Below are 114184 nucleotides of genomic sequence, written 5' to 3' on the forward strand. Positions count from 1 at the left end.
ACCGCACGAAAAAGCGTTTGAGCAATTGCGCAACGGTACCGCCGACATGCTGTGCAGTGCCTGGCTGCCGGACAGCCACGGCGTCTATTTCGATCCGATGGCCGACCAGTTCGAGAAGGTCACCGTGCTTTACCGCCCGTATGCGTACTGGGGCGTACCGGATTACGTGCCGGAGGACATCGTCTCGACCATCGACGACCTGCGCAAACCCGAAGCCGTCGCGCGTATGGAAAAGCGCATCCAGGGCATCGGTCCGGGCGCGGGCATCAGTCGGTTCTCGCGCGCTGCGATCACGCAGTATGGGCTCTCGGACTCGGGCTATCACTTCGAAAACGGCACGCTGGACGACTGCGTCGGCGCGTATGAGGAGGCGGTCCGGCTCGGCAGGTGGGTCGTGGTTCCGCTGTGGAAGCCGCAGTTCCTGCACGAGAAATACGCGATCCGGCAACTGAAAGATCCGCACGGCGTGATGGGCGGCGCGGACGAGGCCACGCTCGTCGCACGGCATAACTTGATGCAGCGGTTGCCGGTGGGGGCCGTCTTCGACCTGCGCAGCACGTACCTTGGCAATGAAGAGGTCTCGCGGCTGGACTATCTCGTCTCGCGAGACAGGCTCGATCCGGTGGACGCCGCGCGGTCCCTGCCGCGCAGGATCGGCTGAACGAGGCCCACCCGACTCGGCTCGACTCGAGCACTAGGCGGACACGTAGCAACGCGACAGAAACACAAGATCCGACACGGCACGCGTCTCGACCTACGGTCAAAAGGCGCTACGTGTGATGCTTGCTGATCCACGCGGCCGCCGCGCGGCATATCGTGCGTCGTGTGCGTGTCCTGAGCGAGGGTCACTCGATACCCAAAGCCTGCCGCGCGATGCACTGTCGTGTCGACGCAGCATTCGCTCGCGTATCCGGACTCGAGGTGGAGATTATGGCTGGCCGCACTCGTCAACTTGCCGTAATCATGCTGGCTCGACTAACGGCCCCATCCAGAACGCGCCGCGAAATGACTGCTCAAGACGCATTGGCATCAGGTCGCCAAATGACTCGGCCTCCCATTGGTGCAGCTCGGCGTTGTAGATGACGTAAACGAGCCGGGGACAACCTCGGTCCAACTGATCCCTGACCCAGTAGTAGCCAGGCACAGTCGGAAGCGCGCGAGTCCATGCTCCAACCTTATGTCGGGGGGCAAAGTCGCCCGAAGGAAAAGCACGCATCGTGGAGTTTTCGCTATGCTTCTGTAACGATCCTTTCGATCATACGGATCTCGTACAGCACGCCTTTCACGTGGCGCGCTCTACCAGCAAGGATGCCAAAGATGACCGCAGCCGCCCCTACGGCACCGAACATCCACCCGACACTGACAAAATTTCCGCTCAGGCCATGCAGTACACCGACGAGCAAAGGTCCGGCCGCACCGACACCATAGCCGACGCCCTGAACCATGCCGGACAGTTCCGCAGCAATATGGGCATTCCTCGACCTCAGCACGATCAGCGTGAGCGCAACAGACGTCAACGCACCCTGTCCGATCCCCTGTACGGTTGCCCAGAGCCACAGTGTCGACAGCGGCGCAAACAGGCAGCCGAGGAAGCCGCCGACAGCCAGCACGACGACCACACCATTCAGCATCCGCTGATTCGGCAGTTTCACGGCAATGCCGGGGGCAGCCAGGCAGGCAAGCATCTGAAGGACCACTGAAACCGAAACGACAAGCCCCGCGTGATCGGCCGGCACGCCGCGCTCACGCAGGATCGGAGCAAGCCATCCGAACACCGTGAACGACAGCATCGACTGCAGGACCATGAAAATCGTCACCTGCCATGCGAGCGCACATTGCCAAAGACCGCGCGACACGATCCGCCTTTTGTGACTGGCCTTGTGTGTAGACGGTACATGAGGACGCCAGCACAGTGCTGCCACGAAAGCCGGGATCGCCCAGAACGCCAGCGCCGGTTCCCATGCGCCATGGAAATGACGCTCGAGCGGGACCGTAAATCCTGCCGCCATCGCCGCCCCCGCGCACAGTGCCATCGTGTACAACCCCGCCATCAGACCAGTGCGTTCCGCGAAGTCACGCTTGATCAGGCCGGGCAACAGCACGTTGATAACCGCAATCGACGCGCCCGCGAGAACAGTGCCCACGAACAGAGCCACAACGGGATCGGCTGCCCGTAACGCGGTGCCGGCCGCCAGTAGCAAAGTCAGCCAGAAAATAACCTGTTCCGCGCCGAAGCGGCGGGCAAGCGCTGGACTCAGCGGCGCAAAGATGCCGAGACAGAGAACCGGCACGGTTGTGATGGCACTTGCCATCGCGGGTACAAGACCATCCGCGCGAACGACTTCGGGCAACAACGATCCGAGGCTTGAAAACAGCGGCCGCAGATTCAGTGCGACCAGCACGAGACTTGCACCCAGCAACACTTTCCCGCGCGCCGTTGTGACTTGCTCCACTGCGGGACGGGGAACCGAGTCGACTTCGGCATCGACCAACGGTTCGTCCCCGAGCGTCATCAGTGGGGCCGATGACGCTTCACCGGAAAGAGCACGCTCTGCGCTGCTCGGCCGGGACGGACGGGAAACGTCGGCGCTCATTGACGGGGCACCTCCGGCAATGCGGCGAGGATGAAATCCATGAAGTCCCGCACCGCCGCTTCCGCTGCATCGGGAGAACGCGACTCGATTGCCTCGATCAGCGACCGGTGCGCATCATAGTCAGGTTCCGGAATGTCGACTTCAAGGGTCGAGGCGATGGTTTCGTTCACCGCCAGCGACAGGAATTCATAGGTTTCCAGCAGAGCGGGATTGTGGGCCGAGCGCACAATGGCAAAGTGGAACTGGTAGTCGTCGGCGACGAATCGCGCGTTGTCGCTGTCGATACCAAGCCAGTGGCCGCGCTTCTCGAGCAGCGAGTCAATCTGCCGGATTTCGCGCGCCGTCGCGCGGACGGCCGCAAGGCGCATTGCCTCCACTTCAAGAGCGCGACGCACCTCGAACTGACTGCGCAGCCCGGTACGCCGTAGCCGCTTCAGCTCAGCGGACCGTTCGGTCGTGGACGCGACAAAGGTTCCCGCACCCTGCCGGACATCGAGCAGGCCCGCGACGGCGAGGCTGCGGACCGCCGCGCGCACGGTCCCGCGGCTGACGCCCAGCAACGTCGCCAGTTCAGGCTCGATGGGGAGCTTGTCTCCCACTTTCCAGAGGCCACCGCTAATGCGCTCTCGCAGTATTTCGGCAGCCGAATCGACCAGGGATACGCGCGCGGCAGGTCGATTCAGTTCTTTGGAAACAAGCATTGTAATTCATCCAATGATTAATTCATTTAATGAATTGTAGCGGAGATTTGCGGCCGTGCATACCGGTAAACGTCAACCGATAGCCGGGCAGTCCGGGGGCGCATAGGATACTCGCTGTCAAATGCTCGGTTGCACGGACAGATCGAGGATCACCTAGGTAATCTGGAAGCAAACTCTTTTGCCAACCAGTCCACAAAGACCCGTACCCGAGGTGAAAGCTGAGGCGTGCGAGTGTATAGCACGTGGACTGGAAGCGGCCGCGCCGGAAAGTTCTCGAGCACCTCGGCCAGGGCTCCTGCCGCGAGATCCTCAGCCACCCGGTAGCGCGGCACCTGGATCAGGCCCAGTCCTAGCCGCGCAGCGGCGACGTTCGTCTCGGCACCGGTCACCATGATGCTTGCCGGCAACGTGACGGTCTGACGTTTCCCGCCGATCATGAATTCCAGGGGAATGACTTCTCCCGTCACCTGGGACAGATAGCCAATCATCCGATGCCCTTCGAGCTGCCCGGGGCTTTGCGGAACACCATGCCGCGCCAAATAGTCCGGGCTGGCAAACGTTCCTTCCTCCAGTGTGGCAATCCGGCGGCCGATCAGCGAACTGTCGGGCAATTCGCCGACTCGAAGGACACAATCCACTCCATCTCGGGTCAAATCCACGAAGCGATCCGCTTCGCTGACGAGCACCTGGATGCCCGGATAAGTTTCGAGAAATTGCGGCAGCCCTGGCATCATAAAATGGCGTGCGAGCGTGCCGTGAACATCGACCCGCAAGAGGCCTGACGGCTTCGCTCCATTAAAGGCGGCCTCGGCCTCCTCGACGTCCGCAATGATGCCGAGACAACGTCGATAGAAAGCCTCGCCGTCGAGCGTCGGCCTCACCTGTCGTGTCGTTCGCTGCAGCAGTTGTGCCCCCAGGCGGCGCTCCAGTTCCTGAATGCCCTGCGTCACGCTCGAGCGCGGCACGTCCAGATCCCGGGCAGCGGCTGCAAAGCTGCCGCGCTCCACGATCCGGACGAACAGGCGCATGGCGTCGATCCGATCCATCTCATTGTTCCAGATTCAGAATTGTGATGCCAATTCTAGCCAGTTTATCCGCCACACCAAAATAACTATCTTTCTCCTGCAGTCATTCAACCCGTACAGGAGCATGAAAAATGGCACAGGAAACCAGCAAGGTCGCCATCGTTACCGGGGCCTCCCGGGGAATCGGCGCCGCTATCGCAAAACGGCTGGCGGCCGACGGCTTTACCGTCGTCGTCAACTACTCGGGCAGCGATGCCGCCGCCGCCGCAGTCGTCGAACAGATTGAAGAAGCAGGCGGCCACGCGCGCTCGGCCAAGGCCGACATCAGCGATGCCGCCGCTGTACGCCGCATGTTCGAGGCCGCCGAAACCGCCTACGGCGGCGTCGACGTGCTCGTGAACAACGCCGGCATCATCGGCCTCAAGCCCATCGCGTCGATGGATGACGAAACCTTCGACCGCATCGTCAAGATCAACCTGAAGGGAACGTTCAACACGCAGCGCGAAGCCGCTAACCGGCTCCGTCCGGGCGGCCGCATCATCAACTTCTCGAGCAGCGTGGTCGGTCTCTACCAGCCGACCTATGCGATCTACGCGGCCACCAAGGCCGGCGTCGAGGCCATGACGCACGTGCTGTCGAAGGAACTGCGTGGCCGCAACATCACGGTCAATGCCGTGGCACCCGGCCCAACGGCCACCGAACTGTTCTTCGACGGCAAGACCCAGGAAGTCATCGACCACCTGACCAGACTGGCGCCGCTCGAACGCCTGGGCCAGCCGGAAGACATCGCCAATGCGGTCGCATTCCTCGCGGGTCCCGACGGCGCCTGGATCAACGGCCAGGTCCTGCGCGCCAACGGCGGCATCATCTAACTGAATAAACGGAGCAAGGCATGAGCAAGATCATTCTCGTTACCGGCGCATCCAGCGGCTTCGGTCTCATGGCGGCGCGTGCACTCGCCCACGCGGGCCATACCGTGTACGGCACCATGCGCGACATCGCAGGCCGTAACGCAAAACAGGCGGCAGCGACGGCCGCCTGGTCGAAGGAACATGGCGTCGACCTGCGTGCGCTCGAACTCGACGTGACCTCGCAGGAATCGGTCGAGGCGGCAGTCACCAAGGTGATCGCCGAATCGGGCCGCCTCGACGTGCTCGTCCACAATGCCGGCCACATGGCCTATGGTCCCGCCGAAGCGTTCCTGCCCGAGCAGTACATCCACCTCTACGACGTCAATGTGGTCGGCACCCAGCGTCTGAACCGCGCGGCGTTGCCGCATATGCGCAAACAAGGTGAGGCACTGCTGCTGTGGGTAGGCTCGTCGAGCACGCGCGGCGGCACGCCGCCGTATCTGGCACCGTACTTCGCGGCCAAGGCGGCAATGGATGCACTTGCGGTCAGCTATGCGTCGGAACTCGCGCGGTGGGGTATCGAATCGACCATCGTCGTGCCGGGTGCGTTCACCAAGGGCACTAACCACTTCGCGCATGCCGGCGCACCGGAAGATGCGGCGCGCGCGGCGGAATACGCGAAGGGCCCGACGGCCGATATCGCTGACATCAGCATGAAAGGCCAGATTTCGGCTGAACCGGCTGACGCCGATCCGGAAGATGTGGCGCGCGAGATCGTGCGCGTCGTCGATACGCCGTTCGGCAAGCGCCCGTTCCGCGTGCATATCGACCCGTCGGACGACGGCGCGGTCGTGGTTAACGCGGTAGCCGACCGCATGCGTACCGAGGTGTTGACTCGCTTCGGTCTCGCCGATCTGCTGAAGCCGCGGGCCCAAGCTTGATCAGCATCGCGGAATGAACCGTCCAGTTTTTGTCCGCGAGTCTGCGGTGTCACGACAGACGGAACCGCGGACGCCCCCCAACCTTGCAGGAGTAGAGTCATGCCCTTTGCCAATGTGAAGATCCCAGCCGGTCTCATCGACGAACCGCAAAAAGCAGATCTTGTTGCGCGCCTCGCCGACACGCTGGCGGCCTTTTTTGGAGAAGGATCGCGTCAGACCACCATGATCCTGATTGAAGATGTACCCGATGGCGGATATTATCGCGCCCGTGAAATCATTACGGCGGAAACGTTGAGGAAGCGAGCAGCCGGGCATTAATACGCCGCCATACATGATGTGCAACCCGAAATCAGGCTGCGCATCATTTATTTCCGAAAACCGACCCGTAGTATCGTGCGCCGCTGTCCAGATGCGCGCCGAATCCGAAGCCCTGCTCGAGCATGCCCTGCATGTCGGCACGATTGATACGCATTACATAGCTGGACCGGTTCGCGACGAGTTCGCAGGATTGCCCTCGCCCTTCCGACGCACTGAACCACTGGCCAGGATCGGCATGACCACTCTCGAACGTGCGGCCGCCGGTTTCGACCTGCCAGCCTCCGTCGAGCAAAATCCAGTATGGTGCGTCTAGCGCGCGCGAGCCCTCGCATTTTGCGATGACAGCGCCAGCATCGGCCGCCCATTCATGAGAATGGTGGATGACCCATTGCAATTGCTCGGTGGACAAGGCCGTGAAGAACGGCGTATTGCGCAGCAGGAATCGATAGGTCACTGCCGAGCGCATCGTCATCCGGCCCGCGGCATCCTGCTCCTGCGTGCCGCCGCAGGCCGTCACTCCCAGCGTCGTCGCCAGCACGTATGCGGGCACAACCAGGCACCGAAACCATCGCGCCGGATCGCCCCGCTGTACGCTGTTTCCGCTCCCGGCTATGTTGCGCCTGCTCCGACTGCCGGGCCACACCACACGTCCCAACCGGCCTATACGAACGAAACTCCAGTCGATACGCGAGCAACGGCTCGTCATACTAGACGGCCCACGCGCGACCCGCGTCCCAAAGCGATTGAGCCCAGGCGGCAATACTCTCCGGCTCGAACCTCACCGCACGCCAAAGTTCTTCGGAAGCGGCGTCTGCGAGAACGTGATCCTTTCCGGCCTGGAGTCCCGCCAGCATCCGCTCAGCGACCTGAACCGGCGATGTCTTTTCGCCTGTTACGCGAGTGGCCATGTCCGTGTCGATAAAGCCGGCATAGACGCCCATCACGTGCGTTCCCTGCGCCTTCAGTTCCACGCGCATGGCGTCGGTCATCGCCAGTGCCGTGAACTTCGAAGCGCAATAGGTGGCGTTGAACGGATAGACGTACCAGCTCACCACCGACAGCATGTTGACAATCGCACCGCCGCCGTTGCGCGCCAGGATCGGAGCAAACGCTTTGGCGATACGCAGTGGGCCAAACGCATTTACCTCCAGTTCGCGGCGCAGTGCCTGTTCCGAATCATCGGCCAGCATCGACGTTGCGAGCATGATCCCCGCGTTGTTGATGACCAGGTCGACATCGCCGCACATCTTCGCCACGCGCGCCACGGAATCCGTGTCCGTCACGTCGAGGGAAACAGGCGTGACGACGGCCTGAGCAACCGACTCGGGATTACGCATACCTGCATAGACCCTGGCAGCGCCGGCCTGCACCAACTGATCGACGATAACCTTCCCCAAGCCTCGATTGGCACCGGTGACGAGTGCCGTACAACCTTTGATGTTCATGTTGGTTTCCATTCGTGAAGCAGTCGGGACGTATTCTTTGGCAGCCCGCTCAGTCGGGCAGCCGGATACCGGAGAACGACTCACACTGCTCAATCAGCCGGTCCTGCGTGCCGTGATCTCGCGCTCCTGGATTCGGTACGCGCCGCTGCAGGTGGTAAAAATATTCGCTGGAAACCAGCGCGCCAGGATCGTCGCTGGCAGCCAGCCACACCTGCGTGAGATGAGCCTGATCGAGATCGTCCGGGGCCGAAGGGCCGCCCATGCGCGTCGGCACCCAGCCGGGCTCCAGCGCATTGGACATGACGTCGGGCCAGCGACGGCCGATGGCAAAGGCGAGCAGAACGTCGTACAGCTTGCTCTCAGCGTAGGCCTGTGAGCCATTCCAGCGACGCTGCTTCCAGCCTGTATCTCCGAGGTTCGCGGTAACCCCATGGTGCATGCCGGAACTGAGGTACACGAGGCGACGCGGTCGTTCGATCAGGGCTGTCAGCACGTACGGCGCCATCACGTTGATGGCAAAAACATGTGGCAATCCGTCTTCCGTCTCGATTCTTTTGGGCTCGCGGTAGCCAACGCCCACGTTGTGAATGACGGCGTCGAACGTCCCGATCCGGTTGACCTGCTCCGCCACGGATTTCATTTCCGACATACGCGAGAGGTCGCCGATCACGACTGCAGAAGCGCCTAGAAGCCGCCGGCGCACGTTCTCGACACGTTGGGGACTGCGCGCATGCAGCACCACCTCGTGTCCCTGGGAAAGAAGTAATTCGGCGGCCATGAACCCCAAGCCGTCGGTCGAACCAGTAATAAAGATCCGTGACATAGCAATATCCGGTAGTACGATTACGAAGACCTCAATGACTTCGCCAGGACCAGTGCGAGGCTGCCAGCCAGCATGCCTGCGATCCCGACCCATGCGGCGTGACCGCGATACAGCGGCATGGCGAGCGCCGAGCCGGCGGCTCCGCCGAGAAAGAAACCTCCGACGTACAGGCTGTTCAGGCGGTTCGCCGCCCTCGGCTCCAGTGCGAGCACGCGCCGCTGGGAAACGACGTGGCTTGCCTGAACACCACCGCTGATCCCGATGACGCTGATCAGCAGCATCCACCAGGGCGGATCGAAACACATCACGAGGCCCGAAGCCGCAACGGCCGCGGCCGCGACAATGGACGTGACAGACGTTCGACCGCGGTCTGCGAGGCGCCCCGCCAGTGGCACGACCAGTGCGCCGGCCGCTCCCGCCAGACCGAAGCAGGCAATCGCCGTCGCATGAAAACCGTAGCGGTCTCGCAACCACACCGGCAGCGACGTCCACGTCATGCTGAACACGCCGAACAGCAGCGACTGGATTGCCGCGCGCATGCGCAGTTCCCCATATCGACGCCAGTACCAGGGCAGCGAAGCGGCGATTTCCAGATAAGCCATGCGCGTCTGCGGCTGCCATTCGGGAAGGACGCTGCGCAACCAGGGAACCAGGATCAGGACAGCTGCCGCTTCAAGAAGAAACAGCGCTCGCCAGCCCAAAGCATCCCCGAGCAGATTCGCAACCGGCCAGGCAGCCAGGATGCCCCACAGCAGGCCGCTGGTTACGCCGCCGACCACGCGGCCACGCGATGCGTCGTCGCAAAGACGCGCAGCCTGCGCGACGATCAGTTGTACCGCGACGGAGCTGACACCGATACCCGCAGCCGCCACGAGAAACCAGACGCCGGCCGGTGAGAACGCTGCCAGTAACATGCTTGCCGCGGAAGCGGCAAGCACAATCGTCAGCAGGCGCCGGTTCTCGAACCGGTCAGCGAGCGGCGAGACGAACAGCAGGCCCAGGCAGTAGCCAATCTGGCTGAGCGTCACGATGAGGCCCGCCAGATTGGGGGCGAGGTGCAAGTCAGCGGCAATCCGCGCCGTCAACGGCTGGGCGAGATAGCTTCCTGCAGCAACGATGCCGCAGGCGCCGGCCAGTTGCGGCACCAATCCTCCCACCGACATCGAACCGGCTCGTACCCGCCCTTCCGTGCTCATCGCTCAGGCTGTCCGGCTCATCAAACCCAGCAGCACCTGATCGAGCGTCGTGGAACCACGGCGCGGCGTGTGCTCGAAACGAATCCAGCCTTCGTTGAATCCGTCCAACATGCGGATACGCGGAATCGGGTTCTTCATCCCCTGGCTGCGGAACAACGACTCCCATTGATCGCGCGGCACTGCCTCTGCGCGGACCGCGCAGCCGAGCAGGCGGCCAAGCGCCTCCGCAATCGCATAAGGCGAAACCCCTTCGCCCGGCCCGACGAGTTCGACCACCCGCTTGCCGTCCCAACGCTCGGTCAGCAGTTCTGCCGCGACACTCCCGACATCCGCCGTGGCAACCATCGGATAAAGATGGTCGAGCGGCTGCAGGAAGCTCTGGATCACGCCGTGCTCCTTCGCCGGAGCGATATCCCACAGCGTGTTTTCCATGAACCAGCCCGGGCGCAGAAACGTCACGGGCGTCGGCAACGAACCAAGCGTCTTTTCGATCAGGCCCAGCTGGCTCAGCAGGTTTTCTTCCGTCGCCTGCGCGCCGATGGTCGACAGGCTGACGATCCTGCCGGGCTGTGCTTCGCGCAGCGCGACGCTCAGTGTGTCCGCTAGCTTGCGAACCTCCGGGAAGCCCGGTTGGGGATCAAAACTCGGCGGCAACAGCAAGAATACAGCTTCTGCCCCCTTGAACGCCTTGGCAAGTGGCGCGGCATCGAACATATCAGCCACGGCAACCTCACACCCCTGCTTCGCCCAGACGTCGCCCTTTGCCGTATCGCGCACGACAGCGCGCACATCATGCCCTGCTGCGAGCAGGGTCCTGGCAACGACGCCCCCCACCTGACCGGTAATGCCGGTGATGACATACATGATCGAGACTCCTTTTCAGAATTCGCCTTCCATGAAGGTACGAGACGAATTTTGGCAGCGCCCGCCCCATCCCTCAATGACATGAACGTAATATGATTTATGCTTTCACGTCATCTATAGAGGTGAAAATGAACAGATTTGATGAGCGTCACCTGAACGGCATGGGGGTATTCGCGGCAATCGTGAGGTCGGGCAGCTTCGCGGAAGCGGGTAGACAGCTGGATATGTCCCAATCGGGCGTAAGCCGGTCTGTTGCCCGGCTGGAAGCCCGACTCGGCATCCGGCTATTCGACCGCACGACGCGCGTGGTCAAACTGACCGACGAAGGACGCCGTTTCTACGAACAGATCGCGCCCCTGCTGGCCGGGCTGGAAGAAGCCGCGGCGATGGCCAACGGGGATAGGGCAACGGTCCGCGGCCACCTGCGGGTGAACGTCGATCCGTTCTTTTCTCGGCTCATTCTCGGCCCTCACCTCGAGGCGTTTCTGGATCGATATCCAGAGATACACGTGGACCTGATGACACGTGATCACCTGGGAGACATGGTATCCGACGGCTTCGATCTGGCGGTACGCTTCGGCGAACCACGCAATTCGAGCCTGGTCGCGCGCAAACTACTGGATACACGCATCCTGACCGTAGCGGCACCCGCCTACCTGCGCAGACGCGGCCTCCCGGCCCAGCCCAGGGAGCTGGAGAATGGTTCGCACGTCTGCATCGAATTCCTGAATCCGGAAACGGGACGGCCGTTTGTCTGGGAGTTTCACCAAAAGCGGAAGAAGATCCAGATACAGACGAACGGCCGGCTGACGCTCAACGACGTCGGCACCATGCACAGTGCGTGTCTCGCAGGCTACGGCATCGCCCAGGTCATGGAAATCGGCGTGGAGCCGATAATTGCCAGCGGCAAGCTGGTCGAGCTATTTCCCGATTGGGGAGACGACCGATTTCCGCTCTATGCGCTCTATCCGTCCCGTCATCATCTCCCGGCCAAGACTCGGGCCTTCATTGACTTCGTCGCATCGCTTACCGGCAGGTAGGGAGACTCTGCCCGACATACGGTCAGGCCGTACGCACTGCCTGCGAGACAGCAAAGCTGTCCTCGAGCATTCGGGTAGGGTGTGATCTTTCCGTCGGAGATTTGCAGCACCACAGCACATGCAGTTTCCATGATCTTGCCATTGGGCTTGTAGCGCGAAGCCAATTCCCCAAGGACGACTGCCCACCGCTCACCGACAACGATGTCGTGAGCTTCAAGTTTCAGCCGCTCGATCAGGTTGGCCGAATCGCGAATGAAATCGACGACCGCATTGCGTCCAGGCTTTTTCCCAAGCCACGGCAATGCACCCACGTCATCTGCGATGTCCCATTCAGCTTCCTCGGCGAACAGCGCGGCGACCGCTTCGGTGTCGCCCTGCCCGAGTTTGCCAGGAAAGTTCAGCCGATCTGACACAACGATCAGCCAGCTACCTGCCCAGCCACTCGATGCCCGTCATTTTCTCTCTCAGCGTCCACAGGTGCTTCGCAAAGCCCGGATCGACAGCGTAGTCGCGCACCGAATTAGGCAACGGACTGTCACTCGCCACCACGGGCGAGATATCGCAGTCCGCACAATAGACACCGCCTTTGCCGTCGAGCTGACTGCTCAACGCGGCCCACACCTGAGTCGCAGCCCCTTCCTGGATGTTTTTTACGTAGACCTTGTTGAACCACAGAAGGGGCATGGCCAGCAACTCCTTGAATGTCAGGGAACGCTTGAGGGCCGTCGACGGAATCCTGCCCGGATGCACGGCAAAAGCCCGAATACCGAATGGTTGCCCGAGCCTGTCCAGCTCCACCGAGAAAAGCGAGTTGGCCGTCTTCGACTGGCCGTAGGCCTTCCATTTGTCGTAGGGCCTTGCGTCGAAATTCGGATCGTCGAAATCCACGGGCGAATAGCGATGGCCGTGTCGCCTGCGTACCTCGCCCGGCATGGCATTCCGTCAACGCCACACGATCTGACGCGCCATGCCTGTCTCGTGCTGAGAGAAAACGACTCGGCCTACGGTACCTGGCATTTCTCGCGCGGCAAGCGCATGGAAACGGTGAAGGTCGGTGGCGCGCTGTCAAGCAACGATGGCAACGCCGTGTTGCAGTGGGCCTTGGACGACCGTGGTATCGCCGTGCGTTCGGAATGGGAACTCAACGAGCACATCAGGCGGGGCAGACTCGTCCCTCTGCTGATGGAATGGGCACTACCGAACGCCGACATCTATGCGATCTATCTTGAGCGCAACAAGCTGTCTGCGAAGCTGCGTGTTTTCGTGGAGTTCCTCGCGGAATATCTGCAGCCTGACCTCGACTAGACTTCTCCTCGGACCAACACTGGCGACGATCAGACTGAAAATCGATTCTGAGGCTGCAATTACTTGGATGATCCTAGTATTTCTCGACTTCGCCAGCTTCAGTCGTCCCCTGCCTCCAGCCAAAGATCGGGGCTCACCGCAGTCCGATTTCTGCCTGTGCGGTAGATACCAACCGTATAGCGCCTCGGACAGCAACGCAGCTCAACCTTTGCATGATCTGCTTTCTTCATCGCTCGCATTGAGTCAACCATATATACCGATCAATATAAATATTCTCCATACCTAACGACTATCAAGAGACTTGCGTTGCGTTCACGTCCGTACCTCCAGATGTTCATGTTGAGGGAAGTGAAACTTCCCGCTACCGTCCCGGACTTATTGCTTGTGGTCTGGCGGCCGAAATGGCGTTGACGATGGCAGCAATGGCGTCCGGTCTTTCCGTGAGGCCGACATGATCACTGTCCGGAACAATGGTTACGACAGTACCTGGAAACTCCGACTGGATTTCATCGCGAGCTTTTTCCGGATCTATTCCCAAATCCTGCCCGCCGAAGATAAAGCTCATACGCCCTGCAGCCCCCCTGACGTCATCGCGCCAGGTCCGTTTGGGCGTGAAAAGATCGGCTCCCCCAGCCGCATTGAAATTTTCCACCATGCGATAGGAAAACGAGCGTGCGCCTTGCTCGGGCGCGACATCCTTCGGCATGGCGAATGCGATGATGGGAAGCCCGTTGAAAGCGTGGATGCCAACAGCGTTCAATATCTTCAGCCCGATCAGCCTTCCCGTGAATATCTTGACCCATCCTCCGGCACCGTTCGGTCGTGTCGCCGGATCGCGCAGGCCCAGATAAGGTGCGGCCACAACAATTTCGTCAAACTTCTGTCCAACAGTTTCATCGGCGATCCGCATGCCGAAGCTGCCACCAGCGGAATGACCCACATAGATAAACCGTGCGTTGGGGTAACGGCGTCGAAGCACGATCAAGAGATCGTCGAGATCGTCCTCCAACTGGCCGATATACTTGATGTTGCCCGACTGTCCGGACAGGCCACTGCCGCGCCAGTCAGGCGAGTAAACAGTGATTCCCCTGGCTGCAAGGGCTTGCGCAACGTCAGCCATGAACAGGCTGCTGGCGCCTGCGCCGTGCTGCAGAATCACCACAATGGGGACGGCGGCGCCATCGACCGGCGCGTCCGGACTGTAACGGCGAACGATGAGAGTCTGCCCATCTCGAGCATGGTACGGTTCGACCTCGCCGGGCGGCCCCGAGGATGGATGGAAGTCCCTGAAGGGAGGAGGTGCTGAGCCCGTGCCGAAAGCAACGAGAGCAAAAGGAAGTGCGATGCCAATAGCGATACACGCTGCGACGATCAATGGGATACGAGACATGGATGGTTCCTTGGCCTGCGTCCTGGATTCCGAATGGAATTTAGAATATCATATGGAATTTAAAATTCCAATCGGTATTTAAGATGGAAGAAAGAAAGCTGACTTCGAGGGATCGAGCCCAAGCGCAAACCCGTGAGCTGCTGATGGCGTCAGCCGAGAAGCTGGTGGCCCAATGTGGCTTTGGCGGCACATCCGTCGGTGACATCGTCGCTGATGCTGGCTTTACCAAGGGGGCGTTCTATTCAAACTTCAAGACGAAAGAAGATCTGTTCCTGGTCCTCCTGCAACGCCTCAAGCAAAGACAGCGGGAGGCATTGCAGGCTTTGGAGAGCTTTCCCGTCGACGATTTTGATAGCGTCCTCGATATCGTGGCTTCAATAGTGGAACAACACGCTGGAGATGCCAGTGCACCGTTGCTCGTCGCCGAAGCGCAATTGCAGGCAAGGCGCGATCCCGTCTTCGCGGCTGCCATCAAGGAAGAATTTGAATATCAGGTGGGCGTGATAGCAGGATGGGTCAAGGTTGTATGCAAGAGAGCCAAAGTTCAGTCCGTCATTTCCCCGGAAGAAATGGCACGAATGATCATGGCCCTTTCGCAGGGCCTCGCGCAACAACCTGCCGACAGGAGGCAGGGAGCCCAGATCGCGCGGAGCGTGTTGCAAAGGCTGTTTCTCCCGCAAAACACCTGAGAAGGACGGCCTGCTCAAATAGCAGTCGCGAGGCTGCAAATTACCTGTCCGATCCCGGTATTCCCCGACCTTACCGACTACAGGTATTCTCAGCCTTACCGAAGGTCGCGAGGCCCGCTGCGCTACTTCGAAGTACCGTGGCTATTCCCACCGCTGAGGACTGGGGAAGTTTGTGCCGCGACCTTTCGCCCGAACTCGTCGCCAAAGCAAACGGTATTCTGGTTCAAGTTCTACGCGACTTGAACAGTCCGCCGCATTCTGATCATGTTCAGACTTGGAGCGATGTAGCGAAAGCTGTTTATCGTCCGCTCATCGACCTCGCGAACGAATACGACACGGACTTGCTCGATAGTGAGGGCACGCCCGCGGCCGCGCTGTTCTTCGCACTTAACCACGACGTGTGCCTCTATCACTTCCTGCGATATAGCGGCGTATCGCACGCCCAAGCCATGGAATAGCGGACTGCCCACCAGCGGCTTCGCCTACGATCTCACTCGGCTAGGCACCACGCCGGTATCAACAGCGGGGCGAGGCAGGCGAGATATGACCAATCACGAGACTACCATTCACTACAACGGCTGATGTCCGGTCAGTCGTTTTACCATGCGCTCGAATGCGGCCTCCAGTGTGATAGAGCTTTTTCTCGATCCAGCAGGACCATGTTCAAATTCAATCCACCCTTCGTTGAAGCCATCCAGCATGCGGATACGCAATTGTGGATTCGCCGCGCCTTGGGCTCGGAAACGTGCCTCCCACGTCTCCCTCGGCACGGCTTTAGCGCGAACCGAACGACCGAGCAATTTGGAGAGCGTCGAAGCAATCTCGTCGGGCGACACCCGGTTTGAACTCTCGAGCTCCACGATGCGGCTACCCGCCCAACTTTCCCTCGACAGGATCTCGGCTGCAACTTGGCCGACGTCTTCGGTTGATACCATCGGCACTCGGCGATCCAATGGCTGAAGATAACTGGCAATCACCCCCGTCTCCGCCGCCAGCTTGATGTCACGCGTGGCATTCTCCATGAACCATGCGGCGCGCAGAAACGTCACAGCAGAGGGCAACGCACCCATGCGCGCCTCGACGTACTGGAATTTGCTCAGCAGATTCGTTTCATCGGCCTGCGCGCCAATTGTCGACAAGCACACGATCTTTTCGAGGCGAGCCGCCTCGAGAGCGCGACATAAGGCATCGACCGTACGGATCGTGTCCGGAAAGCCGTCCTCGGGATCGAAATTGGACGGCAGCATCACAAACGCACCCTGTACACCCTGCAATGCTCGCTCGACTGCATCTGCATCGTCCATGTCAGCAATGGCTACGTTGCATCCCAATTCCGCCCACGGTCGACCTTTTCCCTCACTACGGACTACGGCTCTCACCGACTCGCCTGAATCCAGCAGTGCCCGTGCGACAGCACCACCCACTTGGCCAGTAATACCCAATACCGCAAACATGTCATTTCTCCGTGAAAATATTGATCAATTGATCAACGAGGTAGCGTCCGGTAAAACCCAACGCGATCCTGTGCAAGCAGGCGACCGATTTCTTCGCTGCGTTCGTCGGCGAGAATCTCATCTCGGCCCGCTTCGACTCCACTGAGAACTTTGCTGGCGATATCTGCTGGCAAGGCCTTGCGCGCGTCAATTGCGGCCGCCATATCCGTATCTATGAAGCTGGCATAAACCCCAACGACTTGAGTCTGCTGACGCGCAAGCTCGAGCCGAAGACCATCAGTCAATGCCCGCGCGGCAGCCTTCGATGCACAGTAGGTCCCATTCATGGGATTCGTGAACCAACTCACGACGGAAAGAACGTTGACAAGCGCGCCTCCGCCCGATCCGGCAAGGATCGAAGCAAATGCTCTCGACATCTTAAGCGTGCCGAAATAATTGACTGCCATCTCGCTTGCGGCGGCATCAGGCGCTGTATCGGTCATGAAGGGCGTGTTGTGCATTACCCCAGCGTTATTGATCAGTAATGAGACATCTCCATCCTTCGCGTTTGATCTCAGCCTGCACGGCTGCCAGTTGAGCTTCGCGCCTTGCTGCAAGAACGACCTTGGCACCACGGCGGGCTAGCTCAACCGCGCTGGCCCGACCAATGCCGGAACTTGCGCCAGTGACTAGCGCCACACGACCATCAAGGGGCAACTGCAGCTTACTCAGCGGAGTTAAATCCATGGACAAGATCCTGAAGAACGCGCCACATCAGGAAGCCGATGCTTCCGAAAGTATCTTGAGCCTCGTGACCCATAGTTCATGTCCGTTATGCAGCCCTGCTGGATCAGTCCGACGAGTCGATACCGCAGCAGGCCCCTTGGTCGCTTCTTCGGTAATCACGTGACAGGACTGACTTCCTTCCTGGACGAGCAGCCAGGTGTGGTAAGCGGCCACGTGCGGACCGTAGCCGAACCAGCCGAGTCGTTCGCCCGGCACATACTCCGCCACGGTACTGTCAATGGGAACTCCGAACGTCTTCCAGGTAAAACGAGAATGCGGACCGATCTTCGTCTCGCCACTGATGATCTTGACGTCGTGCGAATTCGGATACCACGATGGCCATTTTGTTGCGTCAACCAGATGACCCCATACTGCATCGCACGACGCGTCGATGACGATTTCATTGTGCGAGAAAACATTGGCGTCAGTCGGATTCGGGCTGCCCGGCCAATGGATCTGCGTTGAATGCTCGGACAAATCCTGATCGACCTGGTCCGCATTAGCAGCCTGTACAGCAGTCAATGCGGCAAAGACAGCTAACACTCCGATCCCGCTCGTCACAATACGCATTATCTACTCCCGAAATACTATTCAAGCTAACAAATGGATCAGGCTCCGTCATGCCCGATCCATTGAAAACTGTTTAAAGTGAGGCTTGATAATGGGCCTGCCGATACTGGCAGGCCGACGCACACGGCATCAATGTGCTGCCAGAACACGCAGCGCAAGCTCGGCGAGCTGTTCGTCCGAGGCCGGGTTTTGGCCAGTCAAGAGCTCGCGATCTTCGACGACGTTAGGTGCCCAGCCCTTTACTGTCTCGACTTTGCCACCTGCTATCTGCAGGCCTTCCTCGGGTGTGAACGGCGGTTCACCATGAAAGACATTCTGTGCGGCAATGGTCTCCTCTTCATCGCTGAATACCGTCATCCGGTAACCGCGATACGGCCAAGTGCTCGCAAGTTGCTTCGCCTGCGCCACGTCCCCCGCTCGCAATGCCACCTGCATATCGGACGCATTGGGCAACGCAGCCAGTAACGCCACTGGCGCATGACACAGAAAGATCGTGGTGCGACCATGTGCATGGAAGTCACGCAAGATCGCGCCAAGATCACGGTCGGCCATCAGGTCGATGAGGGGGGCCGGTCCTCCCGGCACGAATACCGCGCGATACTGGCTTAGATCGCCACGCGCCACGTCACTAAGCCTGAACGGATGTTGTAGGCCAACTAGACTGGCCTGATAACGCCGTGCATCGTCCAGCGCTTCTCGACTACCGCCAAAGTAATCAGCGCTGATAGATGCCTGATCGACAACAGGCACGTTACCTTTGGGAGTAGCGAAGACCAGTTCGTACCCGGCGTCAGCGAACTTACGGGCGGGAATCACAAGTTCATTCAGGTAATAGCCCGTCTCGAAGGTCTTGCCGTCCTTCAAGGGCAATTCATGCTCGCTCGACAGCACGATCAGAATTTTGCCTTTCGGCGCCTGCGCCATCGCGGCTGGAGCCAGCGTAAGACTGAAAAGCGCGGCAAGCACGCACCATGCAATCTGCCTGAAAGCTCTCATCGCAGCATCTCCAGCACTCGCTGCGCAGCCGGAACTGACGAGGCAGGGTTTTGCCCGGTGATCAGTCTGTCATCCACTACGACGTGCGGATTCCAATCTGTCGCACTCGTGTATATGCCACCGAGTCGACGCATTTCGTCTTCAATCACGAATGGCACGACGCCGGTACCATGTGCGGCGACTTCCTCGCTATTGGAAAATCCCGTCACAGCCCGTCCGTCGATCAATGGCCGACCATCCGCGCGTACCGTGCCGCGCAGTACGGCTACGCCGTGGCAGACAGCAGCTACCGGCCGCTGTGCAGCACTCATCCGTTCGATCAGGTCAATCGACGTCTGATCGCTTGTGAGATCGAATACGGGACCTAACCCGCCGCTGTAGAAGACAGCATCGTAGTCGCTCCATTGCAGCGTCGACAACACGGCCGTATTCGCCAGCGCGTGCTGCGCCAGTGGATCGGCTGAGAAACGACGTGTTGCATCGGTCTGCGCAAAATCGGCCTCACTAGCCGGATCAACGGGTGCCAGGCCGCCTTGCACAGATGCCAGAACAACCTCGGCACCGGCTTCGATGAACGTGTAATACGGGCCTGCTACTTCATCCAGCCAACTGCCGGTCTTGCGATCCGAGCCAGGAACCTGGTCGCATGAACTGAGAACCATCAAGATTTTCATCGTATCTCCATGAGCGAAACGGTGCGATTGCGTGTCGTGGCCACAACCACCTCACGAATGCGAGGATGTGACGTCGCGCTTAAACTGGGAAATTGCCTCGCCATACGAGCCATGCGAGATATCGCGCAGCAACGACAGCGTCGGCGCCGGTCGCCAACCAAGCTGCCGTACGGCGCGCTCGCTAGATGGTCGGCTGCTCGTATCAAGGAAGATCGTGATGAAAGGTCCGAGCAACGCTTCGACTTCGGCGCGCGGCAGACTACGGGCTGGCACTCCAGTTGCCGCCCCAATCGTTTCGGCTAGCGCGCGCAAGGGAATATCGCGTTCGGTCGTCGCATTGAACGCCACACCAGCTGACGCTTTTTCGAGTGCCAGTAGATACAGCTTCGCCGCCTCGTCGACATCGACTGCACTTGTGAGCAACGTGCCGGTACCGATGTACGGTGCGAAGTCGTTTTTTATCGCCGCTTTCAGCAAGGCTGGCACGAACGAACTGCCACCGCGCCCGTAGACGAACGGTGGCAAACGGATCGCAGCTACACGCACACCATCTGCAGCCAGTGAACGGGCGTCGGCTTCAGCCTCGCCACGTAAGCGCAATATCGGATTTTCCCAGAGCGGGGCATCCTCATTCGTTTCGCCGCCGTCAGCAGCTGGCGCAGCCACCCCCGTGCCTGAGGTCGTAATCAGCCCTTTGCCCGTACCGGCCAGACCGGCTGCCAGCGCGCGGACGGCCGCCTTGTCGCTGGACATGATCTCTTCAAACGAACCCACACCGTAATCGATACCCAGATGGATCACTCCATCCGCCTCCGATGCCGCCTTCGTGAGTAATTCGCCAGACAATAGACTGCCCTCCAGTGGAGTCACGCCAGCCTTCACCAGACGATCAGCCGTCTGGGCATTGCGCGCGAGTCCAATAACCGCGTGACCTTGTCCAAGAGCATGCTCCGCCACCACGCGACCGATATAGCCGCTGGCTCCCGTCATAAAAATACGCATGTACTACTCCGTGCCGGAAAAGATGAACCAGTGAAAACGCCTCGGGGTTACGGTTTCTGCCCCACCCCACTGGATTGCACTTTAATTTCAACGCTAGATTGGATAAATTACTGAATACTTGAATTACTTTTAAGCGTGAGTTTGCAATGGATCGTCTGACGAGCATCGAGGTATTCGTTCGCGTCGTGGAACTCGGCGGCTTCACTGCAGCAGCCGGAGCCAGCGACATCTCACCGACGATGGTGAGCAACCACATCCAGGCGTTGGAGCGGCATCTGGGGGCCAAGCTGCTGAACCGCACGACGCGCCGACAAAGCCTGACCGAAATCGGCGCGGCGTATTACGCAAAATGTGTGGACATCCTGGCTCGCATCGACGCAGCCGACAGTGAGGCGCAAAACATGCATACGAAGCCCGCAGGCAAGCTGCGGATTAGCGCACCAATCACGCTGGGCTCTCACTTGCTTGTCCCAGCATTGAGCGACTATCTGCGTGATTTCCCGGACGTAAGTATCGACTTGCAGCTCAACGACCGCGTCGTCGATCTCGTGGAAGAGGGATTCGATGCTGCACTGCGATTTGGCCGCATGCCGGACAGCGGATTGGTTGTACGTCCGCTGCGTAGTTTGAATCGGGTAATCTGCGCGGCTCCACGCTATCTCGACGCGCGAGGTACGCCAGCTACGCCCGAAGATTTACGTGAGCATAATTGCCTTGCGTTCCACTACATCACGCCGGAGCGTGAGTGGCAATTCGATGGTTCGACCAAGGAAACGGAAACCATAGAAGTCTCGGGTCAACTTTCCGTCAATAACGGACCGGCGCTGCTACAGGCCGTTCTCAGTGGAATCGGTATTGCTATGCTGCCTGACTACCTGGTGCAGGAGTCCATCGACGCAGGCAGGCTTGTGCGACTGTTGCCCGGATACGATTTCCCTCGTGCGCCGTTGCAGCTCATTTACCTACCGGACCGTCACATGACGCCCAAACTTAGAAGCTTTATCGACTTCGTTACGATGCGGTTAGACGGGAAATCGTGAATCGCCGTTGCTATCTACAAAAATTTTGATCGAGCTCATCAACTACGGTTTCCCGCTTTCCAATTGATTTACGTTCAGTTCAGGAGTGGCGGAATATACTGCTGCGATGAAGTCCATAAAGGCAATCGCTCGCTTTGGCAAAAGACGGTTCGCTACGTAAAGAAGCTGGATCGGCACCGGCGGTGGAGCGTACTCGTCCAGCAGCAATTTCAGACTGCCATCGCTCAATCCCGCCTCGAACAGCCAGCGTGGCCCATGGGCAATACCAATGCCCGATCCGACGGCCTCTTGCACGGCTTGTGGAGAATTAACGCGCAATCGCCCGGACGCGGAAGCTTCCTGATCTCGCAAATGCCAGGTGCTGCCTGAGGATAGCAGCGTGTAGACGATGCAGTCATGATGCTGCAGATCGCCCGGCGTGCAGGGTATGCCGCGCTTGGCAAGATAGTCACGGCTTGCGACGCAGACCCGTTCGAACATGCCGATGCGTCGCGCCCGCAAAGCGCATATCCTCGAGATGCTCAATCCGGATGGCCAGTTCGGCGCCTTCATCAACAAGATTCACATACCGGTCGCCAATCTGCAGAACCAGTTCTATATCCTGATATCGCTCGAGAAAGTTCGGCACCTGTGGCAGCACGAATGCATGCGCCAGCGAGGTGGGACAAACAACGCGCAGCAGCCCCGACGGATGTGGCCCATCCTGCGGAATTCCTCAGGTTTGAATTCCTACTCAAGGATTTCCTTTAAAGAGGAATTCCAACCTGAGGGATGGGCCGGCCCTCCCTACGGCGCATCTCCGCGCCCGGGATATCCTGCCTCATCCGAAAAAATTTCTGCGTCGCACGCCGCATAAATTTCAGATGGCCGCTTCAGCCTCTACCCACCGCGCGCCGCTGAAGTCGCCAGCGCGTCCGCTATCTCAGATGGTCCCCGTGGTTGCGGATATCCCCGACGTGCCCCCGGTCATTCCCCGTCCACGTCGGCGGTCAAAGTTAGCTGGGCACGTCCGGCGCCATTACTCCCGGATCTCCGGTTTCTTTGTGGCGTCGACGCTCACGTAGGTGGCTTCAGCTCAGCCACGCTTGCCCTGCCCCTCACGGTCATCACTGCCGCAGCCGGTGGTACGCGCCGAAGCTCCAGAAGGAGGCGGTCCTGACACACCGGACAAACATCAGTCATGCACATGAGGTCTGACAGCCAAGTATATGCAGCAGATGCGACCATAAAAACTGCCCGTGTTCCAAGAGCGATTTCACGCGCCCCAGAAAATCATCCAGCTTGCTATACCTGTTTTTTTGCAATGACGAACGATGCGTCGCACGAACATCTGCGGGCCCTGTCGCCGTAGAGCACAATTGCATGCGCCAATCGCTCCCCGTCTGACCCGGTCGAGAGAAGTCCAAGACGAATCATGAAATTGATGCCTTCGCAATGCCAGACAACAAAGATAATTCTTGTATCGCCATTTAAAATTACCTTTCCAAATTAAATAATTATCCATATACGTTCACGACAAAATAGGCAATTAATCTTCTATCAGGACATACACCTAAATCCGATTTAATTCTGGATATCGCGTCATCGTTGGCCTATGTTCCTTTCGACGGCACTTTAAACGGACGACAAGGAGCCACCATGAGCCAGCACGCCATTCCGGCTGACTTGCTGCAAGAAGTACCACCGCGTGCGCTCGCAGAATCGCGGCCCAGGACTCTCCGTGGCGGAGTGCGCGATCTCAACATCGCCATCCTCATCAGGAAAGGAATAGGGAGCCGCCATAGCTGGATAGCGAAACGCTTGCGCGAGATGCCATCGGCTTCCGGCTACGAAGCGTCAACCGGCATGCCGGACGGCTCGCGAGGACATCCAGCATGAAACGGGAACTCGAAGAAGCGATCTTTCGCACCTATCCCGACATCTACCCGCGCCAGAAACCACGGTATGGAACGGAATATTTCGAGTGCGGTGACGGCTGGTACTGTTTGATCGCCGAGATCTCTTCGCTGCTGCAGGCCGAGGCACGCCGACTGGGACCAGGGAGTGTGCAAGTGGGCATAGTGAAGGAGAAACTCGGCCGGCTGGATTTCGGATTCAGCGGAGATGTCTCTGACGAAGTCTGGGACACATATAACGCGCTCGAACTGCGCAGCCTTCTGACTTGCGAACGCTGCGGCCAGCCGGGTGTTCGACGTACGCATCCTCGGTACGGCGTCGCCGTGCTCTGTGTCTCATGCGCCCAGGAGGCCGGCGGCTAACCACACCGCCCACGGGACACTCGCGCACGTAAAGAAGCCTATTGCGAACAGGAGATGACAATGCCAATCTGGCAAATCGCCCCGGTAACCGACAAACCGGAGGTTTCAATCTACCACTGGAGAATCCTTGAAACGGACAAAGGGACTCGACATTTCGTTGGAGCGGACGAGCACGACGGCAGCGGTCGGGTCAGCACCGCCATCGTTGCATTTGACCGGAGTGCGCGGCATGGCAAAACCCGCTCGGGTCGTGTTTACCATCTGATTGGGGAACCCGGCTACTCGGACAACGGGGAGTACGTCTGGACACAGTGGTGCAAAGTCAACGATGTGGCATCGTGCGTTGACGTCACCCGGCAAGCACTTGCTGAAGAGGCTGACGACAATCCTGCATGAGCGCGAAAGCACTCGTCTGGGGAGTCGCGTGAAGTAACAACTGCTCGATGAGACTCACGCGTCGCTATACTCTATGCTCCTGGGCGGATTTAGGCATCGACGCGCCCTGCGACACTCATTCAACCAGGGCGGCGAGTGCTGCACGCGCCGAACGCCTGGTTGTCGACGGCCAATCAGGCAGCGGCTCTGGCAGGAATCCGATAATGTCATCGTAGTCCATGCTCCCACGGTGCTCCAGTTCCTCTGCCAGTGCCGTCACACGGCGCCACACGCCCGGCGTCTTCAGTGCATCCTCCGTCATGTGACCCAGACGCTCGAACGTTTCGCGGGACGGCAATAGCTGCGTCAGCCCCAACGCCCTATCCAGGTCGTTGGACGGGCTATGACCGGTATCGTCAATATAAAATTCGGAGCCGTCGTACAGGGACTCGGCAATCGGTCCGGCAAGAATGCCGCACGCATCCGCTCGTACTTGATGCCGCCACACCGCGAGCGGCGTGCCCGCAGCATGCTGCTGCCCGGAGGCCTTACCCAGTGCCTTCCGCATTGCGCGAGCCAACTGCTCAAACTGGTCCCGGTCTGCCCAGAAGCAGAAGCCATCGTCATCCCACTCGAGGTGCATGAATGCGAATGGCACATCCGAAACCTCGCAGGCACCCCACGCGTCCAGGCACGGACGACCTTTGCGAGGCGGATAGGACCAAGATGCGGAGCCAGCCGGGGCAACGCCAAGGCGATAAACAGAAGCGCCGCCAAGGGCATGAATAATCGCGTGGCCAGCCTCGTGGACGCAGACCGCGCGACGAAGCTCTTTCGTCAGCATGATGATAGATACCGGGCGCGAACCCGGGGTTGTCGCCGCTCTTCATTCTTATCGGCACGCTGTGCCGAAAATGAAGAAGGCACGGGCCTTCCGCTATCGCCTGGACTGACCACATGAACAACGCCCGTACAAAACGTGTTGACATCGGGCGCAAAACAGGTTGATACTTTCTCCACGTCGAAGCCGCATCTGACCAGCAATATCAGTGGCTCCGCAATCAGGCCGCATCTTCGCGGCATTCATATACGGATCGAGGTCACTCACTGATCTCACCGGGTCTGGCATAGCACCCGTTCCGTAAAATCCAATACCTGTCCTACAGTTCATGGCTTGTTGTATTTGTCGGCCATGCACTTGAGACGCAGTTCGTCGAACTTCTCCTGAATATCCTTACGGGCCTTCACAGCCCTAAAGGCTTCCGCACGTCCTGCGACGTTGCGACGTCTGTCAAGTTGTCCTGTGGACAGGCCAGCTTGCGTCCGTGCCATTCATCAGCGCGCGGATGGAACGTCAACCAACCAAGGAGAAGTAGAACCATGACGCATCTGAGACTCGTAGCCGGGACCGACGTGACGGGCGTTCGACGCGGCAGGAGGCGCGCCGGAGCAACACAGACCTCGCGAGAAAATCCGTGCCTGACATTGATCTCCGGCACGACCACACCCGCTGCCCCGCAGATCGGCCGGGATGATCCAGCACCCGCTCCGCAACGCCCAAAGTCCCACAATCGGATGCGAAAGGAAGCGCAGGCCTTCTTCCGTGCTCTTGTGCTGCCTGGGGAGCAAAGAACCATCGGTGAAATGCTGGATGCCGCGTCGCTCCGACTCCGCGAGATGAGACTTGCGGGGAAAAAACGGTGCGAGTCATCGTACAAGGAGCTTTCGCAGTTAGTGGCGCCCTACGGGATGACTGTCGGGGAAACATTCGGCCTCCAACCAGCAGACGCCACGCTATGGTGCGCGTTCAGACACACAGATCGGTGGATAGAGGCGACGTACCCGGAGGTGTACAAGCAATGCCATTTCTGGATTTGGTGGCACCTCGAGATTGAAGGTTTGCAGCCAGTGTCACGCCGCACGCGGACCTGATGCAGTTCGAGGTGACCGGCCCGGAAACTGACGGGCACCTCGTACGATATCAGGCGGCAGCAAGACACTACCGGTCAGCAGTACTGTAACAGTGACCTTTCAAGCAATTGCTTCGCGCAGAACAGCAGACCTACGCACGACTGCAATTTCTTTCCGTAAGCTAAAATGACCGACAGATGGTGCTGGGAAGGCTTCTTGCCGCGACTATCTCGGGGCAAAGCAGCACCAGGAATCAACTTGCGATACACGGGCTGATTGAGGCTTGATGGCGCAGCAACGCTGCTTTGACGAGAATAAGGACCAACGTGCCAATCGACATCCTGGTAACGACGGATCGCATCAACGAGGATCCAATGGGGCGCGAGTTCATTAGTCATCTGGAGACCCATGCAACAGCATTGGACCTCGATGACGCTGCACTCTATTACGACTTCCCAACGTACTCGGACTACGAAACCGTCACTCACAAGCCGGACGCATTGCTGCTTAGCCCCATACATGGTGTTGTCGCGGTCCGTTTTGTTAGCGGACACGTCGCCGAACGGCAACCGAGCCATGTATTGGCAGACCTAGACGAATCATTAGGCCAATTCTGTAGCATCCTGATTGGTCGGTTGCTGAAGAGCAGGACATTGCGCCGCGACCGTTCTACCCTGAACATAGCTGTGACGCCTGTCATCTTCTGTGACGCTCCTCGCTCGAATCAACTGTTTCACGAAGCCGAAAGCGAAATTATTTCATCGCTTGCTGCATTTGACGAGTTTCTTGCCGCTCAAACAAATGGCCGAATGCCCGACACCACTTTCGCTGAAGCAAGATCCGTCTTGGAGGGAGCGAAAGCACTAACACGCTCCAGCAAGCGAATCGTGGAGGATCCGGAAGCTCAACGCCCCGCGGCAGCCCTTGCACAGCTTGAGGCCGAAATTGCCAATTTCGACCAAAAACAGCGGCGCGCCGCGTTGGTCACAATCAATGGTCCACAACGTATTCGCGGGTTAGCTGGGTCCGGTAAAACGGTTATCCTGGCCATGAAGGCGGCTCACCTTCACATGACTCGACCAAATGAACGAATACTCGTGACCTTCTTCACGAAAAGTCTTCGTTCACCGATCAAGAATCTGATCACGAAATTCTATAGGCACTATAAGGAAGTCGATCCAGACTGGAATCAGATTCATATTCGCCACGGATGGGGAGGATCCAGCACCAGTGGGACCTATGCGGACGCATGCCGCCGCTCGGGAATAACGCCGCGGTCATACAGTTCGGCACGAGACGCTGCGCCAGCTAAAGTTGACCCGTTTGAATTCGCTTGTCGAGAATTATTGGGTCAATTGAACGTTGAGCCATACTACGACCACGTATTGATCGACGAAGGGCAAGATTTCCCTGCGGCTTTCTATAATCTCTGCTTTGAACTAGCGTTGGGCGACCGCGATAGCAAAAACATAGTCTGGGCATACGATGACCTGCAAAATATCCTGAACGTCAGGATGCGCTCGCCAGAAGAATTATTTGGTGAAGATTCGGATGGTATGCCACGGATATCACTTGCTCGAGCGGAGCACGGGCTGCCGCCCGGAGCGACAAATGATACAGTCCTGAGCAAATGCTACCGTAATCAACGCGAAATCCTAGTGACCGCCCATGCACTTGGATTCGGCATTTATTCGAATATCGTTCAATTACTAGAAAGCCCTGACCACTGGCAAGACGTAGGATATGATGTCCTAACGCCCGATTTCCGCGTAGGAAATCATATTGAGATCGTGCGACCTGCCGAAAACAGTCCTGTATCGATTCAGCGCGATGGCTTGCCGTCGCTCATTGAGCACATGGTCGCAAGCAATCTGCACGAAGAGGTGGAGTGGGTTATAACGAAGGCCCTCGAGTTCTTGCGTGGAGGGCTTCAGCCTGAGGACATTCTTGTCGTAGCGCTTGACGACAGGAATATGCGCGACTATTTCAAGCTTATCTCTGCCGGCTTCGCTCGCCACCAGATCGCAACAAACAACATACACGCGGACCCATATACCGAGCCGCCGTTCACCATTCCTGGAAAAATAACACTTTCAACAGTCTACAGAGCAAAAGGGAACGAAGCCGCTGTAGTTTTCGCAGTGGGTGTTGACGCGTTAGCACTAAGCTTGAGATCCGACCGGAATAAGCTATTCGCTGCATTCACGAGAACGAAGGCTTGGCTCCGAGTTTCGGGCTATAAAGACTCTGCCCTCCGAGTGGCAGAGGAAATTGATGCCGCCGCTGCCGACTTTCCATCTCTAAGATTTGTAATGCCAGATCTGAGTAAAATCAATCTGATTCAACGAGATCTTAGCCAACGATCCATTAAGGCAAAGCGAATTAGAAACGAATATTTTGCCAAGTTGAAAAGCGAAGGCTTCAGCGACGATGAGATCGCTGATCTGCTTTCTGCCGAGGAAAAAAATGGATCGCTCTGATGTAATCCGAGGAATAAATAGAACTTGGGATACCGCAGAGCTTTTGGGTATTGCAGAAGTCTTCGGAAATTCGGGTATACTTCCTGTCAACGAAAAATTCCGTGACCTGTTATTCTCCTCCGACACATTGTACACTGACATCTACTTGGCTGGTCTAAGCATGTCACATTATAATGTATTGCTATCGGATTATTCTTATTTTCAATTTAGCTGGGAACGAGAGAGCTATGTCCGTTATGCGTTCTATCCCAATCCTTTCATCTCTGGGAAGGAAGAGGATTTGTCTAAATTCAAGCGCCTTCGAGAACTCGTGACAGCCGAAATGATTACCCACGAGGAGTATCTTTCACTCATTTCGGATAATTCATCAAGTAGTGGCGTACCAATGTTCCGATATGAAAATGCGCCAGATCAGCGCAGAAAATTTCGACATCCATGTTCACATTTTCATATCGGTTTTCACTCTGAAAATCGGTGGCCCTTAAATAGAATTTTGACGCCATTTGCATTTTCTTTATTGGTTTTCAAAGCCTACTACGGATTTTCATGGAAAGAAATTGGTGATAATGACGAGCAGGATATAAGCAATGTTTTCGAGCGGATGCTTATCGAGGAGAAAACGAACTGCCGACTCGTTTCCGCTGAACTCTTCGAAAAAATAGAAGAGCGATCTTTCTTTTTTAGCTAAGCGGGAAAATCAGGTCCATGCGCGGACATGTCTGTCGGCAAATGCTATTGATCGTGCCGACGATGTGTGTCAGACATCCAGCTTACGAGAATATAGGATTTCTTCCTTAACGGCCTCTCTGGCACACGAGCGCGGTTGAAGTTTCTCTCCGGCTGAGAGTCCACTGCCCATCACTGCATTGTGTCTTGTAAGCGGCCATTAAGATCAATGAGGGACAAAAGCCCGAGATGGGTCGCAGGAGCGTCAGGTTACCTAGCAGTGCCGTCCGCTGAGTCTACAGACGTCCGTCGAAGGAATCGCTGCGCGTGATGCATACGTGAAATCCCTGGTTCGTAGATCACGGCTTCATAGCCTAGGTTGAAAGTCGGCTGGCGCAATACCAGCTCGCAGTACCAGCCATATCTACCATCGCCTCCCGGCCTCCACGAGGCTAGTGCCCTATTTATGAGAGGGTACGAATCGGGAGCGCGCGATGGAACAGCTTCCCCGCAGCAATCCGCCGCGGCCGGCAACGGTGAGGTCACTGACGTCGTCGGTCGCGCCGTCAGCGCGACCCGGATTTGCCGTATGTCGCCAAGGCATGCAACTCCCCGCCAGGCCCTTCATCGATCTGCACCCCGTGCGTTCATCACTCCCTCTGCCGGGCGCCGTACCCCTTTATAACCGCCAATTTAATCGGTCCCTATTAAAAAATTTCCGGGCAAAATCTCCGCTTATTCTCAGGGGGTTTTATCGATTTATGGGGATATTCACAGAATTTCCTACTTGCATTCAGGAAAAACATGGTGCAAAACTCGCCTCCATCGACATTTTTCATTAATTCCGTTTCGCCGTCATCATGCTGGACAAAGCCGCCCTGACAGACCTTTTCGACCGCCTCGGCACACCGCCGAACGGGCGTCAGCTTGTCATGCGGGCACGTATCAACGCCCCGGTTCGCGACATCTATTCCAAGGGCGGCGCGGTGCGGACGATCATGTACAGCCGCAAGATGGGCTGCGAAATCGCCACCTCAAGCTATCGTGTGGAATATCCGGCAGCGGTTCGCCATGAGTTCGATGCCGGCGTGCTCGAGTATTTCCCCCAGCCCTGCAAGGAAGTGATCGAACTCGTCGACGAGGCCACGGGCGAAATCCGCGAGATCGAACACACGCCGGATTTCCTGGTCATCCGCGCGGACGGTTTCACACTGGAGGAATGGAAGACCGAAAACATGCTCGCCCGCCTGGTCGAGAAAAAGCCCTGGCGATACACGAGGGAAGCGGACGGCACATGGCGCGCACCGGGGGTGGAAAAGCACTTCGCCGATCTCGGCATCCACTACCGTATCTTCACCGGCGAGAGTCATCCCCGCGTCTATGTCGCCAACCTCGAATACCTGGCGGAATATCTCCTGCCTGAAGCGGAGGCCTGTCCGGTTGAAGTCCTTTCTCGCCTCAACGCGGCGCTGCGGGAGCACGGCGCGCTGTCGTTCCACGAACTGCTCCACGCCCCGCACGGTTTCACCGCTGATCAGCTGAACAAGGCCATTGCCGATCACCTGGTCGTCACGGCGCTCGACCGCCAGCCACTGACCGACAACAAGCGGCTCTTTCACCTGTACCGCGACGCTTCCCTCCGCGATTTCCTGCTGGCGGACCAGCGGTCAGATATCGCCGCGGGAACCGAACGTTTCACTTTCGAGATCGCCGAAGGAACGAAATTCGAGTACGAAGGCCAGGTCCTGCGCATTGATCTCCTCGGCGAGAACAAGGTCGTCTGCACAAAGCCGGATGGCAGCAACATCGAGCTGGAGCACGACTGGCTGATCGAGGCACACACCACGCAGCGCATCAGGATCGTCGAGCCAGGCAGCACTTCCCTGCTCAACCTGAGTCACTACACCGGGCAGGAACTCGAAATCGCACTGCAGCGGCAGGCTGCGGTCGAGTCGGGCTCCGGGTTCTCCGAACGCACACTGCGTCGCCTGCGGGCCCGTCAGGCCCTGGCCCACGCATACGGCACGGACGACGTCCTCGCCCTCGTCCCCGACATCCGCCAGCGCGGAAACCGCGCGGCACGGCTCAGCGAAATCCAGCTCGTGCTGATCCAGCGCGTCATCGACGAATTCTGGCGTACCAACAAGGCGCCCAACTACAAGGCCTGTTACCGCTTCTACGTCGCGCTCAGCAATGAAAGTGAGGCAAAGGCGGTCTCCTACCCAACCCTCATCCACTACATCAAGGCCCAGGCGACCGTTCACGACGTGCGGATACGTCATGGGCAGCGCGAGGCCTACCAGCAGGGCCCGTTCGTCGATGCCCTGCACTACGACACGCACGTACACGGCACCCGTCCGTTCCAGTACGTCCACATCGACCACACCACGCTCGACATCGAGCTTGTCTCGTCGACCACGGGCAGGAATCTCGGCAAGCCGACACTGAGCATCGCCATCGACGCGTGGTCGCGGCGTATCCTGGGTTTCTACCTGAGCTTCGATCCGCCGTCCTACGTCGCGTGCATGATGGCGATCCGCGATATCGTGCGGCGCTTTCAGCGGATGCCCGAGTGCATCGTCACAGACAATGGCCCTGACTTCGACTCGAAGGCATTTGCGCAGCTCCTGCGCGTCATGCGCTGTGCCACGCGTTTCCGTCCTGCAGGGCGACCGCGGCACGGCGCCGTGCTTGAACGCGTGTTTGGCCACGCCAATACCGAATACATCCACAACCTCGCCGGCAATACGAAGGCAATGAAGAATCCCCGCAGGGTTTCGTCGTCGCATGACCCGAAAAAACAGGCGGAATGGACGCTTCCCGCCCTGTACCGGGGCCTCGAGCACTGGGCAACGGAATACTACGATGAAAGCCGTCATCCGGCTCTTGGCGAATCGCCGCGCGAGGCCTTCGTCCGTGGCCTCCGTGAAAACGGCGGCCGCGGGCATACGCAGGTCCTTTTCAACCAGGACTTCCTGACCGCCACCTGTCCGCCCGTCAAACGCGGACCGCGGAAAGTAGATGGCCAGCGTGGGGTCAAGGTCAACGAGCTGATGTACCGGCACCCGTCGCTCGAAAAATATGACGGGCAGCATCTGGATGTCCGCTTCGATCCCTGGGACGCATCGTCTGTCTATGTGCGCCTGAAGGATGGATGGGTACGTGCCGTGTGTCCTGCGCTCAATGGCCTTGGCCAGTACACCGAGCGCGAGCGCGCAGCTATGGGCGAGGAGTATCTCCGTCGCAACAGGACGCCTGTCGACGAAGCGCGCGAAGCCCAGCGTCTGCGCGAGTTCATGCAGACCTTCACGCCGGAGGGTGCGCTCGCCGTGGCATGTGAATGCCAGGCGGAGAACAAGTTGCTCTACAACAGCCTGGACATGGCGAGCATCACGCCGGTTTCCGGGCTGCGTCGCAGTTTCAGCCTCAACGAGGGGAATACCCGTCCTGCCAGTACACCGGCAGGGTCGGGCACAACGACAACGACAACAACCGAACAGTCCAGGCCGGTCAATGAGGCGCCGGCGGAGGACACCTTCAACATTCCCCTCGAATGGAATTCCCGATGAATCACGCTACGCTCAGTCCGCCCTCTCCACCCCAGGCTGTCTCGCCAACCGCAGGCAGTCTGTCCAGGCTCCATCTGTCGCACCCGCGCGTCCTGCAGATGCTCGATGAGATGAGCGCGCAGCTCTGCCCCGGCAGCCAGTCCACCATCCTGCTCATCTGCGGGCCGACCGGAATCGGCAAGACGACGCTGACGAGACGGATGGTCAACGACGCACACGGCCAGCAGCGTGCCCGCATGGACTGCGATGCCGGCATCATCCCGGCGATCTACGTCGAGGCGCCAGCATCCGGAGAAACCGATTTCTCCTGGCGCCTGTTCTTCCAGCGCATCCTCGCACAGTGCGACGGGCCGCTCGACATTCCGAAGGTTGCGTATGGCGTTGATGCCACGACCGGTCGCGTGTGGCGCTCGCGCGGGCCGAACGGAAACAGCCTGGCTGCGCTGCGCACTGCCGTCGAGAACACGCTCCGCGAACGGCAGGTGCAGTTCATCGTCGTCGACGAAGCGGCGCACATGATCCGCCAGTCGCGCCGCAACCGGCTCGAGATCCATCTCGACACGCTGAAATCGCTGGCCAACCAGTCCGGAACGCAGATGGTGCTCTCCGGTTCCTACGATCTGTATCGGCTGATGGCGCTCTCCGGGCAGCTTGCCCGGCGCACGCACGTCCTCCACTTCGCGCGCTACCGCGAAGACAATGCCAACGATGTCCGTGCATTCAAGTCCTGCCTGCTGGCGTTCGAGAAGGCGCTCCCGGACTTGTGGACGGGACAGCTCATGCAGTACGCAGAGGCACTTCATGGCAACACGCTGGGCTGCATCGGCACGCTGAGCGCCGTGCTGAGCCGGTCCGCGCGGTTTGCCGAACAGGGTGGCAAATGGTCGGTCAGCACCCTCGAGCGCGCACTGCTCACGGAAGCGCAGAGGAACAAGATCCTCGAAGAGATCCTGGAGGGCGAGGAAGCCATCAACCCGAGCCTGACGCGGATCATGAACCAGCCGTTGCGCAACGGCGGCGCCCGCGCTGCAGGGAGGGCCATGTGAACCGGCACACCAACCCGCGCTCGATGCTGCACGCACTCGAACCCATCGGAACCGGGACGCCAGATATCGAGAGCCTGCGCAGCTATTTCTGCAGGCTGGCGGTTTCGCATGCGGTGTCGGCTGCCGCGCTGGCCCGCAGGGTGATGCAGGAAGTCGGCTGGCAGTTCTCGGAGAAGCGGGACTGGCACCTCTTTAACCTGAACGGCATGGGCGAGAGTGCCGCCAACTGGTCGGCAGCGCTTTCGGCGCTGACCAGCGTAGCGCGCCTGGATCGCCTGACGCTGCTTCCGTGGCGGGAAGTCATTGCACAGTCGGGCCTCGCGGCCACCGCATCCCGGTGGTGCCCGCTGTGCCTCGCCGAAGACCGCGATTCCGGCCGGACGCCGTACTTCCGCCTGGCGTGGGACGTCGGTGCAGTCACTGTCTGTGCCCGTCACCGGATCAGTCTGGTCCACGTCTGCCCGGACTGCTGCCGCACCGACGCGCGGCATAACGCCTCCTGTGTCGTGCCCGGGTGGTGTGCGCACTGCGGCGCGTTTCTCGGCAATGTCGATCCGCTTACGCCGGCGACGCCTGAAGAAATGTGGAAGACTGCGCAGATCGGCAACATGCTCACAACTCAGGCGATGCTCGATTCACCGCCCCATGCTGCGACGCTGCACGACACGATCAATGAACTGGTGACCCGGCTCGATAACGGCAAGAGCGCCGTATTCGCGCGGCGCATCGGTCTCGGCAAGGCGACCGTGCATCACTGGCTCCGGGAAGGAGGCGTACCGACCCTGTCAGCACTCCTGCATATTGCGTCTCAGGCCGGACTGCCGCTCCCGAATCTGCTCACCGGTAACCTCGCTGACTGGCCTCCCGCGAGTATCGACATTCCTCAACTCATGTTGCTGTTTCCGGAGAGCCGGCGACGCGCGCCACCACGGATGCACGACTGGGAGCAGGTTCGCGCCGAGCTGACGGCAATGAGCCATCTACCGGGAATCATCAGTGTGCTGGAAGCGGCGCGGCGACTGGACATCGATCCGCGCCTGCTCTATCAGCATGCCAACCGGGAAGCACGCGTGCTGGCCCAGCGCTGGACGCAGTACATGGCCCGGCGCGCACAGCAGAGCAGGGGGAAAGCGGCGACAGCTATCGAAGATGCATCCCGCGACATCGTCTCGGACGGAAAGGCGATCAACATGCGGGAAATCCGCGAGCGCGTTGCGCCTGAAGTGCTCGGCAGCGTGAGGAAGGTCATTCACCTGGTGCAGGATGCCAGGGACAGAACCTCATGAGCTGAAGAACCCACCGCATCAACATCTGAAGCCGGCATTGCGCCGGCTTTTTTACGCCTGAATCGCGAGCTTCCGCGAGCAAAATCCCTTTAGGCTAGCACCCATTTCCGATAAAGCAAAATGTGGCCGTTCGTGAAATAAAGCATAACGTGGCCAGATGGCCAAGTTATGCTTTACGCCACATAAAGGGCTTCCAAAACCGCTAGAAAGCTTGGTGGGCCGGGTCGGATTCGAACCGACGATGTCCTCTCGGAGGCGGATTATGAGTCCGCTGCCTGCAACCAGCACGGCGTCCGGCCCAACAAAAAGCCCGGTCTGAAAAGGCCGGGCCTCGCAACAACAGGCCGCAATGGTACACGAACCACTACGGCCTCGCCATCTCACGCAGAGGCATATGACGGAGTCCATGCCGGCGGGCGTTGCACCCGCCGGTCGCCATCGCGGCGTTAAGCGTCAATTGCCTTCGAGGAACGACTTCAGCTTGTCGGAACGGCTCGGGTGACGCAATTTGCGCAGCGCCTTCGCCTCGATCTGGCGAATCCGCTCGCGCGTCACGTCGAACTGCTTGCCCACTTCCTCGAGCGTGTGGTCGGTGCTCATCTCGATGCCGAAGCGCATGCGCAGCACCTTCGCCTCGCGCGGCGTCAGCGAGTCGAGCACGTCCTTCACGACGTCGCGCATGCTGGCGTGCAGCGCGGCGTCGGCCGGCGCGACCGTGTTCGTGTCCTCGATGAAGTCGCCCAGATGCGAATCGTCGTCGTCGCCGATCGGCGTTTCCATCGAGATCGGCTCCTTCGCGATCTTCATGATCTTGCGGATCTTGTCCTCGGGCATCTCCATCTTCTCGGCAAGCGTGGCCGGATCCGGCTCGAGGCCGGTTTCCTGGAGAATCTGCCGCGAGATGCGGTTCATCTTGTTGATCGTCTCGATCATGTGAACCGGAATCCGGATCGTGCGCGCCTGGTCCGCGATCGAACGCGTAATGGCCTGGCGGATCCACCACGTCGCGTAGGTCGAGAACTTGTAGCCGCGGCGATATTCGAACTTGTCCACGGCCTTCATCAGGCCAATGTTGCCTTCCTGGATCAGGTCGAGGAACTGGAGGCCGCGGTTCGTGTACTTCTTCGCGATCGAGATCACGAGGCGCAGGTTCGCCTCGGTCATCTCGCGCTTGGCCTGGCGCGCTTTCAGTTCGCCGGCCGCCATCTGGCGGTTGGTTTCCTTCAAGTCCTTCAGCGGCAGCACGACGCGCGCCTGCAGATCGAGCAGGCGCTGCTGCTGTTCGCGGATCGCCGGAATGTTGCGCGACAGGATCGCACTATACAGATGGCCTTCGGCGACGATCTTCTCGGCCCAGTCGAGGTCGGTTTCGCTGCCCGGGAAGCGCGTGATGAACTCCGAGCGCGGCATGCCGCAACGATCGACGACCGTATGCAGAATCTGGCGTTCGACCTGACGCACCTCGTCCACCTGGGCGCGCAGCGTGTCGCACAGACGCTCGACGGTACGCGCGGTGAAGCGAATCGACATCAGCTCGTTCTGGATCGTTTCCTGCGCCTTGAGGTAGGCCTTCGACTTGTAGCCTTCCTTCTCGAACGCGCGGCGCATCTTGTCGAACCATTCGCTGATGAGCGAGAACTTCTCGAGCGACGCGCGCTTGAGCGCCTCGAGTTGCGCCGCGTTGGCCGTGGCCTGCGCGGTGCCGTCGTCGTCCTCTTCCTCTTCTTCCTCTTCTGCTTCTTCCGCGTCGGCCTCGTTCTCGATTTCTTCCGCTTCCTGCGCGGAGAAGCCGTCGGTATCCGCGGCGTTCGGATCAAGCAGGCCGTCGACGAGTTCGTCCACGCGGATCTCGTCGTTCGCCACTCGCTCGGCCATGGCGAGAATATCGGCGATCGTGGTCGGGCACGCGGAAATCGCCATCACCATGTGCTTCAGGCCGTCCTCGATGCGCTTGGCGATCTCGATCTCGCCCTCGCGCGTGAGCAGCTCGACGGTGCCCATCTCGCGCATGTACATCCGCACCGGGTCGGTCGTGCGGCCGAACTCGGAATCGACCGTGGAAAGCGCGACTTCGGCTTCCTCTTCCACCTCGTCGTCGGACGACGCGGCGGGCGCGTTGTCGTTGAGCAGCAGCGTTTCGGCATCGGGCGCCTGCTCGTAGACGGCCACGCCCATGTCGTTGAACGTGCCGATGATGCCTTCGATCGCCTCGGTCTCGGTGAAGTTGTCCGGCAGGTGATCGTTGATTTCGGCATACGTGAGGAAGCCGCGCTCCTTGCCGAGCTTGATCAGCGCGCGCAGCTTCGAGCGGCGCTCCTCGAGCTCCTCGACGGTGCCCGGCTGGGTGGAGGCGAACGCGTCCTTCAGCAGCGCTTTTTCCTTCGCGCGGCGATCGCGCGCGCGCGCCTTCTCGCCTTTGCCCGGAGTCGGCGCGGCGGTGTCTTCGCCCGGATTCGCGTCGTCATCGACGGATACTTCGTTCAGCTTTTTCGTCATGGAGTTCGCCGTACCGGCTGTAGTCTCGACTCGGGGCTGCTGGACGACAGCCTCTTGAACCGTGGATACTGGAGTCTCGCGTTCTGCCGCATCGTCCGCAACGGCAGGCGCTCGCCTGGAGCTTCTCGAACCGGACTGCTTCGCCGCCGGCTGGGTGGCGGCTTTCGCCGCGCGTGCCGGGGCCGCCTGCGCGGCCGAAGCAGCCTGGGATTTTTTCCGGGCGACAGGCGCGGCGCTGGCAGCAGACGTACTCTTTTCGGAACGGGTGGCTCCGGCCTGTGTGACCGTCCTGGCCGGCTGCGTCGAGTCCTTGCCTGCCACCTTTTTTTCGCCCGTAGTCTTTGCCATTGCGAATTCCGCCCTTACTGGAAACTGGATTGCCCGGAAAAACCAAAACAAACCGCTGAGAACCTTTTATTATAGCACGCGGGAAAACCCTCCTTCCCGCCTCGTCGTCCCCATGCTTACAACCCGAGCTGACGTTTCATGTCAGTCCGCGTCTGATTCAGCGCCATCAGTTCGGCCAGCTCTTCGGACGTGTGCTTCGATTGGCGGGACAGCACGTCGAGCCGGTCGCAGCACGCGTCGTAACGCATCTTGAGAATGGCCGCGGCCAGTTCCTCGCCGGTCAGCCGCTCCTGCTCGCGCCGCTCCTCGATCACCGCGCCGTCTTCTGGGTTCTTCATCAGCAAATCCCGGACATTTTCATCATAGTCCAGAATTTCGCGAAAAATCTCCTCGAACGTAGGCGCGTTGGCGCCGTTGCGCAGCAGGTCCGAGAGCAACTGGAACTCGGCCGCGTCGCCCAATGCGCGCGCGTGCGTCGTCACCTCCTCGAACAGCTCGCCGTGCCGGGTCAGCGCGATCAAGGCCCGTTCGGCTTCCTCATCGAGCTGCGCCACGATGCGCGGATACATGACGAGATTGCGCAGCGACCGACGCTCGATGCCCGTCACGAGATGCCGGTCCTTGCGCGCGGGCGCCGAGCGCGCCGCCGCCGCGATTCGCGCGTCGACCTCGCAGAGCGCCGCGACCTCCTCGACCGGCACGTCGAGCCGGTCCGCGAACATGTGCATGATCTGCGCGCGCAGTGCGTTCGCCGGCAGCGCCTGCAGCAGCGGCTTCGCGTCGAAGAGCGCGCGGGCGCGTCCCTCCGGCTGGTCCAGTTCCTTGCCCGCCAGCACCTCGTTCAGCATGAACTGCGAGAGCGGCATCGCGCGCTCGATCTGCTGCGAAAACGCCTCGGCGCCGAACTCGCGCACGTAGCTGTCCGGGTCGTGCTCCGTCGGCAGGAACAGAAACCGGATCGTCCGGTTGTCCGCCGCGTGGGGCAGGCAGGCGTCGAGCGCGCGGCGCGCGGCCCGGCGGCCCGCCGCGTCGCCGTCGAAGCTGAAGATGACCGTGTCGGTCTGGCGCAGCAATTTCTGTACGTGGACCGGCGTGCACGCGGTGCCGAGCGTCGCGACGGCGTTCTGAAATCCGAGCTGCGCGAGCGCGACCACGTCCATGTAGCCTTCGACCACCAGCACGTAGCGCTGTTCGCGAATCGCGAGCCGCGCCTCGAACAGCCCGTAAAGCTCGCTGCCCTTGTTAAATAGCGGCGTTTCCGGCGAATTCAAATACTTGGGCTCGCCGCCGTCGAGCACGCGCCCGCCGAAGCCAATCACCTGCCCCCTCACGTTGCGGATCGGGAACATGATCCGCTCGCGGAAACGGTCGTAGCGGCGCGCCTGCCCGTTTGCGTCCTGCTTTTCGCTCACGATCACGAGCCCCGCCTCGACGAGCGCCTCGTTCCGGTAATCGGGGAAAGCGGACTCGAGGTTCTGCCAGCCGTCCGGCGCATAACCCATGCCGAAACGGGCGGCGATCTCGCCCGTCAGGCCGCGCTTTTTCAGGTACTGGATCGCGTGGGTCGCGCCGCGCAACTGCTTGCGATAAAAATCGCAGGACGTCTGCATGACGTCGGACAGCGCCGTCGTCACGGCCTTCGACGCCGCCGGCGCATAGCCGCTGCCGCCGCCCCCCGCCGCCGAGCCGCCCGAAGCCCCACCGCGCAACGGCGACGGCTCCTGCGGCACGCTCAGGCCAACCGACTGGGCCAGCTCGTTCACCGCCTCGGGGAACGTCAGCCCCGCATGCTCCATCAGAAAACCGATGGCCGTGCCGTGCGCGCCGCAACCGAAGCAGTGATAGAACTGCTTGGCAGGACTAACGGTAAACGAAGGGCTCTTCTCGTTGTGAAACGGGCAAAGCCCCATGAAATTGGCGCCGCCCTTCTTGAGCTGCACGTAGCGGCCCACCACGTCGACGATGTCGATGCGGTTCAGCAGATCCTGCAGGAACGCGTGCGGAATCATCCCGGGGCCTGTATGGCGAACGATGGCGGACAACGCCGGCCGCATGGCGCCCGCCAGCGGCGGGCCCGCGGCGTGCCCGGCCTGGCCGGACGAGCGCCGCGCGCGGCCGTGCGCCTACTTCGCGAGCGCGGCCTTGACGAGCGCCGAGACGGCGGTCATGTCGGCCCGTCCCGCCAGCTTCGGCTTGAGCACGCCCATCACCTTGCCCATGTCCTGCGGACCGGATGCGCCGGCCTGCGCGACGGCCGCCTGCACTTCGGCTACGACCTCGGCCTCCGACAACTGCTCGGGCATATAGGCCGCGAGCACCGCCAGCTCGGCGCTTTCGCTGTTCGCGAGGTCGGTGCGGCCCGCCGCTTCGAACTGGCTGATCGAGTCCTTGCGCTGCTTGATCATTTTGTCGATGACCGCGGTGATGTCGGCGTCGGTGAGCGTCACGCGCTCGTCGACTTCGCGCTGCTTGATCGCGGCGAGCAGCAGCCGAATCGTGCCGAGGCGCGCCGTCTCTTTCGCGCGCATGGCGGTCTTCATGTCGTCGTTGATCCGGTCCTTGAGACTCATCACTCACCTGAAATGCGTTGGGTTGCAAAAATGCCCGTGGGCCCGGGCCGTACCGGATGCGCTACCGGAGTTGCCGCGCAGAATGCAAAAACCCGCCTGAAAGAACTCCAGGCGGGTCGGCGCGGGATGGGTCACGGTTGCGGCCACATCACGAAAAAAGACGCCCTGCGCGGTCCGCGAACCCAGGCGCCGCACGACGGGAGCGGCGGCGCCGCGCCGCCGTCTGCGCTGCCGGATCGCGACGCTGCGACCGCGGCCAGACGCATTGCCCGTCAGTAGAGCTTTTTCGGCAGCATCTGGCTGCGCAGCCGCTTGAAATGACGCTTCACCGCAGCCGCCTTCTTGCGCTTGCGCTCGGCCGTAGGCTTTTCGTAAAACTCGCGCGCACGAAGTTCGGTCAGCAGGCCGTTCTTCTCGATCGTGCGCTTGAAGCGGCGCATCGCCACTTCGAAAGGCTCGTTTTCTTTTACGCGAATGGTCGTCATTTCCGTTTTAAAGGAACCATGGCAAAGAGCATCGAGTATAGCAGACGCAGGGGCACAAAGACAGGCAAAGGTCAAGTGCCGGATCGTGCCGCGTAGTCGGCGGCGGCCTCGCCGGCCGCCACGCCCGAGGCCCACGCCCACTGGAAGTTGTAGCCGCCCAGCCAGCCGGTCACGTCCACGACCTCGCCGACGAAATAGAGCCCCGGCACGCGCTGGCTCATCATCGTCGCAGACGACAGCTCGCGCGTATCCACGCCGCCGCGCGTCACCTCGGCCTTGCGAAAGCCCTCGGTGCCGCTCGGGGTGAGCGTCCACTGCGACAATCCCTCACCGACGCGCCGCAGCGTCCGGTCCGGCAGATCGGCCAGCCGGGCGTCGGCCGGCACCTCGCGCGCCGCCAGCCAGACCTGCGCGAGCCGCGCCGGCACCCACTCCGCGAGCAGACCGCCGATCTGCCGCCGCGTGGCGCTTTTCGCCTCGATCAGCGCCGACGCGGCGTCGCGCTCCGGCAGCAAGTCGATGCGCACGGGCTGCCCCGGCTGCCAGTAGCTCGATATCTGCAGAACGCCGGGACCCGAAAGCCCGCGATGGGTGAACAGCAAATCCTCGTCGAACACGCCGGCGGCCTTGCGCTCGCCCGTCGCCAGACGCACGGCCAGCGATACGCCGGCCAGCGTCGCATAGGGCGCCCAGTCCTGCGCGGCGAACGTCAGCGGCACGAGCGCCGGGCGCGTATCGACGAGCCGGTGTCCGAACTGCTTCGCGATCCGGTAGGCAAAATCGGTCGCGCCGATGGCCGGAATCGACAGGCCTCCGGTCGCGACGACGAGCGCACGGACACGAATCGTGCCGGACGGCGTATCGAGCGCGAAGCCGCCCGCCGTTTCGGCGCGCACGGCCTCGACCGCGAGCGGCCGGCGCCACGCGATGCCGCCCGCGTCGCACTCGGCGCGCAGCACCTCGATGATCGCCTCGCTCGACGAGTCGCAGAACAACTGCCCCTTGTGCTTTTCATGCCAGCTCACGCGATGCCGGCGCAGCAGCGCGAGAAAGTCCTGCGGCGTGTAGCGCGCGAGCGCCGAGCGACAGAAGTGGGGATTGGCCGACAGATAGTTCGCCGGTCCGGCATGCAGATTGGTGAAGTTGCAGCGCCCGCCGCCCGAGATGCGGATTTTTTCCGCGAGCCGGGGCGCGTGATCGACAAGCACGACGCGGCGGCCCCGCTGGCCGGCCGCCGCCGCGCACATCATGCCGGCCGCTCCCGCGCCGATCACGGCGATGTCGAAGGATTCCATGGCGCGCATTGTACCTGCCCGTCCGCCGGCCTCCGCCCGCGCTGCTATACTTCCCGATTCGCCTTTTCTTCCCTCGTTGCGGCGTTGCGCGCCTCCCGCGCGACAAACGCCGTGCGTTTCACCATGCTCGTTCTCGGCATCGAAAGCTCCTGCGACGAAACCGGCCTCGCGCTCTACGACACCGGGCGCGGCCTGCTCGCGCACGCCCTGCATTCGCAGATCGCGATGCATCGCGACTACGGCGGCGTCGTGCCGGAGCTGGCTTCGCGCGACCATATCCGGCGCGCGCTGCCGCTGCTCGAAGCGGTACTCGACCAATCCGGCGCGGCGCGCGGCGACATCGACGCGATCGCCTACACGCAGGGCCCCGGCCTCGCCGGCGCGCTGCTCGTCGGCGCGAGCGTCGCCAACGCGCTCGCGATGGCGTGGGGGCGACCGACCATCGGCATTCACCACCTCGAAGGGCATTTGCTGTCGCCGCTGCTCGTGGACGCGCCGCCGCCGTTCCCGTTCGTCGCGTTGCTGGTGTCGGGCGGCCACACGCAGTTGATGCGCGTGACCGACGTGGGCATCTACGAAACGCTCGGCGAAACGCTCGACGACGCCGCCGGCGAGGCCTTCGACAAAACCGCGAAGCTGCTCGGCCTCGGCTACCCCGGCGGCCCCGAGGTCTCGCGGCTCGCCGAAACGGGTACGCCCGGCGCAGTGGAACTGCCGCGTCCGATGCTGCACTCGGGCGATCTCGACTTCAGCTTCAGCGGGCTGAAAACCGCCGTGCTCACGCATGTGAAGCGGCTCGGCAACGACATCGGCGAGCAGGACAAGGCCGATCTCGCGCGCGGCTTCGTCGATGCGGCCGTCGACGTGCTGGCCGCGAAATCGCTGGCCGCGCTCAAGCGCACGAAACTCCGGCGCCTCGTCGTCGCGGGCGGCGTCGGCGCCAACCGCCAGTTGCGCGCCGCGTTGTCGGCCGCCGCGCAAAAGCGCGGCTTCGACGTGCATTACCCGGACCTCTCGCTGTGCACCGACAACGGCGCGATGATCGCGCTGGCCGGCGCGCTGCGCCTCGCGCGCTGGCCCGACGAGGCCACGCGCGACTATGCGTTCACGGTCAGGCCGCGCTGGGATCTGGCCTCGCTCTCGCGCTGATCCGTTCACCCTGCCCGACAAAAGCGACGGCCGCCCGCGTGAACCTCGCGGGCGGCCGTCGTCGCAAACCGCAAAACCCCGGACTTGTTTACGCAAGCCGCTTGTCGTGCTCGATCACGGCATACGCGCTGTGGTTGTGGATCGATTCGAAATTTTCGGCCTCCAGCACGTATGCGAACACGCGCGTGTCCTGGTTCAGCCGCTGCGCGACGTCGCGCACGAGATCCTCGACGAACTTCGGATTTTCATAGGCGCGCTCGGTCACGAACTTCTCGTCGGGCCGCTTGAGCAGCCCCCACAGTTCGCACGACGCTTCTTCCTCGGCCATGCGGATCAGGTCTTCCACGGGCAGGTCGCCGGCCGTCTCGACGCTGATCGTCACGTGCGAGCGCTGGTTGTGCGCGCCGTACTGCGAGATCTTCTTCGAGCAGGGGCACAGACTCGTCACCGGCACGAGCACCTTCACGAACAGGCGCGTCGCGCCGTTGCGCGCGTCGCCCGTCAGCGTCACCTCGTAGTCGAGCAGGCTTTCGACGCCCGAGACGGGCGCTACCTTCTTCACGAAATACGGAAACGACACTTCGATGCGGCCGGCCTCGGCCTCGAGCTTGTCGAGCATGGCGACGAGCATCGTGCGCAGCGTCGCCGGCTCGAGCGGCGCCTTGTGCGCTTCGAGCAGCGCCACGAAGCGCGACATGTGCGTGCCCTTCTGCTCGGCCGGCAGATGGACGTCGAGATTCCACGAACCTACCGTGGGCTGCGCTTCGCCGTTGCCGGTACGCACCGTCAGCGGATGGCGCACGGCCTTCACGCCGACGCGCTGAATCGGAATCTGGCGGGTGTCCACCGAGCTTTGCACGTCCGGCATCGCGAAGGCCGGAGTCATCTGGTTCATCGTGTCATCCTCATTGGCCGCGCGACCGGGGCGCGCAACGACAAGCGCCGGCCAAGGCCGGCGCTGGCAGGCAGACCCGACGGGGGTCTGCCGGTTCGAACGGGAAGGAGACCGCCGCCTGCGTCTATCGACTGGCCATGCGGCGGTGAGCCCGGCGCGTCAAGCGACGCGCATCACCGACTTCCCGGACGCGTTCGCCGCGTGATCGGGAAAGCGCTCGCGAATCGACTTCGCGATACCGGCCGCATCGAGCCCGCAACCCGCCAGCAACCTGGCCGGATCGCCGTGATCGATGAAGCGGTCGGGGAGGCCCAATTGTAGTACGGGCTTGATAACCCCACCTTCGAGCAGGGCTTCCACGCAGGCCGAGCCCGCGCCGCCCATCAGGCAGCCCTCTTCGACTGTGACGAGCGCGTCGTGCGTCTCGGCGAGCTTGCGGATCAGCTCCGCGTCGACCGGCTTCACGAAACGCATGTTCGCGACGGTCGCGTCGAGTTCTTCCGCGACCTTCAGCGACGGCGCGACCATCGTGCCGAACGCGAGAATCGCGATGCGCTTGCCCGCCGGCTGGGCGCTCTCGCGGCGGATTTCGCCCTTGCCGAGCGGCAGCGCGGCCATTTGCCTGACCGTGGCCGCGCCCGTGCCGGCGCCGCGCGGATAACGCACGGCCGTCGGATTCGGCTGCTGCAGCGCCGTGTATAGCATCTGGCGACATTCGTTCTCGTCGGAGGCCGCCATCACCGTCATGTTCGGGATGCAGCGCAGGAACGCGAGATCATAGGCGCCCGCGTGCGTCGCGCCGTCCGCGCCGACGAGACCCGCGCGGTCGATCGCGAACACGACCGGCAGGTTCTGCAGCGCGACGTCGTGGATCAACTGGTCGTAGGCGCGCTGCAGGAACGTCGAATAGATCGCCACAACGGGTTTCATGCCGTCGGCCGCGAGGCCGCCCGCGAACGTTACGGCATGCTGTTCCGCGATGCCGACGTCGAAGTAACGGTCCGGGAAGCGCTTCTCGAACTCGACGAGCCCCGAGCCCTCGCGCATGGCGGGCGTGACGCCGACCACGCGCGAATCGAGTTCGGCCGCGTCGCAAAGCCATTCGCCGAACACCTGGGTATAGGTCTTCTTGCTCGGCGTCGCCGGCGGCTTGATGCCCTCGGCCGGATTGAACTTGCCGGGACCGTGGTAAAGCACAGGATCGGCCTCGGCGAGCTTGTAGCCCTGCCCCTTCTTCGTCACGACGTGCAGGAACTGCGGGCCGCGCAGCTCCTTGATGTTCTGCAGCGTCGGGATCAGCGAGTCGAGGTCGTGGCCGTCGATCGGGCCGATGTAGTTGAAACCGAATTCCTCGAACAGCGTCGCCGGCACGATCATGCCCTTCGCATGCTCCTCGAGCTTGCGCGCGAGATCGAGCATCGGCGGCGCGACGCGCAGCACGCGCTCGACGCCGGCGCGCGCGGCCGCGTAGAAACGGCCCGACATCAGCCGCGCGAGGTGGCGGTTGAGCGCGCCGACGGGCGGCGAGATCGACATGTCGTTGTCGTTGAGGATGACGAGAAACGGCACGTCCTCGATCACGCCGGCGTTGTTCATGGCCTCGAACGCCATGCCCGCCGTCATCGCGCCGTCGCCGATCACCGCGATCGAGAAGCGGTTCTCGCCCTGCAGCTTGCTCGCCATGGCCATGCCGAGCGCGGCCGAGATCGACGTGCTCGAGTGGGCGGTGCCGAACGTGTCGTATTCGGATTCGCTGCGGCGGGGAAAGCCCGAAATGCCGTCGAGCTGGCGCAGCGTGTGCATCTGGTCGCGGCGGCCGGTCAGGATCTTGTGCGGGTACGTCTGATGGCCGACGTCCCAGACGATGCGATCGCGCGGCGTGTCGAACACGTAGTGCAGCGCGATCGTCAGTTCGACCGTGCCGAGGTTGGACGAAAGATGCCCGCCCGTCTGCGAGACGCTGTCGAGCACGAAGGCCCGCAGCTCGTCGGCGAGCGGCTGCAACTGGCGGCGGTCGAGACGACGCAGGTCCGCCGGATCGTCAATGGTTTTCAGCAAGTCGTACATCGTCGTTCCATTGTAGGAAAACTGGCGCGCCCGCATTCTTTCGCGCCGTACCCCCGTGATGACGGCGCAGCGGCGAGCGGCGCATTCAACTGACCCGGTCGACGACCAGGTCAGCGAGTTCGGCGAGGCGCTGCGCGCGCGCGCCGAACGGCCCGAGCGCCGCGTGCGCGTCGGCCCGAAGCTGCTGGGCGAGCGCGCGCGAGGCATCGAGGCCGATGATCGATACGTAGGTCGGCTTGCCGTCCTTCGCGTCCTTGCCCGCGGTCTTGCCGAGCGTGGCCGAATCGGTGGTGACGTCGAGAATGTCGTCCACCACCTGGAACGCCAGCCCGACGGCGGCCGCGTAGCGATCCAGCGCCTCGAGCGAAGCGGCCGACGGCGTCTCCCCGGCGAGCGCGCCCATGCGCACGGCCGCGCGCAGCAGCGCGCCGGTCTTCATGCGATGCATGGTTTCGAGCTGCGGCCGCGTGAGCGTCTCGCCGACGCTCGCGAGATCGATGGCCTGGCCGCCCGCCATGCCGACCGAGCCGCTCGCGATCGCGAGCTCGCGCACGAGCACGGCCTGATGCGCCGGACTCAGCACCGCGTCGGTCAGCGTGACGAAAGCTTGCGACTGCAGCGCGTCGCCCACGAGCAGCGCAGTCGGCTCGTCGTATTTCACGTGCACCGTCGGCTTGCCGCGACGCAGCGCGTCGTCGTCCATGCAGGGCATGTCGTCGTGCACGAGCGAATAGACGTGGATCATCTCCAGCGAGCAGGCCGCGGCGTCGAGCGCGGGCGCCGTCGCGCCCGTCAGCACGCCGGCCGCGTGGCACAGAAGCGGACGCACCCGCTTGCCCCCGCCCAGCACCGCATAGCGCATCGCCTCGTGCAGGGGTCCGGGCACCACGTCGGCCGCCGGCAGATAACGTTCGAGCGCCGATTCGACCCGATCCAGGACCTGCCCGGACCATTCTTTAAATGTCATAGATCATCGTCTCCGCCCTGGGCGGAACTGCCTGTAGTCGTATTGGGCGGCACGGGCCGCAGGGTCTCCGCGTCAAGCACACGCACCTGTTGTTCCACTTTTTCCAGTTGCTGCTGGCAGAACCGGACCAGCACGGCGCCGCGCCGATAGGCGGCCAGCGATTCTTCGAGGCTCAGGCTGCCGCCTTCCATGCGCGCAACGAGCGCCTCCAGTTCCGCGAGCGCCGCCTCGTAGCTTTCGGGCAGCGCCGCTTCGGTTCCCGCTGCAGCCCCGGCCGTTATGCCCGCTGTTGCGCCTTCTCCCGTCGCCACGGCGCGGTCTTTCGGTGCGGATTTCGCCATGAGTGGTCGCAAATCTGAAACAAGGCGGACATTCTACGGCAAAAGCGCCCACTTCGACCCGCTCTCCCCCGGATGTCCCTTTAGAGCCACAGCCAAAGCCGTATCTTGCGCAAACGCAAAAATCGCGGCGCAGCCCCGAACGGGCCCGGTATCGACCCCGAAATTTAACAGTAATCAGTCACTTAGTCGCCCCCGGGGACGGGAAGCAGGTATAATGGCCGGCTCCCTAAATCGAATCTTCGATGGTTGGGTTGTTCACTGCTTTCACGTCTTCATCGGGAGTGGGAATGTCCAATCTGAGCAATGCATTGCAGCTGAAGTCCGTTCACAGTCAGTTGCCAGTCACGGCTTACTTTGACGAAGCGCTTCTTGCGCGCGAAATCGAAACGCTTTTCCAGCACGGCCCGCGTTACGTCGGGCACGAACTGATGGTGCCCGAGGCGGGCAATTATTTTGCCCTGCCCGGCGAGAACGAGGGTCGCGTCCTGGTGCGCAACCCGCAGTCGCAAATCGAACTGCTCTCCAACGTTTGCCGCCACCGCCAGGCCATCATGCTGAACGGCCGCGGCCAGGCCGACAACATCGTCTGCCCGCTGCACCGCTGGACCTACGACCTGAGCGGCCAGTTGCTCGGCGCACCGCACTTCGCCGACAAGCCGTGCCTGAACCTCAATGCCACGCCGCTGCAAAGCTGGCAGGGCCTGCTGTTCGAAACCGGCGGCCGCGAGGTCGCACGCGACCTCGCGCGCCTCGGGCCGGCAAAGCATCTCGACTTCTCGGACTACATGTTCGATCACGTCGAGATTCACGAGTGCAACTACAACTGGAAGACCTTCATCGAGGTCTATCTGGAAGACTATCACGTGGTGCCGTTCCATCCGGGCCTCGGCAATTTCGTGTCGTGCGACGACCTGACGTGGGAATTCGGCGAGTGGTACAGCGTGCAGACGGTCGGCGTGCACAACCACCTCGGCAAGCCCGGCAGCCCTACCTACCGGAAGTGGCACGACGAGGTGCTGCGCTTTCGCAACGGCGTGTCGCCCGAGTTCGGCGCCATCTGGATGGTGTACTACCCGAACCTGATGATCGAGTGGTATCCGCACGTGCTCGTGGTGTCGTGGCTGATTCCGCGCGGCACGCAGAAGACGACGAACATCGTCGAGTTCTACTACCCCGAGGAAATCGTGCTGTTCGAACGCGAGTTCGTCGAGGCCGAACGGGCCGCCTACATGGAGACCGCGGTCGAGGACGACGAGATCGCCGAGCGCATGGATGCGGGCCGGCGCGCATTGTTCGAGCGCGGCGAATCGCAGGTCGGGCCGTACCAGAGCCCGATGGAAGACGGCATGCAGCACTTCCACGAATTCCTGCGGCGGGAGCTCGGGGCAATCTAGAAAGCGTGCAAGAACGCAAGATTGTGGACGAGCGCATAACAAGAACAAAGGGCTGCTGACGCCCAGGTGAACGCTACCAGCCAAGAACAACGGCCACCTCAATAGGGTGGCCGTTGTTCTTTCAATCTACCCGGGGCTCGACATCCGGGAAGCGTCAGCCGTCCGTCGAACGCGTGACGGCTTCCCATGCCGCAATTTCATCGGACAGGTCCGACAGCTTCGCGCGCACCAGGCTAAGCGCATCGCTACCCAGCAGCAGATGTGCTGGCGGCTGGTCAGCAGCAATTGCTGCAAGCATGGCCCGCGCTGCCTTCACCGGGTCCCCCAGTTGCTTGCCGTTTTTCTCTTCGCGGGCACTTCGCACCGGGTCAAACACGGCGTCGTAGTCCGGGATGGAGCGCGGCGTCCGGCTCATTGAGCGACCGGCCCAGTCGGTGCGAAACGAGCCTGGCGCCACGGCCGTTATCGCAATGCCGAATGGCTTCACCTCCTTGCCGAGCGCCCCGGAAATTCCTTCCAATGCAAACTTGCTGCCACAGTAGTAAGTGATACCGGGCATCGTGATGAAGCCGCCCATCGATGTGATATTCAGGATGTGTCCTCGTCGGCGTTCACGCATGTACGGCAGGACAGCCTTCATCATGGCTACCGCGCCGAACACATTGACGTCGAACTGCCGGCGCATCTCGGCGAGAGACGACTCCTCCATCACTCCTTCGTGGCCATAGCCGGCGTTGTTGACCAGCACGTCGACCGGTCCGACGTGTGCTTCCACACCGGCCACCACGCCATCAATAGCCCCGAAGTCGGTCACATCAAGCACCCGGCCGAATGCGCTGTCCGGCGCAACTGCCTCAAATTCGTGCTTCGCCTGCTCGCTGCGAACCGTGCCGACGACACGATGACCTGCTGCGAGCGCTTCGTGAGCCAGTGCGCGGCCGAAACCACTGCTGACGCCGGTGATGAGCAAAGTCTTGACTGATGCCATTCAAGCCACTCCCTGAAGTTCAATAGAGAGCATAATATTCTCCACTTATCGCCACTTTCAGGCCAATTAATAGAAATTTATTGCCTATTTCTATGACGACTCGCGCTCCCCTCGGGACTAACTCTCATCGAAATCTGTCTAGTGCCGACCAGCAACGCATGGTCACCCTGCTTCGCGCGCTGGCTCCGGAAGAGGGGTACAACCTGACGATGCTGCCAGGCGTGCGCATCCTCCGTTCCGACCGCCCCCTGGCGTTCACGCCTGTGCTGTACGACCCGGGCATCGTGATTGTCTGCCAGGGGCGCAAGCGCGGTTACTTCGGCGACCAGCTCTACCTGTACGACGAGCAGCACTACCTGGCGGTGTCCGTGCCCGTGCCGTTCACGATGGAGACCGATGCCACGCCTGAGCATCCCCTGCTGGCCATTTATCTGCACCTTGACTTCCAACTGGCCGTCGAGCTGATGGTCCAGATAGACCACCATGAAACGACAGCGCATGAAGACGCGCCGAAAAGCATGATTTCGAGCCCGATGGATGCAGCTCTTCAAACCTCCGTACTGCGCTTCCTTGAAGCGATGGGTCGACCGCTCGATGCGTCAGTCCTGGGTCCCGCACTACTGCGTGAGATTTACTTTCGGGTGCTGACTGGCGCACAAGGTAATGCGATGCGCGCCGCATTGGGGATGCGGGGACAGTTTGGCAGGATAGGAAAGGCGCTTCGCCGCATCCACTCGAGTTATGCCCAACAACTCGACCTTGCGACACTGGCCAGTGAAGCCGGCATGAGCGTTCCAACCTTCCACGCGCACTTCAAGACGATTACGCACACGTCTCCGATGCAATACCTCAAATCTGCACGTCTGCATCAGGCGCGGCTGCTGATGGTCCGCCAGGATATGACGGCGGAAGCTGCCTGCCATGCAGTGGGGTATGCGAGTCCCTCGCAGTTCAACAGGGAATTCAAACGCCTCTTCGGTCTGACGCCCGCTGCCGAGACGAAACGAATGCGCGAAAGTTTTGCAATTCCGGCACCCCATGCCGGTGCTGAATACGTATCGTCGCATTGAGGGGGCCGATAATCCCCTCGGGCCACCGGCGCCCCCGGCAATTGCATCAACCTAAAACCAGCCAGCCGCCTAACTTGTGCGCGATGTACGCGACGGGGTAAGGTCAGGCAATCACAATAGGCAGCCAGTGACATGGTCAAACCAGAATTTACTGAACCTGAAAGCGTACGTCCCGACCTGCTGTGCTTCCTCGTCGCCATTGCAGCAGCGTCATATGCATTGACGGACGACTGGCGTGTGGACCACGTTGTTGAGTGCTGCCGCCAGTGGCTAAAGAAGAACCGGCTCAAGATGCACTGGCTCGACCGAGTCCGGATTGGCCAGCTTGCGTTGAAAATTGCCCGCAACGACTTACTGGAGGCGGGAGTCGCGGTTCGGCTCTCGAGTGTGCAAGCGCTATTTTCCAGCGAACTGGAACTCAACACGTCAAGCACAATGGTGCAGAGAATGATGATGCTCTGTCACGACGCGCTCTGAAGGAGTTGAGTTGACGGCGAATAGCCTCGAGTGCACGCGATGCCGCCTCGACGGCCACTGCGTTCGCAGCCACCAGGCAAACCGCGACCATCGACCGCCCATCACGGCGCAATCGAATCAGGCCACCGAGATCGCCGCCGCCGCCATCCGCGCAATCGTTTCGAGATGCCGGCCGTCCGAATGCCCTCCGATGACGGCAAGACGCCAGTAAAGCGCCGAAACCATGAAGTCGGCCGCCGTCTCGCGGTCGACGGTTGCGGGCACTTCGCCCCGCGCGACGGCGCGATCGATCAGCGTCTTCGCGCGGTTGCGCCTCGCCTCCTGGAACGGCAGGATCGCCGCTTTCAATGCCGGTTCGCGGCCCGTTTCGGCATGAAGGTCGAGAACGACGCGCCGGATGATGCGATGACGCAAGACGCGCCGCAAAGAATGCAGGAAGGCCAGCAGGTCCGCCTCGAGCGACCCCCTGTCCGGAAGCTCGGTGAGGGTCAGGCCGACCTTCGACAGCAGGTCGCTCGCCATGGCGACCTTCGAAGGCCACCGCCGGTAGAGCGCGGCTTTTCCGGCGCCGGCGTTCTTCGCCACGCGTTCGAGACTGAGCGCCGCGTAACCGACGCGCGCCCATTCTTCGAAAAACGCGCGGGTCAGGGCATCCGTCACGTCGCCCTGCATCACCGCGGCGCCGCTCGGGCGCCGTGGGACGAAAATATTTTCGTCGGAACGATTGCGTTCCATCGCAAAACCTCCTAAATTCGTCGGAACGGATGCGTTCCGACGAATTTAGGAGATTAGCTCATGATGGATACCGTGAAAAGCTTCTCGGCCATGCTGCGCCGAACCCTGGGCGAGCACCTCGAACCAGGGGCGGAAACGTTCGTCCAGATGTTCGCCGAGGACGGCGTGATGGAATTCCCCTACGCTCCGCCAGGGGTGCCTCAGCGTGTCGAGGGACGTCAAGCGCTTGCCGCCCATCTCGAGTTTCTGGCGAGCGTGATCGAGTTCGGCAGCGTCTCCGACGTCGCCAGGCACGAGACCGGCGAGACCGGCGTTTTCATCCTCGAGTTCGCGGGCTTCGGGCGCGGCCAGGAGACGGGCGAACCCTACGAGCAACGCTATATCTCGGTAATCCGGGTCCGCGACGGCCACATCGTTCATTACAGGGACTACTGGAACCCGATCGAGGTTCTCAGAACGCTCAAAGGCCGCCCATTCGTCGAATCGCTTATCGCGAGCTGAGCACGAAGTTCACGCAAGGTGAGGTGAAACGAGGCGGCAGGCGGACTGCCCGGCGGCGTCACGAGAAAGACCGGCTTCGGCCCGTTTTTTTGTTTAGACTGGGCGGCATCGAGCCGGCGCACTGCCGGCACGGCACGCATCAGGAGACGCCATGCCCCACACGCACTACACCACGCTGATTTCGGCGGCCAATCTCGACGAACGGCTCGCCGCCGCGCCCGGCAGCGTGCTCGTATTCGACTGCCGCTTCGACCTCGCGGACCCCACCGTGGGCGAAACGGCCTACGCCGCCGGCCATCTGCCCGGCGCGCATTATCTGCATCTCGACCGCGACCTGTCCGGCCCGAAGACGGGCACCACCGGACGCCACCCGCTGCCCGACCGCGCGACGCTCGTCGCAACGCTCGCCGCGCGCGGGCTCGACGAAAGCCAGCAGGTCGTCGCCTACGACGCGCAGGGCGGCTCGTATGCGGCGCGTCTGTGGTGGCTGCTGCGCTGGCTCGGTCACGATTCGGTGGCCGTGCTCGACGGCGGCCTGCAAGCCTGGCAGGCCGCCGGCCTGCCGCTCGCGCAGGACACGCCGGCCGCATCGCGCGGCAATTTCAGGGCGCGCGCGCCGCTGCAGGTCACCGTCGACGCCCCGGCCGTGGAACGCAACCTCGCGACACGCGAGCGCGTGGTGGTCGACGCCCGCGCGGCGGACCGCTATCGCGGCGAGAACGAGACGATCGATCCGGTCGGCGGCCACATTCCGGGCGCGCTGAACCGCTTCTTCAAGGACAACCTCGGCGCCGACGGCCGCTTCAAGTCCGCGCACACGCTGCGCGACGAATTCGGCGCCGTGCTGTCCGGCACCGCGCCCGAGCACGTCGTGCTGCAATGCGGCTCGGGCGTCACGGCATGCCACAACGCGCTCGCCATGGAAATTGCCGGCCTGCACGGCGCGGCGCTTTATCCTGGCTCGTGGAGCGAATGGTGCGCGAATCCGGCCCGGCCCGTGGCCACGGGCCCCAATCCCTGACGTCCTGAACTGAAGGCACGGCGCCGGGCCACAGCACGGGCCGCCGGCGGACGGCGGGCGACCCACCCGAAGCGCGTCAGTGCGCCTCTTCCCAGTTCGTTCCCGCGCCGACTTCCGCAACGAGCGGCACCTTGAGCTTCGCCACCGAGCCCATCCGTTCGGGCAGCCGCTTGCGCACTTCGGCCAACTCGTCGTCGGGCACTTCGAGCACGAGTTCGTCGTGCACCTGCATGATCATCTTCGAGGCGACGCCCGACTCGTCGAGCCAGTTCTGCACCGCGATCATCGAAAGCTTGATGAGGTCCGCCGCCGTACCCTGCATCGGCGCGTTGATTGCCGCGCGCTCGGCGGCCTGGCGGCGCGGACCGTTGCCCCCGTTGATTTCCGGCAGCCACAGGCGGCGACCGAATACGGTCTCGACGTAACCGAGCGAACGGGCCTTCTCGCGCGTTTCGTCCATGTAGCGCGCGACGCCCGGATAGCGCGTGAAGTAGCGGTCGATGTAAAGCTTGGCCGCGTCGCGCGTAATGCCGAGGTTCGAGGCAAGCCCGAACGCGCTCATGCCGTAGATGAGGCCGAAATTGATGACCTTCGCGATGCGCCGCTGGTCCGCGTTCACTTCGAGCGGCGTGACGCCGAACACCTCGGCCGCCGTCGCACGGTGGATGTCGTCGCCGTGCGCGAACGCCTTGAGCAACTGCTCGTCGCCCGAAATATGGGCCATGATGCGCAGTTCGATCTGCGAGTAGTCGGCCGACACGATCTTGTGGCCCGGCGGCGCGATGAACGCCTCGCGAATCCGGCGGCCCTCGGCCGTGCGCACCGGGATGTTCTGCAGATTCGGTTCGTTCGACGCGAGCCGCCCCGTAACGGCCACGGCCTGCGCGTAGTTCGTGTGCACGCGGCCCGTCTCCGGGTTCACCATGCGCGGCAGCTTGTCGGTGTAGGTGGACTTGAGCTTGGCGAGGCCGCGGTGTTCGAGCAGCACCTTCGGCAGCGGGTAATCCTCGGCGAGCTTTTGCAGCACCTCCTCGTCGGTCGAGGGCGCGCCACCCGGCGTCTTCTTGACCACGGGCAGTTGCAGCTTCTCGAAGAAAATCTGGCCGATCTGCTTGGGCGACCCGAGATTGAATTCGCCGCCGGCCAGCTCGTAAGCCTGGCGCTCGAGCTCGACGAGCCGCGTCGCGATCTCGCTGCTCTGCTCGCGCAGCCGCCCGGTATCGACGAGCACACCGTTGCGCTCCATCCTGCGCAGCACGCGCGCGGTCGGCAGTTCGATACTGCGATACACGTAGTCGAGCTTCGACTCCTGCGCGATCTGCGGATACAGGGCCTCGTGCAGTTGCAGCGTCACGTCGGCATCTTCGGCCGCGTATTCGGCGGCCTGTTCGAGCGCGACCTCGTCGAAGCCGATCTGCTGCGCGCCCTTGCCCGCCACCTCCTCGTACTTGATCGTCTTGATGCCGAGATGGCGCAGCGCGAGGCTGTCCATGTCGTGACTGCGATGCGATTCGAGCACGTACGATTCGAGCAGCGTGTCGTGCTCGATGCCGTTCAGCGCGATGCCGTAGTTCGCCAGTACCTGCTCGTCGTATTTCAGATGCTGGCCGACCTTCTTGTGCGATTCGCTTTCGAGCCACGGCCTGAGACGCTCGAGCACCTCGTCGCGCGGCAACTGCTCCGGCGTGTCGGGACCGCGATGCGCGACGGGCAGATACGCGGCATGCCCCGGCTCCACCGAGAACGACAGGCCGACGAGCTGCGCGACCATCGCATCGAGCGAGGTCGTTTCGGTATCGAAGGCGGTAAGCGGCGCGGCGCCGATCTTCGCGAGCCATGCGTCGAACTGCGCCCAGGTCTGGATAGTTTCGTAATGGCGCGGGCCGTCGATTCGCGGCGCGGGCTCCACCGCGTCGCCGTCCGCCGCGCCCGGCGCCGGACCCGCGGCGTCCGACGCGCCGGCCTCGTTCAGCTCGCGCAGCCAGGTCTTGAAGCCGTGTCGCGCGAAGATGTCGCGCAACTCCTCGCGCGCCTCGGGCCGCGTGCCGAGCGTGCCCTCGATCGACTCGACGTGCTGCGAGAGATCGCAGGTCGTCTCGACGGTCACGAGCTTCTTCGCCATCGGCAGGAAATCGAGCGCCTCGCGCAAATAACTGCCCACAGCGCCCTTGATCTCGTCGGCGTGCTCGACGACGCCGTCGAGCGTGCCGTACTGCGCGAGCCACTTCACGGCCGTCTTCGGTCCGCACTTGTTGACGCCCGGCACGTTGTCGACCGTATCGCCGACGAGCGACAGATAATCGACGATGCGTCCGGGCGGCACGCCGAACTTCGCCAGCACGCCGTCGCAATCGAGCGTCTCGTTGGTCATCGTGTTGATGAGCGTGATGCTTCCGGTGACGAGCTGCGCGAGATCCTTGTCGCCCGTCGAGACGATCACCTTCATACCGCGCCGCTCGGCTTCGCGCGCGAGCGTGCCGATCACGTCGTCGGCCTCCACGCCTTCGATCATCAGGAGCGGCCAGCCGAGCGCGCGCACGGCGACGTGGATCGGCTCGATCTGCGCGGCCAGCGGTTCGGGCATCGAGGGCCGGTGCGCCTTGTATTCGGGGTACCACTCGTCGCGGAACGTCTTGCCCTTCGCGTCGAACACGCACGCGCTATACTCTGCCGTAACTTCCTTGCGCATGCGGCGCAGCATGTTGATCATGCCGTAAAGCGCCCCGGTCGGTTCGCCGTCCGGTCCGCGCAAATCCGGCATCGCATGGTAGGCCCGATACAGATAACTCGAACCGTCGACCAGGAGCAGGGTCTTACCTTCCAGCGCAGTTTGCTGCTTAGTTTCCACGCGAAGTTCTTCAGGCATTATGGACAAGAGAAAATTGATTCCGAGTCTGCGTTCGCTCGCAGATCAAGAACGCGCGACGGCCAAGAAGGCACGCGCATCGTGGCAGATGTTCACGATTATGGCAGAGTTTATCGAGGCCACCGAGTACCTGTCCGAGATCCGTCCGGCCGTCAGCATCTACGGTTCCGCGCGTCTGAAACCCGATTCGAAGTACTACCAGCTCGCCAAGCAGATCGCGCGCAAGCTGTCCGACGCGGGCTTCGCGGTCATCTCCGGCGGCGGCCCCGGCATCATGGAAGCGGCCAATCAGGGCGCGCACGAAGGCAAGTCGCCGTCGGTCGGCCTGAACATCGAGTTGCCGCACGAGCAGTCGGGCAACCAGTGGCAGGACATCTCGCTGCGCTTTCGCCACTTCTTCACGCGCAAGGTTACGTTCGTCAAGAATTCGGATGCGGTAATCGTGATGCCGGGCGGCTTCGGCACGCTCGACGAACTCGGCGAAGTGCTGACGCTGATCCAGACGAAAAAATCGCGCCACGTGCCGATCATTCTCGTCGGCGCGGAATTCTGGCGCGGCCTGCTCGACTGGTTCCGCCAGTCGCTCGTGCCGATGGGCCTCATCAATCCGGAAGACATGGACCTGATGCAGGTGATCGACGAACCCGAGCGCGTGCTCGAAGCCGTGCTGGCGTTCTACGAGGATCGCGGCGAGGGCGAGCCGCAACCGGCGCCGCGCTCCGACGAAGACCAGATGTTCTATCTGTGACGATGCGACGATGACGGCGCGAGGAACGCATCGCGCCGTCATCGTCGTCGCTCAGGCGTTCGCATCCTCCTGTCCCGCGTGCCGGATCGTCCACTGGTCCCGTTCGCGATGCTGCTTCGCTTCCGCTTCGAGCCAGCGGCAAAACTGCGCGACGAGCGGCGCGTCGGCCACTTCGCGCCGCGCCACCCACCAGTAGCCGCGCGCATCGATGTACGGCCCGTCGAGCGGCGCCACGAGCCGTCCCGACGCCAGTTCGTCGTCGAGCAGCGGCAACGGCCCGAGCGCGACGCCGAGACCGTCGACGGCCGCCTGCAGAACCAGATACACGTGATCGAACGACTGCCGCTTCCGGCATTTCGCCTTCACGTCCGCGGCCGCGAGCCAGTTGCGCCACGCGTCGGGACGCGTATCCGAGTAGAGCAGCACGTGACGGGCGAGATCGTCGGCCGTGTGAATCGGCGTGCGCTGCAATAGCGCCGGGCTACACACCGGCACTTCCATTTCGTCGAGAAAGTAACCGCTCTCGCAGTCGGGCCAGCTCGGCGGCCCGCGCCGCACCGCGACGTCGAACCCTTCGAGCGACTCGACCGGCGCATTCGAGGTGGACAGGCGCAACTCGACGTTCGGCACCATCCGCTGAAACCGGCTCAGGCGCGGCAACAGCCATTTCATCGCGAAGGTCGGCAGCGCGTTGACGCGCAGCACGTGCACGGCCGTGTCGCGCAACTGGTCGGTGGCGAGCGCGATGCTGTCGAACGCGGCCTGCACGGTGGCGAGATAGCGGCGTCCGTCGTCGGTCAGGCTCACGCGCTTGCCGATCCGGCGAAACACCAGCACGCCGAGCCACGCCTCGAACGCGGCCACCTGGCGGCTGATTGCACCATGCGTCACATGAAGCTCCGCCGCGGCGGCGGTGAAACTGTTGTGCCGCGCCGCGGCTTCAAAGGCGCGCAGGGCGGGAAACGGGGGGAGTCGACGGGCCATGCTTGTGATTCTAGATCACAAGCCAGCGCCGTAAAAATCGTTTTGCAGAACATGCGATCGGCGTTACGCTCGCAGCTTCACAAGAGGCTGACCATGAGACAGGATGCTCCCCCGCCCACGGCCGCGCAGACGGCTGTCCCCGCGTCGACCGACGCCCGTGCCGAACCCCCGTTGCATACGCCCACCGTGCGCGAGCTGTTTCTCGGCTTTCTCGGGCTCGGCCTCACATCGTTCGGCGGCGCACTGCCGCTCGCGCGGCGCGCCATCGTCGAGCAGCACCGCTGGCTCGACTCGGCCGATTTCACGGACCTGCTCGGTCTCTGCCAGTTCCTGCCCGGCGGCAACGTCATCAACCTGTCGGTGGCGCTCGGCATGCGCTTCCAGGGCTGGCGCGGCGCGTTCGCGAGCATCCTCGGCTTCATCGCCGGCCCGTCGCTCGTCGTGATCGGTCTCGGCGTGCTCTACGAGCACACCCAGGACGACCCGCACGTGCGCCACCTGTTCGTCGGTCTCGCCGCGGCGGCGGCGGGACTGCTGATCTCGATGGCGCTCAGGATCCTGCGCCCGCTGCTGCGCGAGCCGACCGCGGCATTCGTCGCCGTGCTCGGGTTCGTCGCCATCGCCGTTCTGCGTCTGCCGCTCCTGCCCACGATGCTCGTGCTCACGCCGCTCGGCATCGCCTTCGCCGCGAGGGCCGCACGATGAATGCCACGCTCGTCGCGCTCGCCCTCATCTTCAGCCAGCTTTCGCTGCTCGCGTTCGGCGGCGGCAACACGATCCTTCCGGAAATGCAGCGCCAGGTCGTCGACGTGCATCACTGGATGCCCGCGCGCGAGTTCAGCGCGCTGTTCGCGCTCGCGCAGGCGGCCCCCGGACCGAACATGATGATCGTCACGCTGATCGGCTGGCACGTGGCCGGCTGGGCCGGCATGCTCGTCACGTCGATCGCCAAGTTCGGGCCGTCGTCGATCGTGACGGTCCTCGTCATGCACGCGTGGGACCGCTTCAAGGACCGGCCCTGGCGCCGCATCGCCCAGAAAGGGCTCGTGCCCGTCACGGCCGGGCTAGTCGCCGCGAGCGCGGTGCTGATCGCGAAGGCGTCGGACCCGAACTGGATCGCCTGGGCCATCACCGGCGTCTGCGCCGTGCTCGCGTTCAGGACGAAGATCCACCCGCTGTGGCTGCTCGGCGCCGGCAGCCTGATCGGGCTGACGGGGTTCGGGCAGGGTTGAACCGAGGGGAAAAGAGCGGGCGTTGCGTTGCGCCGCGTTGCATGGCGAACGCAGCCGGCGCGGAGAGCGGCGCGAGTACGCGATGACTCGCGCCCGCAATCCGCCCGAGGCGATCTACTGAAACGCCACCTCGGCGAAGCTGCGCAGCTTGCGGCTGTGAAGCCGGTGCAGTCCGTCCGCGCGCAGCAGTTCCATCGCCTTCACGCCGATCTGCAGGTGCTGGTCCACCTGCGCGCGGTAGAACTGGTCGGCCATGCCCGGCAGCTTCAGCTCGCCGTGCAGCGGTTTGTCGGACACGCACAGCAGTGTGCCGTACGGCACACGGAAGCGAAAACCGTTGGCCGCGATCGTCGCGCTCTCCATGTCGAGCGCGATCGCGCGGCTTTGCGAGAGCCGCTGCACCGGCTCGCGATGGTCGCGCAGCTCCCAGTTGCGGTTGTCGACGCTCGCGACGGTGCCGGTGCGCATCACGCGCTTGAGCTCGGCGCCGTCGAGCCGCGTCACCTGCGCGACCGCGCGCTCCAGCGCGACCTGCACCTCGGCCAGCGCCGGGATCGGCACCCAGAGCGGCAAATCGGCGTCGAGGACGTGATCCTCGCGCACGTAGCCGTGCGCGAGCACGTAGTCGCCGAGCCGCTGCGTGTTGCGCAGGCCGGCGCAGTGCCCGAGCATCACCCAGGCGTGCGGGCGCAGCACCGCGATGTGATCGGTGATGGTCTTCGCGTTCGACGGTCCGACGCCGATGTTGACCATCGTGATCCCGCTGCCGTCGGCGCGCTTGAGGTGGTAGGCCGGCATCTGCGGCAGGCGCGCCGGCGGCGCGCCCTCGCCGTTCCGCTCGACGGCATTCGCGTTGTTCGCGTTGTCAGTGACGACGTCGCCCGGCTCGACGAACGACGTGTACTCGCTGCGCCAGGCGCGCAGTTCCGGATCGTCGGTGCGCGACATCATCTCGAGACCGAACTTCACGAACTCGTCGATGTAGAACTGGTAGTTGGTGTAGAGCACGTAGTTCTGGAAATGCGTGGGCGACGTGGCCGTGTAGTGCCTGAGCCGGTGCAGCGAGAAGTCGACGCGCGGCGCGGTGAAGAGCGCGAGCGGATGCGGCTCGCCGGGCGCGGGCTCGAACGTGCCGTTGACGATCCGGTCGTCGAGCTGCGCGAGGTCGGGCGTGTCGAACACGTCGCGCATCGCAACGAGCCGCTCGCGATCGAGTTCGCCCTCGAGATGGATCCCTTCGGCGAACGCGAAATGCACGGGAATCGGCAGCCCGGACACGCCGACCTCGATCGACACGTGGTGATTCCTCGCAAGCAGCCGCAGTTGCTCGCGGTAGTAGTTGCCGAACAGGTCGGGACGCGTGATCGTGGTCTCGAAGACGCCCGGGCCGGCGACGAACCCGTAGGAGCGGCGCGAATCGACGTGCGTGTTGACCGCCGTGCGGATGCGCACGAACGGATAGCAGGCGCGCACGCGGCGCTCGAACGACTCGCCGCGACGGTAGCGCGCGAACGCGTCGCGCAGGAAGGACGTGCTGGCTTCGTAGAGCGCGGAGAGCCGCGCGACGGCGTCGTCGGCATGGGCGAAGGATTCGGCGGGAAGGTCGTGCGCGGGCGTCATCGGCGGACGCGGGAGGTTGTCGTTGTTCATCGTCGTTGCCTCGATCTATGCGAGGACATTACCACGGAACCCGCGCCTCCAGACAGACGCGCCGGCGGCGCGGCCGGCCGCGCCGCGGCCCCGGTGTTTTCGGCCGGATTTGCTAGAATCGTAACTATCCCATTGGAGAATCATCATGAAGTCGCTTCTTCCGGCCGCCGCGGCGGTAATGATGCTGGCCCTCGCGGGCGGCGTCGCCGTCGCCGCGCCCGCAGACGACGTCCCTGACGCTCCGCCCGCCGCCGCGCCCGCGCCCGCCGCAACTTCTACTCCCTCCGACGATTCGCAATCCGCCAACGTTCGGGCCGGCCTGCCCGATCTGCGGGAGATCAACCGTCCGGCGGCGCAGGTCAGCGCCAAGGTCGATTTCGACGTACAGCGCACGCCGAGCTTCCACGAAGTCAGCCCGGGCGGCACGGAAATCACCGAATACCGCGACAAGGGCAAGCCCGTCGAAATCGACGTCCGCTCGGGCTTCGGCACGCACTACACGATGACCGCGCCGCTCGACACGTCGCCGTCCATGCCCAACAACAGCAACGTCAGCCCGCGGCTGCCGTCCATCCGTCTGAGCTACTGACCTGCCGACACCGACGACCGCCGCCCCGGCGCGCAACACGCCGGCGGCGCACGGCGCGAGGCCGGGCGGTGCGTGGCCCCGCTTCTCCGTCGTTTCTTCCGGCTGCGTGCGTCGCGGCGCGCCGTCCAACCTGACCTGAATCCACGTTTTCCGCATGGCCGTCTTCACCGCTGTCACCGAATCCGAACTCGCGCAATGGATGCGCCACTACGACCTCGGCGAGGTCGTCGACTTCCGCGGCATTCAGTCCGGGATCGAAAACAGCAACTTCTTCCTGACGACGACGCGCGGCGAATACGTCCTCACCGTCTTCGAGAAGCTGACGGCGGAGCAACTGCCGTTCTACCTCGACCTGATGCGGCACCTCGCGGCGCATCAGGTGCCGGTGCCCGATCCCATGCCGCGCGCGGACGGCTCGCTGTTCGGCCTGCTGCGAGGCAAGCCGGCCACCATCGTGACGAAGCTCGACGGCGCGCCCGAACTCGCGCCGCAGGCGAAGCACTGCGCCGAGGTCGGACACATGCTCGCGCGCCTGCATCTGGCCGGGCGCGACTTCGCCGGCGACCAGCCGAACCTGCGCAGCCTGCCCTGGTGGCGGGAAACGGTGCCGAACGTGCTGTCGTTCGCGAGCGACTCGCAGCGCGCGCTGCTTACGGCCGAGCTCGCGCATCAGGAGGCATTCTTCGCGTCCGGCGACTACGCAGCGCTGCCTGGCGGCCCGTGCCACTGCGATCTGTTCCGCGACAACGTGCTGTTCGCCGAGGCGAACCGGGACGGAGACGGCGCGCCGCGGCTCGGCGGGTTCTTCGATTTCTATTTCGCCGGCTGCGACAAGTGGCTCTTCGACGTGGCCGTCACCGTCAACGACTGGTGCGTGGACCTCGCCACGGGCCGCCTCGACGCCGAACGCACCGCGGCGCTGCTGCGCGCGTATCAGGCCGTGCGGCCGTTCACGCCGCCGGAGCGCCGCCGCTGGAGCGACATGCTGCGCGCGGGCGCGTACCGCTTCTGGGTCTCGCGCCTGTATGATTTCCACCTGCCGCGCTCGGCAGCGTTGCTCAAGCCGCACGACCCCGGCCAGTTCGAGCGCATCCTGCGCGAGCGCCTCGACGGCAACGTCATTCCCTGCCCGGACAGCCCATGCAATTGACCGAAGTCTCCGCGAAAACCGGCTACGTCTGGTTCCGCCAGGGCATCTGGCTGTTCCGCCGCAACCCGCTCGCGTTCCTCACGCTGTTCTTTGCGTACCTGCTCGCGATGACGGTCATTTCGGTCATCCCCGTGATCGGCGGGTTGCTGCCGCTCTTCTTCATTCCCGGCGTCGCGGTCGGCTTCATGGCGGCGTGCCGGGACACCATCGCGGGCAAACCGGTATTCCCGACCATCCTGATCGACGGCTTCCGCTCGTACGGCAGCGTGGCGGCGAAGCGCCTCGTCGTGCTCGGGTTCGCCTACATGATCGCGATGATGGCGGTGTTCGCCAGCTCGGCGCTGGCCGACGGCGGCACGCTGCTGCGGCTCATGACGGTGGGCGGCCCGCTCGACGGCGCCGCCGTGGCGAACGGCGACCTGTCGCTCGCGCTGCTCGCCTCGATGGTGCTCTACGTGCCGGTGGCGATGCTGTTCTGGTTCGCGCCGATACTGGCCACGTGGCACGACGTGCCGCCGGTGAAGGCGATGTTCTTCAGCATCGTGAGCTGCTGGCGCAATCGCGGCGCGTTCGTCGTCTACGCGGTGCTGTGGTTCGCTGTCTCGAGCGCCGTCTCGTTCGGCCTGTCGATGCTGATGCGCCTCGCCGGCGTGGGCGACTACGCGTACGCCGTGCTGATGCCGGCGCTCATCGTCACGATGACGATGCTCTACTGCTCGTTCTACGCCACCTATCGCGGCTGCTTCGGCATGCAGGAGCCGGCGACCGTGAAGCTGCCGGGACCGAACGCCGACCGCTGATTCGTCGGGCCGCCGCCCGGGCGGTGAGTCAGTCCTGGGTCGCGAGCTCACCGCCCGACGACGCGCCCGCGGCCACTCCCCGGGCCGCCTTGCGGCGCCGGCCTTCGAAGAAGCGCCAGATCATCTCGCTCGCATCGGGACCGGTCGCCGAGTGAAACGGCACCGTCTCGTCCCCGCCGCTCCAGGCGTGATCGAGGCCCTCGACGCGGCACTCGCGCACAACGCTCGCGCCGCCGCGCCCGAAATCCCGGATGGCGTAGCCCGGCTGCGTCTCGCGGCGCTCGACGCCGCGCAGCGGCACGCCCCGCGGATCGGCGAGACCGTTCAGGCGCAGAAACTGGACCGTCAGTTGATCGGCGTTCACGGGCGCCACGACCGGGTCGTCGTCGCCCTGCACGATGATCGCGGGCATGCCGGGATAGGCGCGGACGTCGACCACGCGCTCGACCAGCACGACCGGATCGTGACGCGTCCCGCGCCGCATGACGTCCATCGCGGCCACGGTGGAACGCGCCTCGCCGAACACCGGACCGGAATGCAGCGCGACGGCGGCGAACCGCTGCGGCGCATGCACCGCGAGCAGCGTGGCCAAACCCGCTCCCGCCGAAAGCCCGGCCACGTAGACGCGCGAACCGTCGAATCCGTGCGTCGCGACGAGCATGTCGACGAGCGAGACGACGGCGCCGAACTCGGCGCCGCCCGCATGCTCGCGTTCGTCGTACCAGTGCCAGCAGCGATGCAGGTGGGCGCTTTCGGATTGCTCCGGATACACGACCGCGAAACCGTGGCGGTCGGCCAGCAGATTCATCCGCGTCCCTTCGGCGAACGTGTCGGCGGACTGCCTGCAGCCGTGCAGCATCACGACGAGCGGCATCTGCGCCGTCGGCCGGCCCGCCGGCAGATAGAGCCCGTAAGGCAGCGTGCGTCCGATGCCGCTCGCGCCGGCCGGCACCGGATACACAGCGCGGCGCCATTCGCCGGCCGCCCAGGCCGCCTCGCGCGGCCCTACGCGCGAAGCGCGCGGCGCGGCCGACGCGCCCTGCCGATCGCCGACGGGCCGCCGCGCCGACTGTCCCTCTTTCCGGCCGACGACGCCCCGCGACGATGCGTCGGGCGCGGCATGCCGGACGGTCAGCAGGCGCTGCAGGCCGTCAGTCCATAATCTGGTCAGGTTTTTCGTCATCGTCGACCTCGCAAGAGGGGAATGGCCCCATATTCGATCCGACAGCTCATATCGATGCAGTGGTGCAATGCACAATAGCACTAATCCGGCCGGCCTGCCGACGCACCTCCTGTTCCCGCCGGGGCCGCCCGTCCCCGAGAAGCGATGCCGGTCGCCGGCGCGAGGCAAGGGTGGCAACGCGCACCGATCGGCGACGATTCCCGTTTTGGCATGGCGACGACGGCTATAGACGGCGGCTATACTTTGAAAGATATCGGTAACGTGTCGTCTGCCCGAGCGGCGGGGTGCGCGTTAGTAGAAATGGACCCGCAGCTTTTTCGATCCGCCATCGCGACGACACCTCATGCCAGACTTGCCCCTCTCCCTGTGGTACTCGATCACCAACCTGGGCGGCGCCGGCCTCACGCTGCCGCTCGCGCTCGCCATCGCGCTCTGGCTCGCGGTCGGTTACTCGTGGCGGATGGCCGGTAGCTGGCTGTTGCTGCTCGGCGTCTCCGTCGTCGTGGTCACGGCGACGAAAATCGCGTTCCTCGGCTGGGGCGTCGGCATCCGCGAACTCGATTTCACGGGCGTGAGCGGCCACGCGATGCTCTCGAGCGCCGTCTATCCGGTCGCCTTCTTCCTGATGCTGCTGCGCGCGCGCCCGGCCGTGCGCATCGCGGGCGTCGCGGTCGGACTCGCCACGGGCATCGCGGTCGGACTCTCGCGCGTCGTACTCGACGCGCACTCGCCGTCGGAAGCCGTGACGGGCTGCATCGTCGGCGCGCTGACCGCGCTCGTCTTCGTGCGCTGGTGGTGGGAGGCGCAGCCGGGCCGGCTGTCGGCGGCCGCCGTCACGCTGAGCCTTGCGCTGCTGACGCTCGCGCTGCACGACGTGCGCGTGCCGACGCATCGCTGGGTCACGCATCTCGCGCTGGCGATGTCGGGCCACGAACGGCCCTACATCCGCGCCAGGTGGAAAGCCGGACGCTACGTGCGCCCGGCGGCCTCGCCGATTTCGCAGACGCTCAACGGGCGGGTTCCGTTCACGCCCCACCGCGCCTGAGTTCGTTCCGTTCCGCTATCCGCTGGCCGGTCAGTCGTCGGCCGCGATTTTCGGCGGCCGCGTCTCGCGCAAGAGCCGCTCGGCCTCTTTCGCCGCGTAGCGCTTGACGGCTTCGCACCAGCCGCGCGCGAAACCCAGTTGATAGGGCTCGACGCCCTCCGTGCCCTCGAGATAGCGCAGCGCCACGGCCGCGTCGTTGCCGTCGCCGAGCACGCTCTGGATTCTCGAGAGGCTCCGCGCCGTGTCCGTGCGCGTCTTGCGCGAGACGATGGGCGCGAGGAATTCGATCACGTAACGCAGACGTTTCGCGTCGATCCGCACGCGATGGCGCGCTTCGTCGCCGAGCGTGGTCAGACGCGGCGCGGCGGCGAGCCGTTGCCAGTAGCGCCGCACGCGCTTTTTCGCGTGACCGGCGAGCGCCTTGCCGCGTCCCGGCGCCTGCCGCTCGCGCGCCACCCGCACCGCCAGCCATTGCAGCCAGGCCAGCGCGAGATGCGCATAGCGCGGCGAAGCGAGCGCCGCCTGCGCGCGCGAACGCGCGGCGAGCCGTTGCGCATCCGCCGCCTCGATGAGCGGCGCCCAGCGCGCCGCGTCGGCATCGGCGGCGGCCAGCGCGGGCAGGCTCGTATCGACGAAGACGTCGCGATCGCGCGCGTCGGCCAGCGCCTCGCCGAGCCACCGGAGTTCGGGCTCGATGGCGCCAGTCCAGACCTCGTCGCGCCACGGGGAAAAAATGCGCAGTGCCGTGCGCAGACGCCGGTGCGCGACGCGCATCTGATGGACGAACTCCGTGCTTGCGATATCGCGCACGCCGGCGTCGTTGCCGAACCAGTGGAAAGCGACGTTGCGCATGATCGCGACCAGCGCGGCCTCGGCCGTGCCGGCGCCGGCCAGATCGACGGGATAGGCGCGCACCGCCGTGGCGGGGCCGGGCGCATCACCGGACGCGGCGCGCCCCAGCGCATCGTCGAGCCGCACGAACGAGGGCACGACGTCGATCAGGTCGCGGGCACAGGCAAACAGCGCGTCGAGGGCGAGCCCGGGATCGCCCTCGTCGTCGGGACACGACGCGCACAACCGCCACTCGTACCTCCCGGCGGGCTGGCGGTCCCCGTCCCCGTTGCCCCGATCGTCCCGATCCAGCGTCAGCGCCATCCCGATGCCGTCGCGCGTCCATTGCCAGCAGCGGCGCTCGCGGGTCAGCGTCGCCGCCGGCGCCAAGGCTCCGGCGGCGGCGAGCGCCTGCCGGAACGCGTCGGGCGCGGCATCGAACAGCACGTTCGCCATGTCATCGGTATCGAGCGGCGCATCGAAAGCGGTCGTGCAGACCGTGACGCCGGGCGCGAACGGCTCGCGGCGCGTGACGACGACGCGGCGCGCGCCGCCCTGCGTCTGCACCGCGAGGCGCCAGCCGGCGGCGGCCAGCGCGCCGTCGCGGTCGAAACCGACGATCTCCACGCGTTGGCCCCGCGACGGCACGGCCGCGCCCCAGCGCGAAAACACGTCGTCGAGCGCGTCGCCCGGCACCGCGGAGGTCCCGGCGGAACGCGGCGCGGCACGGCGTTTCGAACTGCGCGGTTGAGGCATCGCGGACGCAGCGGCATCCAGCACGATTTCTAGAACGCGGACCATGAACGCTCCGGGACGGGTCGTCGGCGCAGGCGAAACCGGCGCAGACCGGGCCGTTCGGGCCGGCCGCGCCGCTCGCGCAACTGTCCCCGATATTACACGCGCGCCGTCGGGCACGGCAGTCGGCGAACCCTGACACAAGCGCGCGTCGAAGCCGCTGCTCCCGATTTTCCAGGCGTAAACCCGGGACGGAATCGCGAAAGTTTTCAGATAACATGAAAACTCTTCCCGAAGAGGCTTTCCGCATGGCAACCCGGACCATGACGCTGACCGAGCAGGTCGCGCAACAGGTCATCGACGAGATTCAGCGCGGCGTCTTTCCGGTCGGCAGCAAGCTGCCGCCGGGCAAGGCGCTCGCCGCGCGCTTCGGCGTGAGTCCGGCCGTCATCCGCGAAGTGACCGAGCGGCTGCGCGCCAAGGGGCTGATCGACAGCCGGCAGGGCGCCGGCTGCACGGTCAAGTCGAACACCGAGGCTTCGGGCTTTAGCATCCCGGGCACGGCCGAGGCCGATCTCTCGCGCATGTTCGAACTGCGCATGGACCTCGAAGGCGCGGCGGCCGCGCTCGCGGCGGTACGGCGCGGCGACGCCGACCTCGCCGCGCTGCGCCGCCTCCTCAAGACGCTCGAAGAGAACCTCTACGATCCGGCGCAGGGCGTCGAGCTCGACGTCGGCTTTCACGTCGCGATCGCGCAGGCGACCCGCAACCGCTATTACGTCGACCTGCTCCAGTACCTGAACCTGCAGTTCCGGCAGTGCATCGGAATCGCGCGCGCTCACTCGGCACAGCACTATCGGCTGCCCGAGGAAGTGCATCGGGAGCACGTGCGCGTGTTCGATGCGATTCTGGCCGGCGACCCGGCCGCCGCGCGGCTCGCGATGACGACGCATCTGGAGCGCGCCGCGCGCCGTCTCGGCGTGCCGCTCGAACCGTCGCCGGCCGACGCGGCCGACGCCGACGCCGACACTGCGCACCCGTAATCGAAAGGAATTCAACGATGTCTGCCGAAACACCGTTCGCACGACGCCTCGTCGAGACGCTGGGACGCGAAGCCGTCCTCACCGCGCCCGACGAGCTCGCCCCCTGGCTCTCCGACTGGCGCGGCCTCTACCGGGGCACCGCGCAGGCCGTGGTGCGGCCGTCCGATACGGCGGGCGTCGCCGCCTGCCTCGCCCTGTGTTCCGAAGCGCGCGTGCCGGTCGTGCCGCGCGGCGGCAACACGGGACTCTGCGGCGCGGCCACGCCCGACGGCAACGCCGCCAACGTCGTGCTGAGCCTCGACCGGATGCACGCCGTCCGCCAGATCGACACGATCGCGAACACGCTCGTCGCCGAGGCCGGCTGCATACTCGGCGACCTGCGGCGGGCGGTGGCCGAACGGCATCGCCTGCTGCCGCTCAGTCTCGCGGCCGAGGATTCGTCGCAGATCGGCGGCAACCTCTCGACGAACGCCGGCGGCGTCAACGTGCTGCGCTACGGGATGGCGCGCGAGCTCGTGCTCGGCGTCGAGGCCGTGCTGCCCAACGGCGAAATCTTCGAGGGCCTGCGCACGCTGCGCAAGGACAACACCGGCTACGACCTGAAGCAGTTGCTGATCGGCGCCGAAGGCACGCTCGGCGTCATCACCGCGGCCGCGCTGCGGCTTTTGCCGCGCAACGACGTGACCCAGGTCGTGCTGGCCGCCGTGGACTCGCCGCAGCAGGCGCTCGAGCTCTACGAGCTGCTGTTCGAGCAGTGCGGCCAGCGTCTGCAGGTCTTCGAGTTCTTCACCGACGTCTGCGCCGACCTCGTGCTCGCCCAGGTCGACGGGCTGCGCGCGCCGTTCGCCGAACGCCATCCGGCCTACGTGCTGATCGAGCTCGCCGACACCGTCGACGAGGCCGCGCTGCAGGCGCTGACCGAGCGCGTGATCGGCGAGGCGATCGAGCGCGAACTCTGCGGCGACGCCGTGGTGTGCGCGTCGCTCGCCCAGGCCGACGCGATGCGCCGCCTGCGCGAGGAGATCTCCGAGGCGCTGCGCATGGACGGCCCGCACCTGAAGCACGACGTGTCGCTGCCGATCGCCTCGATCCCGGCCTTCATCGAAACGGCCGGCGCGCGGCTCGCGTCCCGCCACCCGGGCCTGCGGCTCTTCGTGTTCGGCCACTTCGGCGACGGCAACCTGCACTACAACATCGCGCGCCCGGCCGGCAGCCCGCGCGACTACTTCGAGCAGCACGACGAGGCGGCGGTCACAGGCGACGTGCTCGACGAGGTCGTCCGCTACGGCGGCAGCATCAGCGCCGAGCACGGCATCGGCCAGCTCAAGCGACGTTACTTCCATCAGTACAAGAGCCCGCTCGACATCCGCCTGATGCTCGGCATCAAGCAGTTGTTCGATCCGGCCGGAATCATGAATCCGGGCAAGATTTTCTAGCCCGACGGCACAGCTGCGGGACGACGGCGAAAACGCAATGCCTGCGCCCGGCAAGAACGAGGAGGAGCACCATGAGCTCGGAGACGATGAAGACGATGGCCGCAGGCGAAGCGCCGCCCTGGCCCGACACGCGCGGCGCGCACGAAACGCGCGAAGAAACGGCCCGGGCGGCCCGCAAGACCCTGACGAAGGCGGTGCTGACCGCGTTCTTCGGTTTCGCGATCGACGTGTTCGACCTGTTTCTGCCGCTCATCATCCTGATGCCGGCGTCGATCTACTTCCGGCCGCCGCAGCTCGTCTCGCCCGTGCTCGACTCGTTCATCTTCGCCGTCGCGCTGCTCGGCCGCCCGGCCGGCGCGCTGTGCTTCGGCTATCTGGCCGACCGCCTCGGCCGCAAGCGGACCGCGACGCTGACCATGAGCGGGCTTGGCGCCTGCGTGCTGCTCACGGGCCTGCTGCCCGGCTACCAGAGCGTCGGCATGCTCTCGCTCGTCGGCCTGCTGGGCCTGCGCCTCCTCACCGGTTTTTTCGCCGGCGGCCAGTACACGGGCGCGGTCACGCTCGCCATGGAAACCTGTCCGCTCGACAAGCGCGGCTTCTACGGCGGGCTGATCGGCTCGGCGTCGAATCTCTCGTACATCGTGATGTCGATCTTCGGGCTCGTCCTGTTCCATCTGATGCCGCCCGTGGGCCTCGACTCGGCCTACGTGCAGTGGGGCTGGCGGATTCCGTTCTTCGTCGGCGCGCTGCTCGCGTTCGGCTTCCACCGCTACGTCACGCGCGAGGTCGAGGAATCGCAGCGCTGGCTCGAGGCGCGCAACGCGAACGCCGAGGACCGCCACACGTTCGCGCGGCTCTTCTCCGGCATGCAGATCGGCAAGCTGCTGCAGGGCTTCGTGCTGATGAACGGCGTCTGGCTCGTCTACCTCGTGCCGGGCGCGATCATGCCGACGATGCTGCGCGGCATGGTCCATCTGGGCCCGGCGCAGACCACGGCGATCATGCTCGTCGCCACGCTGACGACGTTCTTCGGCTACCTGCTAGGCGGACTCGTCAGCGACCGCATCGGCCGGCGCACCGCGTTCGTGGTCCACGCGATCCTGGCCGGCACGGCCGGCTCGTTCCTGCTGTACCTGCTCGCGCGGCTCTCGGCCGACCAGTTCGGCACCGCGCTCCTCGTCGCCACGGCGGCGTTCTTTCCGGCCGGACTCGTCTGGGGCTCGGGCCCGCACGCCTACCTGAACGAGCGCTTCCACACGGGCAACCGCTCGTCCGGCTACGGCATCGCGTTCAGCTTCGCCATCGTGCTGCCGTCGTTCTACGGCATCTACCAGCACTGGCTCAACGCCTGGTTCTCCCCGCACGACACGCCGGCCGTGCTGTTCGTGATCGCGAATCTCGTCGTGATCGCCTCGGCGCTGGCGGGACCGGAGACGTTCCGGTCGAACAATCTCGACCGGTAGGAAGCCGGCTCAGGCCGACCGGGAAGGCGCGAGCGCGGCGCCGAGGATGGGCGGCTGGGTCTGCGGCAGCGGAATGGCCCGCGTTTTCGGCGGCGCCTCGGGCACCTCGACGACGAGCCGGTGTTTCGGCGACGAGGCCGGTGTGGCAGGCGAGGCGTTAGACGTGCCGGGCCGGGCATCGGCGCGACGACGAGCCGATGCCGTCGTCGCGTCCGGCGCATGCCGCCGGACGGGCCGGGCGTGGGGATTGTGCCGCGCGCCCGTCGCGGCGGCCGCGGGAACGAGTGGCGTGCCGTGGCCGTGGAGCGACGCGTGACGACCCTGCCGGACGGCCTTGATCGCGTGTTCCGGCCGCGCATGGGCGAAGGCGCTTCGAGTCGCCAAGGTGTGCGCTTTCGGGGTATGGGCCGCCGCGACGTGAGCCTTCAGGACGTGCCGCCGCCCCGAAGCCCGGACACCATGATGAGCCGCCCCGGCCGTCTGCCGGGCCTCCGGCGGATTCCACGTCTCGCTGTAACGAACGGCCTGAACGGCCGCCCCGGCGGTTGCCGATTCCCACATGGCCGCGACCGCGACGATGACTGCTGCTGCCCGCACACTCCCCTCCGACTGCTGTTGCCGATTTCCGGGCCGCGATTATACCGGATCAAAACTTGCGGTTATCCATAAATAGACTAATATCCGTATAAAGTTCATATCAGGACTACATCATGCCGAACGCCGCTTCCCTGCCCTCTCCCGCCGGACCGTCGCTGGACGAAATGTCGGCGGCCGGGCTGCGCGCGTTCTTCAACATCGCCCGCGACTGGGACCTGAGCGCCGAGGAGCAGATCGTCCTGCTCGGCTCGCCCGGCCGCTCGACGTTCTTCAAGTGGAAGTCGTCCCCGCAGACGGCGCGTCTGTCCCGCGACACGCTGGAGCGGCTGTCGCTGCTGCTCGGCATCTACAAGGCGCTGCAGATTCTGCTGCCGCAGCCCGCGGCCGCCGACGCCTGGGTCAAGCGGCCGAACGGCGCGCCGCCGTTCGGCGGCCAGCGGGCGCTCGACCGCATGCTGGCCGGCAACGTGAGCGACCTCGTGGCCGTGCGCCAGTATCTCGACGCGATGCGGGGCGGCTGGGCGTGACGGCGGCGGACTGGCAGCAGCGGTGGCGCGTCGCGACGCTCGACTGGTCGCCCGCGTACCGGATCGTTCCGACGCGCTTTCCGGCCGTCAATCTGTTCGACCGGGTCGCCTCGGCCGAAGACTTCGAGGCGCTTTACGCGCTCGAGGCGCTCACCAACGACCGGTTGCGCACCGAAGCCGGCGACCTCGGCCTCGTGCCGCGCGAGGAGCGCCGCTTCGGCCCCGGCTACGGGCCGATCATGGCGGCGTTCACGCATCTGAATCCGCAGGGCAGCCGCTTCTCGGACGGCACCTACGGCGTGTTCTACTGCGCCCGCTCGCGCGCCACCGCGATCGCCGAGACGCGCTACCACGCGCAGCGCTTCCTCGCCGCCACGGCCGAGCCGCCGCTGCGCCAGCAGATGCGGCTCTACACCGTGCTCGCGCGGGGCAGCGCGATGGATCTGCGCGGCGACCCGGCGCTCGATCCCGCGGTGCTCTCGCCGCACGACTACGCGGCCGGCCAGGCGCTCGGCCGCGCGGCGCGCGATGCCGGCGCGCCGGGCATCGTCTATCCGTCGGTGCGCGACGCGGGCGGCGAATGTCTGGCCGCGCTGCGCACGACGCTTTTGCAGACGTGCCGTCACGCGGCCTATCTGGAATACAACTGGAACGGCCGGGCGGTCGACATGGTGTTCGAGCTCAATCGCATCGGGTAGATGCCTGTCCGCACCGACCACGGCGGGCTGGCGAACGCGCCTTTGCAAGCGGCGGGTGCAACGCTCAGGGCAGCGCCAACGCCGCCGCGCCCGCGGCCTTCGCCTCGGCGACCGACACCGACCACTGACGCAGGCTCGCGGCCTCGACCACGGTGAGCCGGCCGCCGGCGGAAAACGCCCCCGTATCGACGAATATCTGCGAGCCGATGTGCTGCACGTCGTGCAGCGGCGTGTGTCCGCAGAACGTGCGCGAAAGCCCCGGCTGTACATGCGCGGGGCCGACGCTATAGGCCAGCTCGCGGCCCCAGAGCATCCGCTGGCGCACCGTCTGGTCGAAGTCGCCGGCGTCGAGTTCGGCATCGTCGCCGAAGAACTCGGCATGCAGCACGTTGAAACGCGCGGCGCCGCGGCCCACCACGCGCGCGAGCGGCAAATCGCGAAGCCGCCTGGCATATCCCGCCAGTTGCCCGTGGGACAGCGCCGCGGCCCACTCCCCGCCGATCGCGTACCAGCGATCGCGGCTCAGCCGGCCCTGGGCGACCGCGCACAGCGTGTCCTCGTGATTGCCGAGGACGGCGTAAAACCAGGGCCGGTCGAGCAGCGCCAGCGCCCCCTCCGACTGCGCGCCGCGATCCACGAGATCGCCGACGGAGAACAAACGGTCCCGCACCGGATCGAACCGGATCTCGTGCAGCAGATAGCGCAACGCGTCGACGCAACCGTGCAGGTCGCCGACCACGAAGTCGCGACCCGCGTCGTTGCCCGCGTGGTGCACGACGGCGGGAGGATTAGCGGAGGTCATGCCTTCATGATAGGTCTCGGCACGCGGCGCGTATGCGGGGCGAATCACACTTCCGGCCGTGCCTGCCCGGCGCCGGCCGCCTTTCGTCTTCCCTGCATCGCGCGGGCATTGCGCCGTCCGCTGTAGAATCGTCCCGCCCCTTTTTCCCCGACCGGTCCGACGCCCATGAATCTCTATCCCCAGGTCCTCCGCAACCGGCCGCACATGATGATCGGCCTGCTCGCCGGCGTGGTCTGCGCCGCGCTCGTCCCGCAACCGATGCACGCCATCGCGCGCGTGCTCGTCGGGTGGGACGTGGCCATCTGGACCTATCTCGTGCTGATCTGGCTGCGCATGGCGTCCCTCGGCGAGGACGAGGTGCGCCGCCACGCGCAGCGCGACGACGAGAAGGCCGTCATCGTGCTGTTCGTGGTCTGCACGGCCACGGTGGCGAGCATCGCCGCCATCGTGCTGGAGCTCGCCTCGCCGACGAAGGACATGAGCATGGCCTTGCGGATCCTGCACCCGCTGCTCACGGGCATGACGCTGATCGGCGCATGGTTCCTGATCCCGACCATCTTCTCGCTGCACTACGCGCGGCTCTACTACGCCTCGGCACCCGGCGCGCCGGCCCTGACGTTCCCCGACCGGCAACTGACGCCGAACTACTGGGACTTTCTTTACTTCTCGTTCACGCTCGCCGTCGCCTCGCAAACCGCCGACATCGGCCTCGCGAACCGTAGCGCGCGGCGCGCCGTGCTCGCCCAGGCGATCCTGTCGTTCTATTTCAACGTGGCGGTGCTCGGGCTCTGCGTGAACGTCGCGGCGGGCATGCTCTAGGGGCAACCCCCGCCGTCACGGCTTGCGGCGCCGGCGGCGCAACGGCGGCTCGTCCCCACCCGGCGGGCTCCTTCCCCGGGGCGAGTCCCGCCCTTCTCCCCCCGCCCCCACTTTCTCTCCTGCCTGCGGCACACCGCTTGCTGTGCTATCGGCGACAAATCGTGCCGTACCCGCACGAGGCAGCGCACCGTTCTTTGCACTACAACTCTAGTGAACCGGACGCGTCGCCCGGGCGCGGCCCGGTTCCGGCAGCCCGACCGACGGACGACGTCATCGCATTGCGCCGCGGACGCGCCCGTCCGAAGCACCTGGAAGACGACCGATGGAACCTCCCCATGCTTACGCACCACGGATCTACTTCGTCCATTCCGCCCTGGTCGGGCCGCTCGACGCCTGGCCTGCCTGCTTCGCCCACGCCGCCGCGCTCGGCTTCGACCATGTCCTGATCGGCGCGCTGTTCGAACCGGGACCGAACGGCGACGGCCGCCTCGTCGCCGACTCTGCTCGGCTGCATCCGGCCCTCGCCGCCGCGCAACCTGCCGACGCGGCGTTGCGCACGCTCTGCGCGGCCGCGCGCGAGCACGGCCTGACGCTGCTCGCCGACCTCGCGCTCGACCGCGTGGCGGCCGGCGGCGCGCTCCACACGGCGAACCCTGGCTCGTTCCTTCCGTTCGAACCCGGCGACGCCCGGCTCGATCCGCGCGACGGGCACCCTGAAGCGAACGCCGTCTGGGCCGATTTCGCGCGCGACGCCGCGACGAACGGCACGCCGCTCCTCGCCTCGTGGACCCGTCGTCTCGTCGAACTCGGCGACGCGGGCCTCGGCGGCTTCCGCTTCGATTCGCCCCATCGCACGCCGCCGGGCTTCTGGCGCGCGCTCGGCGCGACCGTGCGCGCGCGCCATCCGCAGATGCGCTGGCTCGCCGCCACGCCGGGCCTCGCCCGCGACGAGATCGCGCGGCTCGAAGGCGCCGGCTTCGACGCCACGTTCTCGTCGCTGCGCTGGTGGGACTTCGCCTCGAGCTGGCTCGTCGAGGAGCACGACGTGCTGCGCCGCGTCGGCTCGCCCGTCGCGTTTCCGGAAGCGCCGTACGGCACGCGGCTCGTGCGCGACTTCGACGGCGCGGCCGACCCGCACACAGTCAGGGCCGGCTACCGGCGTCTGATGCGCGCCGCCGCCGCGCTCGGCACGGGCTGGCTCGTGCCGATGGGCTTCGAGTACGGCATCGGCGAGGCCGTCTCACCCGCCAGCGGCAGCGCCGCCGCGTACGCCGACGCGAAAGCGCGCGCGCCGTTCGATCTCAGCGCCGACATCGCCGCCTGCAACGCGCTCCAGCGCGAGACGTGGATCGCCTCCGCCAACGGCGCGTGGCGCATGCTGAGCAGCCCCGACGCGCCCGTGGCGGCGCTGCTGCGCGGCGATAGCGCCGATCCGCGCGAGGCCGGCGAGGCGGTACTCGTGCTGGCGAACCCGTCGCTCGACGCGCCGGTGCGCGTCGAGATGGCCCGGCTCCTCGACGGCGTGCCGGGCAACTTCACACGTTTCACGCCGCTCGACGGCGGGTCGCCTCTGACGGCCCATGCCTCGCCCCGCGCGGCCGCCGAGATCCCCGAGGTCTTCGCGTTGCCGGCCGGCGCCTGCCGGCTCTTCAGCGCGCTCGCGAGCCCCCCCGTCGTGCTCGCGCCGCCGGCCGACCTCGCGAAGCATCCGACGAGCGGCCAGCGCAGCGTGACCGAGGCGCTCGGCGCGCCGCGCATCGCGATCGAAAGCGTCTCGCCCTCGGTCGAGCACGGCCGCTTCGCCGCCAGACGCACGATCGGCGAGCGCGTCGAAGTGCGCGCCGCGATCTTCGCGGACGGCCACGACCGCCTCGACGCCGCCGTGCTCTGGCGCGCCGCCGACGAAACCGCCTGGCACGAAACGCCGATGACGCCGCTCGACCCGCCCGGCACCGACCTCTGGCACGCGCGAATTCCGCTGCAACGCGTCGGCCGCCACGAGTTCGTCGTGATCGCCTGGCGCGACGACTTCGCCTCGCTCGTCGATCATCTGCAGAAAAAGCGCGCGGCCGGCCAGGACGTCGAGCTCGAATTCGAGGAGGCGAGCCGCCTGCTCGCGCTCGTGCTCGCCACGGCCGAAACGGGCGCAGACGGCGACCCGTCCGCGCTCGCGGCGCTCGACGCGATCGTCCGGCGCTTCCTCGGCGCCGCCGCCGACGCCGACGCGCGCTGCGCGCTGCTGGCCGCGCCGGCGACGGCCGCGGCCGTGCGCGCGGCGCGCCACCGCCCGTTCCTCTCGCGCGACCCGCAAGTCCGGCGCATCGACGTCGAGCGCGCGGCCGCGCGTTTCGCGAGCTGGTACGAGCTCTTTCCGCGCTCGATGAGCGACGACGAAACGCGGCACGGCACGTTCGACGACGTCGTCGCGAAGCTGCCGCGCATCCGCGACATGGGCTTCGACGTGCTCTACTTCCCGCCGATCCACCCGATCGGCCTCGCCCATCGCAAGGGACGCAACAACGCGCTCGCCGCACAGCCCGGCGACGTGGGCAGCCCCTACGCGATCGGCGCGGCCGGGGGCGGCCACACGGCGATCCATCCGCAGCTCGGCACGCTCGACGACTTCCGCCGGCTGCTGGACGCCGCGCACGCGCACGGGCTCGAAATCGCGCTCGACTTCGCCGTCCAGTGCTCGCCCGATCATCCGTGGCTCGCGGCGCATCCCGGCTGGTTCGCCCGGCGTCCCGACGGCACGCTGCGCTACGCGGAAAACCCGCCGAAGAAGTACCAGGACATCGTGAATCCGGAGTTCTACGCGCAGGACGCGAAGCCCGGCCTCTGGCTCGCGCTGCGCGACGCGATCCTGTTCTGGATCGGCGCGGGCGTGCGCCTCTTCCGCGTCGACAATCCGCACACCAAGCCGCTGCCGTTCTGGGAATGGCTCATCGCCGACGTGCGCGCGCGCCATCCGGACACGATCTTCCTCGCCGAAGCCTTCACGCGGCCGCGCCTCATGTACCGGCTCGCCAAGCTCGGCTTCTCGCAGTCGTACAGCTACTTCACCTGGCGCGAGTCGAAGCGCGACTTCGTCGACTACCTGACCGAACTTACGCAGACCGACGCGCGCGAGTTCTATCGGCCGAACTTTTTCGTCAACACGCCGGACATCAACCCGCGCCATCTGCAAACGGGCCGGCGCGCCAGCTTCCTGATCCGCGCGGCGTTGGCCGCGACGCTCTCGGGGCTTTGGGGCGTCTACTGCGGCTTCGAGCTCTGCGAGGCGCGCGCGCTGCCCGACAGCGAGGAATATCTCGACTCGGAGAAATACCAGCTCCGCGCCTGGGACTGGCAGCGCCCCGGCAACATCGTCGCGGAAATCGCGGCGCTCAACCGCATCCGCCGCGCGAACCCGGCGCTCCAGACGCACCTGGGGCTCACGTTCCTCGACGCGCGCAACGACCGGATACTCTGCTTCGAAAAGGCGACGCCCTCGCGCGAGAACGTCGTCGTCGTCGCGATCAATCTCGACGCGTTCGACGAGCAGGGCGCGGACTTCGCGCTTTCGCCGGACACGTTCGGCCGCTGGGGGCTCGACGACCACGCGGCGCTCGCGGTCGTCGACGAGATGAACGGCGCGCGCTTCGCCTGGAACGGGCGCTGGCAGCACGTGCGGCTCGATCCGGCGCGGCCGTTCGCGATCTGGCGCCTCGCGCCGGCGAGCGGCCTGCCGCGCGAGGCGCCGGACGCGGCCGAGCTGCGGGCCGCACTGCAGGACGAGTTGCGGGACGAATGGCAAACCGAAGCGCAAATCGAAACGCAAACTGAACTGCAGACCGGATCGCGGCGCACCGCGCCGGCCGGCACGCCGACCGCCTGCGCGAATGCAAGTGCGAGTGCCCGCGCAAGCATCGCCGGCCACCCCGAACCCGGCGCGGATTGCCCCGCAGGAGGCGCGACATGAAACGCGACATCTCGCCTCGCGAATCCGCCGCGCCGTCCGTGCTCGCCCGCGCGCCCGGCATGACCGGCTCCGTCGCACACGACCCGACCGTCCCCGAGGTGGAGCGCCGCGCCGTGCTGCACGGCGCACGGCGCAACCGGCCCTCGCTGCTGACCAACGACCCGCTCTGGTACAAGGACGCCGTCATCTACCAGGTGCACGTGAAGTCGTTCTTCGATTCGAACAACGACGGCGTCGGCGACTTCCCGGGCCTGCTCGCCAAGCTCGACTACATCGCGGCGCTCGGCGTCACGGCCGTCTGGCTGCTGCCGTTCTACCCCTCGCCGCGCCGCGACGACGGCTACGACATCGCCGACTACCGCAACGTGCATCCCGACTACGGCCAGCTCTCCGACGTGCGCCACTTCATCCAGGAGGCGCACGCGCGCGGCATCCGCGTCATCACGGAGCTCGTTATCAACCATACCTCGGACCAGCATCCGTGGTTCCAGCGCGCGCGCCGCGCGCGGCCCGGCTCGAATCACCGCAACTACTACGTCTGGTCCGACACCGACACGAAATACGCGGGCACGCGCATCATCTTCATCGACTCGGAGCCGTCGAACTGGACCCACGACCCGGTGGCGGGCGCCTACTACTGGCACCGCTTCTACTCGCACCAGCCGGACCTGAACTTCGACAACCCGTCGGTGATGCGCGAGGTGCTGCACATCATGCGCTTCTGGCTCGACATGGGCATCGACGGGCTGCGGCTCGACGCGGTGCCCTACCTCGTCGAACGCGAAGGCACGAACAACGAGAATCTGCCCGAGACCCACGCCGTCCTCAAGCAGATCCGCGCAACCATCGACGCCCACTACCCGAACCGGATGCTGCTCGCCGAGGCGAACCAGTGGCCCGAGGACGTGCAGGAATACTTCGGCCGCGAGGACGAATGCCAGATGGCGTTCCACTTCCCGCTGATGCCGCGCATCTACATGGCGATCGCGAGCGAGGACCGCTTTCCGATCATCGACATCATGAAGCAGACGCCGGACCTGCCGCCCACCTGCCAGTGGGCGATCTTCCTGCGCAACCACGACGAGCTCACGCTCGAGATGGTCACGGACTCCGAGCGCGACTACCTCTGGGACACCTACGCGAGCGACCGGCGCGCGCGCCTGAATCTCGGCATCCGCCGGCGTCTCGCGCCGCTCATGGAGCGCGACCGCCGCCGCATCGAGCTCATCAACTCGCTGCTGCTCTCGATGCCGGGCACGCCCGTCATCTACTACGGCGACGAGCTCGGCATGGGCGACAACATCCACCTCGGCGACCGCGACGGCGTGCGCACGCCGATGCAGTGGTCGGCCGACCGCAACGGCGGCTTCTCGCGCGCGGACCCCGAACAGCTCGTGCTGCCGCCGCTGATGGGCTCGCTCTATGGCTACGACGCGATCAACGTCGAGGCGCAGAGCCGCGATCCGCACTCGCTCCTGAACTGGACCCGCCGCATGCTCGCGACGCGCCGCTCGAAGCAGGCGTTCGGACGCGGCACGATCCGCTTCCTGCGGCCCGACAATCGCAAGATCCTCGCCTATCTGCGCGAGATGCCGGGCGAGGCGCCGATCCTTTGCGTCGCGAATCTCTCGCGCGCGCCGCAGGCGGTCGAACTCGATCTCTCCGAGTTCGCGGGCGCAGCGCCCGTGGAGATGACGGCCGATTCGGTGTTCCCCTCGATCGGCCAGCTACCCTACCTGCTGACCTTCCCGCCCTACGGCTTCCTCTGGTTCCTGCTCTGCCGGGACGGCCAGCGGCCCGCGTGGAGCCAGCCCGTCTCCGAGCAATTGCCCGAGTTCGTCACCGTCGTGATCCGCGAGGGACAGGCCGGACCGACGCCCGAAAACGTGCGGTTGCTCGAATCGGAAGTACTGCCTTCGTGGCTCGCCAGGCGCCGCTGGTTCGCCTCGAAGGACCGGCCGCTCGCGCGCGTGCGCCTCGCCGCGCTGACGACGATCGTCGGCGCGGGCTTCGCGTTCACCGAAATCGAGGCCGAGCCCGTCGGCGGCGCCGTCGAGCGCTACGTGCTGCCGATCGCGATCACCTGGGGCACCGACACGCCCACGCCGCTGCATCTGCAGCTCGCGCTCGCGCGCGTGCGCCGCGGCCGCACGATCGGCCATCTCACCGACGCCTACGCGCTGCCGCACTTCGCCCACGGCGTGCTGCGCAAGCTGCGCGAGCGCGCCGTCGTGACGACCGTGCAGATGAGCGAGATCCGCTTCGAGCCGACCGAACGCTTCGACGCGCTGGCGCTCGGCGAAACGCCCGAAATCCGCTGGCTCGCGGCCGAGCAGAGCAACAGCTCGCTCGTGATCGCGGAGGCCGCCGTGCTCAAGCTCGTGCGGCGGCTGACCTCGGGCGTGCATCCGGAAACGGAGATGAGCCGCTACCTGACCCAGCTCGGCTACGCGAACACGGCGCCGCTTTACGGCGAGGTGGTGCGCGTCGATCCGGCCGGCGTGCCGCACACGCTCGCCATCCTGCAGGGCTTCATCGACAACCAGGGCAACGCGTGGGACTGGGCGCTCGACTACCTGCGCCGGACCATCGACGAGCTCGCGCTCGCGCCCGAGGGCGACGAGCCCGCACCCGAGCGCATGAGCGAGGACGAGGCCGTGCGCAGCTACTGCACCGTGATCGGCACGATCGGGCGGCGGCTCGGCGAGCTGCACGCCGCGCTCGCCTCGGCCAGCGACGACCCTGCCTTCTCGCCCGAGCCGGCCTCGCCCGGCGACATCGAGGCCTGGGTGGCCGGTGCGAAGGACATGCTCGCGCGCGCGCTCGATCTCCTCGCCCTGGGCCTCGAACGCCGCCGGCCCGCGCTCGCCGACGAAACGCTCGCGCTCGTCTCGCACCTCGTCGCGCATCGCGCGGCGCTGCTCGACGCGCTCTCGCAGCGCGTCTCCGCCGACGCGACGGCCTGGCGCATCCGCATCCACGGCGACTTCCACCTCGGGCAGGTGCTGCTGGCCCAGGGCGACGCCTATCTGATCGACTTCGAGGGCGAACCCGCGCGCACGCTCGAGGAGCGGCGCGCCAGGACCTGCGCGCTGCGCGACGTGGCGGGGCTGCTGCGCTCGCTTTCGTATGCGGGCGCGGCCGCGCAATCGACGACCGAGAGCGCGCCGCAACCGATGGCCGAACGCAAACGCATCCTCTTCGACCGCTTCCGCGGCCATGCCGCCGAGGCATTCCTGAGCCAGTACCGCGTAGCGGCCGCCGCCTCGCCGGTGCCGCTCGTCGGCGCCACGCACGAACAGGCGCTACTCGACCTCTTCCTGATCGAGAAGGCCGCCTACGAAATCTGCTACGAGGCCGCCAACCGGCCCGCCTGGCTCGGCCTGCCCGTGCGCGGGCTCGCAGCGCTCGCGAGCCGCGTGCTCGGCACGCCGATGCCCGGCGACCCGGCCGGTCCCGCCGGCCCTTCTTCTGGCCCTTCCGGTCCCTCTGGTCCCGCCGGGTCGTCGGGATCGTCGGGCGCGCAAAATCCGCCGGCAACGGGCGGCCCGTCTCCGGCCCCCGGCGGAGGAGGCCCGCATGGGTGAGGGCCGCGACCCGGCGGCCGGTCTGAGCGAGCACGAGATCGACGCGCTCGTCCTTGCGCGTCATGCCGATCCGTTCGCGCTGCTCGGCCTGCACCGCATCGACGGCCAACCCTACGTGCGCGCGCTGCTGCCCGGCGCGGCCCGCGTGACCGTCGTGGCCCGCGACGACGCGCGGCCGCTCGGCGAGCTCGCGCGTATCCATCCCGCGGGACTGTTCGCCGGGCGCGTCGACGGCATCGGATCGGGCGCTGCCTACCGGCTCGCAATCGACTGGCCCGGCGCGCGCCAGAACGTAGAGGATCCCTATTCGTTCGGCCTGCTGCTCGACGACGACGTGCTGCGGCGGTTCGCCGACGGCGACCCCTACGCCGTGCTCGACTGCCTGGGCGCGCGCATGCTCGTCCAGGACGGCGTGCCCGGCGTGCGCTTCGCCGTGTGGGCGCCGAACGCGCGCCGCGTGGCCGTCGTCGGCGACTTCAACGGCTGGGACGGCCGCCGCCATCCGATGCGGCTGCGCCACGCGGCCGGCGTCTGGGAGTTGTTCGTGCCGCGCGTCGCAGCCGGCGCGCGCTACAAGTACGAGATCGTCGGCGCACACGGCGACGTGCTGCCGCTCAAGGCCGACCCCTGCGCCCGGCAGACCGAGCGGCCGCCGGCCACGGCCTCCGTCATCGCCGACGACGGCGCGCTCGACGGCTACCGCTGGCGCGACGCGGCCTGGCTCGAACCGCGCGCGCAGCGCCAGGGCCCGCGCGCGCCGATCTCGATCTACGAGGTCCATGCGCCGTCCTGGCTCGGCGAACCGGCGGCCGGCTGGGCCGCGCTCGCGGACCGGCTGATCCCCTACGCGCAGGGCATGGGCTTCACGCACCTCGAACTGCTGCCCGTCGCCGAGTACCCGTTCGGCGGCTCGTGGGGCTACCAGCCGCTCGCGCAGTTCGCGCCCACGGCGCGGCTCGGCGCGCCGCAGGACTTCGCCGCGTTCGTCGACCGCGCGCACGAGGCCGGCCTCGGCGTGCTGCTCGACTGGGTGCCCGCGCACTTTCCGAACGACGCGCACGGCCTCGCGCAATTCGACGGCACGCCGCTCTACGAGCACGCGGACCCGCGCGAAGGCCTGCACCCCGACTGGAACACGCTCGTCTACAACCTCGGCCGCCGCGAAGTGAGCGCGTTCCTGCTCGCCTCGGCGCTAGCCTGGCTCGACCGCTATCACGTCGACGGGCTGCGCGTGGACGCCGTCGCCTCGATGCTCTACCGCGACTATTCGCGCGCGCCCGGCGCCTGGGTGCCCAATGCGCACGGCGGACGCGAGAACCTCGAATCGATCGCGTTCCTGAGACGGCTAAACCACGAGGTGCGGCACGTGCCGGGGCGGCCCGGCGTCGTCACCGTCGCCGAGGAATCGACGGCATGGCCCGGCGTGACCGCGCGCGTCGAGGACGGCGGCCTCGGCTTCAGCTTCAAATGGAACATGGGCTGGATGCACGACACGCTGCATTACCTGCGCGAAGACCCGCTGTACCGCCGCCATCACCATCACCAGATGACGTTCGGCCTCGTCTACGCGTTCTCCGAGCGCTTCGTGCTGCCGCTCTCGCACGACGAGGTCGTGCACGGCAAGGGCTCGCTCATCGGCAAGATGCCCGGCGACCGCTGGCAGCGCTTCGCGAACCTGCGCGCCTATTTCGGCTTCATGTGGGCACACCCAGGCAAGAAGCTGCTGTTCATGGGCGGAGAGCTCGCGCAGTCCGCCGAGTTCGATCCCGACGGCGCCCCGCACTGGTCCCTGCTCGACGACCCGCTGCATCGCGGCATGCAGACGCTCGTGCGCGACCTGAACCGGCTCCATGCGGCCGAGCCCGCGCTGCACGCGCTCGACGGCGAACCGGCCGGTTTCGAATGGATCGTCGCCGACGACGCCGGCAACAGCGTGCTCGCCTGGCGCCGCACGGACGGCGCAGGCCGCGAGGTAGTCGCCGTCTGCAACTTCACGCCGGTGCCGCGCCACGGCTACCGGATCGGCCTGCCGCTGCCGGGCCGCTGGATCGAGCGCATCAATACGGACAGCGAGGCCTACGGCGGTTCGAACGTCGGCAACGGCGGGCTCGTCGTCACCGAGGACGTGGCGAGCCACGGCCAGCCGCAGTCGGCCTCGCTCGTGCTGCCGCCGCTCGGCACGCTGATCCTCGGGAGGCAGCCATGAGCGGCGTGCTCGCGCGAACGGGCGGCGGCACGACACGTCGCGCGCGCCGGACGAGGCGCAAGGAAGCCCGCGATGGCCGCCGGGACTAACGGCCTCGGCCTGCCCGACCGCATGCTGCCGGGCGCGCCCGCGCCGCTCGGCGCGACGTGGGACGGCCTCGGCACGAACTTCGCCGTGTTCTCGGCCCACGCCTCGCGCATCGAGCTATGCCTGTTCGATCCGACCGGCCGCAAGGAGCGCGTGCGCTACGCGCTGCCCGAATGCACCGACGAGGTCTGGCACGGCTATCTGCCGGGCGCGCACCCGGGCACGACTTACGGGCTGCGCGCGTACGGCCCGTACCAGCCGCAGCAGGGCCACCGCTTCAACCCGTACAAGCTGCTGCTCGACCCCTACGCGCGGCGGCTCGTCGGCCCGTTCCGCTGGTCGGACGCGCTCTTCGGCTACCGCGCGCATTCGAACCGCGGCGACCTCTCGCTCGATCGCCGCGACTCCGCGCCCGCCATGCCCAAGTGCGTCGTGACGCACGAGCGCTTCGACTGGTCCCGCGACGTCCGGCCCGACGTGCCGTGGGGCGAGACGGTGATCCTGGAGACGCATCTGCGCGGCGCGTCGATGCTGCGCCACGACCTGCGCGCGCACCTGCGCGGCACGTTCGCGGCGCTCGCCTCGCCGCGCTTCGTCGAGCATCTGGCGAAGCTCGGCGTCACGGCCGTCGAGCTGATGCCCGTGCACGCGTTCCTGCACGAGCGCTTCCTCGTCGAGCGCGGGCTGCGCAACTACTGGGGCTACAACCCGGCCGCGTTCTTCGTGCCCGAGCCGTCCTACCTCTCGAACCACGATCCCGACGAAATGCGCATCGCCGTGCGCCAGCTCCACGCGGCCGGCATCGAGGTCATTCTCGACGTGGTCTACAACCACACCTGCGAAGGCAACGAGAGCGGCCCGACGCTCGCCTGGCGCGGGCTCGACAACGCGAGCTACTACCGCCTCGCGCCCGGCGACGAGCGCCATTTCGTCAACGACACCGGCTGCGGCAACACGCTGAACCTCTCGCATCCGCGCGTGCTGCAGATGGTCGTCGATTCGCTGCGCCACTGGGCCGACTCGTATCGCGTGGACGGCTTCCGCTTCGACCTCGGCACGACGCTCGGGCGCGAGGCGTCGGGCTTCGATCCCGGCGCGGGATTCTTCGACGTGCTGCGCCAGGACCCGGCGCTCTCGCGCTGCAAGCTGATCGCCGAGCCCTGGGACGTGGGCCCCGGCGGCTATCAGCTCGGCAACTACCCGCCGGGGTTCGCCGAATGGAACGACCGCTTCCGCGACAGCGTGCGCCGCTACTGGCGCGGCGACCCGGGCCAGCGGGCCGACCTCGCGGCGCGCCTGACCGGCTCAGCCGACCTGTTCGACAGGCGCATGCGCCGGCCGTGGGCATCGCTGAATTTCGTCGCATCGCACGACGGCTTCACGCTCGCGGACCTCGTCGCCTACGAGCACAAGCACAACGAAGCCAACGGCGAGGAAAACCGCGACGGCCACAACGAGAACGCAAGCGCGAACTGGGGGGCCGAGGGACCGACCGACGACCCCGGCATCGCCGACACGCGCGCGCGCGTGGCCCGCTCGATGCTCGCCACGCTCCTCGTCTCGCTCGGCACGCCGATGCTGCTGGCCGGCGACGAGCTCGGCCGTACGCAGCGCGGCAACAACAACGCCTATTGTCAGGATAACGATACGTCCTGGCTCGACTGGACGCTCGCCGACACGCCGGCCGGCCAGACGATGCGTGCGTTCGTCGGGCGCGCCGTCGCGCTGCGCCGCGCGCATCCGCTGCTGCGGGAAACCCGCTTTCTGTTCGGCGAACGCGAGGTGCTGCCCGGCGTGCGCGACGTCGCCTGGTTCGACGAGCACGGCGAGCCGCTTTCGCCGCAGGCGTGGCAGGACCCCGAGGCGCGCGCGTTCGCGCTGCGCCGCGCCGGGCCCGGCCCCGACGGCGAGACGGAAGTGTTGCTGCTGATGCTCAACGCGTCGGCGGGCGCCGTGACGTTCGCCCTGCCCGCGCCGCCGCTGGCATGGCAAGTGCTGCTCGACACGGCACGGCCCGACGCCGCGCCGTACGCATTGGCCGGCAGCACCTTCGACGTCGGGGCCCACACGCTCGCGGTGCTCGGCTCGGCCGCCGCATCCGCCCCGGCCGACGGCAACGGCGGCAACGCCATCCGCGAAGACGGCCTCGAAGCCGAATAGCGCCGCAAGACACAGGAATCGCCATGTCTCTCTCACGACCCGACCCGCACGCCCACCGCTACATGCATCACCTGCCGTTCGGCGCGCAGTTCACCGGCGGCGCCCACACGAAACCGCGCACGCGCTTCAGGCTCTGGGCGCCCTCGTGCTGGTCGGTCCAGGTCGAATTCGAGAACGCGCCCGGACTCGACCCGCTCGACATGACGGACACGGACAACGGCTGGTTCGAAGGCGAAGCGCCTTGCGGGCCCGGCACGCTCTACCGCTACCGCATCGACGGCGCGCAGGCGGTGCCGGACCCGGCCTCGCGCTTCCAGCCGCGGGGCGTGTCCGGCCCGAGCGAAGTGCTCGACCCGCGCGCCTATGCCTGGCGCCACGCGCAATGGCCCGGCCGCCCCTGGGAAGAAACGGTGATCTACGAGCTGCACGTCGGCGCGCTCGGCGGCTACCGCGGCGTCGCGCAGCGTCTGCCCGCGCTGGCCGGGCTCGGCGCGACCGCCGTCGAGCTGATGCCGCTGAACGACTATCCGGGCGAACGCGGCTGGGGCTACGACAGCATCCTGCCCTACGCGCCGCACGCGGCCTACGGCAGTCCCGACGAGCTGAAGGCGCTGATCGACGAGGCCCACGGGCTCGGCCTGCAGATGTTCATCGACGTGGTCTACAACCACTTCGGGCCGCTCGGCAACGCGCTGCCGCTTTACGCCGCGCCGTTCTTCCGCGCCGGCACGAAAACGCCGTGGGGCGACGGTCCCGACTTCGACCGCTTCGAGGTGCGCGACTTCTTCTGCGACAACGCGCTTTACTGGCTGACCGAGTACCGCTTCGACGGCCTGCGCATCGACGCGGCCCACGCCATCGGCAACGCGCCGTGGCTGCGCGAGCTGGCCGACCACGTGCACGCGCGGATCGAACCGGGACGCCACGTGCATCTCGTGCTCGAGAACGGCAACAACGCGGCCAGCCTGCTCGACACGCACTTCGACGCGCAGTGGAACGACGACCTGCACCACGCGCTGCACGTGCTGCTGACGGGCGAGACCGAAGGCTATTACTGCGCCTTCGCCGGGCATCCGGTCCGTCAGCTCGCCCGCGCGCTCGCCGAAGGCTTCGCCTTCCAGGGCGAGCCCTCGCCCGCGCACGGCGGCGAGCCGCGCGGCGAGCCGAGCGCGCACCTGCCGCCCACGGCGTTCGTCGCGTTCCTGCAGAACCACGACCAGGTCGGCAACCGCGCGTTCGGCGAACGGCTGCGCGCGCTGTGCGGCGACGACGACGCGCTGCGCGCGGCCACCGCGCTCGTGCTGCTCGCGCCCGGCATCCCGCTGCTGTTCATGGACGAGGAACACGGCTCCACGCAGCCGTTCCTGTTCTTCACCGACTACGCCGACGCCTCGCTCGCCGAGTCGATCCGCGAAGGCCGGCGGCAGGAGTTCGCGGCGTTCGCCGCATTCGCCGATCCCGCGCGGCGCGCGGCCATCCCCGACCCGAACGATCCGGCGACGTTCGCCGCCTCGTCGCCGCAGGCTTTGCCCGCCCACGTTTCCGACGCGCGCCGCGACGAGCGCGCCGGCACGACCGCGAACGCGAACGCCGCGCAAGACGGCGAGCGTCGCGAATGGATGCACTTCTACCAGTCCGCCCTCGCCGTGCGGGCGCGGCTCGTCATGCCGCGCCTGCGCCATGCGCGCGCGCTCGGCGCGACGGTGCTCGTCGATGCCCGGGGCCATGAGACCGCCGCGCTCGTGGCGCGCTGGCGGCTCGGCGACGGCGAAACGCTCTCGATCGCGCTGAACCTCGGCGCCGACGCCGTGCCGCTGCCCGGGAGGCCCGAACCGCCGTGGGGCACCGTGATATTCGAAACGCCCGCGCGCGCGCGCGATGCCGCCTGCCGGGACCAGCGCCTGCCCGCGCGCGCCTGCCTCGTCTGGCTGACCGGCGACGTGCCCGGCTACGCGAGCCATCACGACGCGCGCGCGATACCGCGGCAGGAGCAGCCGACATGAGCGCCGCGCGCCGGGCCGGCGAATCCGTGGCGAGCCTCGCGGCCCGCGCCGGATTCGAGGTCGACTGGACTGACGCGCACGGCGTCGGGCAGCGCGTGGACGAACCCACGCTCGCCCGGCTGCTCGACAGCATCGGCCTGCCCTGCGCGAGCGCCCTGCAATTGCGGCAGAGCGCCGCCGCGCTCGTGGCCGGGCAATCGGCGCGCCGGCTGCCGCCGCTCGTCACCGCCGAATGCGAGCGCGTGATCGCCCTGCCGGCATCGGCCGTTCGTGCGGGCAGCCGCTATCGGATCGAGCTCGAAAGCGGCGCGCGCATCGAAGGCCGCTTCACGGCGCCGAGGGGCGCGCCCGTGCTGCTCGCGCCCGTCGGTGAGCCCGGCTATCACACGCTGCTGCTCAACGAGCACCCCGTGACGCTCGCCGTCGCGCCGTCGCGCGGCCATACGGTCGAAGACGCCGCGCGCGCGGCGCAGCGCGGGGAAAGGCCCGCGCTCTGGGGCATGAGCGCGCAGCTTTACGGACTGCGGCGCCCGCACGACGGCGGACTCGGCGACTACACGGCGCTCGCCGAACTCGCCTCGCTCGGCGCGAGCTACGGCGCCGACGTGCTCGCGCTGAGCCCCACGCATGCCATGTTCAGCGCCAATCCCGCGTGGTTCAGCCCCTATGCGCCGTCGTCGCGGCACTGGCTCAACGTCGCGCACGTCGACCCGGCCGCGCTGTTCGGCACGGCCGCCGCCGATGCCGCGCGCGCCGCCGTGCAGAACGACGAAGCCTGGCGCGAGCTCGAGACGTCCGACCTGATCGACTGGCCGCGCGCGGTCCCGTCGAAGCTGCGGGTGCTGCGCACGCTCTACGACGACTTCGACGCGCGCGAGCGCCGCGCGAACACGCCGCGCGCGCAGGCCTTCGAGGCGTTCTGCGCGCACGGCGGCACCGCGCTCGAAGACCACGCGCGCTTCGAGACGCTGCACGCGACGCTGTGCAACGCCCAGGGCCAGCCGACCCACTGGCGCGACTGGCCTGCCGAACTGCGCGATGCGCGCGGCGCGGCCGTCGAGTCCTTCGCCGACGAACATCGCCGCGAGGTCGACTTTCACCGGTTCCTGCAATGGCTGGCCGCCGACGGCCTCGCGCAGGCCCAGCGCCGCGCGCGCGATTCGGGCATGGCGATCGGCCTCGTCGCCGACCTCGCGGTGGGCTGCGACGGCTCGGGCAGCGAGACCTGGTCGCAGCCGCAGGACATGCTCGCGCATGCCTCGATCGGCGCGCCGCCCGATCTGTTCAACCAGGCGGGCCAGAACTGGGGCCTCACGACGTTCTCGCCGCGCGCGCTGCAGGCGAACGGCTTTCGCGCGTTCATCGGGATGCTGCGCGCCGCGTTCGCCCACGCGGGCGGCGTGCGCATCGACCACATTCTCGGCCTGCGCCGCCTGTGGCTCGTGCCCGAGGGCGAAAGCGCGAAGCGCGGCGCCTATCTGCGCTATCCGTTCGACGATCTGCTGCGGCTCATCGCGCTCGAATCGTGGCGGCATCGCGCCGTGGCGATCGGCGAGGATCTCGGCACCGTGCCGCCGGGCCTGCGCGAGCGGCTGGCCTCGCACGGGCTGCACGGCATCCGCGTGCTGTGGTTCGAGCGCGAGGGCGCGTCATTCGTGCCGCCGGGGCGCTGGGACGCGAACGGCATCGCCACGACGACGACGCACGATCTGCCGACCGTCGCGGGCTGGTGGCGCGGCAACGATATCGACTGGCGCGACAGAGTCGGCCAGACGCTGCCGCGCGCCGACGGCCAGAACCCGGCCGCATTCGAACACGCGCAACGCGCCGCCGAACGGGCCGCGCTCTGGGAAGCGATGCAGCGCGCGGGCGTGGCGACGGCCGGCGCGGCGGTGCCGCCGCCCGACGCCGCGCCCGTGGACGCGGCGCTCGCCTTCGTCGCGAGCGGTGCAAGCCCGCTCGTCACCTGTCCGCTGGAGGACCTGCTCGGCCTCGCCGATCAGCCCAATCTGCCCGGCTCGGTCGACGAGCATCCGAACTGGCGCCGTCGCCTGCCGGTATCGGTCGAGGCATTGCCCGACGACGCCGGCTTCGTCCGCCGCGTGCAGACCGTCGCGCAGGCCCGCCGGCAGGCGTACCCGGCGCCGGAGCAGACCGCTTCCGGCAGCGGTCGATCGACCGGCGGCGAACGGCCCGACCCGGCCCGCGCCGCGCCGCCGCCCGCGCTGCCGTGACGGACCGACGACGACGCCCGCGATGCGAAGGTGGAAGGAGGAGAAAGCAAATGAAACGACGGGCGATCAGGCGGGCCCGAGCGGCACGCCCAGCGTCAGCGTGCCCGGTGCGCCGTCTTCCGGCGGATGCTGCCCGAAGCGGCCGCCGTGCGCCTCGGCCACGCGCTGGCACAGCGCCAGCACCCAGGCCGACCGGCCGTTTTCCTGCGGCCCCGCGGCCTGCGTCCGCGCGAACGCTTCGAGCAGATGCGGCTGGGCCTCGTCGGTGAGCGCGCCGGCGCTCGCATCGAACGCGACCGCGCATTGCGCGAAGCCGCCTTCGAGCGAAACGTCGAGCGACACCGTCGCGCCGCGCGCGCTCGCCTCGACCGCGAACACGAGCATCAGCCACAGCGCCTGGGCGCAGCGCTCGCGATCGCCGACGACCGTCTCGCCGCGCAACGCATGCCGCGCCGCGAGCGTCACGCCGCGCGCGTCGGCCAGCGCGACGCGCACGTCGGCCAGCGTCGCCTCGACGACCTCGCGCAGCACGAACGGCTTGCGCTCGATGCGCAGATGACGGGTTTCGCTGCGCGTCGTGTCCACCATCTGTTCGAGTAGCTGCACCTGCTGCTCCACGCCCGTGCGGATGCCGCCGAGCGCGCGCTGCGCGGTCGCGTCGGCCGTATCGACCTTGCGCTCGAGCACGTAGGCCCAGCTATGGATCGCATTGAGCGGGCTGCGCAGATCGTGCGAAACCCGCGACAGCACATGGTCGCGCATGAACAGTGCCGCCTCGGCGCAAAGACGCGCCGTACGCTCGAAACCGGAAGAAGAAGTCGCCGCCATCGAAGTCCTCGTATGCCTCATGTCCGCCCGCGAAAACGCGCGCGAAGCCAACCCATTATAGGCAGGCCGATGGACACGCACGTCCCGCGTGCGCGCCGCGTCAATACGCCTACAATGGCGCTTTTCCCTTATTCGATCAGGAGCACTCCATGTCCACCGTGACCACCGAATCCGGCCTGCAATACGAAGATCTGACCGAAGGCAGCGGCGCCGAGGCGCAGGCGGGCCGGACCGTCAGCGTGCATTACACCGGCTGGCTGACGGACGGCCAGAAATTCGATTCCAGCAAGGACCGCAACGACCCGTTCGACTTCGTGCTCGGCGGCGGCATGGTCATCAAGGGCTGGGACGAGGGCGTGCAGGGCATGAAGGTCGGCGGCGTGCGACGCCTGACGATCCCGCCGCAACTCGGCTACGGCGCGCGCGGCGCGGGCGGCGTGATTCCGCCGAACGCCACGCTCGTGTTCGAGGTGGAACTGCTCGAGGTCTGAGCCCCCCCCGTATCCACGCCTTCGCTACCGCGCCTGCCCGCAGCATCGGTTCGTTTCGGTCAGGCGCCGGCACCCGTCCCTGCTCCCGCCTTTGCCCCGCTCTCCCGCCCACGGCTCGCCATGAACCGGCCCGTTCCTCCTCCCGCGCCCGGCGTGGCACTGCGCCGCTACGGCAACGTCGAGGCGACCGATCTGCACGACTTCCACCAGATCGTACTGGGCCTCGACGGCGCGATGGTGATGGCGGTGGACGGCCGCGCGGCGCGCGTCGATCGTGAGGTAGCATGGCTCGTGCCCGCCGGTGCGCGCCACGACTATGCGGGCGTCGGCGAGAACCGGCAGCTCGTGCTCGACCTGCCGGTCGCCTCGCTCGCCGTGCCCGCCAGGCTCTTCGATACGGCGCGGGCCGTCCGCGTCGACGCGGCGCTCGCCGGGCTCGTCGGGCACATCGCCATGCGCGCCGCCGGTGCCGGTATCGCTGCCGATGCCGATGCCGCGCCGCCGGCGGACCGCGATGCCGGCCCGGGCCGCCGCTTCCAGTGGCAGGCCGCCGCGCGGCTCTGCGCGGCCCTGCTCGAACAGACGAACATCGGAAACGACGACGGCTCGAACGCGCGCGCCCTCGACTTCGCGCGTATCGACCGATGGCTGCGCGCGCATCTGCAGGAGCCGCTGCGCATTGCCGACCTCGCCGCGCATTGCGGCCTCGGCCTGCGGCGTTTCCACGAACTCTTCGTCGAGGCCTTCGGCGAAACGCCGCATCGGTATCTGCAACGCCTGCGGCTCGACACCGCCATGACGCTGCTCGCCGACCCGGGGCGTTCGCTCGCGGACGTCGCGTTCGCGGTCGGCTTCGGCGACCAGAGCGCGTTCACGCATGCCTTCACGCGCCGCTTCGGGCGCGCGCCGGGGCAATGGCGCGCATGGTCGAACTGAACGTCGGGCTGAACGAAAACGGGGCCGACCGGGACCGCCCAAACGGTTCCCCCGACCGGCCCCGCTGCCCCGCGGCAAATTCAACCGTTAGCGGCCTGCCGCGTCGAGTCCGCGCGCGAGATCGCCGCGAATGTCCCCGGCGTTTTCGAGCCCCACCGCGAGCCGGATCAGCCCTTCGCTAATGCCCGCCGCCGCGCGCGCCTCGGGCGTAATGCGGCCGTGCGTGGTCGTCGCCGGATGCGTGATCGTCGTGCGCGTGTCGCCGAGGTTGCCGGTGATCGAGCAGATCTTCGTGCCGTCGATCACGCGCCAGGCGTTCGCGCGCTGCGCCTCGGGCGTGTCGCCCTTGAGCTCGAACGAGACGATCGCGCCGCCCGCCTTCTGCTGGCGCATCGCCAGCTTGTGCTGCGGATGCGATTCGAGCCCCGGGTAGAACACGCGGCCCACGGCCGGATGCGTTTCGAGCCAGCGCGCGATGTCGAGCGCGTTGGCCGACTGCCGCTCCACGCGCAGCGACAGCGTCTCCATGCCCTTGAGCAGCACCCACGCGTTGAACGCGGAGAGCGTCGGCCCCGCGCTGCGCACGAACGGAAACACTTTCTCCATGATGAATTTCTTCGAGCCCACGAGCGCGCCGCCGAGCACGCGCCCCTGGCCGTCGAGGAACTTCGTCGCCGAGTGCATGACGACGTCCGCGCCGAGCTCGAGCGGCTTTTGCAGCGCCGGGCTGCAGAAGCAGTTGTCGACGACGAAGAGCGCGCCCGCCGCCTTCGCGATCTTCCCGATCGCCTCGATGTCGGCCACTTCGGTCAGCGGGTTCGACGGCGTCTCGAGGAAGAACATCTTCGTCTCGGGGCGCACGGCGTTCTTCCAGGCGTCGAGGTCGGACGGATCGACGAACGTCGTCGTAATGCCGAACTTGCTGAAGATCTGCGAGAACATGCCGAGCGTCGAACCGAACAGGCTCTGCGAGCTCACGAGGTGGTCGCCCGCCTGCATGGCCGACATCACGACCGACATGATCGCGGCCATCCCCGAGGCCGTGGCCATGCAGGCCTCGCCGCCCTCGAGCGCCGCGAGCCGGTCCTGGAACATCGTCACGGTCGGGTTCGTGAAGCGCGAGTAGGTGTAATAGTCCTCCGAGTGCTGGAAGCGCTCGGCCGCCTCGGCGGCGCTCGCGAAGCAGAAGCTGGAAGTCAGGAAAATCGCTTCCGAATGCTCGTTGAACTGGCTGCGCTGCGACCCCGAGCGCACGGCGAGGGTGTCGAAATTGAAGGTATCGTCCATGTTCGTTCTGTTCCCGTGGCGAAGAAGGCCCACTGTGGTGAGGCAACAAAAAGCCCGCTTTGCGTCGGCATAAGCGGGCTTCATGTGAAAAACGGGGATAACGACAGCTTTGGGCGCCGGGCGCTCTCGCGCCCCTCGCTTTAGCTGTTTCGGGTTGCCCCGCGTCCGCAAGCTGAAATCAAATCGACGCAAGGCCCAATCGTATCACGGCCGGCGCGGATTGCGGCCGCCGATACGTAAAACGCGGGCAAAACGTGCCATGCCCCGCATCCGCCCCGATGACCGTACCGGCTCACTCCACCGAGAGTTGCAGGTGCAACTGCGAACGCGAGCCGCCGTCCACGGCGTCGCTCGCCGCGTCGCGGTCCGACTGCGCAGCGGGCGCGAGGCGGGCCCGCTCGACGCTGTCGAGATAGGCCGGCGTGATGTCGCCCGTGATGTAGTGGCCGTCGAAGCACGAGGCGTCGAAGTTCTTCAGCGCGGGATTGATGTCGCGCACTGCCTGCTTGAGCGCGTCGACGTCCTGGTAGACGAGGTGATCCGCACCGATGATGCGCGCCACTTCCTCGTCGGTGCGGCCGTGCGCGACGAGCTCGCCGCGCGTCGGCATGTCGATGCCGTAGACGTTCGGGAACTTCACCGGCGGCGCCGCCGAGGCGAAGATCACCGTGTTCGCGCCCGCGTCGCGCGCCATCTGCACGATTTCCTGCGAGGTGGTGCCGCGCACGATGGAGTCGTCCACGATCAGCACGTTCTTGCCCTTGAACTCGATGCCCATCGCGTTGAGCTTCTGGCGCACCGACTTCTTGCGCACCGCCTGGCCCGGCATGATGAAGGTGCGGCCCACGTAGCGGTTCTTGAAGAAACCCTCGCGATATTCGATGCCGAGCTTCTCGGCCACCTGCATCGCGGCCGGGCGCGAAGAATCGGGAATCGGCATCACGACGTCGATCTTCACGTCGGGCAGCTCGCGGCGAATCTTCTCGGCGAGATAGTCGCCCATGCGCAGCCGCGCGTTGTAGACGGGCACGCCGTCGAGCACCGAGTCCGGCCGCGCGAGGTAGACGAGCTCGAAGATGCAGAGGTTCAGGCTCGGCGTGCCGGCGCATTGCTGCGCGTGGAAGTTGCCTTCGATGTCGATGAAGATCGCCTCGCCCGGCGCCACGTCGCGCACGAATTCGAAGCCGATGCCCTCGATGGCGACCGATTCCGACGCGACCATCCACTCGGTGCCCTCGGCCGTTTCGAGCTTGCCGATGCACAGCGGCCGGATGCCGAACGGGTCGCGGAACGCGAGCAAGCCGTAGTTGGCGATCAGCGAGACGGTCGCGTACGAGCCGCGCACGCGCCGGTGCACGCCCGCGACGGCCTTGAAGAGCGCGGTCGCATCGAGCTGCAGGCCCGAGCTCGAGAGCTGCAGCTCGTGCGCGAGCACGTTGAGCAGCACCTCGGTGTCGGAATGCGTGTTGATGTGCCGGCGATCGATGCGGAACATCTCTTCCTTGAGCTGCTCGCAGTTCGTCAGGTTGCCGTTGTGCGCAAGGATGACGCCGAACGGCGCGTTCACGTAGAACGGCTGGGCCTCTTCCTCGCTCGAGGCCGAGCCGGCCGTCGGATAGCGCACCTGGCCGATGCCCCAGGTGCCGGGCAGGCCGCGCATGTTGCGCGTGCGGAACACGTCGCGCACCATGCCGTTGGCCTTGTGCATGTGGAAGGTGCTGCCGTTCGCGGTGGCGATGCCTGCCGCGTCCTGACCGCGGTGCTGCAGGAGCAGCAGGCTGTCATAGATCAGCTGATTGACGGGGGAGCGGGAAACGACGCCTACGATACCGCACATGGCCGGTCCTTCAAAATAACGAAATGGGTTGCGGCGGGCCGGAAGCGCCCGGCGTTGCGCCGCGATACTGCCTTGTCCTGTTCCTGCTCCGATGCGCCGCGCCTCACACGCGCACGTAGGCGGCCAACACCGGCGGCAGCAACGGTTTCAATTCGTGCACGCCTCGCACGACGTAGGGCCGCAGCACCGCGTCGCGCCAGAACGCCTGCTGGGGCAGTTCGGTCAGGCCGGCAAGGGCGGTCAGCACCAGCACCAGCACGACGCCGCGCGCAAGCCCGAACATCAGGCCCAGCGAGCGGTCCACGCCCGAGAGCCCGCTGACCTGCACGAGGCGCACGAGCAGCGCGTTCGCCACGCCGGCCACGAGCACCACGCCGATCACGATCAACGCGAACGCGACGACCCACTGGGTCAGCGCGCCGCCGGGCCAGTCGGCCGGAATCCACGGCGCCACGCGGTCGACGAAGAAGCAGGCCGCGAGAAACGCCACGACCCAGCCGACGAGCCCGAACACCTCGCCGATGAACCCGCGCCAGGCGCCGCGCAGCGCGGATAAACCGATCACCGCCATTACAGCGTAGTCGAACGCGGTCAACATCGGCGGCTATTCGGCGCCGCCGCTGTTCGCGTTCGCCATCAACCCCGCCGCGCGCACCTTCGCGATCGCGGCCGAGGCCGCCGTGCGATCGACGAACGGCCCGGCGCGCAGCAGCGTGAGCGTCGTGCCGTCGGACTGCCTGCGGCGTTCGGTATATGCGGGTACGCCCGCGGCTTTCAACTTCCGGACCCAATCGCGGGCGCTGGCCTCGTCATGGAACGAGCCGAGCTGCACGGCAAAGCGCGCGCCCGGCGGCGTGACGGGCGAGCCCGTGTCGGTGTCGGCGGAGCCGTCGTCGGCATTCGTGGCGTTCGCGGAGTCGGTATTCGCGGCGGCGGCGGACTGCGACGGCGCCTGCAGCGGCGGCATCGGCACGGTCTGCGAGGCCTGGGACGAAACCTGGGCCTGCGTCTGCGGCGGATTATTCGACGGGGCTCGCGACGGGGTCCGGGCCGTGGCCCTGGACCGGGCGCCCTGCTGGCTGCCGGAGCCGGTAGTGCCCGGCGCGGCCGGGCTCGCGATGCCGGCCGTCGCGGACGGCACCGCCACGGCGGACCCGGACGCGCCCGTCGCGGCGGCATCGGCCGTCGCCGGATTGTCGGCCGTCGTCATGCCGGCGCCGGCGTCCGTATCGTTGTTGTTTGCCGCGCTCTGGTCGGCCGGGCGGCTGGGAATGTCGATCGCGATGTCGTCGGTGACGGGCTTCGGGTGCGAGTCGAGCACCATCGGCAGGATCACGATCGCCGCGATGACGAGGGCGATCGCCCCGACGAGCCGCCGCCGCGCCCGCTGCTTCTCGGGCAGCGTGGGATCGAGCAGCATGGCGTCGGCGTCCGCGCGCTCGGGACGGCGGCTGCGCCGCTCCGTGCGCGCGCCCTGGGCACGCCGGCCAGAACCGGCACCGCGCCTGACCGGCGCATCGTCGTCTTTCCTGCCGAACGAGAAGATTCCCATGTATGGCTTTTTGCCTGGCTAACCGGCCGATTGATCGCGCACGGTCGATGCGCCCGACTTGAGTCCCGTGCGTTCAGTGCTGCTGCGATTTACGCCAGGCCATCACGCCAGCGACCGTGAGAAAACTGCCGAAAACAATGATTCTATCATTTTCGGATAGCCTTTTTTGCGCATCCTGGAATGCCAGGGCGGGCGTTTCATGGCAGGTCACGCTGCTGTCCGGGCCGTCCGTCACGCCCGCCTCGCGCAGCGCGGCCGCCAGCTCGTCGGCCGACGCCGCGCGCGGCGTCGGCAGGTCGGTCACGCACCAGTGGTCGACCTCGCCCTTCAGTTGCTGGATCACGCCCGCGATGTCCTTGTCGCGCATCGCGCCGAACACCGCGTAAGTGTAGGGAAAATAACCCATACCGCCGAGATTCTGCGCCAGCACGGCCGCGGCATGAGGGTTGTGGCCGACGTCGAGAACCACGGCCGGCTTGCCCGGCAACACCTGGAAGCGCCCCGGCAGCTCGACGTTCGCGATTCCGAGGCGAATGTCCTGCGCGGAGACGGGCAGCCGGTCGCGCAGCGCTTCGAGCCCGGCGAGCGCCGCCGCCGTGTTGATGAGCTGGTTCGCGCCGCGCAGCGACGGATAGGCGAGCGCCGGGCGGCGCATCGTGCGGCCCGCGTAGCTCCACTGCTGGCGCTCGCTGCCGGCCTGACCTTCGTAGCGGAAGTCCCGCCCGAACAGCCAGAGGTCGGCGCCGATGGCGTTCGCATGGTCGACCAGCGTCTGCGGCGGCAGCGGGTCCGCGCAGATCGCCGGCCGGCCGGGACGGAAAATGCCGGCCTTCTCGAAGCCGATCTGCTCGCGCGTGTCGCCGAGATACTCGGTGTGGTCGATGTCGATACTCGTCACGATGGCGCAGTCGGCATCGAGCACGTTGACGGCATCGAGCCGGCCGCCGAGGCCGACCTCGAAAATCGCCGCGTCGAGCTCGCGCGAGGCGAACAGATGCATGATCGCGAGCGCCGTGAACTCGAAGTAGGTCAGCGAGACGGGCTCGGGCAGCGCAAGACGCGCGGCCTCGACGGCCTCGAAGTGCGGCAGCAGGTCCGCGTCGCTCGCCTGCTCGCCGTTCACGCGCGCGCGCTCGTTGAACGCGAGCAGATGGGGCGACGTGTGGCAGCCGACGCGATAGCCGGCCTTGAGCAGGATCGTCTCGAGAATCGCGCAGGTCGAGCCCTTGCCGTTGGTCCCGCCCACGATGACGACGGGGCAATCGAACGAGAGCTGCAGCGCGTCCTTGACCTTGCGGATGCGCGTGAGCCCCATGTCGATGCCGACCGGATGCGCGGTTTCGAGATGCGTGAGCCACGCGTCGAGGGTGGGAAAGGTGCTCATCGAACGATTCGGTGGTGCGAAGGCGGCGCGGGCGGGAAAACACGGCCCGCGAAAATCGGGATTATCCCGGAAATGACAGCGCGCCGCTCGCTTTCGCTGACGGCGCGCAGGGCAAACGCGGCAGACGCGGGAAGGTGTGCGTCAAATTGACGCCCGCCTTTCCCGGGACTGCGCGAAAAGGGAAAACGCGGAAGCTCAGGCCACCGCGTCGGCCGGCTGGCGGCTCAGGAGCGCGATGAGCCGCGCGATCTCCTCGCGCAGCTTGCGGCGGTCGACGATCATGTCGATGGCGCCCTTCTGCAGCAGGAACTCCGAGCGCTGGAAGCCCTCGGGCAGTTTCTCGCGCACGGTCTGCTCGATCACGCGCGGCCCCGCGAAGCCGATCAGCGCCTTCGGCTCGGCGATCACGACGTCGCCGAGAAACGCGAAGCTCGCCGACACGCCGCCCATCGTCGGATCGGTCAGCACCGAGATGAACGGCAGTTTTGCTTCGGAAAGCTTCGTGAGCATGGCCGTGGTCTTGGCCATCTGCATCAGCGAAAGCAGGCTTTCCTGCATCCGCGCGCCGCCCGAGGCCGTGAAGCAGATGAACGGCACCTGCTGCTCGAGCGCGTTCTGCGCGCCGCGCGCGAAGCGCTCGCCGACCACCGAACCCATCGAGCCGCCCATGAACGAGAACTCGAAGCAGGCCACGACGACGGGCAGCGTATGGATCGCCCCGCCCATCACGACCATCGCGTCGGTCTCGTCGGTCTCTTCCATCGCCTCTTTCAGGCGCTCGGGATACTTGCGGCTGTCCTTGAACTTCAGCGCGTCGACCGGGATGATCTCCTGGCCGATCTCGTAGCGGCCTTCCGGGTCGAGCAGGCCGTCGAGCCGTTCGCGCGCGCCGATGCGCATGTGATGGTCGCACTTCGGGCAGACGTGCAGGTTCGCCTCGACGTCGTTGCGATACAGCACCGCCTCGCACGACGGGCACTTGATCCAGAGCCCCTCGGGAATGCCCTTGCGACTTTTCGGGTCGGTTTGCTTGATTTTCGGCGGCAGCAGTTTGTCTAGCCAGCTCATCCTGATTTACCCCTGATTTTTTCCGTCCGGCCGCCGCGAAACGGGCGGCGGACCGGTTCTTTCTTCCGGCCCGCCGCCCGCTTCACGGCGAAAACGTCGATTTTACCGCGTGTCGGCCCTCGGTCCCTCGCTCGGCCCCTCAGCCCCTTAGCCGGCCGCCCCGTCGAGCGCGGCCCGGATTTCGGCGATGAAGCGCGTGAGCGCGTCGGCGGCCTCCGCTGGCGCGGTTTGCTCCAATAACTGCACGATCCGGCTGCCGATCACGACGGCATCGGCCACCTCGGCCACGGCGCGGGCCGAGCCGGCGTCCCGGATGCCGAAGCCGACGCCGACCGGCAACGGCACGCGCGACTTGATGGCCGGGATTTTACTCGCGATGCTCGAAACGTCCAGGTGCGCGGCGCCCGTCACGCCCTTGAGCGACACGTAGTAGACGTAGCCGCTCGCCACCCGGCCCACTTCGGCGATGCGTTCGTCGGTCGAGGTCGGCGCGAGCAGGAAAATCGGATCGATGCCCGACGATTTCATCTTTTCGGCAAAACCAGCCGACTCCTCGGGCGGGTAATCGACGACGAGCACGCCGTCGACGCCCGCGGCCTTCGCGGCGGCGGCGAACGCGTCGGCGCCCATCCGCTCGATCGGGTTCGCATAGCCCATCAGCACGACGGGCGTCGTGTCGTTGCGCTCGCGAAAGCGCTTCACGTCTTCGAGCACGTGGCGCAGCGTGACGCCCTTCGCGAGCGCGCGCTCCGAGGACTGCTGGATCACGGGCCCGTCGGCCATCGGGTCGGAGAACGGCACGCCCAGTTCGATCACGTCCGCGCCGCCGGCGACGAGCGCATGCATGAACTCGACGGTGCGCTGCGGATCGGGATCGCCGGCCGTCATGAACGGGATCAGGCCTTTTTTGCGCTGGGCGGCCAGCGCGTCGAACGTGTGTTTGATGCGGGACATACGGGAGCCCTCTGAATTTAGGGGTTTGCGCTAAAGCCGGGCGAAGCGGCGCGTCATGCGCCGGCCGCGGCTCCGACGGCGACCGCGGGCGCGCACGTCATGGCGCTCACGCGTTCGCGCGCGATCGCGCAATAACTTTCGTTGATTTCGTAGCCGACGAATTCGCGCTGCTGGCGCGCGCAAGCGACCGCGGTCGTGCCACTGCCCATGAACGGATCGAGCACGCGGCCGCCCGGCGGACAACTGGCGAGCACCATGCGCTCGACGATCTCGAGCGGCTTCTGGGTCGGATGGTCGACCCGCTCCGCATGCTGGCGGTGCAGGCGCGACACGGACCAGACGTCCTTCGGGTTGTAGCCCTGTTCGAGCCACTTGCTGCCCTCGAACAGCTTGCGCGAGCGGGCCTTCTTGGTGGCGGCGTCGTAGGGGATGCGCACCGGGTCGAGGTCGAAGTAATAGTCCTTCGATACCGCGAAATAGCCGATGTTGTCGTGGACCGACGTGAAGCGGCGCGTCGTGCCGCCCATGCTCGGCACGCGCCGGTCCCAGATGATCTCGTTGACCATCGTGAGCTTCGTCTTCAGGAACGAGAAGATTTCCGGCGCGTACTGCCAGGTGCAGAACACGTACAGCGAGCCGCTGGCTTTCAGCTTCGGAATCGCCAGTTCCAGCCAGCGACGCGTCCAGGCGAGGAAGTCCTCGCCCGAGCGCATGTCCGAATCGTTGCCGTAATCCTTGCCGAGCCCGTACGGCGGGTCGGCCAGGATCAGGTCGATCGATTCGTCCGGCAGATTCGCCGCGTCGGCCAGAAAATCGCGGTTCAGCAGCGCGATGCCGGGCGGCAGCGCCGGCCGCGACGACAGAACGCCGGCCGCAGGGCTGCCGGCCCGGTCCTCCGTCACGACGTCGGCGGTCGGCGCTACGTCGCCGGCCCAGCCTGCGGCCGGCGCCGCCGCGGCCGAACCGGCATCGGAGGATTCCAGCGCCGGCTGCGGTTCGTCGAACTCGTCGCGCATCGCCGCGGCGCTCAGAACTGAATGCCCGATCGCTCGGCGACCGTGTGCATGTCCTTGTCGCCCCGGCCCGACAGGTTCACCAGCAGGATTTTGTCCTTCGGCAAGGTCGGCGCGAGCTTCGCCGCGTAGGCCAGCGCATGGCTCGATTCGAGCGCGGGAATGATGCCCTCGATCCGGCAGCAGTCGTGGAACGCCTTGAGCGCCTCCTCGTCGGTGATCGGCACGTACTGCGCGCGGCCGCTGTCCTTGAGCCACGCGTGCTCGGGCCCGACGCCCGGATAGTCGAGACCGGCCGACACCGAATGCGTCTCGATGATCTGGCCGTTCTCGTCCTGGAGCAGGTAGGTGCGATTGCCGTGCAGGACGCCCGGCGTGCCGCCCGTCAGCGACGCCGCGTGGCGGCCCGTCTCGAGACCGTCGCCGGCCGCCTCGACGCCGATCAACTGCACCGAACTGTCGTCGATATAGGGGTAAAAGATCCCCATCGCGTTCGATCCGCCACCGACGCACGCAATCACGGCGTCCGGCTGGCGGCCCGTCAGCTCGGGCATCTGCACGAGGCATTCGTCGCCGATCACGCGCTGGAAGTCGCGCACCATCATCGGATACGGGTGCGGCCCCGCGACCGTGCCGATGATGTAGAACGTGCGCTCGACGTTGGTCACCCAGTCGCGCATCGCCTCGTTGAGCGCGTCCTTGAGCGTGCGCGAGCCGGACTCAACCGGCACGACCGTCGCGCCGAGCAGCTTCATCCGGTAGACGTTCGCCGCCTGGCGGCGCACGTCTTCGGCGCCCATGTAGACCACGCATTCCATGCCGAAGCGCGCGGCGATCGTCGCCGTGGCCACGCCGTGCTGGCCCGCGCCCGTCTCGGCGATCACGCGCGGCTTGCCCATGCGTTTCGCGAGCAGCGCCTGGCCGATCACGTTGTTCACCTTATGCGCGCCGGTGTGGTTCAGGTCCTCGCGCTTCAGATAGACCTGGGCGCCGCCGAGCAGCTCGCTCCAGCGCCGCGCGTGGTAGACCGGCGACGGCCGGCCGACGAAATACTTCAGCTCGTTCTGATATTCGGCGACGAAATCGGGATCGTGCTGGTATCGGGCGTAGGCCGCGCGCAACTCGTCGAGCGCGTGGATTAGCGTTTCGGCGACGAACACGCCGCCATATTGGCCGAAATGGCCTCGTTCATCGGGTAAGTTGTACATGCGTCACTCTCTGGTCGGGCAGCCCGCGCGCCGTTGCGGCACTACGCGGTTGCGCTGCCTGAATCATCCCTCGCGTCCGCCTCGCGCACTGCGCGCACGAACGCCGCCATGCGGGCGTGATCCTTCACGCCCCTAGCGCCCGCCACCTCGATGCCGCTGGAGACATCGACCGCGTAGGGGCGCACCTGGCGGATCGCCTCACCGACGTTTTGCGCGTTCAACCCACCACTCAAAACGGCCCGACGCGCGAGCCCTGCAGGGATAAGAGACCAATCGAAGACCTTCCCGCCGCCGCCGTACCCTTCGACATGGGTGTCGAACAGGAGGCCGCTGGCTGACGAATAGCATTGCGCCGATTCTACCAAATCGGCCCCCCGAGTATCGGCCGCCACCCGCAGCGCCCGCAACCAGGGCAAACCGGCAAGTGTGGCGAGCGACTCGCACTGCGCCGGCGTCTCGTCGCCGTGGAGCTGCAGCAGCGTCAGCGAAACGTTGCTCGCCACCTCGCCGAGCCACTGCGGCGTCGGGTTGACGAAGAGGCCCACCACCGAGACGAACGGCGGAATGTCCCGGATCAACTCGACCGCCTGGGCGATGCTGACCGAACGCGGGCTCGGCGGGTAGAACACGAGGCCGATGGCGTCCGCGCCGAGGTCGATGGCGTGCGCGACCGACTCGGGCGTCGACAGCCCGCACAGCTTGATGCGCGTGCGATGCGTGCCGGCCGGCGGGAATTCGGGGCGAAGGTGGCGGGAAGCGGACGGTTCGGCGGAGTTCATGGGTCGGGAGAAAGTTTTTGGCAATCGTAACCGGATTTGCGCGACTCGCTTCGGCCGGCCGGCATCAGGGACCGTCGGCCCAGACCGCGCTCCACGGCACGCTCGCGGTCTGCGGCTCCGGCACCGCGAACGTTTCAGGATAGCTCACCCGGGCGAGGTAGAGCCCGTCCGGCATGAACGTCGGCGCGGCCTGCGCGCGATCGCGGCTCGCCAGCACGTCACCGAGCCACGGCGGCGGATAGCGGCGGCGCCCGACGGCGACGAGACACCCCATCAGGTTGCGCACCATGTGATGCAGGAACGCGTTCGCACGAAAGCGAAAATGGATGAAGTCGCCCTGCGGCCGCACGTCGATCTGGTACAGATGCTTGACCGGCGTTTTCGCCTGGCACTCGGACGAGCGGAACGCCGAAAAGTCGTGCTCGCCGATCAGGCAGGCCGCCGCCTCGCGCATGGCGTCGACGTCGAGCGGCGTGTGGACCCAGCCCGCGCATCCGGCCAGCATCGGCGAGCGCACGGGGTGGACGTACAGCACGTAGTAGTAGGTGCGCTCGAAGGCCGAGAAGCGCGCATGAAACGCCTCGGGCATCGGCTGCGCCCACTGCACGGCAACCGTCGGCGGCAGGAACGCGTTGGTGCCGCGTACCCACGAGAACGGCGCGCGCTCGAGTCCGGTATCGAAATGCACGACCTGGCCGAGGCCGTGGACGCCCGTGTCGGTGCGGCCCGCCACGACGGTCGGCAGCGGCACGCAGGCGAATTCGCGCAGCGCGCGCTCCAGCTCGTCCTGCACGGTCCGGCGGTGCGGCTGGGACTGCCAGCCGCAAAACGCGGCCCCGTCGTATTGAACGCCGAGCGCGATGCGCATGGTTCGCGTCAGGACAGCGGCGCGAGCGTCGAGAGCAACGCCTGGGCGTCCGCGCGCGTTTCGTGGTCGTTCGATTCGATCACTTCGTTGATGAGCGTGCGCGCGCCGCCGAGATCGCCGAGCGCGATGTATTCACTCGCGAGATCGAGCTTGTTGCGCGCGATGCGCGCCAGTTGCTCCGGCGTGAAGACCGGCACCGGCTCGGCGGAGTCGGGCGGCAGGTCGAGATCGAAGTCGAGCGTCAACGCGCCGAAGCGCGCGGCGCCGAGACCCGCCACGGCGGCGCTACCCGACGCGCCCGCTCCGGCCGTGGACGGCGCGCTCGCGCGGCGCCTCAGCACAGGTTCTTCCGGGTCGGCAGGTTCGGGTTCGGGCTCATCCGGTGCCGGCGCCGAGGCAGACGGCAGATCCTCCGCCATCGGCTCGCCGACGCGCGGCGGCAGCGGCATGTCGAGGCTGTCGAGCACATCGACGGCCTCGTGCGAAAAGGCGGTCGACGGCGCGGCGGATCGAACCGCGTCGTCCGCCGCGGCTTCTTCGGGCTGGATCGACGGCGCGGGCTCGTCGGCGGCATGGAACGCGTCGTCCAGGGGACCGGAAGCGATCGGCTCCTCCTCCGGTTCGGGCTCGAAGTCTTCGGCAGCCATCGGCGCCGCCTGGGAATCGGCCTGCGCCGTTTCCCAGGTCGACGGTTCGGCATCGTCGCGAGCCACCGGTTCGTCGTCATGCGGTACGTCGAACGCGTCATGCGCCGGCCATTCGCCGGCCTGCGTTCCGGTCTCTTCGTGATGCCATGCCGTCGGTTCCGCCGGCAATTCGGCGGCGCCCGATTCGGCGGCGCCCGCAAGATCGTCCCCGGCATTCGCGTCGGCTTCGGTCCGGCGATCGTCATGCGAGTCGTGCCCGGGCTCGAACGAAAACGGATCGTGCGCCGTATCGGGCAGAGACGGCGGCAAGGTTTCCTCTGCCTCGCTGTGCGACGGCCAGGCAGGCTCGGCCCCCGCGGTTTCGCGAGAAGACCCGGCACGGTCGGCCGACAGGTGCAATGCCACGCCGTCTTCGCCGCCGTCGTCCATATTGTCGGCATCGTCATGACCCGAATGCGTCGCCATGACGGTAGCCGCGGGCACCGCCTCGTGCGCAGCGCTTTCGTCCGACGCCCCGGCATGCGGCTGACCGGCGTCCGGCTGCGCCGCGGCGGCGTTTTCGTCCGCCAGCCGTCGCGCCTCGGCGCGCTTGCGCCGGCCGATCATCAGGGCAACGATCAATGCGAGCAGCGCGGCGCCGATCGCCGAAGCGACGCCGGCGCTGATCCTCGACAGGTCGAACCCGGACGATGCGGTCGGCGCCGTGCCGTAGGCAACGCCCGATCCCGCCGGGATGCCCGGCACCGATGCCGCGCCCGGCGACGACGCCACGGCGCCGGCCGCCGGCTGGCCGGACGCGCCGGCCCTGACGAGCCGGTGCTTCTGCAGGGCCATCAGCACGCGGCTCTTCAGGGCAAGCAACTGCTGGAGGCTGGAAACGGGCGCCGACGCCTCGCTGGCGAGGCCTCCCGGCCCGGCTGCAAGCGAGCCCGACGCGCCGGTCGCCGGCACCGCCTGAATCGACCCGCTCCAGACGTGCCCGTTGCTCGCGGGCGCGGCGGCAACGGCTACGCTGGCCGAGCCGGTTCCGGACGCGCCCGCCGCGCCCGTCGTAGTCGCGCTGCCGGCGACGGCAGCCGCTGCCGACAGCGCGCTCGCCCCGACAGGAGAACTGGCAGTAACCGCCGCGCTGGCGCCAATCGTCGTCGCCGCGCCAGAGGCCGAGCCGACCGCGCCGGCCGTCGTACCCGAAGAAGCCTGCGCCGGCGCCGACGCGGCCGGCTGCGCGACCGCCTCGGCATTGCTTGCGGCAGCAGCGGCCGGGACCGCCGCCGTCGGCCCGCTGGCAGCCTGGGCAGCGCTCGCCGATGCACTCGATGTACCCGATACGCCCGACTCCGTCGACGAAGCCGGCTCCGCGGCCGGCGCCGGTTGGGAAGCCTGAGGCGTCTGCGCGACCGGCTCTGCGGCCGCGGGCGCCAGCCCCGGCGGCACGTCGAGCACGGCGCCGATCTTCAGCCGGCTCGGGTCGTGCCGCATGAACGCGTCGGGATTCGCCGCGAAGAGCGCGCGCCCCACCCGCGAGAGCGTGGCGGGATCGTGGGACTGCGCGATGTCCGCCGCCACGGCGCTCAGCGACTGGCCCGGATGCACCGTATAGGAAGACGGAGCGCCGGCGGCCGAGGCCGATTGCGGGCCGCCGGCCAGCGCACATGCCGCCGCCACGGCCAGCGCCATGCCGGTGGCCCGGACTCGCCGGCGCGTGATCGTGGATTGCCGTTGCGTGTCGAAAGCAGAATCAAATCGGGCGATCATCGGAGGTTCTGGCGCGCCGCCGTGCGGCAGTCGATTCAGGTGAAGTGGGACGAAGACGGGATGCGCGGAAGGCCCGCGCACGCACAAAAAAACGCCGCGACGGGCGCGGCGTTCTTCGATACCGGGGTCCGCGCGTCATACACAACGCGCAGTTTACTTTACTTGTCGAGCAGAATGCGAAGCATCCGGCGCAGCGGTTCGGCGGCGCCCCACAGGAGCTGGTCGCCGACCGTGAACGCCGACAGATATTCGCCGCCCATCGCGAGCTTGCGCAGCCGGCCCACGGGCACCGAGAGCGTGCCCGTCACCACCGCGGGCGACAGCTCGCGAATCGACGCCTCGCGCTCGTTCGGCACGACCTTCACCCAGTCGTTGGCCGAGGCGAGGATGCCCTCGATCTCGTCGAGCGGCACGTCCTGCTTCAGCTTGATCGTGAACGCCTGCGAGTGGCAGCGCATCGCGCCGATGCGCACGCACAGGCCGTCGACGGGCACCGAGCCCGGCTCGCCCATCGCCGGCTTGCCGAGAATCTTGTTGGCCTCGGCGCCGCCCTTCCATTCCTCGCGCGACATGCCGTTGCCGAGATCCTTGTCGATCCACGCGATCAGCGAACCCGCGAGCGGCACGCCGAAATGTTCGGTCGGCATGCGCTCGCCGTGCATCGCCGAAAGCACGCGTCGGTCGATGTCGAGAATCGCCGAGGCCGGGTTCGCGAGGTCTTCCTTCGCCGCGCCGTAGAGCGTGCCCATCTGCTGCAGCAGCTCGCGCATGTTCTGCGCGCCCGCGCCCGAGGCGGCCTGGTAGGTCATGGCCGTCATCCAGTCGACGAGGTTCTCGCGGAACAGGCCGCCCAGCGCCATCAGCATCAGGCTCACGGTGCAGTTGCCGCCGATGAAGTTCTTCTGCCCCTTCACGAGCGCGTTCTTGATGACGTCGAGGTTGACGGGATCGAGCACGATAACCGTATCGTCCTTCATGCGCAGCGACGACGCCGCGTCGATCCAGTAGCCGTTCCAGCCCGCCGCGCGCAGCTTCGGAAACACCTCGTTCGTGTAGTCGCCGCCCTGGCAGGTGATGACGACGTCGCACTTCTTCAGCTCGTCGATGTTCGACGCGTCCTTGAGCTTCGTCTCGTTCTTCGCGAACGACGGCGCGTCGCCGCCTGCGTTGCTGGTGCTGAAAAACACGGGTTCGATCAGGTCGAAATCGCGCTCTTCCTGCATGCGCTGCATCAGCACGCTGCCGACCATGCCGCGCCAACCTACGAGACCTACGTTCATGACATACCCTTCAGATGGACATCTTCCCCGCTACGCTGTCCGCCCGGCGTGACCGCGCGGGGAAGATGGGCGGGCACGACGGACGATCAGCGCTTCGTGATCGTTTTGGGGGTAATCGCCTTGGCGGCGAAAATGGCGAGCGTAATCGCACGGGCCGTTTTGCCGTGGATTTTCGAAATCGAAGTGATCTGGGAGATCGTCGCCATGCCGGGAGTCTACACGAAATACCTGAAAATCGCCCGTCTATGCGGAAAACGCGCACGCAACGCGGGGAAGAAATTACGCGAAAAACCGGGCGGCGCGAACGCCGCCCGCCGTCCTCAGAGCGCGGCCACGACCGCGTCGCCCATCTCCGCCGTGCCGACCTGGCGGCAGCCCGGCGTGACGATGTCGGCCGTGCGATAGCCCTGCTCCAGCACCTTCCCGACCGCGCGCTCGATGCGATCGGCCTGTTCGGCGCGATCGAGCGAGTAGCGCAGCATCATCGCGGCCGAGAGGATCGTCGCGAGCGGATTCGCGATGCCCTTGCCCGCGATGTCGGGCGCCGAGCCGTGCGACGGCTCGTAGAGCCCCTTGTTGTTCGCGTCGAGCGAGGCCGAGGGCAGCATGCCGATCGAACCCGTCAGCATCGCGGCTTCGTCCGAGAGGATGTCGCCGAACAGGTTGCCGGTCACGACCACGTCGAACGCCTTCGGCGCCTTGACGAGCTGCATGGCCGCGTTGTCGACGTACATGTGCGAAAGCTCGACGTCCGGGTATTCCTTCGCAACGTCGATCACCACGTCCTTCCAGAGCTGCGAGGTTTCGAGCACGTTCGCCTTGTCCACCGACGTGAGCTTCTTCGCGCGCTTTTGCGCGGCCTGGAACGCGACGTGGGCGATGCGGCGCACCTCGGGCTCCGAGTAGCGCATCGTGTCGAAGCCTTCGCGCGCGCCCTTGAAGAGACCGTCGGGCGATTCGCGCAGGCCGCGCGGCGAGCCGAAATAGATGTCGCCGTTCAGCTCGCGCACGATCAGGATGTCGAGGCCCGACACGATCTCGGGCTTCAGCGACGAGGCGCCCGTCAACTGCGCATAGCAGATCGCCGGGCGGAAGTTCGCAAAAAGCTGCAGGTGCTTGCGCAGCCCGAGGATCGCCTGCTCGGGGCGCAGCGCGCGCTCGAGCTTGTCGTACTTCCAGTCGCCGACCGCGCCGAACAGGATCGCGTCGGCGGCCTTCGCGAGCGCGAGCGTCGCCTCGGGCAGCGGATGGCCGCTCGCCTCGTAGCCCGCGCCGCCGACGGGCGCTTCCTCGAGCTCGAATGTCTCGCCGAGCGCCTTGAGCACCTTGACGGCCTCGTTGACGATCTCGGGACCGATGCCGTCTCCCGGCAATACCGCAATCTTCATCTGCTGATTCCTTGAACAGGTTTCGTTGTGCGCGTTCCGGCGGCGCCTAGCCGACGATGCGATGGCCGAGCCACGGCTGCCGCGCGAGGCGCTCGGCCTCGAACTGGCGAATCTTGTCCGCGTGGCGCAGCGTGAGGCCGATGTCGTCGAAGCCGTTGAGCAGGCAGTAGCGCCGGAACGCGGCCACCTCGAACGGATACTCGGTCGCGCCGTCGGCCGTGCGCACGACCTGCGCATCGAGGTCGACCGTCAACTGGAAACCGTTGAACGCATAGGTCTCGTTGAACAGGTGATCGACCTGCTGCTCCGTCAGCGCGATCGGCAAGAGGCCGTTCTTGAAGCAGTTGTTGTAGAAGATGTCCGCGAAGCTCGGCGCGACGATCGCGCGAAAGCCGTACTGCTGCAGCGCCCACGGCGCGTGTTCGCGCGAGCTGCCGCAGCCGAAGTTCTTGCGCGCGAGCAGGATCGAGGCGCCCTGGTAGCGCGACTGGTTCAGCACGAAGTCCGGGTTCAGCGGTCGCTTCGAGTTGTCCTGGCCCGGCTCACCGTGGTCCAGATAGCGCCATTCGTCGAACGCGTTCGGCCCGAAGCCGGAGCGCTTGATCGACTTGAGAAACTGCTTCGGAATGATCGCGTCCGTGTCGACGTTCTCGCGATCGAGCGGCGCCACGACGCCGGTGTGCACGATGAATTTATCCATGATTCATGATCCCGATGAAAACCGGCGCGCCGGCCATTGCCCGGACGGCATTACAGCGCGTGCTGAACCGCGCGGGACGAATCGCTGATGTCCTGACCGAAGCCGGCCACCGTGTTGCAGCCCGCCAGCGAAAGAAAGGTGCCGGCCAGCAGAAGAAGGGCGACGTGGCGCAGGAAAGCGCTTTTTTTCATGACATTTATCCCAGTTTGCGAATATCGACGAAATGCCCTTCGATGGCGGCGGCGGCGGCCATCGCGGGGCTCACGAGATGCGTACGGCCGCCCGCGCCCTGGCGGCCTTCGAAGTTGCGGTTCGACGTGGAAGCGCAGCGCTCGCCCGGTTCCAGACGGTCCGCGTTCATCGCGAGACACATCGAGCAGCCCGGCTCGCGCCATTCGAAGCCCGCGTCGGTGAACACCTTGTCGAGCCCCTCGCGCTCGGCCTGCGCCTTCACGAGACCCGAGCCCGGCACCACCATCGCGAGACGGATGTTCGGCGCGACGCGCCGGCCGAGCTTCTTCACGACCCACGCGGCCGCGCGCAGGTCTTCGATGCGCGCATTCGTGCACGAGCCGATGAAGACCTTGTCCGGCTTGATCGCGTCGATCGGCGTGTTGGGCTCGAGCGCCATGTACTTGAGCGCGCGCTCCATCGCGTCGCGCTTGACCGGATCCTTCTCGCGCTCGGGGTCGGGCACGCGGCTGTCGACCGAGGTGACCATCTCCGGCGAGGTGCCCCACGTGACCTGCGGGACGATGTCGGCCGCGTTCAGCTGCACCACGCGGTCGAACGGCGCGCCCGCGTCGGAGTGGAAGGTCTTCCAGTACCGCACGGCCTCGTCCCATTCCGCGCCTTGCGGCGTGAACGGGCGGCCCTTCAGGTATTCGACCGTGGTGTCGTCGACGGCGACCATGCCGGCGCGCGCGCCCGCCTCGATCGCCATGTTGCACACCGTCATGCGGCCTTCCATCGAGAGCGCCCGAATCGCCGAGCCGCCGAACTCGATGGCGTAGCCCGTGCCGCCCGCCGTGCCGATCCTGCCGATGATGGCGAGCACGATGTCCTTCGCCGTGCAGCCGCGCGGCAGCGGACCCTCGACCTTCACGAGCATGTTCTTGCTCTTCTTCTGCAGCAGCGTCTGCGTGGCGAGCACGTGCTCGACTTCGGACGTGCCGATGCCGTGCGCGAGCGCGCCGAACGCGCCGTGCGTGGACGTGTGCGAGTCGCCGCAGACGATCGTCATGCCGGGCAGCGTCGCGCCCTGCTCGGGGCCGACGATGTGCACGATGCCCTGGCGCTGGTCGTTCATCTTGAACTGCGTGATGCCGTAGGCATCGCAGTTCGCGTCGAGCGTGTCGACCTGCAGCTTCGAAACGGGATCGGCGATGCCGTTGCGGCGGTCGGTGGTCGGCACGTTGTGATCGGACACCGCGAGGTTCGCGCTGATGCGCCAGACGGGCCGGCCGTTCAGCTTCAGGCCTTCGAACGCCTGCGGGCTCGTGACTTCGTGCAGCAGTTGACGGTCGATGTAGAGGAGCGTCGTGCCGTCTTCTTCCGTGTGGACCACATGGGAGTCCCACAGTTTGTCGTAGAGAGTCTTGGCCATGGTATGCGGGGAAAGGATGACTGCGGGCAATGCGTTATCCGGAGATTATGCCACGCCATCGGTCCCGAAGCCTACATCGCATGGGAAAAACCGATACAAAACATGGGGTTGGGTGGTAGTGCCGATACCTGTATCCGCGTTACCCGGCAGCGGAAGGCCGCCGCCGCGATGGCGGCGGCGGGCGGCGGCGAGCGGCGCCGTGCGAGCGGCGAGCGGCGGCAAGACTCGAGGCGCCGGGGGACGACACGAGGCCCCCGGTTCCCGCGAATGTCCGCCGGCCGGCGGACACGACGACCGGAACCAGCCGGAACAACCCGTGGAACAACCCGTCGGTCAAGGCAACGTCGAAACGACTAACGGGAACGGATCGGCCCGCACCCGGAACGCCTACGGCCGGCTCGCGAGCTGCGCGGCAAACGCATCGTTGAAGCCGCGGAACTGCTCGTGGTATTTCTCGATGCCCTGCTCCGCGGCGAACCGCAGCGGCAGCACGCGCTTGACCAGAACTTCCCGCGCGTCGGGCTGCGTTTGCAGAATCTCCATGACCTCGGCGACGAATTCCGCGAGCGGCATCGCGTGCGGATCGCTCGCCTGCTGCTCGCCGAGCAGTTCGGTCTGCACGTAGGGCGGCACGATCTCGACGACGCCCACGGACGTACCCTGCAACTGGTAGCGCAGCGCGTCGCTCCAGGCATGGACGGCAGCCTTGGTCGCGCTGTAGGTCGGCGTCGACGCCAGCGTGAAAAACGCGAGCCCCGACGAGACGGTCATCACGGTCGAGCGCGACTGGCGGCGGAGCACGGGCAGCAACGCGGCCGTCAGGCGGATCGGCCCCAGCAGGTTCGTCGCGACGATCGATTCGGCCGCCGTGACGTCGACAGCCTCGGCGCGCCAGTCCTCGACCCGCATGATGCCCGCGTTGTTGACGAGCACGTTCAGGTCCGGAAACCGGCTCGCGACTTCGGCCGCGGCGCGCTCGATCGCGCGCGGGTCCTCGACGTCGAGCACGAGGGTTTCCATGCCGGGGTTGGCCTGCGCGAGCGCGTCGAGCAGCGCCTGCCGCCGCCCCGCGACGATCACCCGGTTGCCGAGGC

General features: G+C 65.7%; 100 protein-coding genes, 1 tRNA gene and 2 pseudogenes (1 of these 103 cut by a window edge). 45 read left to right on the forward strand and 58 right to left on the reverse strand.

Annotated elements, in window-relative coordinates:
• Positions 1 to 661: glycine betaine ABC transporter substrate-binding protein (locus CY652_RS17925; protein ID WP_102132067.1), on the forward strand; the 661-nt coding region annotated here is incomplete at its 5' end.
• Positions 662 to 1229: 568 nt separating this feature from the next.
• Here the strand turns inward: CY652_RS17925 and CY652_RS17940 are convergent.
• From CY652_RS17940 to CY652_RS17950, 3 genes are all read right to left on the reverse strand, one after another.
• A complete protein-coding gene (locus CY652_RS17940) occupies positions 1230 to 2594 on the reverse strand; it encodes a CynX/NimT family MFS transporter (protein ID WP_146010136.1) in 1365 nt (454 codons plus the stop codon).
• The gene (locus CY652_RS17945; protein WP_258002352.1) at positions 2591 to 3295 is read right to left on the reverse strand and encodes a FadR/GntR family transcriptional regulator; all 705 of its coding nucleotides are present in this window, start codon (positions 3293 to 3295) and stop codon (positions 2591 to 2593) included. The genes CY652_RS17940 and CY652_RS17945 overlap by 4 nt, the downstream gene beginning before the upstream one ends.
• Positions 3296 to 3444: 149 nt before the next feature.
• Positions 3445 to 4341 carry a LysR family transcriptional regulator gene (locus CY652_RS17950; RefSeq protein ID WP_102132071.1) on the reverse strand — a complete coding sequence of 299 codons (897 nt, stop codon included), beginning with the start codon at positions 4339 to 4341 and terminating at the stop codon, positions 3445 to 3447.
• Positions 4342 to 4451: 110 nt separating this feature from the next.
• Here CY652_RS17950 and CY652_RS17955 point away from each other — a divergent pair, with 110 nt between their 5' ends.
• From CY652_RS17955 to CY652_RS17965, 3 genes are all read left to right on the forward strand, one after another.
• A complete protein-coding gene (locus CY652_RS17955) occupies positions 4452 to 5192 on the forward strand; it encodes an SDR family oxidoreductase (RefSeq protein ID WP_102132072.1) in 741 nt (246 codons plus the stop codon).
• Between the two features lie 20 nt (positions 5193 to 5212).
• Positions 5213 to 6112 (forward strand): SDR family oxidoreductase, encoded by a 900-nt coding sequence (locus CY652_RS17960; protein ID WP_102132073.1) that lies wholly within the window; start codon positions 5213 to 5215, stop codon positions 6110 to 6112.
• A gap of 99 nt (positions 6113 to 6211) precedes the next feature.
• Complete coding sequence (locus CY652_RS17965) at positions 6212 to 6430, forward strand: tautomerase family protein (RefSeq protein ID WP_102132074.1); 219 nt, start codon at positions 6212 to 6214, stop codon at positions 6428 to 6430.
• Between the two features lie 43 nt (positions 6431 to 6473).
• Here the strand turns inward: CY652_RS17965 and CY652_RS17970 are convergent, their stop codons facing one another.
• The 5 genes from CY652_RS17970 to CY652_RS17990 form a co-directional block, all read right to left on the reverse strand.
• Entirely contained in the window at positions 6474 to 6968 is a 495-nt protein-coding gene (locus CY652_RS17970) for a hypothetical protein (protein ID WP_258002353.1), read from the reverse strand.
• 169 nt (positions 6969 to 7137) lie between these two features.
• Positions 7138 to 7875, reverse strand: a complete 738-nt coding sequence (locus CY652_RS17975; protein ID WP_102132168.1) for an SDR family oxidoreductase — start codon at positions 7873 to 7875, stop codon at positions 7138 to 7140.
• Positions 7876 to 7924: 49 nt separating this feature from the next.
• Positions 7925 to 8698 (reverse strand): SDR family NAD(P)-dependent oxidoreductase, encoded by a 774-nt coding sequence (locus CY652_RS17980; protein WP_102132075.1) that lies wholly within the window; start codon positions 8696 to 8698, stop codon positions 7925 to 7927.
• 20 nt (positions 8699 to 8718) lie between these two features.
• The gene (locus tag CY652_RS17985; RefSeq protein WP_102132076.1) at positions 8719 to 9894 is read right to left on the reverse strand and encodes an MFS transporter; all 1176 of its coding nucleotides are present in this window, start codon (positions 9892 to 9894) and stop codon (positions 8719 to 8721) included.
• A 3-nt stretch (positions 9895 to 9897) separates the two neighbouring features.
• Entirely contained in the window at positions 9898 to 10758 is an 861-nt protein-coding gene (locus tag CY652_RS17990) for an NmrA family NAD(P)-binding protein (RefSeq protein ID WP_102132077.1), read from the reverse strand.
• 128 nt (positions 10759 to 10886) lie between these two features.
• On the opposite strand from CY652_RS17990, the gene CY652_RS17995 reads away from it, so the two are divergent.
• Positions 10887 to 11798, forward strand: a complete 912-nt coding sequence (locus CY652_RS17995) for a LysR family transcriptional regulator (protein WP_102132078.1) — start codon at positions 10887 to 10889, stop codon at positions 11796 to 11798.
• Here CY652_RS17995 and CY652_RS18000 read toward each other — a convergent pair.
• Both CY652_RS18000 and CY652_RS24915 read right to left on the reverse strand, forming a co-directional pair.
• The gene (locus CY652_RS18000) at positions 11738 to 12211 is read right to left on the reverse strand and encodes a nuclear transport factor 2 family protein (protein WP_180970657.1); all 474 of its coding nucleotides are present in this window, start codon (positions 12209 to 12211) and stop codon (positions 11738 to 11740) included. The genes CY652_RS17995 and CY652_RS18000 overlap by 61 nt on opposite strands.
• Before the next feature lie 13 nt (positions 12212 to 12224).
• Complete coding sequence (locus CY652_RS24915) at positions 12225 to 12686, reverse strand: hypothetical protein (RefSeq protein WP_258002354.1); 462 nt, start codon at positions 12684 to 12686, stop codon at positions 12225 to 12227.
• Between the two features lie 21 nt (positions 12687 to 12707).
• On the opposite strand from CY652_RS24915, the pseudogene CY652_RS18010 reads away from it, so the two are divergent.
• Positions 12708 to 13103: pseudogene (locus CY652_RS18010) on the forward strand (LysR substrate-binding domain-containing protein); the annotation flags it as partial.
• A 361-nt stretch (positions 13104 to 13464) separates the two neighbouring features.
• On the opposite strand, the gene CY652_RS18015 reads toward CY652_RS18010, so the two are convergent.
• The gene (locus CY652_RS18015) at positions 13465 to 14493 is read right to left on the reverse strand and encodes an alpha/beta fold hydrolase (protein WP_102132082.1); all 1029 of its coding nucleotides are present in this window, start codon (positions 14491 to 14493) and stop codon (positions 13465 to 13467) included.
• An 83-nt stretch (positions 14494 to 14576) separates the two neighbouring features.
• Here CY652_RS18015 and CY652_RS18020 point away from each other — a divergent pair, with 83 nt between their 5' ends.
• On the forward strand, positions 14577 to 15182 hold the full coding sequence (locus tag CY652_RS18020; protein ID WP_102132083.1) for a TetR/AcrR family transcriptional regulator: 606 nt from the start codon (positions 14577 to 14579) through the stop codon (positions 15180 to 15182).
• Positions 15183 to 15319: 137 nt separating this feature from the next.
• Entirely contained in the window at positions 15320 to 15640 is a 321-nt protein-coding gene (locus tag CY652_RS18025; protein WP_146010138.1) for a hypothetical protein, read from the forward strand.
• A gap of 111 nt (positions 15641 to 15751) precedes the next feature.
• On the opposite strand, the gene CY652_RS18030 is transcribed toward CY652_RS18025, so the two are convergent.
• The 6 genes and pseudogenes from CY652_RS18030 to CY652_RS18060 form a co-directional block, all read right to left on the reverse strand.
• Entirely contained in the window at positions 15752 to 16636 is an 885-nt protein-coding gene (locus CY652_RS18030) for an NmrA family NAD(P)-binding protein (RefSeq protein WP_102132085.1), read from the reverse strand.
• A 32-nt stretch (positions 16637 to 16668) separates the two neighbouring features.
• Positions 16669 to 17362: pseudogene (locus CY652_RS18035) on the reverse strand (SDR family NAD(P)-dependent oxidoreductase).
• Between the two features lie 27 nt (positions 17363 to 17389).
• Positions 17390 to 17971, reverse strand: a complete 582-nt coding sequence (locus CY652_RS18045) for an SRPBCC domain-containing protein (RefSeq protein WP_102132087.1) — start codon at positions 17969 to 17971, stop codon at positions 17390 to 17392.
• 129 nt (positions 17972 to 18100) lie between these two features.
• Positions 18101 to 18967 (reverse strand): type 1 glutamine amidotransferase domain-containing protein, encoded by an 867-nt coding sequence (locus CY652_RS18050; RefSeq protein WP_219723760.1) that lies wholly within the window; start codon positions 18965 to 18967, stop codon positions 18101 to 18103.
• Positions 18964 to 19641: a type 1 glutamine amidotransferase domain-containing protein gene (locus CY652_RS18055; protein ID WP_102132089.1), complete on the reverse strand. Its 678-nt coding sequence runs from the start codon at positions 19639 to 19641 to the stop codon at positions 18964 to 18966. Before CY652_RS18055 ends, CY652_RS18050 begins: the two co-directional genes overlap by 4 nt.
• 51 nt (positions 19642 to 19692) lie before the next feature.
• Positions 19693 to 20643 carry an NAD-dependent epimerase/dehydratase family protein gene (locus CY652_RS18060; RefSeq protein WP_102132090.1) on the reverse strand — a complete coding sequence of 317 codons (951 nt, stop codon included), beginning with the start codon at positions 20641 to 20643 and terminating at the stop codon, positions 19693 to 19695.
• 146 nt (positions 20644 to 20789) lie between these two features.
• Between CY652_RS18060 and CY652_RS18065 the strand changes: the two genes are divergently transcribed.
• Positions 20790 to 21683, forward strand: coding sequence for a LysR family transcriptional regulator (locus CY652_RS18065; RefSeq protein WP_102132091.1), 894 nt, complete (start codon positions 20790 to 20792; stop codon positions 21681 to 21683).
• A 42-nt stretch (positions 21684 to 21725) separates the two neighbouring features.
• Here the strand turns inward: CY652_RS18065 and CY652_RS18070 are convergent, their stop codons facing one another.
• Together CY652_RS18070 and CY652_RS24920 are read right to left on the reverse strand one after the other, a co-directional pair.
• The gene (locus tag CY652_RS18070; protein ID WP_258002355.1) at positions 21726 to 22163 is read right to left on the reverse strand and encodes a substrate binding domain-containing protein; all 438 of its coding nucleotides are present in this window, start codon (positions 22161 to 22163) and stop codon (positions 21726 to 21728) included.
• The gene (locus CY652_RS24920; RefSeq protein WP_258002356.1) at positions 22132 to 22323 is read right to left on the reverse strand and encodes a hypothetical protein; all 192 of its coding nucleotides are present in this window, start codon (positions 22321 to 22323) and stop codon (positions 22132 to 22134) included. Before CY652_RS24920 ends, CY652_RS18070 begins: the two co-directional genes overlap by 32 nt.
• Positions 22324 to 23321: 998 nt before the next feature.
• Between CY652_RS24920 and CY652_RS24140 the strand changes: the two genes are divergently transcribed.
• Genes CY652_RS24140 through CY652_RS18075 form a run of 3 tightly spaced genes read left to right on the forward strand, consistent with a single transcriptional unit; the run spans position 23322 to position 24337 of the window.
• On the forward strand, positions 23322 to 23561 hold the full coding sequence (locus tag CY652_RS24140) for a hypothetical protein (RefSeq protein WP_146010139.1): 240 nt from the start codon (positions 23322 to 23324) through the stop codon (positions 23559 to 23561).
• Complete coding sequence (locus tag CY652_RS24145) at positions 23558 to 23941, forward strand: hypothetical protein (protein ID WP_146010140.1); 384 nt, start codon at positions 23558 to 23560, stop codon at positions 23939 to 23941. Before CY652_RS24140 ends, CY652_RS24145 begins: the two co-directional genes overlap by 4 nt.
• Positions 23942 to 24001: 60 nt before the next feature.
• Positions 24002 to 24337 carry a hypothetical protein gene (locus CY652_RS18075; RefSeq protein ID WP_102132169.1) on the forward strand — a complete coding sequence of 112 codons (336 nt, stop codon included), beginning with the start codon at positions 24002 to 24004 and terminating at the stop codon, positions 24335 to 24337.
• 115 nt (positions 24338 to 24452) lie between these two features.
• Here the strand turns inward: CY652_RS18075 and CY652_RS18080 are convergent, their stop codons facing one another.
• The gene (locus CY652_RS18080) at positions 24453 to 25160 is read right to left on the reverse strand and encodes a hypothetical protein (protein WP_146010141.1); all 708 of its coding nucleotides are present in this window, start codon (positions 25158 to 25160) and stop codon (positions 24453 to 24455) included.
• A gap of 1393 nt (positions 25161 to 26553) precedes the next feature.
• Here CY652_RS18080 and CY652_RS18090 point away from each other — a divergent pair.
• The 6 genes from CY652_RS18090 (at position 26554) to CY652_RS18110 (ending at position 35274) form a co-directional block, all read left to right on the forward strand.
• Positions 26554 to 28707, forward strand: a complete 2154-nt coding sequence (locus CY652_RS18090) for a DEAD/DEAH box helicase (RefSeq protein ID WP_102132094.1) — start codon at positions 26554 to 26556, stop codon at positions 28705 to 28707.
• Complete coding sequence (locus tag CY652_RS18095) at positions 28694 to 29395, forward strand: DUF2290 domain-containing protein (RefSeq protein WP_102132095.1); 702 nt, start codon at positions 28694 to 28696, stop codon at positions 29393 to 29395. The genes CY652_RS18090 and CY652_RS18095 overlap by 14 nt, the downstream gene beginning before the upstream one ends.
• 472 nt (positions 29396 to 29867) lie before the next feature.
• Entirely contained in the window at positions 29868 to 30215 is a 348-nt protein-coding gene (locus tag CY652_RS24150) for a hypothetical protein (RefSeq protein ID WP_146010142.1), read from the forward strand.
• A gap of 18 nt (positions 30216 to 30233) precedes the next feature.
• On the forward strand, positions 30234 to 32942 hold the full coding sequence (locus tag CY652_RS18100) for a Mu transposase C-terminal domain-containing protein (protein WP_102132096.1): 2709 nt from the start codon (positions 30234 to 30236) through the stop codon (positions 32940 to 32942).
• A 98-nt stretch (positions 32943 to 33040) separates the two neighbouring features.
• Positions 33041 to 33988: an AAA family ATPase gene (locus CY652_RS18105; RefSeq protein WP_374703673.1), complete on the forward strand. Its 948-nt coding sequence runs from the start codon at positions 33041 to 33043 to the stop codon at positions 33986 to 33988.
• Complete coding sequence (locus CY652_RS18110) at positions 33985 to 35274, forward strand: TniQ family protein (RefSeq protein WP_258002357.1); 1290 nt, start codon at positions 33985 to 33987, stop codon at positions 35272 to 35274. The genes CY652_RS18105 and CY652_RS18110 overlap by 4 nt, the downstream gene beginning before the upstream one ends.
• A gap of 212 nt (positions 35275 to 35486) precedes the next feature.
• Here CY652_RS18110 and CY652_RS18115 read toward each other — a convergent pair.
• From CY652_RS18115 to CY652_RS18140, 6 genes are all read right to left on the reverse strand, one after another.
• Positions 35487 to 35574 (reverse strand) — tRNA-Ile (locus CY652_RS18115).
• A gap of 153 nt (positions 35575 to 35727) precedes the next feature.
• On the reverse strand, positions 35728 to 38118 hold the full coding sequence (gene rpoD / locus CY652_RS18120) for an RNA polymerase sigma factor RpoD (protein ID WP_102132098.1): 2391 nt from the start codon (positions 38116 to 38118) through the stop codon (positions 35728 to 35730).
• Between the two features lie 116 nt (positions 38119 to 38234).
• Entirely contained in the window at positions 38235 to 40127 is a 1893-nt protein-coding gene (gene dnaG, locus CY652_RS18125) for a DNA primase (RefSeq protein ID WP_102132099.1), read from the reverse strand.
• Positions 40128 to 40241: 114 nt separating this feature from the next.
• Positions 40242 to 40688 carry a GatB/YqeY domain-containing protein gene (locus CY652_RS18130; RefSeq protein ID WP_102132100.1) on the reverse strand — a complete coding sequence of 149 codons (447 nt, stop codon included), beginning with the start codon at positions 40686 to 40688 and terminating at the stop codon, positions 40242 to 40244.
• 272 nt (positions 40689 to 40960) lie between these two features.
• On the reverse strand, positions 40961 to 41173 hold the full coding sequence (gene rpsU, locus CY652_RS18135; protein WP_013434742.1) for a 30S ribosomal protein S21: 213 nt from the start codon (positions 41171 to 41173) through the stop codon (positions 40961 to 40963).
• Between the two features lie 71 nt (positions 41174 to 41244).
• A complete protein-coding gene (locus CY652_RS18140) occupies positions 41245 to 42468 on the reverse strand; it encodes an NAD(P)/FAD-dependent oxidoreductase (RefSeq protein WP_102132101.1) in 1224 nt (407 codons plus the stop codon).
• Positions 42469 to 42591: 123 nt separating this feature from the next.
• Between CY652_RS18140 and tsaD the strand changes: the two genes are divergently transcribed.
• Positions 42592 to 43617 carry a tRNA (adenosine(37)-N6)-threonylcarbamoyltransferase complex transferase subunit TsaD gene (gene tsaD / locus CY652_RS18145; RefSeq protein WP_102132171.1) on the forward strand — a complete coding sequence of 342 codons (1026 nt, stop codon included), beginning with the start codon at positions 42592 to 42594 and terminating at the stop codon, positions 43615 to 43617.
• Between the two features lie 88 nt (positions 43618 to 43705).
• On the opposite strand, the gene folE2 is transcribed toward tsaD, so the two are convergent.
• The 4 genes from folE2 to CY652_RS18165 all read right to left on the reverse strand — a co-directional run bounded on the left by folE2 (position 43706) and on the right by CY652_RS18165 (position 47887).
• A complete protein-coding gene (gene folE2, locus CY652_RS18150) occupies positions 43706 to 44512 on the reverse strand; it encodes a GTP cyclohydrolase FolE2 (protein ID WP_102132102.1) in 807 nt (268 codons plus the stop codon).
• 159 nt (positions 44513 to 44671) lie between these two features.
• Positions 44672 to 46579, reverse strand: a complete 1908-nt coding sequence (dxs, locus tag CY652_RS18155) for a 1-deoxy-D-xylulose-5-phosphate synthase (protein ID WP_102132103.1) — start codon at positions 46577 to 46579, stop codon at positions 44672 to 44674.
• Positions 46580 to 46664: 85 nt separating this feature from the next.
• Positions 46665 to 47546 (reverse strand): polyprenyl synthetase family protein, encoded by an 882-nt coding sequence (locus CY652_RS18160; protein WP_102132104.1) that lies wholly within the window; start codon positions 47544 to 47546, stop codon positions 46665 to 46667.
• On the reverse strand, positions 47543 to 47887 hold the full coding sequence (locus tag CY652_RS18165; protein ID WP_102132105.1) for an exodeoxyribonuclease VII small subunit: 345 nt from the start codon (positions 47885 to 47887) through the stop codon (positions 47543 to 47545). Before CY652_RS18165 ends, CY652_RS18160 begins: the two co-directional genes overlap by 4 nt.
• A 287-nt stretch (positions 47888 to 48174) precedes the next feature.
• Between CY652_RS18165 and CY652_RS18170 the strand changes: the two genes are divergently transcribed.
• A complete protein-coding gene (locus tag CY652_RS18170; protein WP_102132106.1) occupies positions 48175 to 49281 on the forward strand; it encodes an aromatic ring-hydroxylating oxygenase subunit alpha in 1107 nt (368 codons plus the stop codon).
• Positions 49282 to 49435: 154 nt separating this feature from the next.
• On the opposite strand, the gene CY652_RS18175 is transcribed toward CY652_RS18170, so the two are convergent.
• Positions 49436 to 50269 carry an oxidoreductase gene (locus CY652_RS18175; RefSeq protein WP_102132107.1) on the reverse strand — a complete coding sequence of 278 codons (834 nt, stop codon included), beginning with the start codon at positions 50267 to 50269 and terminating at the stop codon, positions 49436 to 49438.
• A gap of 158 nt (positions 50270 to 50427) precedes the next feature.
• Here CY652_RS18175 and CY652_RS18180 point away from each other — a divergent pair, with 158 nt between their 5' ends.
• A complete protein-coding gene (locus CY652_RS18180; RefSeq protein WP_102132108.1) occupies positions 50428 to 51339 on the forward strand; it encodes an AraC family transcriptional regulator in 912 nt (303 codons plus the stop codon).
• A 132-nt stretch (positions 51340 to 51471) separates the two neighbouring features.
• The gene (locus tag CY652_RS18185) at positions 51472 to 51816 is read left to right on the forward strand and encodes a hypothetical protein (RefSeq protein WP_102132109.1); all 345 of its coding nucleotides are present in this window, start codon (positions 51472 to 51474) and stop codon (positions 51814 to 51816) included.
• Between the two features lie 117 nt (positions 51817 to 51933).
• Here CY652_RS18185 and CY652_RS18190 read toward each other — a convergent pair whose 3' ends face one another.
• Positions 51934 to 52551 carry a TetR-like C-terminal domain-containing protein gene (locus CY652_RS18190; RefSeq protein WP_219723762.1) on the reverse strand — a complete coding sequence of 206 codons (618 nt, stop codon included), beginning with the start codon at positions 52549 to 52551 and terminating at the stop codon, positions 51934 to 51936.
• 60 nt (positions 52552 to 52611) lie between these two features.
• On the opposite strand from CY652_RS18190, the gene CY652_RS18195 reads away from it, so the two are divergent.
• Both CY652_RS18195 and CY652_RS18200 read left to right on the forward strand, forming a co-directional pair.
• On the forward strand, positions 52612 to 53052 hold the full coding sequence (locus CY652_RS18195; RefSeq protein ID WP_219723764.1) for a nuclear transport factor 2 family protein: 441 nt from the start codon (positions 52612 to 52614) through the stop codon (positions 53050 to 53052).
• Positions 53053 to 53203: 151 nt separating this feature from the next.
• Positions 53204 to 54073 carry a sulfurtransferase gene (locus CY652_RS18200; protein WP_102132110.1) on the forward strand — a complete coding sequence of 290 codons (870 nt, stop codon included), beginning with the start codon at positions 53204 to 53206 and terminating at the stop codon, positions 54071 to 54073.
• 76 nt (positions 54074 to 54149) lie between these two features.
• Here the strand turns inward: CY652_RS18200 and polA are convergent, their stop codons facing one another.
• The gene (gene polA / locus CY652_RS18205; protein WP_102132111.1) at positions 54150 to 56939 is read right to left on the reverse strand and encodes a DNA polymerase I; all 2790 of its coding nucleotides are present in this window, start codon (positions 56937 to 56939) and stop codon (positions 54150 to 54152) included.
• Between the two features lies 1 nt (position 56940).
• Between polA and CY652_RS18210 the strand changes: the two genes are divergently transcribed.
• Positions 56941 to 57687 carry a TIGR00730 family Rossman fold protein gene (locus tag CY652_RS18210; RefSeq protein WP_102132112.1) on the forward strand — a complete coding sequence of 249 codons (747 nt, stop codon included), beginning with the start codon at positions 56941 to 56943 and terminating at the stop codon, positions 57685 to 57687.
• A 51-nt stretch (positions 57688 to 57738) separates the two neighbouring features.
• Here CY652_RS18210 and CY652_RS18215 read toward each other — a convergent pair whose 3' ends face one another.
• Positions 57739 to 58671: a transcriptional regulator GcvA gene (locus CY652_RS18215; protein ID WP_102132113.1), complete on the reverse strand. Its 933-nt coding sequence runs from the start codon at positions 58669 to 58671 to the stop codon at positions 57739 to 57741.
• Positions 58672 to 58764: 93 nt separating this feature from the next.
• Between CY652_RS18215 and CY652_RS18220 the strand changes: the two genes are divergently transcribed.
• Together CY652_RS18220 and CY652_RS18225 are read left to right on the forward strand one after the other, a co-directional pair.
• Positions 58765 to 59376, forward strand: a complete 612-nt coding sequence (locus CY652_RS18220; RefSeq protein ID WP_102132114.1) for a chromate transporter — start codon at positions 58765 to 58767, stop codon at positions 59374 to 59376.
• A complete protein-coding gene (locus tag CY652_RS18225; RefSeq protein WP_102132115.1) occupies positions 59373 to 59903 on the forward strand; it encodes a chromate transporter in 531 nt (176 codons plus the stop codon). The genes CY652_RS18220 and CY652_RS18225 overlap by 4 nt, the downstream gene beginning before the upstream one ends.
• A gap of 114 nt (positions 59904 to 60017) precedes the next feature.
• Here CY652_RS18225 and CY652_RS18230 read toward each other — a convergent pair whose 3' ends face one another.
• Positions 60018 to 61553, reverse strand: a complete 1536-nt coding sequence (locus tag CY652_RS18230) for an AMP nucleosidase (RefSeq protein ID WP_102132116.1) — start codon at positions 61551 to 61553, stop codon at positions 60018 to 60020.
• Positions 61554 to 61698: 145 nt separating this feature from the next.
• Here CY652_RS18230 and CY652_RS18235 point away from each other — a divergent pair, with 145 nt between their 5' ends.
• From CY652_RS18235 to CY652_RS18245, 3 genes are all read left to right on the forward strand, one after another.
• Positions 61699 to 62142, forward strand: a complete 444-nt coding sequence (locus CY652_RS18235; protein WP_102132117.1) for a hypothetical protein — start codon at positions 61699 to 61701, stop codon at positions 62140 to 62142.
• 154 nt (positions 62143 to 62296) lie between these two features.
• The gene (locus CY652_RS18240) at positions 62297 to 63292 is read left to right on the forward strand and encodes a homoserine kinase (RefSeq protein WP_102132118.1); all 996 of its coding nucleotides are present in this window, start codon (positions 62297 to 62299) and stop codon (positions 63290 to 63292) included.
• Positions 63283 to 64092, forward strand: a complete 810-nt coding sequence (locus tag CY652_RS18245; RefSeq protein ID WP_102132119.1) for a BPSS1780 family membrane protein — start codon at positions 63283 to 63285, stop codon at positions 64090 to 64092. Before CY652_RS18240 ends, CY652_RS18245 begins: the two co-directional genes overlap by 10 nt.
• 28 nt (positions 64093 to 64120) lie before the next feature.
• Here the strand turns inward: CY652_RS18245 and CY652_RS18250 are convergent, their stop codons facing one another.
• Entirely contained in the window at positions 64121 to 65275 is a 1155-nt protein-coding gene (locus CY652_RS18250) for an extracellular catalytic domain type 1 short-chain-length polyhydroxyalkanoate depolymerase (RefSeq protein ID WP_102132120.1), read from the reverse strand.
• Positions 65276 to 65618: 343 nt separating this feature from the next.
• Here CY652_RS18250 and CY652_RS18255 point away from each other — a divergent pair, with 343 nt between their 5' ends.
• Positions 65619 to 66320 carry a phosphatase PAP2 family protein gene (locus CY652_RS18255; RefSeq protein ID WP_102132121.1) on the forward strand — a complete coding sequence of 234 codons (702 nt, stop codon included), beginning with the start codon at positions 65619 to 65621 and terminating at the stop codon, positions 66318 to 66320.
• 30 nt (positions 66321 to 66350) lie between these two features.
• On the opposite strand, the gene CY652_RS18260 is transcribed toward CY652_RS18255, so the two are convergent.
• Positions 66351 to 67952 (reverse strand): CHAD domain-containing protein, encoded by a 1602-nt coding sequence (locus tag CY652_RS18260; RefSeq protein ID WP_102132122.1) that lies wholly within the window; start codon positions 67950 to 67952, stop codon positions 66351 to 66353.
• 242 nt (positions 67953 to 68194) lie between these two features.
• Here CY652_RS18260 and CY652_RS18265 point away from each other — a divergent pair, with 242 nt between their 5' ends.
• From CY652_RS18265 to CY652_RS18275, 3 genes are all read left to right on the forward strand, one after another.
• Positions 68195 to 68929, forward strand: coding sequence for a FadR/GntR family transcriptional regulator (locus tag CY652_RS18265; protein WP_102132123.1), 735 nt, complete (start codon positions 68195 to 68197; stop codon positions 68927 to 68929).
• A gap of 17 nt (positions 68930 to 68946) precedes the next feature.
• Positions 68947 to 70365: an FAD-binding oxidoreductase gene (locus tag CY652_RS18270; RefSeq protein ID WP_102132124.1), complete on the forward strand. Its 1419-nt coding sequence runs from the start codon at positions 68947 to 68949 to the stop codon at positions 70363 to 70365.
• Between the two features lie 71 nt (positions 70366 to 70436).
• Positions 70437 to 71828 carry an MFS transporter gene (locus CY652_RS18275; protein ID WP_102132125.1) on the forward strand — a complete coding sequence of 464 codons (1392 nt, stop codon included), beginning with the start codon at positions 70437 to 70439 and terminating at the stop codon, positions 71826 to 71828.
• Positions 71829 to 71837: 9 nt separating this feature from the next.
• Here the strand turns inward: CY652_RS18275 and CY652_RS18280 are convergent, their stop codons facing one another.
• Positions 71838 to 72212: a hypothetical protein gene (locus tag CY652_RS18280; RefSeq protein ID WP_102132126.1), complete on the reverse strand. Its 375-nt coding sequence runs from the start codon at positions 72210 to 72212 to the stop codon at positions 71838 to 71840.
• A gap of 326 nt (positions 72213 to 72538) precedes the next feature.
• On the opposite strand from CY652_RS18280, the gene CY652_RS18285 reads away from it, so the two are divergent.
• Both CY652_RS18285 and CY652_RS18290 read left to right on the forward strand, forming a co-directional pair.
• Positions 72539 to 72952: an MbcA/ParS/Xre antitoxin family protein gene (locus CY652_RS18285; protein ID WP_102132127.1), complete on the forward strand. Its 414-nt coding sequence runs from the start codon at positions 72539 to 72541 to the stop codon at positions 72950 to 72952.
• A complete protein-coding gene (locus CY652_RS18290; protein ID WP_102132128.1) occupies positions 72949 to 73650 on the forward strand; it encodes an RES family NAD+ phosphorylase in 702 nt (233 codons plus the stop codon). Before CY652_RS18285 ends, CY652_RS18290 begins: the two co-directional genes overlap by 4 nt.
• A gap of 64 nt (positions 73651 to 73714) precedes the next feature.
• Here CY652_RS18290 and CY652_RS18295 read toward each other — a convergent pair whose 3' ends face one another.
• Positions 73715 to 74452, reverse strand: a complete 738-nt coding sequence (locus CY652_RS18295; RefSeq protein ID WP_102132129.1) for a metallophosphoesterase — start codon at positions 74450 to 74452, stop codon at positions 73715 to 73717.
• A 165-nt stretch (positions 74453 to 74617) separates the two neighbouring features.
• Here CY652_RS18295 and CY652_RS18300 point away from each other — a divergent pair, with 165 nt between their 5' ends.
• From CY652_RS18300 to malQ, 7 genes are all read left to right on the forward strand, one after another.
• Positions 74618 to 75271 (forward strand): DUF1345 domain-containing protein, encoded by a 654-nt coding sequence (locus CY652_RS18300; protein WP_102132130.1) that lies wholly within the window; start codon positions 74618 to 74620, stop codon positions 75269 to 75271.
• Between the two features lie 322 nt (positions 75272 to 75593).
• Positions 75594 to 79232, forward strand: a complete 3639-nt coding sequence (locus CY652_RS18305; RefSeq protein ID WP_102132131.1) for an alpha-1,4-glucan--maltose-1-phosphate maltosyltransferase — start codon at positions 75594 to 75596, stop codon at positions 79230 to 79232.
• Positions 79229 to 82819 carry a maltose alpha-D-glucosyltransferase gene (gene treS, locus CY652_RS18310; protein WP_102132132.1) on the forward strand — a complete coding sequence of 1197 codons (3591 nt, stop codon included), beginning with the start codon at positions 79229 to 79231 and terminating at the stop codon, positions 82817 to 82819. The genes CY652_RS18305 and treS overlap by 4 nt, the downstream gene beginning before the upstream one ends.
• The gene (glgB, locus tag CY652_RS18315) at positions 82812 to 85025 is read left to right on the forward strand and encodes a 1,4-alpha-glucan branching protein GlgB (protein WP_102132133.1); all 2214 of its coding nucleotides are present in this window, start codon (positions 82812 to 82814) and stop codon (positions 85023 to 85025) included. Before treS ends, glgB begins: the two co-directional genes overlap by 8 nt.
• Before the next feature lie 72 nt (positions 85026 to 85097).
• Positions 85098 to 87272 carry a glycogen debranching protein GlgX gene (gene glgX / locus CY652_RS18320; protein WP_102132134.1) on the forward strand — a complete coding sequence of 725 codons (2175 nt, stop codon included), beginning with the start codon at positions 85098 to 85100 and terminating at the stop codon, positions 87270 to 87272.
• A gap of 23 nt (positions 87273 to 87295) precedes the next feature.
• Positions 87296 to 89275, forward strand: a complete 1980-nt coding sequence (gene treZ, locus CY652_RS18325; protein ID WP_102132135.1) for a malto-oligosyltrehalose trehalohydrolase — start codon at positions 87296 to 87298, stop codon at positions 89273 to 89275.
• Complete coding sequence (gene malQ, locus CY652_RS18330; RefSeq protein ID WP_102132136.1) at positions 89272 to 91509, forward strand: 4-alpha-glucanotransferase; 2238 nt, start codon at positions 89272 to 89274, stop codon at positions 91507 to 91509. Before treZ ends, malQ begins: the two co-directional genes overlap by 4 nt.
• Positions 91510 to 91575: 66 nt before the next feature.
• On the opposite strand, the gene CY652_RS18335 is transcribed toward malQ, so the two are convergent.
• Positions 91576 to 92337, reverse strand: coding sequence for a sensor histidine kinase (locus CY652_RS18335; protein ID WP_258002358.1), 762 nt, complete (start codon positions 92335 to 92337; stop codon positions 91576 to 91578).
• 149 nt (positions 92338 to 92486) lie between these two features.
• On the opposite strand from CY652_RS18335, the gene CY652_RS18340 reads away from it, so the two are divergent.
• Both CY652_RS18340 and CY652_RS18345 read left to right on the forward strand, forming a co-directional pair.
• On the forward strand, positions 92487 to 92828 hold the full coding sequence (locus tag CY652_RS18340; protein WP_102132138.1) for an FKBP-type peptidyl-prolyl cis-trans isomerase: 342 nt from the start codon (positions 92487 to 92489) through the stop codon (positions 92826 to 92828).
• A gap of 120 nt (positions 92829 to 92948) precedes the next feature.
• On the forward strand, positions 92949 to 93764 hold the full coding sequence (locus CY652_RS18345; protein WP_102132139.1) for an AraC family transcriptional regulator: 816 nt from the start codon (positions 92949 to 92951) through the stop codon (positions 93762 to 93764).
• Between the two features lie 87 nt (positions 93765 to 93851).
• On the opposite strand, the gene CY652_RS18350 is transcribed toward CY652_RS18345, so the two are convergent.
• From CY652_RS18350 to CY652_RS18430, 18 genes are all read right to left on the reverse strand, one after another.
• The gene (locus CY652_RS18350; protein ID WP_102132140.1) at positions 93852 to 95051 is read right to left on the reverse strand and encodes an O-succinylhomoserine sulfhydrylase; all 1200 of its coding nucleotides are present in this window, start codon (positions 95049 to 95051) and stop codon (positions 93852 to 93854) included.
• A gap of 292 nt (positions 95052 to 95343) precedes the next feature.
• Positions 95344 to 96888 carry an amidophosphoribosyltransferase gene (gene purF / locus CY652_RS18355; protein WP_102132141.1) on the reverse strand — a complete coding sequence of 515 codons (1545 nt, stop codon included), beginning with the start codon at positions 96886 to 96888 and terminating at the stop codon, positions 95344 to 95346.
• Between the two features lie 103 nt (positions 96889 to 96991).
• Positions 96992 to 97486, reverse strand: coding sequence for a CvpA family protein (locus tag CY652_RS18360; protein ID WP_102132142.1), 495 nt, complete (start codon positions 97484 to 97486; stop codon positions 96992 to 96994).
• Positions 97487 to 97492: 6 nt separating this feature from the next.
• Positions 97493 to 98440, reverse strand: coding sequence for an SPOR domain-containing protein (locus CY652_RS18365; RefSeq protein ID WP_102132143.1), 948 nt, complete (start codon positions 98438 to 98440; stop codon positions 97493 to 97495).
• Positions 98441 to 98513: 73 nt separating this feature from the next.
• A complete protein-coding gene (gene folC / locus CY652_RS18370; RefSeq protein WP_102132144.1) occupies positions 98514 to 99824 on the reverse strand; it encodes a bifunctional tetrahydrofolate synthase/dihydrofolate synthase in 1311 nt (436 codons plus the stop codon).
• A 195-nt stretch (positions 99825 to 100019) separates the two neighbouring features.
• On the reverse strand, positions 100020 to 100892 hold the full coding sequence (gene accD / locus CY652_RS18375; protein WP_102132145.1) for an acetyl-CoA carboxylase, carboxyltransferase subunit beta: 873 nt from the start codon (positions 100890 to 100892) through the stop codon (positions 100020 to 100022).
• Positions 100893 to 101039: 147 nt separating this feature from the next.
• On the reverse strand, positions 101040 to 101846 hold the full coding sequence (trpA, locus tag CY652_RS18380; RefSeq protein WP_102132146.1) for a tryptophan synthase subunit alpha: 807 nt from the start codon (positions 101844 to 101846) through the stop codon (positions 101040 to 101042).
• 53 nt (positions 101847 to 101899) lie between these two features.
• The gene (locus tag CY652_RS18385) at positions 101900 to 102862 is read right to left on the reverse strand and encodes a DNA-methyltransferase (protein ID WP_102132147.1); all 963 of its coding nucleotides are present in this window, start codon (positions 102860 to 102862) and stop codon (positions 101900 to 101902) included.
• Between the two features lie 11 nt (positions 102863 to 102873).
• The gene (trpB, locus tag CY652_RS18390) at positions 102874 to 104067 is read right to left on the reverse strand and encodes a tryptophan synthase subunit beta (RefSeq protein ID WP_102132148.1); all 1194 of its coding nucleotides are present in this window, start codon (positions 104065 to 104067) and stop codon (positions 102874 to 102876) included.
• Positions 104068 to 104108: 41 nt separating this feature from the next.
• A complete protein-coding gene (locus CY652_RS18395; protein ID WP_102132149.1) occupies positions 104109 to 104846 on the reverse strand; it encodes a phosphoribosylanthranilate isomerase in 738 nt (245 codons plus the stop codon).
• Positions 104847 to 104910: 64 nt separating this feature from the next.
• The gene (gene truA, locus CY652_RS18400) at positions 104911 to 105714 is read right to left on the reverse strand and encodes a tRNA pseudouridine(38-40) synthase TruA (protein ID WP_102132150.1); all 804 of its coding nucleotides are present in this window, start codon (positions 105712 to 105714) and stop codon (positions 104911 to 104913) included.
• Between the two features lie 8 nt (positions 105715 to 105722).
• On the reverse strand, positions 105723 to 108116 hold the full coding sequence (locus tag CY652_RS18405) for a FimV/HubP family polar landmark protein (RefSeq protein ID WP_146010143.1): 2394 nt from the start codon (positions 108114 to 108116) through the stop codon (positions 105723 to 105725).
• 158 nt (positions 108117 to 108274) lie between these two features.
• The gene (gene asd / locus CY652_RS18410) at positions 108275 to 109396 is read right to left on the reverse strand and encodes an aspartate-semialdehyde dehydrogenase (RefSeq protein ID WP_102132152.1); all 1122 of its coding nucleotides are present in this window, start codon (positions 109394 to 109396) and stop codon (positions 108275 to 108277) included.
• Between the two features lie 320 nt (positions 109397 to 109716).
• Complete coding sequence (gene leuB / locus CY652_RS18415; RefSeq protein WP_102132153.1) at positions 109717 to 110784, reverse strand: 3-isopropylmalate dehydrogenase; 1068 nt, start codon at positions 110782 to 110784, stop codon at positions 109717 to 109719.
• A 46-nt stretch (positions 110785 to 110830) separates the two neighbouring features.
• Entirely contained in the window at positions 110831 to 111484 is a 654-nt protein-coding gene (leuD, locus tag CY652_RS18420) for a 3-isopropylmalate dehydratase small subunit (protein WP_102132154.1), read from the reverse strand.
• A 50-nt stretch (positions 111485 to 111534) separates the two neighbouring features.
• Positions 111535 to 111675: an entericidin A/B family lipoprotein gene (locus CY652_RS24155; protein ID WP_146010144.1), complete on the reverse strand. Its 141-nt coding sequence runs from the start codon at positions 111673 to 111675 to the stop codon at positions 111535 to 111537.
• Positions 111676 to 111680: 5 nt separating this feature from the next.
• The gene (leuC, locus tag CY652_RS18425; protein WP_102132155.1) at positions 111681 to 113090 is read right to left on the reverse strand and encodes a 3-isopropylmalate dehydratase large subunit; all 1410 of its coding nucleotides are present in this window, start codon (positions 113088 to 113090) and stop codon (positions 111681 to 111683) included.
• Positions 113091 to 113477: 387 nt separating this feature from the next.
• Positions 113478 to 114184, reverse strand: the 3' portion of a protein-coding gene (locus CY652_RS18430; protein WP_102132156.1) for an SDR family oxidoreductase. Its footprint extends 79 nt past the window's final position; the window shows 707 of its 786 coding nt (coding positions 80-786); its start codon lies beyond the right edge, outside the window — the gene reads right to left on this strand; it ends in the stop codon at positions 113478 to 113480.

Source organism: Burkholderia sp. WAC0059 (assembly GCF_002870125.1).
In the GTDB taxonomy this organism is placed as follows: Bacteria; Pseudomonadota; Gammaproteobacteria; order Burkholderiales; family Burkholderiaceae; genus Paraburkholderia.

Coding starts and splice junctions, on each gene's coding strand:
- CY652_RS17940 (WP_146010136.1), bottom strand. CDS start 2,594: ATGAGCGCCGACGTTTCCCGTCCGTCCCGGCCGAGCAGCGCAGAGCGT.
- CY652_RS17945 (WP_258002352.1), bottom strand. CDS start 3,295: ATGCTTGTTTCCAAAGAACTGAATCGACCTGCCGCGCGCGTATCCCTG.
- CY652_RS17950 (WP_102132071.1), bottom strand. CDS start 4,341: ATGGATCGGATCGACGCCATGCGCCTGTTCGTCCGGATCGTGGAGCGC.
- CY652_RS17955 (WP_102132072.1), top strand. CDS start 4,452: ATGGCACAGGAAACCAGCAAGGTCGCCATCGTTACCGGGGCCTCCCGG.
- CY652_RS17960 (WP_102132073.1), top strand. CDS start 5,213: ATGAGCAAGATCATTCTCGTTACCGGCGCATCCAGCGGCTTCGGTCTC.
- CY652_RS17965 (WP_102132074.1), top strand. CDS start 6,212: ATGCCCTTTGCCAATGTGAAGATCCCAGCCGGTCTCATCGACGAACCG.
- CY652_RS17975 (WP_102132168.1), bottom strand. CDS start 7,875: ATGAACATCAAAGGTTGTACGGCACTCGTCACCGGTGCCAATCGAGGC.
- CY652_RS17980 (WP_102132075.1), bottom strand. CDS start 8,698: ATGTCACGGATCTTTATTACTGGTTCGACCGACGGCTTGGGGTTCATG.
- CY652_RS17985 (WP_102132076.1), bottom strand. CDS start 9,894: ATGAGCACGGAAGGGCGGGTACGAGCCGGTTCGATGTCGGTGGGAGGA.
- CY652_RS17990 (WP_102132077.1), bottom strand. CDS start 10,758: ATGTATGTCATCACCGGCATTACCGGTCAGGTGGGGGGCGTCGTTGCC.
- CY652_RS17995 (WP_102132078.1), top strand. CDS start 10,887: ATGAACAGATTTGATGAGCGTCACCTGAACGGCATGGGGGTATTCGCG.
- CY652_RS18015 (WP_102132082.1), bottom strand. CDS start 14,493: ATGTCTCGTATCCCATTGATCGTCGCAGCGTGTATCGCTATTGGCATC.
- CY652_RS18020 (WP_102132083.1), top strand. CDS start 14,577: ATGGAAGAAAGAAAGCTGACTTCGAGGGATCGAGCCCAAGCGCAAACC.
- CY652_RS18030 (WP_102132085.1), bottom strand. CDS start 16,636: ATGTTTGCGGTATTGGGTATTACTGGCCAAGTGGGTGGTGCTGTCGCA.
- CY652_RS18045 (WP_102132087.1), bottom strand. CDS start 17,971: ATGCGTATTGTGACGAGCGGGATCGGAGTGTTAGCTGTCTTTGCCGCA.
- CY652_RS18050 (WP_219723760.1), bottom strand. CDS start 18,967: ATGAGAGCTTTCAGGCAGATTGCATGGTGCGTGCTTGCCGCGCTTTTC.
- CY652_RS18055 (WP_102132089.1), bottom strand. CDS start 19,641: ATGAAAATCTTGATGGTTCTCAGTTCATGCGACCAGGTTCCTGGCTCG.
- CY652_RS18060 (WP_102132090.1), bottom strand. CDS start 20,643: ATGCGTATTTTTATGACGGGAGCCAGCGGCTATATCGGTCGCGTGGTG.
- CY652_RS18065 (WP_102132091.1), top strand. CDS start 20,790: ATGGATCGTCTGACGAGCATCGAGGTATTCGTTCGCGTCGTGGAACTC.
- CY652_RS18070 (WP_258002355.1), bottom strand. CDS start 22,163: ATGTTCGAACGGGTCTGCGTCGCAAGCCGTGACTATCTTGCCAAGCGC.
- CY652_RS24140 (WP_146010139.1), top strand. CDS start 23,322: ATGAGCCAGCACGCCATTCCGGCTGACTTGCTGCAAGAAGTACCACCG.
- CY652_RS24145 (WP_146010140.1), top strand. CDS start 23,558: ATGAAACGGGAACTCGAAGAAGCGATCTTTCGCACCTATCCCGACATC.
- CY652_RS18075 (WP_102132169.1), top strand. CDS start 24,002: ATGCCAATCTGGCAAATCGCCCCGGTAACCGACAAACCGGAGGTTTCA.
- CY652_RS18080 (WP_146010141.1), bottom strand. CDS start 25,160: ATGCTGACGAAAGAGCTTCGTCGCGCGGTCTGCGTCCACGAGGCTGGC.
- CY652_RS18095 (WP_102132095.1), top strand. CDS start 28,694: ATGGATCGCTCTGATGTAATCCGAGGAATAAATAGAACTTGGGATACC.
- CY652_RS24150 (WP_146010142.1), top strand. CDS start 29,868: ATGGAACAGCTTCCCCGCAGCAATCCGCCGCGGCCGGCAACGGTGAGG.
- CY652_RS18100 (WP_102132096.1), top strand. CDS start 30,234: ATGCTGGACAAAGCCGCCCTGACAGACCTTTTCGACCGCCTCGGCACA.
- CY652_RS18105 (WP_374703673.1), top strand. CDS start 33,041: ATGCTCGATGAGATGAGCGCGCAGCTCTGCCCCGGCAGCCAGTCCACC.
- rpoD (WP_102132098.1), bottom strand. CDS start 38,118: ATGGCAAAGACTACGGGCGAAAAAAAGGTGGCAGGCAAGGACTCGACG.
- dnaG (WP_102132099.1), bottom strand. CDS start 40,127: ATGATTCCGCACGCGTTCCTGCAGGATCTGCTGAACCGCATCGACATC.
- CY652_RS18130 (WP_102132100.1), bottom strand. CDS start 40,688: ATGAGTCTCAAGGACCGGATCAACGACGACATGAAGACCGCCATGCGC.
- rpsU (WP_013434742.1), bottom strand. CDS start 41,173: ATGACGACCATTCGCGTAAAAGAAAACGAGCCTTTCGAAGTGGCGATG.
- CY652_RS18140 (WP_102132101.1), bottom strand. CDS start 42,468: ATGGAATCCTTCGACATCGCCGTGATCGGCGCGGGAGCGGCCGGCATG.
- tsaD (WP_102132171.1), top strand. CDS start 42,592: ATGCTCGTTCTCGGCATCGAAAGCTCCTGCGACGAAACCGGCCTCGCG.
- folE2 (WP_102132102.1), bottom strand. CDS start 44,512: ATGAACCAGATGACTCCGGCCTTCGCGATGCCGGACGTGCAAAGCTCG.
- dxs (WP_102132103.1), bottom strand. CDS start 46,579: ATGTACGACTTGCTGAAAACCATTGACGATCCGGCGGACCTGCGTCGT.
- CY652_RS18160 (WP_102132104.1), bottom strand. CDS start 47,546: ATGACATTTAAAGAATGGTCCGGGCAGGTCCTGGATCGGGTCGAATCG.
- CY652_RS18165 (WP_102132105.1), bottom strand. CDS start 47,887: ATGGCGAAATCCGCACCGAAAGACCGCGCCGTGGCGACGGGAGAAGGC.
- CY652_RS18170 (WP_102132106.1), top strand. CDS start 48,175: ATGTCCAATCTGAGCAATGCATTGCAGCTGAAGTCCGTTCACAGTCAG.
- CY652_RS18175 (WP_102132107.1), bottom strand. CDS start 50,269: ATGGCATCAGTCAAGACTTTGCTCATCACCGGCGTCAGCAGTGGTTTC.
- CY652_RS18180 (WP_102132108.1), top strand. CDS start 50,428: ATGGTCACCCTGCTTCGCGCGCTGGCTCCGGAAGAGGGGTACAACCTG.
- CY652_RS18185 (WP_102132109.1), top strand. CDS start 51,472: ATGGTCAAACCAGAATTTACTGAACCTGAAAGCGTACGTCCCGACCTG.
- CY652_RS18190 (WP_219723762.1), bottom strand. CDS start 52,551: ATGGAACGCAATCGTTCCGACGAAAATATTTTCGTCCCACGGCGCCCG.
- CY652_RS18195 (WP_219723764.1), top strand. CDS start 52,612: ATGATGGATACCGTGAAAAGCTTCTCGGCCATGCTGCGCCGAACCCTG.
- CY652_RS18200 (WP_102132110.1), top strand. CDS start 53,204: ATGCCCCACACGCACTACACCACGCTGATTTCGGCGGCCAATCTCGAC.
- polA (WP_102132111.1), bottom strand. CDS start 56,939: ATGCCTGAAGAACTTCGCGTGGAAACTAAGCAGCAAACTGCGCTGGAA.
- CY652_RS18210 (WP_102132112.1), top strand. CDS start 56,941: ATGGACAAGAGAAAATTGATTCCGAGTCTGCGTTCGCTCGCAGATCAA.
- CY652_RS18215 (WP_102132113.1), bottom strand. CDS start 58,671: ATGGCCCGTCGACTCCCCCCGTTTCCCGCCCTGCGCGCCTTTGAAGCC.
- CY652_RS18220 (WP_102132114.1), top strand. CDS start 58,765: ATGAGACAGGATGCTCCCCCGCCCACGGCCGCGCAGACGGCTGTCCCC.
- CY652_RS18225 (WP_102132115.1), top strand. CDS start 59,373: ATGAATGCCACGCTCGTCGCGCTCGCCCTCATCTTCAGCCAGCTTTCG.
- CY652_RS18230 (WP_102132116.1), bottom strand. CDS start 61,553: ATGAACAACGACAACCTCCCGCGTCCGCCGATGACGCCCGCGCACGAC.
- CY652_RS18235 (WP_102132117.1), top strand. CDS start 61,699: ATGAAGTCGCTTCTTCCGGCCGCCGCGGCGGTAATGATGCTGGCCCTC.
- CY652_RS18240 (WP_102132118.1), top strand. CDS start 62,297: ATGGCCGTCTTCACCGCTGTCACCGAATCCGAACTCGCGCAATGGATG.
- CY652_RS18245 (WP_102132119.1), top strand. CDS start 63,283: ATGCAATTGACCGAAGTCTCCGCGAAAACCGGCTACGTCTGGTTCCGC.
- CY652_RS18250 (WP_102132120.1), bottom strand. CDS start 65,275: ATGACGAAAAACCTGACCAGATTATGGACTGACGGCCTGCAGCGCCTG.
- CY652_RS18255 (WP_102132121.1), top strand. CDS start 65,619: ATGCCAGACTTGCCCCTCTCCCTGTGGTACTCGATCACCAACCTGGGC.
- CY652_RS18260 (WP_102132122.1), bottom strand. CDS start 67,952: ATGGTCCGCGTTCTAGAAATCGTGCTGGATGCCGCTGCGTCCGCGATG.
- CY652_RS18265 (WP_102132123.1), top strand. CDS start 68,195: ATGGCAACCCGGACCATGACGCTGACCGAGCAGGTCGCGCAACAGGTC.
- CY652_RS18270 (WP_102132124.1), top strand. CDS start 68,947: ATGTCTGCCGAAACACCGTTCGCACGACGCCTCGTCGAGACGCTGGGA.
- CY652_RS18275 (WP_102132125.1), top strand. CDS start 70,437: ATGAGCTCGGAGACGATGAAGACGATGGCCGCAGGCGAAGCGCCGCCC.
- CY652_RS18285 (WP_102132127.1), top strand. CDS start 72,539: ATGCCGAACGCCGCTTCCCTGCCCTCTCCCGCCGGACCGTCGCTGGAC.
- CY652_RS18295 (WP_102132129.1), bottom strand. CDS start 74,452: ATGACCTCCGCTAATCCTCCCGCCGTCGTGCACCACGCGGGCAACGAC.
- CY652_RS18300 (WP_102132130.1), top strand. CDS start 74,618: ATGAATCTCTATCCCCAGGTCCTCCGCAACCGGCCGCACATGATGATC.
- CY652_RS18305 (WP_102132131.1), top strand. CDS start 75,594: ATGGAACCTCCCCATGCTTACGCACCACGGATCTACTTCGTCCATTCC.
- treS (WP_102132132.1), top strand. CDS start 79,229: ATGAAACGCGACATCTCGCCTCGCGAATCCGCCGCGCCGTCCGTGCTC.
- glgB (WP_102132133.1), top strand. CDS start 82,812: ATGGGTGAGGGCCGCGACCCGGCGGCCGGTCTGAGCGAGCACGAGATC.
- glgX (WP_102132134.1), top strand. CDS start 85,098: ATGGCCGCCGGGACTAACGGCCTCGGCCTGCCCGACCGCATGCTGCCG.
- treZ (WP_102132135.1), top strand. CDS start 87,296: ATGTCTCTCTCACGACCCGACCCGCACGCCCACCGCTACATGCATCAC.
- malQ (WP_102132136.1), top strand. CDS start 89,272: ATGAGCGCCGCGCGCCGGGCCGGCGAATCCGTGGCGAGCCTCGCGGCC.
- CY652_RS18335 (WP_258002358.1), bottom strand. CDS start 92,337: ATGGCGGCGACTTCTTCTTCCGGTTTCGAGCGTACGGCGCGTCTTTGC.
- CY652_RS18340 (WP_102132138.1), top strand. CDS start 92,487: ATGTCCACCGTGACCACCGAATCCGGCCTGCAATACGAAGATCTGACC.
- CY652_RS18345 (WP_102132139.1), top strand. CDS start 92,949: ATGAACCGGCCCGTTCCTCCTCCCGCGCCCGGCGTGGCACTGCGCCGC.
- CY652_RS18350 (WP_102132140.1), bottom strand. CDS start 95,051: ATGGACGATACCTTCAATTTCGACACCCTCGCCGTGCGCTCGGGGTCG.
- purF (WP_102132141.1), bottom strand. CDS start 96,888: ATGTGCGGTATCGTAGGCGTCGTTTCCCGCTCCCCCGTCAATCAGCTG.
- CY652_RS18360 (WP_102132142.1), bottom strand. CDS start 97,486: ATGTTGACCGCGTTCGACTACGCTGTAATGGCGGTGATCGGTTTATCC.
- CY652_RS18365 (WP_102132143.1), bottom strand. CDS start 98,440: ATGGGAATCTTCTCGTTCGGCAGGAAAGACGACGATGCGCCGGTCAGG.
- folC (WP_102132144.1), bottom strand. CDS start 99,824: ATGAGCACCTTTCCCACCCTCGACGCGTGGCTCACGCATCTCGAAACC.
- accD (WP_102132145.1), bottom strand. CDS start 100,892: ATGAGCTGGCTAGACAAACTGCTGCCGCCGAAAATCAAGCAAACCGAC.
- trpA (WP_102132146.1), bottom strand. CDS start 101,846: ATGTCCCGCATCAAACACACGTTCGACGCGCTGGCCGCCCAGCGCAAA.
- CY652_RS18385 (WP_102132147.1), bottom strand. CDS start 102,862: ATGCGCGACGAGTTCGACGAACCGCAGCCGGCGCTGGAATCCTCCGAT.
- trpB (WP_102132148.1), bottom strand. CDS start 104,067: ATGTACAACTTACCCGATGAACGAGGCCATTTCGGCCAATATGGCGGC.
- CY652_RS18395 (WP_102132149.1), bottom strand. CDS start 104,846: ATGAACTCCGCCGAACCGTCCGCTTCCCGCCACCTTCGCCCCGAATTC.
- truA (WP_102132150.1), bottom strand. CDS start 105,714: ATGCGCATCGCGCTCGGCGTTCAATACGACGGGGCCGCGTTTTGCGGC.
- CY652_RS18405 (WP_146010143.1), bottom strand. CDS start 108,116: ATGATCGCCCGATTTGATTCTGCTTTCGACACGCAACGGCAATCCACG.
- asd (WP_102132152.1), bottom strand. CDS start 109,396: ATGAACGTAGGTCTCGTAGGTTGGCGCGGCATGGTCGGCAGCGTGCTG.
- leuB (WP_102132153.1), bottom strand. CDS start 110,784: ATGAAGATTGCGGTATTGCCGGGAGACGGCATCGGTCCCGAGATCGTC.
- leuD (WP_102132154.1), bottom strand. CDS start 111,484: ATGGATAAATTCATCGTGCACACCGGCGTCGTGGCGCCGCTCGATCGC.
- CY652_RS24155 (WP_146010144.1), bottom strand. CDS start 111,675: ATGAAAAAAAGCGCTTTCCTGCGCCACGTCGCCCTTCTTCTGCTGGCC.
- leuC (WP_102132155.1), bottom strand. CDS start 113,090: ATGGCCAAGACTCTCTACGACAAACTGTGGGACTCCCATGTGGTCCAC.